Raw genomic sequence first — 108,987 nt, 5'->3', positions numbered from 1 at the left:
CATGCCGCCCAGCCAGCGCTGGTTGACGAAGGGCATGCCGACCCGGGTGGCCTGCTCGGCGATGGACTCCTGCGCCTGCTTCTTGGTGCCGACGAACAGGATCGTGCCGCCGTGGGCGACCGTGGCCTTGACGAACTCGAATGCGCGGTCGATGTAGGACAGCGACTGCTGGAGGTCGATGATGTAGATGCCGTTGCGCTCGGTGAGGATGAAGCGCTTCATCTTCGGGTTCCACCGGCGGGTCTGGTGGCCGAAGTGGACGCCGCTCTCAAGGAGCTGCCGCATGGTGACGACGGGTGCCATTGCCCGTGTTCTCCTTCTCTGGCCCTGCAGGGCCGCATTTGGTTATCTGCCTGCGCCCGGGTGCGGCCCCACCGTCGCCGAGGCGACGGACCGAGGGACTGCGCCCCACCAAGACCTGCGGTGGCATGCGGACGCGTGAAATCAGCCGCCGGGACACCTCCAGGCGGCTGCGACCCGTTGCCGGGTCCGGGTCCCATCCGCTCTGGGAGCGGCTTCCCGCCTCTCCGCCCTTGGACGGATCGGCGACGGCCTGGCCCTGGCCGGTGCCCTTTCAAGCACGACTACAGATTATCAGGGCGCGGACGTGGCCGGGCATCAACGGTCCGCGGCGGTTATCCACAGTTGGCGGACGTCGTCGACGGACCGGCCGGCGACCGGCAGGGTTCGGTTCATGACCCTGTTCACGGTGCTCCTCAGCTGCATGATCGCCCTCGGGACGCCCACTCTGGACGCGTGGCGCTGGCCGTTAGGCCCGCCCGCCCCGCGGGTCGTGCGGGGGTTCTCGCCGCCAGCCTCCCCGTGGGGTTCCGGCCATCGCGGCGTGGACCTCGCGGCGCGCCCCGGGCAGACCGTCTACGCCGCAGGTCCGGGGCGCGTCTCGTACGCCGGCGATCTGGCGGGGCGAGGGGTCGTCGCGATCGACCACGGCTTCCTGCGGACCACGTATCTGCCCGTCCGTCCCAGTGTGCGCGTGGGCCGTCAGGTCGCTTTCGGCACCCGGATCGGCGTCCTGGAGGGCGGGATGGTCCACTGCCCCGTCACGTGCCTGCACTGGGGCCTGCGCCGCGGTGCCCTCTATCTGGATCCGCTCAACCTCGTCCAGCGTCAGGTACGCCTGCTTCCACACTGGCCGCATCCCGTGCCTCCCCAGAAGCAGCACACCTCGGAGCCGACACCCCAGCCCAAGATGGGCTTGCGCGACGCCACGACGGCGACGGGCGGAGCACTGACGGGCATGGTCCTTGCCTTCGCGTTGGCCTTCGCCTGGCGCCGCACCCGCGTCCGCTACCGCCTGCACCGCCGGCGCCGTCCACCGCCAGGCGTGATCAACCTGTCCCAAGAGCGTCACCTGCGCCGCGCTCGGTAGCACCTGCCTGCCGCTCACGAGGCTTGAGCACCCCACCGATCCCCCGCGCACGATGCAGGCGGTCGGTGGGGTCCGCCCGGTCGATGGTGGTCAACTATCTCGGGCACCTCGCGGGTGGGCTTGACGGTGCACCTGTTTGAGGCGTTCGGCTGATACATGGGTGTAGATCTGGGTGGTCTGGAGGGAGGCGTGCCCGAGGATCTCCTGGACGCTTCGCAGGTCGGCGCCGCCTTCGAGGAGATGGGTGGCGGCGCTGTGGCGCAGCCCGTGCGGGCTCAGGTCAGGCATCTTTCCAACCTCGGAGATTCGTGCGTGGACCATACGGCGGGCGCTCGTGGGATGAAGACGGCCGCCGCGAGCTCCCAGGAAGAGCGCGGGGCCGCTGCTCTCGGTCGCGACAGCGGGGCGTCCGGCGCGCAGCCAGTCCTGGACGGCGCGGGAAGCAGGCTCCCCCACGGGAACCGTGCGCTCTCGCCCCCCTTTCCCTAGGACACGGACGGTTCCGCGTCCGATGTCCAGGTCGTCTATGTCAAGGCCGCACAGTTCGCTGACTCGGACGCCGGTTCCATAGAGCACTTCCAGGACGGCCAGATCACGGAGTCCCATGGGCCCTTGGGCGTCCATGGTGTCCAGGAGGCGTGCCGCATCGTCCTGGGTGAGGACCTCAGGGAGATCACGCTGCCGTTTGGGCGTGCCCAGCAGGAGCCCTGGGTCGTCCCCGAGAAGCCCGCGCCGATGTAGATCGCGAGTGAACGCACGGACGGCGGCCGTCCGGCGCGCCAGCGTTGCGCGGGACCGGCCGAGGGCGTGCTGACGGGCGAGCCAGGCTCGCAACAGCGAGACGTCCAGCGCCGCGGGTTCGGTCACGCCGATGGCGGCCGCGTAGCCGCACAGGTCGGCCAGGTCCCCGAGATAGGCCCGCAGTGTGTGCGGCGAGACGTCCCGTTCGGCGCGTAGCCGGCGCCCGAAGTCCGAGACGGCGTCCTCCAGCGCGTTCGTCACAGGCGCCACGCTGCGCCACCGTCCCGGCCGAAGCAAGCACCGAACACCGCTTTCCGGCGGATCGCCGCATTTGCTCTCGCGTTATCCACAGAACGTCGTTCTATCGATACGCACCGTGACGCCCCGGCACTGTCGGAGACCGGAGGTGAGGCCCCATGAACGCCCACATCAGTCTCGGCCGCCGCGGCGAGGACGCCGCCGCCGAGTACCTGTCCAAGCTCGGCTGGACGATCCTCGACCGCAACTGGCGGTGCCGCGAGGGCGAGCTCGACATCGTCGCCCATGACGGCCGGCGGCACGTGGTCTGCGAGGTGAAGACCCGCCGATCGGCCCGGTTCGGAGACCCCCTCGAAGCGATCACCGCCGACAAGGCGGCCCGGTTACGCCGGCTTGCCTGGAAGTGGGCCGCCGCACACGGTGTCGGCGGCGCACCCGTGCGGGTGGACGTCCTCGGCCTGATCGGCGACGGCGACGGCTTCTCGATCGATCACCTGCGGGAGGTGTGCTAGATGACGCTCGCCAAGGCGCGCTCGGTGTCACTGGTCGGGGTCGACGGCCTCGTCGTGGACGTGGAGGCGGCCATCACCAGCGGGGTCCCCGGCCTGCATCTGGTCGGCCTGCCCGACACCGCGCTCAGCGAGGCCCGCGACCGCGTCCGCGCCGCGATCTTCAACTCCGGCGAGGACTGGCCCAACCGCCATGTCACGGTCTCGCTGTTCCCGGCGAGCGTGCCCAAGAAGGGGTCGACCTTTGACGTCGCCATCGCGGTGGCCCTACTCGCGGCAGCCGAGGTCGTACCGCCGCGCAGTTGCGCGGGGCTGGTGCTGATCGGCGAGCTGGGCCTGGACGGGCGCATCCGTCCCATTCAGGGCGTGCTGCCCGCGGTGCTGGCCGCCGCCAACCGGGGCTGCCGCAGGGTGGTCGTCCCACAGGCGAACGCTGCGGAGGCCCAACTCGTCCCGGACATGGAAGTGGTGTCCGCGAGCACTCTGCGCGGCCTCCTGTGCTATCTGCGGGACGAACCACCGCCCATAGAAGAGGCAGACGAAGACGACACGGACACAGTGGCCAACAATTTCGCCCTTCGGCAGCAGGAGATCCCGCCCGACCTCGACCTGTCCGACGTCCGGGGCCAGGCAGAGGCCCGGCGCGCCCTGGAGATCAGCGCCGCGGGAGGCCATCATCTCTTCTTCGCGGGCCCTCCAGGCTGCGGCAAGACGATGCTCGCGGAGCGGCTCCCGACCCTCATGCCGCCCCTGGAGCCCGAGATCGCGCTGGAGGTCACGGCGATCCACTCCGTCGCCGGGACCCTCCGGCCGGGCCAGCCGCTGGTCACCCAGCCGCCGTTCTACGCGCCGCATCACACCGCCTCCCGCGCCTCGATGGTCGGCGGCGGCTCGGGCCGTGTGCTCCAGCCGGGCGCCGTGTCCCTCGCGCACCGCGGCATCCTCTTCCTGGACGAGGCCCCGGAGTTCATGCACGGGACGCTCGACGCCCTCCGCCAGCCTCTCGAAGAGGGCGTGGTACGGATCAACCGCATCGAGGGGATGGCGCATTTCCCCGCACGGTTCACGCTCGTCCTCGCGGCGAATCCGTGCCCGTGCGCCGCTGCGAAGCAGATCGACTGCTCCTGCGCCCCGGGCATCCGCCGCAAGTACACCAGCCGCGTCTCCGGCCCCCTTCTCGACCGCATCGACCTCAAACTGGAGCTCACCCCGGCCAGCCGCGCCGAACTCCGCTACGACCTGGAGTTCGCGGAGTCCAGCAAAGTGGTGGCCGAACGCGTCCTGCTCGCCCGCGAACGGACGCTCAGCCGCCTGACCGGCACCCCGTGGCGGTCCAACTCCGAGGTCCCCGGGCCGGAACTGCGCCGCCGCTTCACCCCGCCTCAGGAGGCGATGCGGGGAGCCGACGAAGCCCTGCAGAGAGGAACGCTCAGCGCGCGAGGGCTGGACCGCGTCCTGCGGGTCGCCTGGACGATCGCCGACCTGGCCGGCCATGACGAGCCCGGTCCGGACGACATCGGCGGGGCCCTCGCCCTGTGGTCGGCGGGGCGCCAATGAGCGACGAGCGAACCGCCCGCGCCACCCTGACCGCGGTCGCGGAACCCGGCGACGCCTTCCTCAACCGGATCATCGACCACTGCGGTCCCGAGGAGGCGCTCGAAACGATCCGCACTACCCGGCTCCCCCACGGCCTGCCCGCCACCCCCAAGGAGCTCCAGCGTCTCGACAACTGGCGGATCCGTCTCATCGCCGCGGAGCCCGACCAGGACATGGCCGTCTGCGCGCAGTTCCGCGGCCGCCTCATCTGCCCGGGAGACCCCGAATGGCCGACGACCCTCGACGATCTCGGCGCCGGCCGGCCGTACGCCCTGTGGCTGCGCGGTCCCGGCGACCTGCGCTACGGCTGCCTGCGTTCGGTCGCCATCGTCGGTTCCCGCGCCGCGTCCCCCTACGGCCTGCGCACCGCCGCCGACTTCGCGTCCGAGCTCGCCGACGACGGCTGGACGGTGATCTCCGGCGGCGCCCTCGGGATCGACGCGGCCGCCCATCGCGGCTCGCTGGCCGCCGACGGGCCCACCGTCGCGGTCCTCGCCAACGGCGTCGACGTCCCCTACCCGGCGTCCAACGAGGGCCTCTTCGCGGAGATGGCACGGCGGTCGCTCCTGGTGAGCGAGTCACCGCCGGGCACCCACCCGCACCGGCTCCGCTTCCTCGTCCGCAACCGCGTGATCGCGGCCCTCTCCAGGGGCACGGTCATCGTCGAGGCGGAGGCGCGCAGCGGTGCGCTCAACACCGCGAACTGGGCGGCGAAGCTCGGCCGCATCGTCATGGCGGTGCCGGGCCCGATCACGTCCCGCTCATCGGCCGGCTGCCATCGGCTCCTGCGGGAGGAGGGCACCACCCTGGTCACCCGCCCCGAGGAGATCATCGAGGCCGTCGGCCGCATCGGGGCCGACCTGGCCCCGCTCCCGGACACACCCGTCCTGCCGCGCGACCGCCTGGAACCGGTCACCCGATCCGTCCTGGAGGCGTTCCCGGCCCGAGGCGCGACCGGGCCCGCCCAGCTCGCCGTCAAGGCGGGCGTGGACCTGAACACCATCAACGCCAAACTCGGCCTCTTGGCCGCCGCCGGCTTCATAGAACGCGCCCCCGCCGGCTGGCGCCTGACAAAGTCCACCAAATCCCCCACCAGCCCCCCAGCGAAGCAACCGGACAACCTCAGGGAGGCACCGCGATGACCCGCACCCCAGAGCACACCAAGGGGACCACCACAGCCCGGACAGCAGCCGGGGCAGCGGCACGGACAGCAGCGCGGCCCGGTGAACACCGAGGGGGTGGGGAACACCGCGGCCTGAACAACGGTGCGGCGCGGAACCGCCGGGGAGGGGAAGGCGCCGGTCGGGGGCGCAGGCGTGGGGTGACGCAGGGGTGGGGTGACGCAGCGGCGGGTGAGGTAGCGCAGCGGCGGAGCGACGCGGGGGTGGGATGGCGCAGGGGTGGGATGGCGCGGAGGCGGGGCGACGCAGCGGCGGGGCGACGCAGGGGTGAGGTAGCGCCGGGGTGAGGTAGCGCCGGGTGAGGTAGCGCCGGGTGAGGTAGCGCAGCGGCGGGGCGACGCGGGGGTGGGGTGGCGCGGAGGCGGGGTGGCGCGGAGGCGGGGTGGCGCGGAGGCGAGGCGACGCAGCGGCAGGGCGACGCAGCGCCGGGTGAGGTAGCGCCGGGTGAGGTAGCGCAGCGGCGGGGCGGCGCAGGGGTGGGGTGGTTATTGGTCGGAGGGGAGTTCGAAGTCGCTCTTTGCCAGTTCTTCGACGTTGACGTCCTTGAAGGTGACGACGCGGACGTTCTTGACGAAGCGGGCGGGGCGGTACATGTCCCAGACCCAGGCGTCCTGCATCGTGACCTCGAAGAAGACCTCGCCGTTGTCGACGCTGCGCACCTGGAGGTCGACGGAGTTGGTGAGGTAGAACCTGCGCTCGGTCTCGACGACGTAGCTGAAAAGGCCGAGGACGTCCCGGTACTCGCGATAGAGCTGCAGCTCCATCTCGGTCTCGTACTTCTCGAGATCCTCGGCGCTCACGCTCGTGCCCCTTCCGTGCGGTCCTCTCCGGGGAGCTCCCCCTCGGTCTCCTCCTCCAGGACCACATCTCCATTGTTACGCAAGGCACGTCCGACGTTGACGTAGGAGAACCGATGCTCCGCACAAGGTCCGTGCAAGTCGAGCGCCTTGCCGTGCGCGCGGGTGACGTAGCCCTTGTGGACGTCGAAGCCGTACTCCGGGTAGCGCTCGTGGAGTTCGACCATGATCCGGTCCCGGGTGACCTTCGCGATGATGGACGCCGCGGCCACACAGGCGGCGGCCTGGTCTCCCTTGATCATGGCGAGGCCGGGGACGTCCAGGCCCGGGACAGGGAAGCCGTCGCTGAGCACGTAGGCGGGCCGCTCGTCCAGGGCGGCCAGGGCCCGCCGCATCCCGGTGATGTTGCACCGGTGGAGGCCGATGCGGTCGATGTCATGACAGGGGATGACGATCGCGCTCCACGCGTACGCACGCTTGGTGATCTCCGCGTACAGCTCCTCGCGGCGTGCGGGGGTGAGCAGCTTGGAGTCCGCAAGGCCGTCGATCCTGCCGCGTCCGCCCTGAAGGATCACCGCTCCGACGACCATGGGCCCCGCGCAGGCGCCCCGTCCCGCCTCATCGACTCCGGCGACGGGGCTGAACCCGGCGTGGCCCAGGGCACGCTCGTACGCGAAAAGCCCTGCGTCCCGGCGCGGCGTGAAGCGGAGTGGACGACCCTTCATGCTCCGCAGCGTACGTCCCCGGGGGCCCCGGCCGCTCCCCGAACACCCCTTGCCGTCATATGTCCCACTACGTCGAGGACCGCCGGCCGCCGGGGACCGGAGACACGGCCGCTCACCGCATGCCTACGGGTCCCGTTCAAGACCCGAAGCCCGTCAGGTGCCGGGTCGGACCCCGTCGGGTGGTGTCCACCTCTGTCAGGTGTTTCTCAGGCGGTGGCGGCGACGGAGGTAGGCGAAGGGAAGGGTGCCGAGGATGCCCAGTGCGTAGGGGGCGGCGGGCAGGGCGGCGGCGGCCGGCTTCTCCAGGGCGTGCTGCTTGAAGGTGCCGGGGATCGGGAGCGTGTCGATGCGGTTCAGCGGCCAGACGATGACGAAGGCGCGGCCGATGACCCGGTCGGTGGGGATGGTGCCGCCGCCGGGGTCGCCGCGGTGGGAGCGGGAGTCGTAGGACAGTTCCCGGTGGTCGCCCATCACCCAGAGCTGGCCCGGCTTCACGGTGACGTCGAAGGGGTCGTTCGACGGCTTGTTCTGCTCGTGCGTGATCGGGTCGGTGAAGATGTAGGACTTCTCGTCCAGCGGGACACCGTTGACGGTGACGCGGCCCTGTGCGTCACAGCATTTGACGTGGTCGCCAGGGATGCCGATGACGCGCTTGATGTAGTCCTTCTCGTTGGGCGCCACACCGAAGGCGGTGCCGACCGCGCGCAGCGCCTTGGAGATCGGGTTGCTCGGCTCCTCGACCTGGACCTCGGGGTCCCAGGAGTCCAGGCCGTTGAAGACGATGACGTCGCCGCGGGCGATGTCCCGGGTGTGGTAGACGATCTTGTTGACGAGGACGCGGTCGCCGACCTGGAGGGTGTTCTCCATGGAGCCGGACGGGATGTAGAACGCCTGGACCGCGAACGCCTTGATGACGAGGGCGAGCACGACGGCCACCACGATGAGGACGGGAAGCTCTTTCCAGAAGGAGCCCTGCTTCTTCTTGCGCTTGCCGTCCTCTTCGGAGCCGTCGGCCGTCTCCTCGGCCGAGTCCACGGGCTCCTTCTCTTCGGGCACCGCGCCCTCGGCTTCGGATCGCACGTCTCTCCGATCGTCCTCGTCAGTCATCAGAGCGAAAGCCTAGCGGCGCGGGGCCCATGGGACGCCGCGCCTGGGCGTGTCGCCGACGGCCAAGCCGATCTTCTCCGTCCAGAACGGGCAACGCCCCGGTCACCGTCGAGGGTTCCCGGGGCGTCGGCGTTCATCGGCTCAGTGCTCGCGCTTCTCCTTGATGCGCGCGGCCTTGCCGCGCAGGTTGCGCAGGTAGTAGAGCTTGGCGCGGCGGACGTCGCCGCGGGTGACGACCTCGATCTTGTCGATGGAGGGGCTGTTGATCGGGAACGTCCGCTCGACGCCGACGCTGTAGCTGACCTTCCGGACGGTGAAGGTCTCGCGGGCGCCGCCGCCCTGCCGCCGGATCACCACGCCCTGGAACACCTGGATACGGCTCCGGTTGCCCTCGGTGACGCGCACGTGCACCTTCAGCGTGTCGCCCGGGCGGAAGTCCGGGACGTCGGCGCGCATGGCGGCCTTTTCGATCTCCTGGATCAGGGTGTGCATCGCAGCGGTTCCTCGTGGTCGAACGCGGGCGTCGAGAGGCCCCGGTGGGTCTTTCGTGGGGGCGTCGCGCCGCGGAAAGTGGTCTTGGGGTGCCGTGCAGTCTGCACGCACGGACGCTCTAGTCTGCCATATCTTCGCCGTCAACCGGAAAACCGGCCTCGCGCAGCACGGCCCGGTCCCGCTTGTCGAGGACTTCCCGGTCGAGGCGATCGAGCAGTTCGGGACGGTGCCGCGCCGTCCGCCGGAGCGCCTCGTCGCGTCGCCAGCGGGCGATCGCGCCATGGTGGCCCGACAGGAGAATGTCCGGAACAGGCCGCCCGCGCCAGACGGGAGGCTTGGTGTAGACGGGCCCTTCCAAGAGCGACTCCATGGCACCGGGAGCGAAGGAGTCGTCCGCGATGGAGTCGGCGTTGCCGAGGACGCCGGGCAGGAGACGCCCGATCGCCTCCACCATGACCAGGACGGCGACCTCTCCGCCGGCGAGCACGAAGTCGCCGAGGCTGACCTCGTCCACGGGCATCCGTGTGCGGGCCTCCTCGGCGACACGGGAATCGATGCCCTCGTAGCGCCCGCAGGCGAACACCAGCCAGGGCTCGGCCGCGTACCGGACCGCGTCGGCCTGCGTGAACGGACGTCCACTCGGCGTCGGAATGATCAGCCGCGGCACCTCCCCCGCCCGCACACCCGCCGACCCCTGCGCCCCCGCGCCGACCACCGCCCCACCAGATGACGGGAGGTCAGAGGACACCCCACCAGGGAACGGACGCTCGGAGGACACCCCGCCAAGTGACGGGAGGTCGGAGGACACCCCGCCAGAGGGCGGGGGGAAGAGGGTGTCGAGGACTTCGCCCCAGGGGTCGGGTTTCATGACCATGCCGGGGCCGCCGCCGTACGGAGTGTCGTCGACGGTGCGGTGCCGGTCGTGGGTCCACTCGCGCAGGTCGTGGACGTGGACGTCCAGCAGCCCGGCGCGCCGGGCCTTGCCGAGGAGGGAGATCTCCAGCGGAGCGAAGTACTCGGGGAAGATCGTGACGATGTCGAGTCTCATGATGGGTCGAGCAGTCCGGGGGGCGGGTCGATCACGAGCCGCCCCCCGGAAACGTCCACCTCGGGGACGAGCGCGGTCACGAAGGGGACCAGCGTCTCCCCGGCGGTTCCGCGCACGACCAGGAGGTCCTGGCCGTGGTGCAGGACCTCCGCGACCCAGCCGACATCGGCCCCGTCCGCGGTGACCACGGCGAGCCCGATCAGTTCCTGGTCGTGGAAGTCGTCCGGGTCGGCGGACGGGGGGATGTCGCCGGGGTCGACGACGAGCCAGGCGCCGCGGAGGGCCTCCGCGGCGTCGCGGTCGCCGATCCCGGCGAAGCGCACGAGCAGGCGTCCCGAATGCCGGCGTGCCCGCTCGATGGTGAGCGGACCGGCGGTGCCGGGGTCGGTGGCGATCACCGTGCCGACGGCGAACCGGGACTCCGGATCGTCCGTGCGGACGTCGATGGTGACCTCACCGCGAACCCCGTGCGGCCGTCCGATCCGTCCCACCACGAGCGGTTCGCTCATCGGGACGCCACTCAGCGGACCTCGTTGACGTCGAGGAGGTCGACCCGCACGTACCGGCCCCCGGACAGGGCGCTGATCACCGTGCGGAGGGCCTTGGCGGTGCGCCCGCTTCGGCCGATGACCTTCCCGAGGTCCTCGGGGTGCACGCGCACCTCGAGGACCCGGCCGCCCCTGATCCGGCGGGCGCGGACCCGGACGTCGTCCGGGTTCTCCACGATCCCGCGGACCAGGTGCTCGAGCGCTTCTTCGAGCACGTCAGCCCTCGCTCTTGGCTTCGTCGGTCTCGGTGGCCTTCGCCTCGGACTTCTTCGGCTCGGCCTTCTTCTTGCCCCGGGTCGCGGTGCCGGCGGCCTCGTCGTCGCCCAGCGACTCCTTGACGGCGGCCTCGAACGTGGCCTTCTTGTCGGCCTTCGGCTCGGCGACCTTGAGGGTGCCCTCGGCGCCCGGCTCGCCCTTGAACTTCTGCCAGTCGCCGGTGATCTTCAGCAGGTTGAGGACGGGCTCGGTCGGCTGCGCGCCGACGCCGAGCCAGTACTGCGCCCGCTCGGAGTCGATCTGGATGAGCGACGGCTCCTGCTTGGGCTGGTAGAGCCCGATCTCCTCGATGGCGCGCCCGTCACGCTTGGTGCGGGCGTCGGCGACGACGATCCGGTACTGCGGGTTCCGGATCTTCCCCAGACGCTTGAGCTTGATCTTGACTGCCACGGGTGTGGTGTACTCCAACTTCATTACGGATGGACGAGCCCGCGCCAGGTGGGGAACACCGGCTCGCGGCCGTCCGATGGACTCCGGCCGCGCAGGACGAGAGAGGGCGCCTCGCGAGTCCGGGTTTCCAGCCTGTCATTCTGCCAGACGCCCGGCGCAAAAGCGCAATCGCATGCGCGGGTGTCGCCCCTGCCGCACCATCGATCAACCGGACATCAGAGCGATACCCGACCCCACCGGAACCCGGCGGCTCACAAGGCGGCCGCCGGGCGGTTCACTTCTTCTTGCGGCCCTGGAGCTTGTTCAGGTCGGGCATCTGGAAGCCGGGCGGGAGCTGACCGCCGAGACCCGGCGGGAGCCCGCCCGCCGGTCCGCCGCCGAGGCCGGGCGGGAGGCCCTGCGGCGTGCCGTCGGCCGCCGGCTGCTGGTCCGGCCGGCCCTTGCCCCCGGCGCGCTTGCGCGGGTCGCCGCTGCGCTGCTTGCCCTTCTTGCTCTTGGCCGCCTTCGCCGCCTTGGTCGCCTTGCGGCGTCCGCCGGGCATGCCGGGCAGGCCCATGCCGCCGGCCATCTGCCGCATCATCTTCTGCGCGTCGAAGAAGCGGGTGACCAGGCTGTTGACCTCGCCGACGCCGACGCCCGAGCCGCGCGCGATGCGGGCCCGCCGGGAGCCATTGATGATCTTGGGCTGGGCGCGTTCCTGCGGGGTCATCGAGCGGATGATCGCGGCGATCCGGTCCAGGTCCTTGTCGTCGATCTGGCTGATCTGGTCGCGGACCTGCCCCATGCCCGGCATCATCCCGAGCAGGTTGCCGATCGGGCCGAGCTTGCGGATCATCATCATCTGCTCGAGGAAGTCCTCCAGCGTGAAGTCCTCGCCCGAGGCGAACTTGCTGGACATCTTCTCGGCCTGCTCGGCGTCGAACGCCTGCTCGGCCTGCTCGATCAGGGTGAGGATGTCGCCCATGTCGAGGATCCGGCCCGCCATGCGGTCCGGGTGGAAGACGCTGAAGTCCTCCAGCTTCTCGCCCGTCGAGGCGAACATGATGGGACGCCCGGTGACGTGCCGGACCGACAGCGCCGCGCCACCGCGCGCGTCGCCGTCGAGCTTGGTGAGGACAACGCCGTCGAAGCCGACGCCGTCCATGAACGCCTGGGCGGTGTTGACCGCGTCCTGGCCGACCATGGCGTCGACGACGAACAGCACGTCGTCCGGCTTGACGGCGTCGCGGATGTCGATGGCCTGCTGCATCATCTCGGCGTCGATGCCGAGCCGGCCGGCGGTGTCGATGACGACGAAGTCGTGCTGGGCGTGCCTGGCCTGGTCGATCGAGCGGCGCGCCACGTCCACCGGGTCGCCGACGCCGCTGCCCGGCTCGGGCGCGAACACCGGCACCCCGGCCCGCTCGCCCACGACCTGGAGCTGCTGGACGGCGTTGGGCCGCTGCAGGTCGGCGGCCACCAGCATCGGCGTGTGGCCCTCCTGCTTCAGCCACCGGGCCAGCTTGCCGGCGAGGGTGGTCTTGCCGGCGCCCTGCAGGCCGGCGAGCATGATCACGGTCGGCGGAGTCTTGGCCAGCCGGATCCGCCGGGTCTCGCCGCCGAGGATGGTGATGAGCTCCTCGTTGACGATCTTGACGACCTGCTGCGCGGGGTTCAGCGCCTGCGAGACCTCCGAGCCCCGCGCCCGCTCCCTGACCCGCGCGATGAAGTCCTTGACCACGGGGAGCGCGACGTCGGCCTCGAGCAGCGCGATCCGGATCTCGCGGGCCGTCGCGTTGATGTCTGCCTCGGAGAGCCGGCCCTTGCTGCGCAGCGACGAGAAGACCGTCGTCAACCGGTCGGAGAGCGTCTCGAACACGTGTCTGGACCGTCCTTGGAAAGCTTCTGGGATCGCCTATCAGCGTATCGGGTCACCGGCCGGGCCCCGCCCTTCTCGCGGACGCCTTTCCAGCCGGGCGTTCCGGGCGCGGCGAAAGGCCTCGGCCACGTCCGGTCAACGCAGGGCCGCGAGCACCTCTTCCCGCACCGCGGCGAGCCCGGCGGCGTCCTCCGGCGGACGGCCCTGCTCGTCGACCACGTAGAAGACGTCCACGGCCTCGGCGCCCAGCGTGTCCACCTGGGCGGCCCGGATCTGGAGGCCGCACGACCCGAGTGCCTGCCCCACGCGCCACAGCAGGCCGGGGCCGTCGTGGGCGCGCACCTCGATCACGGTCGCGGTCCGTGACGCGTCTTCGAGGATCATGACGCGCGGCGGCGGCACGGTGATCCCGGGCCGGGTCCGCACCGACCGCGCGCGCCGTTCCAGGCGGGCGGCCACGTCGAGCCGTCCGGCGAGCATGCGCCGCAGATCAGCCTCCAGGCCGGCCGGATCCGGCGGCGTCCCGTACTCGGGGACGGCCGTGAAGTCCAGCACCGCCGTCCCGCCCTCACCGTCGAGGGAGGACATCGTGCGGGCGGTCTTCACGGCCAGGCGGTGGAGGGCGAGGACGCCGGCGGCGCGCCAGAGGAGGCCGGTGCGGTCGGGCGCGGCGATGGTGATCCGGGAGCCGGTGACGCGGACGGCGGCGCCGTCGTGGCGGGACAGGGCGAGGTGGTCGGGCGCCGGCGCGGGGACGGGCGGGAGCGTCCCGCCGGAGAGCGCGGCGGCGGCGCGGCGGGCGAGCTCGGCGACGAGGCCGGCCTTCCACGCGCCCCAGGCGGCGGGGCCGGTGGCGCCGCCGTCGGCGATCGCGAGGGCGGCGAGGAGGTCGAGGATCTCGCGTTCGCGTCCCGGCACCTCGGAGACGGCGGCCGTGACGGTCTGGACGGTCACGGGGTCGTCGATGTCGCGCCGGGTCGCGGTCTCCGGGAGCAGCAGGTGGTGGCGGACGAGCGTCTCCAGGACGCGGACGTCGTCCTCCGGGAAGCCGAGCCGGGCGCCGATGTCGCGGGCGACGACGGCGCCGCTCGTCGAATGGTCGCCGGGCCAGCCCTTGCCGATGTCGTGCAGGAGGGCGCCGACGAGGAGCAGGTCGGGACGGGCGACCTCGCGGGTCAGCGCGGCGGCGCCGGCGGCGGTCTCCACGAGGTGGCGGTCCACGGTGAAGCGGTGGACGGGGTTGCGCTGCGGACGGTTGCGGACGCGTTCCCAGTCGGGCAGCAGCCGGACGATCAGCCCGGCCTGGTCGAGCGCCTCCCAGACCGCGATCGCGGCGGGCCCGGCGCCGAGCAGGGCGACGAGGGCGTCGCGGGCCTCGGCGGGCCACGGGCTGCGCGGCAGCACGGCCCGCTCGGCGAGCCGGGCGACCGTGGCGGGCGCCGGCGGCAGGCCCGCCTGCGCGGCGGACGCGGCGAGCCGCAGGACGAGGGCCGGGTCGTTCAGGTCGGCGTTCCGGGCGAGCACCACCTCGCCGTCATGCTCCACGGCCCCGTCCCCGACGGGGCGCCGCTCGACACCGCGCCGTTCGGAGCCGTGCCCGTCCCCGTCGCGCCGGGCGGCGCCCCGGCGCCTGCCGACCCGGTCGACACGGCGCCACAGGTGGGAGCCCGCGTAGGTGATGGTGCGGGCGGCCTCCGCGATCGTGCGTAGCAGGACGTCGGCGTCCAGCAGGCCGAGGGCGTGGGCGACGGCCTCCTGCTCCTGTAGGACGAGCTTGTCGGAGGAGCGGCCGGTGACCTCGTGCAGCGCGTGCCGGATGTCGAGGAGGAGGTCGTGGGCGGCGCGTACCCGTCCGTCCGGGGCGGACGCCACCCAGGACGCGGCGACGGCGTGCATGATGTGGACGTCCCGCAGGCCGCCGTGGGCTTCTTTCAGATCCGGTTCGAGCAGGAACGCCAGCTCGCCCTGGGTTTCCCAGCGTTCGCGGCACATCGCCGACAGCTCGGGCAACCGGACGGGGGCGTCGGCACGCCAGTCGGTGAGGACGGCGGCGCGCAGCTCGTCCACGAGGGCGTGGTCTCCCGCGATCCGCCGCGCGGACAGCAGCCCGAGCGCGGCCTTCATGTCGCCCCGCGCCACGGTGCGGGCCTCGTGCACGGTGCGGACGGAGTGGTCGAGCCGCAGCCCGGAGTCCCAGACCGGGTACCAGACCTGGTCGGCGATGGCCGCGACGCCGGCGAGGCCGCGGTGCAGCAGGACCAGGTCGAGGTCGCCGCCGGGGGTCAGCTCACGGCGGGCATGACTGCCGACCGCGACGAGCGCGACGCCATCCGGAAGCGCACCGCCGCCACCCTGGGAGCGCGCGGGGCCGCCCGAGCCGGTGCCCGGACCATCCGCGCCGTTCGCCGGGACGGGGGCGTGGGCGTTGTGCGGGCGGGGGGTGGTGAGCAGGGAGGTCAGCCAGCGGTCCAGGTCGTCGGCGCGGGAGGCCCGCGCCGCCGCGAGGGCGGCGCGGGCCGATTCCGGCGTTCCGTGCCCATCGGCCGGAGCGGCCTCGGGGGCCTGGTCTCCGGCCGGTGGGCGGGCGAGGGTCACCGTGCTCCCTAGAGGGCGTCCGGGCCGGTCTCGCCGGTGCGGACCCGGACGACGGTGTCGACCGGGACGGCCCACACCTTCCCGTCGCCGATCTTGTCGGTGCGGGCCGCCTTGACGATCACGTCGATGATGTCGTCGGCGTCCTCTGCGTCGACGAGCACCTCGATCCGCAGCTTGGGCACCAGGTCGACCTGGTACTCGGCGCCCCGGTAGACCTCGGTGTGGCCCTTCTGCCGCCCGTAGCCGCTCGCCTCGCTGACGGTCATGCCCTTGACCCCGAAGGTCTCCAGGGCCTTCTTGACCTCGTCCAGCTTGAACGGCTTGATGACCGCCGTGATGAGCTTCATCCCTTCGCCTCCACCTTCTTGGCCGCGCTCTCGGAGACGGCGGCCGGTGCCGCGATGGTCGCACCGGAACCACTACCCGCGCGGATGGTGCCGAAGTCGTAGGCCGTCTCCGCGTGCGCCGTGCTGTCGATGCCGGCGGCCTCGTCGTCCTCGCTGATCCGGAAGCCCATGACCAGGTCGATGACCTTCGCGATCAGGTAGGTGACGACGAACGAGTAGACGAGGGTCGCGAGGACCGCGACCGCCTGCTTGCCGAGCAGCGCGAACCCGCCGCCGGCGAACAGCCCGTCCGCGCCGGCGTCGTTCACGGCGGTGGTGCCGAGGAAGCCGATCAGCAGCGCGCCGACGATGCCGCCGACCATGTGGACGCCGACCACGTCGAGCGAGTCGTCGTACCCGAGCTTGTACTTCAGGCCGACCGCGAACGCGCACACCGCGCCGGCGATCAGGCCGAGGGCGATCGCCCCGAGCGGGGTGATGTACGCGCAGGCCGGGGTGATGGCGACCAGCCCGGCCACGACGCCGGACGCGATGCCGAGCGTGGTGGACGAGCCGTCCCGCAGCTTCTCGACGACGATCCACGCGAACGCGGCGGCGCAGGTCGCGACGAGCGTGTTGATGAACGCGACGGCCGCGGTGGAGCCGGCCGACAGCGCCGACCCGGCGTTGAACCCGAACCAGCCGAACCACAGCAGCCCGGCGCCGAGCAGGACGAACGGCAGGTTGTGCGGGCGCATCGGCTCCTTCGGCCAGCCCCTGCGCTTGCCGAGGACGAGCACCAGCGCGAGCGCCGCCACACCGGCGTTGATGTGCACGACCGTCCCGCCGGCGAAGTCGAGCGCGCCGAGGTGGAACAGCCAGCCGGACTTGCCGCCGTCCTCGCCGTCGGACCACCACACCCAGTGCGCGATCGGGAAGTACACCAGCGTCGCCCAGACGAGGGTGAACACGACCCAGGCCCCGAACTTGGCACGGTCCGCGATGGCGCCGCTGATCAGCGCGACGGTGATGATGGCGAACGTCGCCTGGAACGCGACGAATACCAGTTGCGGGATTCCCGTCCCGTCGTCGGCCGTTGCCGCCTTCTCCAGGCCGACGAGTCCCCAGTCACCGAACCCGCCGATGAACGAACTGAGTGGGCCGCCGTCGCCGAACGTGAGGGAGTAGCCGTAGACGACCCACGCCATGCCCACCACGGCGATGCTGACGAAGCTCATCATCATCATGTTGAGCACGCTCTTGGCCCGGCTCATGCCTCCGTAGAAGAAGGCAAGCCCGGGTGTCATCAGCAGGACGAGCGCTGTGCTCGTCAGCATCCAGGCGGTACTACCGCTATCGATCTTCATCTCTGAGAGAGTCCCTCCTCGCCAGGAACTTCGAACTGCTCAGAGACTCTTGTGCGGCGGTTTCGCCCGGTGTGCCGCTACGTTTCCGGGGTGTGAAAACCGGCCCCGGCGTGTTTCACCGGTGTTTCCGAATCCTCACATGCCGTATTTCCCGGATGTGAGGCGATTCCGGTGTCGTTTCAGTCGCCGAGGATCGCGTCCACAAAGGCTTCGGGCTCGAACGGCGCGAGATCGTCCGGACCCTCGCCGAGCCCGACCAGCTTGACCGGGACGCCCAGCTCCCGCTGCACCTGGACGACGATGCCGCCCTTCGCGGTCCCGTCCAGCTTGGTCAGCACCACGCCGGTGACGTTGACGACCTCGGCGAAGACGCGGGCCTGCTGCATGCCGTTCTGGCCCGTGGTCGCGTCCAGGACGAGCAGCACCTCGTCCACTGTGGCCTGCTTCTCCACGACGCGCTTGACCTTGCCCAGCTCGTCCATGAGCCCGGTCTTGGTGTGCAGCCGGCCGGCGGTGTCGACGATCACCACGTTGACCTTGGAGTCGATGCCCTGCTTGACGGCGTCGAACGCGACGCTGGCGGGGTCGGCGCCCTCGTCCTTGCGGACGACCTGCGCGCCCACCCGCGTCCCCCACGTCTCCAGCTGGTCGGCGGCGGCGGCGCGGAACGTGTCGGCGGCGCCGAGCAGCACGGTGTTGCCGTCGCCGACGAGGACGCGGCCGAGCTTGCCGCACGTCGTCGTCTTGCCGGTGCCGTTCACGCCGACGACCATGAGCACGGCGGGACGGTCGCCGGGGGCCTCGGTGCGCAGGGACCGGTCCAGGTCCGTGCCGATCTGCTTGAGCAGCTCCTCCTTGAGCATCCCCCGGACCTCCTCCGGGCTGCGCGTGCCGAGGACCTGCACGCGGGTCCGCAGGTCCTCGGTGACCTGGCGGGCCACCGACGTGCCCATGTCGGCGGCGATCAGGGTGTCCTCGATCTCCTCCCAGGCGTCCTCGTCGAGCGTGTCGCGCGACAACAGGCCGAGGAGGGTCTTGCCGAAGGTGTTCTGGGAGCGGGCGAGCCGCGCCCGCAGCCGGACGAGCCGGCCGGCGCCGGGCGGCGGCTTCTCGATCTCGACCGTGGGCCGCGGCGGAGGCACCTCGGTCGGCGGCGCCTTCTCGATGGTCGGGGCGCCGGCCTCCGCCTCGCCGGCGGCGGTCGCGCCGCCCGCCCGTTCGGAGGGCCGCTCGACCGGCGGGCGCGGGCGGCCACGGCGGGGCCGCAGCAGCGTGACGCCGCCGACGATCAACGCGACGGCGGCCAGCGCGGCGATGACGATCACAATTTCCATAGCGCCCCCAGTTTTCCAGACAAGCGCTCCTGCGCCGAACGCACTGCGCCGGGCCCGCTGATCACGCGGCGGGCCCGGCTGCGCGTGCGACCCACGCGGAACCCCGCCGTCAGTGCCGGAGGGGTGGGTCAGGCACTCCCCCAGGCAGGGATGCCCGTTCGGAGGATTCCCATTCGTCGACGTTGCGGAGGAGCGCCTCCAGGTAGGAGCGCAGGTGGGTGCGGTAGACGTCGCTGTAGGTGCGCAGGTAGGCGATCTCCTGTTCCATGGCGCGGCGTTCGTCGTCCGGGAGGGCCTGCACGCGGACGGTCGGCGCCTGCTGCTCGGCGGCGCGGACGGCCGCGTCGGCGACGGCGGCCGCCTTGCGGTGCGCCTCCTCCAGCAGCTGCTCCGCGCGGCCCTTGGCGTCGGAGAGGATCGCCTCCCTGTGCAGGCGGGCCTCGTGGGCCAGTTCCCGGGTGTAGCGCTCGGCGTCCGCCACGTACAGGTCCGCGGTCTGCTGGGCCTGCGACAGGATGCGGACGGCCTGGAAGTGGGCGTCCTCGGGCGCCATCACGCCCCGCGTGCCCTTGGCCGCGATGGCGCGCAGCCGGTTCACCTCCTCGGCAAGGGCGGCCTTGTCGGTGAAGATCTGGACGAGTTCCCGCTCCACGTACTGCAGGAAGTTGCGGACCTGCTCCTCGTCGTATCCGCGGCGCCCCAGGGCGGCCCGGGCGAAGACCACCGAGTGGAGTTCGCCCGGGGTCAGCCGCGAGCCCTCGGAGACGACCGGAAGGTTGGGAGAGTTCAACGCGCTCACCTCTGTGCGTCTGCGAAGGTTTCCAGGCGGATCCGGTCACGTGGGACGCCGAGCCGCGTCAGCTGCTCGACGGTGTGCCCGACCATGGCGGACGGCCCGCACACGTAGGCGTCGTGACCGTCCCAGGGGCCGCGCCTGGCGACCACGTCGGACAGGTTGCCGTGCTCGACGCCGTCGTCCCCGGACTGGAGCATCGAGGAGAACCCGTGCCCGCCGGGCTCGTCCGACACGGCCGGGACGACGGTGAGCCATGTGAACTCGCCGGCCAGCTTGGTCAGGTCCTCCAGGTCGTAGAGGCCGTCCCTGGTGCGGGCACCGAAGAACAGGTGCACGCGCGGCGGTGCCGGGCGGCCGGCGATCTGCTCAAGGATCGCCTTGAGCGGCGCCAGGCCGGTGCTGCCCGCGACGAGCAGGACGTCGCGTCCGGAGCCCTCGTCCAGGGTGAGGGTTCCGATGGGGGCGCCCATGCGGACGCGGTCGCCGGCCTGCATTCCGCGCACCAGGACCGGGCTGACCGGACCGCCGTCGACCAGCCGGACGTGGAAGTCGACGGTCTGGTCGGGACGCGGGGCGTTCGCCATCGAGTAGTACCGCCAGTGCCGCAGCCGGGACGGCACCTCCAGCGCCACCGACTGGCCGGGCGTGTACGGCAGCGGCCGGTCGGGCTGGACGCGCAGGACGCTGATGTCGAACCGGCGCCGCTCGACCGCGACCACCTGCCCGTTCCACCAGGCGGGGGTGCTGAGGGCGTTCTCGTCGGCGGCCTCCAGCATCACCTTGGCGACCAGGGTGTAGGCGGCGGTCCAGTCACTCTCGATGTCGTCGGTCCAGGCCGTTCCGGAAAAGTGCCGGAGGGTGGCGAGGAGACTGGCCCCGACGTGCGGGTAGTGCTCGGCCACGATGCCGAACCTGCGGTGGTCGCGGCCGAGCTGCTGCAGGAACGGGACGAGGGCCGGCAGGTCGTCCACCCGGGACACGATGTGGCCGAGGGCGCGCAGCAGCTTGTCGCGCTGGCCCGTCATCCCGATCGGGAACATGTCGCGGAGGTGGGGGTTGCGTACGAAAAGGTCGGAGTAAAAGAACAGGGCCACCGCGTCGCCCTCTCCGGCGACCTGGTCGAAGCTGTCCTTCAGTCGCTGGGCGTCCACGCGGATCAGGCGACGGGTTCCGCCGCGGCCTCCGTCATGACCTTGGCGACGAGGCCGTAGGCGGCCGTCCAGTCGCGTTCGAGGTCCTCGTTCCAGGCCGGGCCGCTGAAGTAGGCGAGGGTCGCGAGCAGGCTCGCGCCAACCGGACCGTAGTGGTCGGCGACGACGCCGAAGCCGTAGTGCCGCCGGCCGAGTTCCTGCAGGAACGGGACCAGCGTCTCGGTGTCGTCGACCGACGAGACGATCTGCGACAGCGCGGCGAGGAGCACCTCGTGCTGCTTGGCCATCGCCGCCGGGAACATCGACCTGAGCTGCGGCTCCCGCGCGAAAAGGTCGGCGTAGAAATATTCGGCGACCTCCACGCCGTTAGCGCCGACCAGGGCGAAATTGTCTTTGAGTTTCCCGGTGTCCACGGGCATCCACCTCTCCAGGGGTTCTCCGTACCGGACGGGGGGAGCCCGGTGAGGGGAGCCGGAGAACCGCCGGTGCATATGGGTAGTGGATCACCACTCGGACGCACAAGCCCGCGAGCGTCGCCACGTCATCACGGTCGGTGGCGGCGGGTCCCTCCGATTACGCGTCACCACCGCAAATGCGGGGTAACCAAACAGTTATTGGACGGCAAAAATACCTGGGACCAGTTTTCCCGTCCGCCCGAAATGCAGAACATTGGGCGGTGTCACGTTCCACATGACGGGACGGATATTGCCGTCATCTGAAAATCGGGCCCGTCTCAGTCGTGGTCGCGGAGCCGCTGGCTGACCACCTGGGTGACGCCGTCGCCGCGCATGCTGACCCCGTAGAGCGCGTCGGCGCCCTCCATGGTGCGCTTCTGGTGCGTGATGACGATCAGCTGGGACGACTCGCGCAGCTCCTCGAACACGGTGATCAGCCGCTGCGTGTTGGTGTCGTCCAGCGCGGCCTCGACCTCGTCCAGCACGTAGAAGGGGGACGGGCGGGCCTTGAACACGGCGACGAGGAACGCGATGGCGACCAGGGAGCGCTCCCCGCCGGACAGCAGCGACAGCCGCTTCACCTTCTTGCCCGGCGGGCGGGCCGCGACCTCGACACCGGTGGCGAGCATGTCGCCGGGCTCGGTCAGCGAGAGGCTGCCCTCACCGCCGGGGAACAGCCGCGCGAAGATCCGCTCGAACTCGCGGGCGGTGTCGTCGTAGGCGGCGGCGAACACCTGCTGGACGCGGTCGTCGACCTCCTTGACGAGGCCGAGCAGCTCCCGCTGGGTCTTCTTCAGGTCCTCCAGCTGCGAGGTGAGGAACGCGTGCCGCTCCTCAAGCGCGGCGAACTCCTCCAGCGCGAGCGGGTTGACCTTGCCGAGCTGGTTGAGCTGCCGCTCGGCGGACTTGGCGCGCTTCTCCTGTACGGCCCGGTCGTAGGGGACGGGCCGCGCGTCCTCCCCCTTCTCCGGGTCGGGCGGGACGAGCTGGTCGGGCCCGTACTCCGAGACCAGCGACTCGACCTCCAGGCCGAACTCCTCCAGCGCCCGCTGCTCGTACTGCTCCAGCCGGAGCCGCTGCTCGGCGCGGGCGACCTCGTTGCCGTGCACGACGTTGACCAGGCGTTCGAGGGTCGCCGACAGCTCACGCACCTGGTTGCGGACGACCTTCAGCTCGGCCTCGCGGGCCGCCTTGGCCTGCTCGGCGGCCTCACGGCGGCGGACGGCGGCGGCCAGGGAGTGCTCGATGCGCTCCAGGGCCGTCCGAGCGCCCCGCAGGACGGCCTTGGCGACCCTGGCCTGCTCCTCACGGCGGGCACGGCGGTGCGCGGCCCGGGCACGCTCCTCGCGCTCCCGCCGCGCCCCGCGTTCGAGGGCGTCGGCGCGGCCGGCGATGGCCTGGACCCGCTCCTCGGCGGTGCGGACCGACAGCCGCGCCTCCATCTCGGCGGTGCGCAGCTCCTGGCAGCGGGCGTTCAGCTCGTCGCGCGTCTCGGTGTCGTGCCCGGCCTCGGCGGCGACCTCGGCGGCCTCCTCCGCCTCGGCGAGCCGCATGGCCAGTTCCTCGGCGGCCTCGGTGTCGCGCTCCAGAGACTCGTTGGCCGCGTCGAGCGCCTTGGTCAGCCGCTCGGCCTCGCCCTGGGCGGCACGGACGTCGGCCTCCAGGCGGGCGGCGCGCTTGGCCTCCTGCGCGGCCTGGGCATCGAACTCCCGCAAGCGCGCGCGGACGCGGTCAAGCTCGGCCTGGGCCTGGTTGACCCCTGCCTGGGCCTCGGCAGCGGCGCCCTCTGCGGCCTCCACCGCCGTCTGGGCGGCATGCTCGCGCTCGACCGACGAGGTCAGCTCGTCAGCAGCGGCGGCGGCCGCGGTCTCGGCCGCGGCAAGGTCCTCGGTGGCCTCATCGAGCGTCGCGCGCATCTGCAGCAGGCTCTGGCCGCCACCCGCCGCGCCACCCTGCGCCCAGTGGGCGCCGACGAGTTCGCCGTCCCGCGTGACGGCTCGCAGAGAGGACTCCCTGCGGACGAGCGCGACGGCGGCGGGCACGTCGTCCACCACGGCCACGTCGCGCAGGAGATGCTCAAGCGCGGGCCGCACGGCGTCCGGCACGCTCACCGCGTCGAGCGCGTAGTCGACCCCGGCGACCCGCTGGGACGTCGCGGCCGCTCCCCCGCCGATGAGCAGCCCGGCCCGCCCCGCATCGCGAGAGCGCAGCAGCGACAGGGCGGCCTCGGCGGTGTCCAGGGAGCCGACGGCGATGGCCTCGGCGGCGTTGCCGAGCGCGGCGGCGACCGCCGTCTCGTATCCGGCGCGGACGTTCAGCAGTGACGCGACCGTGCCCAGCACCCCGTCCAGCGAGCCGTCGGACCCCGCCGACAGCAGGGCATCCCCGCCGTCGGCCGCGCTGGCGAGCGTCAGGTTCAGGGCCTCGATCCGCGCCTGAAGCGCCGTGACCTTCTTCTGAGCGGCCTGGTCGGCGGAACGGGCCGAACCCACGGCCGCCCGGGCCTCCTTCAAGGCGCCTCTGGGGCCGTCGACGGCCGCGCGCGCGGATTCGGCCGCGTCCTTGGCGGTGGCGAGCGCCTCTTGCACGACCTCGTGCTCGGCGGCCAGTGCGGGGTCTTCGACGACCTCGGCCTCGAACGCCTCGAACTCGGCCTGCGCGGACTCGGCGCGCTGCCCGGCCTCCTCCCGCGCGTCCGTGAGCCGCCCGATCTCCGACCGCCCGGCCTGGGCCTTGCTGCGCAGCGCCTCGACCCGGCCGCGCAGCCGGGCCAGTTCCTCGCGGCGGTCGGCCGCCGCGCGGGCGGCGGACTGCAGGCGGCGCTCCTCGGCGGCGAGGGCGTCCTCGGCGGCCGACCGCTCGTCCACGGCATGGGACAGCCCGTCCTGCGCCTCGTCCAGGGCGGCGCGGAGCATCTCCTCCTGCTCGCGGATCTCGGCGGCCTCGCGCTCCATGTCCTCCGGATCACGCCCGCGCCGCTCTTCCTCGCGTGCCTCCGCCGCGTTGCGGTGCCGCTCGGCGGCGAGGTCGGCGACTCCCCGCAGCCGCTCCTTCAGCGCCGACAGCTGGAACCACGTGTCCTGAACCTGCGCGAGCCTCGGCGCCTGCTCCGCCTCCTCGGCCTCCAGGACGGCCTCGCGCTCCTGCGCCTCGGCGAGCGCCCGCTCGGTCTCGGTGCGCCGCTCCCGGATCGCGGCCTCGTCGGCGGCCTCCTGCTCCAGCCTCGTCCGCAGGGTCACGAGGTCGTCGGCCAGCAGCCGGAGCCGGGCGTCCCGGAGATCGGCCTGGATCACCGCGGCCCGCCGCGCGATCTCCGCCTGCTTCCCGAGCGGCTTGAGCTGCCGCCGCAGCTCACCGGTGAGGTCCTGGACGCGCGTGAGGTTCCCCTGCATCGCGTCCAGCTTGCGGAGCGCCTTCTCCTTGCGCTTGCGGTGCTTGAGGACGCCGGCCGCCTCCTCGATCACCGCGCGCCGCCCCTCCGGCCCCGAGTGCAGGACGCGGTCGAGCTGCCCCTGCCCGATGATCACGTGCATCTCGCGGCCGATGCCGGAGTCCGACAGCAGCTCCTGGATGTCCAGCAGGCGGCACGAGTCGCCGTTGATCGCGTACTCGCTCGATCCCGACCGGAACATGAGCCGGCTGATCGTGACCTCGGTGTAGTCGATCGGCAGCGCGCCGTCGGAGTTGTCGATCGTCAGCACGACCTCGGCGCGCCCGAGCGGAGCCCGGCTCGCCGTCCCGGCGAAGATGACGTCCTCCATCTTGCCGCCGCGCAGCGACTTGGCGCCCTGCTCCCCCATCACCCAGGCCAGCGCGTCCACGACGTTGGACTTGCCGGACCCGTTCGGCCCGACGACGGCGGTGATGCCCGGCTCGAACTTGAGGGTGGTGGAGGACGCGAAGGACTTGAAGCCGCGCAGCGTCAGATTCTTCAGATACACGCGCTAGCCGTCCCCCTCCTGCGGTTTCGGCGCCTGGAACATCCGTCGAACGATACCGGCCGCGGCCCCCCGGAGCACGGCACACGCACGCCCACGCCCCAAAAACCCGGACACGGACCCCACGATCGACTAAATATCCCCAACGCCAGAAATCAACGCACAAGACGAAAAATCGGACGCCCAAAACCCGCACCGAAGCTTGACCACCACATGGCCGCCAAGCACCCCCAAGGGCCGGCCGCGACACCAGCCGGGTCCCGCCCGGCCTCCGACAGGCTCGATCGAAGTGACGCTGAGTTGACCGCAGCACCACGCGAGCACAACGCACAGCCACTGATGCACCCACCCCAGCCACCACCGCAACCACGCGACGACCTGGGCCATCGCGATCGCGTCCGAAGGCAGGTTCGAGCCTGCGAGAACCTGATCGCGTAGCGAGCCGCTAGGCGAGTCGGATGCGATGCCAGCGATCGCACGCAGTGCCCGACGATGGAGGGCGCCCTGCGCCCGAAGGAGGAGTGCACTGCCATAAGCACAGCAAACAATAGGGACGCCTGGTAGCGGCGTCCCTGTCTGCTTGAGAGAGAAGAAGGCGCTGATCAGGTCAGCGCCGGTTCACGGTCCTTTACCGCGAGCGACATCACGTCGTCGTCCGTCGCCGTCGCAAGCGCGTCGTTCTCCGCCTGAAGCCGTACGAGCTCGGCCTCCAGATCACGTACGCGCTGCTGCAGGCGCCGCATCTCCGCGACCATCCGGGGGTCGGGACCGCCGACGTGGCCGAGTAGAGCCTTCGCCATGACTAAGGGTCCTCCACGCTGAGTAACCAGCAGGATCCGCGCACGAGAATCAGCTGAAGTCGGTGCGCGTACCGTCTAGAGTCGCACCGGCCGGTGTCCTGGTCAAGACGCATATCACAGGCCGGTAACAACCTTCCTCTACTAGTTTAGCAGGTACAAACCGGTACTCCCTACCCGGTCAGCGTTCGCGGAAACCGGCGGTCTCGCCGCGCGGCTCGCTCCAGCGCCCGGCGACGCCGGTGACCTTGCCGGGACGCCCGGGGAGCCCGGCGGGGGCGTCGCCGTCCAGCAGCTCCAAAAGGCGCCTGCACCTGCCGCGCGGCCCCTCCGCCACGACCTCGACGCGCCCGTCGCTCAGGTTCGTCGCGCTGCCGGCCAGGCCGAGTTCGAGCGCCCGTGCCCGCACCCACCAGCGGAATCCGACGCCCTGGACGCGTCCGCGCACCCATGCGGTGAGCCGCACGATCTCGTCGTCCTCGTCCATCACGTCCCCCCTCGGTCCCGGCACCCTAGTACCGTGCCCGCCGGGGGCGCGGCTGGCACACCGGGCAGGTGTAGGACGAGCGGTTCATGAACTCGTCGCGGCGGATCGGCGAGCCGCAGCGGCGGCAGGGCTCGTCCCGCCGCCCGTAGGCGTCCAGGGACCGCTCGAAGTAGCCGCTCTCGCCGTTCACGTTGACGTACAGGCTGTCGAAGGACGTGCCGCCGACCGCCAGGGCGGCCCCCATGACCTCCCGCGCGGCCTCCAGGACGCGCGCGGCCTCCGCCCGGGTCATCGTCTCGGTCGGCCGCGCCCAGTGCAGCCTGGCCCGCCACAGCGCCTCGTCGGCGTAGATGTTGCCGACCCCGCTGATCAGCGACTGGTCGAGGAGGGCCCGCTTGATCCCGGTCTTGCGGCGGCGCAGGGCGCGGAAGAACGCCTCCGCGTCGAAGGCGTCCTCCAGTGGGTCGGCGGCGATGTGCACGATCGGCTCGGGGACGAGCGCCCGCCCGTCGAACGCGTCTGGGACGAGGTCGGCGACCATGAGGTGCCCGAACGTCCGCTGGTCGACGAACCGCAGGTCGTGGCCGCCGTCGTCGAACTCGACCCGGACGCGCAGGTGCTTCTCGCGTTCCCGGCCGGGTTCGCCCACGAGCAGCTGCCCGCTCATCCCGAGATGCGCGAGCACCGCCTCCCCGGGAGGGTCGTCCGCTCCGCCCCGGAGGGGGATCCACATGTACTTGCCGCGGCGGCGGGGGGCCAGCATCGTGCGGCCGGCCAGCCGCCCGGCGAAGTCGGCGGAGCCCGCCTCGTGCCGGCGCACCGACCGCGGGTGCAGCACCTCGGCCGAGGCGACGGTGCGGCCGGTCGTCCAGCGCTCCAGGCCGCGGCGGACGACCTCGACCTCGGGGAGCTCAGGCACCGGCCTGGGCCGCCTGCCCCGCCTCGCGGGCCTTCCGCTTCGCCTGCCCGTCCTGCGCGGCCTGCTCGCCCTGCGCCTCGGCCTGGCGCTGGACGACGATCTCCCGGATGGCGTTCCAGGCCGCCTCGGCGGCGTGCTGCTCGGCCTCCTTCTTGCTGCGGCCCTCGCCCGACCCGTAGGTCTTCCCGCCGACCCGCACGGACGCGCGGAACGTCTTCTGGTGGTCGGGGCCGCTCTCGGCGACGTGGTACTCGGGGACGCCGAGTTCCTCCACGGCGGTGAGCTCCTGCAGCGAGGTCTTCCAGTCCAGGCCGGCGCCGAGGGCCGCCGACCGGGTGATCAGCCCGTCGAAGAGCCGGTGCACGAGGGCGGACGCCTCGTCCAGGCCGCGGTCCAGGTAGACGGCGCCGATCAGCGCCTCCAGCGTGTCGGCGAGGATCGAGGCCTTGTCCCGGCCGCCGGTGCCCTCTTCGCCGCGGCCGAGCCGGATGTGCGCGCCGACGCCGAGGCCGCGGGAGACGCCGGCGAGGGCGCGCATGTTGACCACGGCGGCGCGCAGTTTGGCCAGCTGCCCCTCGGGCAGGTCGGGATGGCTCCGGAACAGGGTGTCGGTGACGACGAGCCCGAGCACCGAGTCGCCGAGGAACTCCAGGCGCTCGTTGGTGGGCAGGCCGCCGTTCTCGTACGCGTACGAACGGTGTGTCAGGGCACGTTCGAGAAGCTCGTCGCCGACGTCCACGCCGAGCGCGGCGGTCAGTTCCGCGCGGTCCGGCGCGGGTTCGGATTTCTTGGCGCTCACAGGCCCTCCTCGCAGGCCGTGCGCCGCGCATGGCGCGGTCGCGTCTGTGGCGCGCGGCCGAGGAGGCCGGTACGGCGAGGACGCTCGGCGGGGAGGGTCCGCGAAGACGAGGTGCGCGCCGGTCGGATCGTCCCGGCGTGCACCACGGCTCCGGGCGCAGTCTCCGCGCCGGTCACCACGCCGACGGGACGCGCCGGGTGGTCGGGTGTGCTTGCCCTTCCGCACCATGAGGGGCGGCTCGCGCCGTTCGCGCGGATCCGCCCCCCAGGATGCGAGAAGTCTCAGGCCGACGGGGCGATGACCTGCCGCCGGTCGTAGGTTCCGCACGTCGCGCACGCGGTGTGCGGCAGCTTGTGGTCGCGGCACGTCGGGCACTCGACCAGGTTCGGCGCCGCGGTCTTCCACTGCGAACGCCGGTGCCGCGTGTTGCTGCGCGACTTCTTCCGCTTCGGGACGGCCACCTCAGCCCTCCTGCTTTCCTTCTCGTCGGTCGAATGAACCACGGGAGCCGGAGCTCCCGTTCCCCCGGTCGGGGTTCGCCGCCGCCATGTCGCCGGCGAGGTCCCGCAACGCCGCCCATCGGGGATCGGCTGCGTCGTGGTGGTGCCCCGGCTCGGCGTCCGCCAGCCGTGCACCGCAGTCCGGGCACAGGCCCGGGCAGTCGTCCCGGCACAGCGGGGACAGCGGCAGCGCGAGCACCACCGCGTCCCGCAGGACCGGTTCGAGGTCGATGAGGTCGCCCTCGAGGCGGAGCTCGTCGTCGTCGGCGTTCCCGCCCGAGCGGGTGTCGTCGTAGACGAACAGCTCCTGGAAGTCCGCCTCGAAGGTCGAGGCGATCGGATCGAGGCAGCGGGAGCACTCCCCCTCCAGAGGGACCGTCGCCGTGCCGGTGACGAGCACCCCCTCCAGGACCGCTTCGAGCCGGAGGTCCAGCTCGATCGCGGCGCCCTCGGGGACGCCCACCAGCCGGGCGCCGAAATCCTCCGGTGCCGGCACGGACAGGTGCTCCTCCCGCGACGACCCGGGTTGCCTGCCCAGAGCCCGTGTATCGAGCTTGAGAGGGGCGCTGGAGTCGTGGCGTGTCAGCGGATTCCTGCTTTCGTGCGGCATGGTGAACTGCGGCCGCCTGTGATGGCCGATGTCCCAGAGTACCGAACACGGGCCGATGACCCAACTCGCGCCCCGCCTGCCAGGGCCGGGCTCACGGCCGGTCCGTCAGCCGGACTTCTGGAGCCGGTCCACCAGCCGCTCGTGGACGCTGTCGGGGACGAGCCCGGAGATGTCCCCGCCGAACTTCACGACCTCTTTCATGAGGCTGGACGACAGGAACGCGTATTCGGGGTTCGTCGCCATGAACAGCGTCTCCACGCCGGCGATCCGGTGGTTCATCTGCGCCATCTGCAGCTCGTACTCGTAGTCGCTGACCGCCCGCAGCCCACGGACGATCACCGGGATGTCCTGTTCCCTGCAGTACTCGACGGTGAGTCCGTAGAAGGTGTCCACCGAGACGTTGCCGTACTCCCGGGTGACCTCGGTGATCATGTCGGCCCGCTCGTCCACGGTGAACAGGCTCTTCTTGTTCTTGTTGATCAGCACCGCGACGACCACCTCGTCGTACAGACGGGAGGCGCGGCTGATGATGTCGAGATGCCCGTTGGTGACGGGGTCGAACGATCCCGGACAGACGACACGGCGCACGACGCGAACCCCTTCGGTCCCGGTTTCTGACCTGCGGCGTGAACGTACCAAATCGCATTCGGGACGGTTTCCACCGGGCTCGCCGGGCCGTCCTCAGCCCGGCAGCGCGTCGACGATCCGCGCCGCGATGGGCCCGGACTCGATGCCGTACCCGGGCGCCTCGGTCAGCACCGCGACCGCGTACCGCGGGTCGCTGCGCGGGCCGAAGCCGATGAACCAGCGGTCGTTGTACGAGGCGCCCTCGATGTCGGCGGTCCCGGTCTTGCCACCGAGGATGGACGTCCCCTGCAGCGACTCGCCGGTGCCCCGCTCGACGACGGCCTCCATCATGTCCCGCATCTGCTGCGCCTGGCCGGAGGTGAGCGCGCTCGACATCCGCTGCGGCGAGATGGTGTCGACCGTCACGCCGTCCGGGGCGCGCAGCTTGTCGACGAGATGGGGCCGCATGACCTCGCCGTCGTTGAGGACCCCGGAGGCGACCATCGCCATCTGCAGCGGCGAGGCGACCGTGCTGCCCTGCCCGATGGAGCCGAGCGCGCTGAGCGACGCCTGGCCGGTCTCCGGGAAGGAGCTGGGGGCGCTGGTCAGGCCGTCCGCGAACTCGATCCCGTCGCCGAACCCGAACTTTCCCGCCTCCGCGTGGACGGCGTCGTTGCCGGGCGCCTCCGCGCCCATGTAGGCGAACGTGGTGTTGCAGGACTGCGCGAACGCCTCGATGAGCGGGATCTGGCTCAGGTCGCAGGAGCCGCCGATGTCGCCCGCGTCGTTGCTGATCGACTGCCCCGCGCCCGGCGGCGTGTAGGCGCGTCCGGCCCGGACCAGCGTGTCCTCGCTCGCGTCGGCTTTGAGCGCCGACGCCGCGACCACGGTCTTGAACGTGGAGCCGGGCGGGAACAGCTCGTAGGCGGCCTTGTTGAGCAGCGGTTTGAGCGGTTGGTCGCCGAGCCGGTCGAACGCGTTCGTGGCCTCCTCCCGGTCGAGCGACGACACCTCGTCCGGGTCGAAGGACGGGGTGGACGCCATCACGAGGATCGCGCCGGTCCTGGCGTTCAGCACCACGGCCGCCGCGCGCCGGGCACCACTGGACGTCAGCGCGTCGTGGGCGACACGCTGCGCATTGACGTCGACGGTGGCCTCGACCGTCCCGCCCGGGACGGGGTTGCCGATGAGCTTGTCCACGATGCTGGTGGCCTTGAGCCGGGGGTCGGTCCCGTCGAGGAAGTGGTTCTCGGCGTCTTCCAGGCCGGTCTGGGAGAACACGGAGAAGTACCCGGTGACGGGGGCGAAGGCGGGGCCGTCCTGGTAGTGGCGCTGGTAGCGGTCGTCGCCGGTCTTCTCCGACCAGGCGAGCCGTTCTCCGTCCGCGACGATGGGGCCCCGGTCGATCTTGAAGCGGTTCTCGAACTGGCGGGCGTTGAGGGAGTCGTCCCGGAGAGACTGCGCCTTGAAGCCCTGGACGTAGGTGATGTTCACGAGGAGGGCTATGGACATCACCAAGGTGATAACCCAGGCGCGTCCCACCGCGCGATCCATCCCGGGCTTCATGCGCATGCCTCTACCCGAACTCCGGTCCTGTCAACGGCCGGCGGCGCGGCCGTACCAGAACACCGCCTCTCCGTACCGCCGGTCCCGTTCGGCTTCGTAGCCTTCCGGCCAGGTCAACGTCTGGCCGCGGGCAGAGCGTTCCACGACGACCAGTGCGTCCGGGGCGGTCCAGCCGTGGTCGCGCAGGTCCTCCAGCAGGACGGTGACGGACGCGTCCGCCAGCGCGTACGGCGGATCGGCGAAGATCAGGTCGTACGGTTCGTCGGGCTTCCGCCGGACCAGCCGCTCGACCTTGTCCGCGCACGGGACGGCGCCGGGCAGCCCGAGCGCCCCGGCGTTCTGCCGGATCACCTTCATGGCGCGCGGATGCGACTCGACCAGCAGCGCGTGGCCGGCGCCGCGGGAGAGCGCTTCGAGGCCGACGGCGCCCGATCCCGCGTACAGGTCGGCGACCCGCAGCCCGTCCAGGGGCCCGAGCAATGCCAGCACCGTCGAGAAGAGGCCCTCTCTGGCGCGGTCACTGGTCGGTCTGGTGTCCCGTCCGGGCGGGACGGCCAGCCGCCGTCCTCCCGCGCTGCCCGCGATGACCCTGCTCACTCCCCCAGTATCGAGGGCCTCCTCCGGTGGTCGCGCATCGGGCGCGAATCATGCACAACCGGCGCCGCCGTCGTTTGTGAACCTCTACCTAAATGACCCGAACGCTGTTCACATCGACTACTTGACGTGTAAACGTGCTCGCAGGTTGTGCAACCCAGTAACCCAGGAGTACCCGTGCATCACGGAAGGAGACTGGCGGTTACGGCCGGAGCGACGGTTCTCGGCATTGCCGCCATGGGCGGCGTTTCCCACGCCGACGCCTCACGGCCCCCTGCCAGGCACGCTGCGCATCCGCTCGGAGACGCGGTGCGCACGCTGACGGCACAGAAGACGGCGACCCCCAGGAAATCGGTCACCCCGAAATCGACTAAAACTCTCAAAAAGGCGAAAACCCGAAAAGCAACAACAAAGAAGACGACGACTGTCAGAAAGGCAGCCGCCACGAGCTCCCGGCCGACGGTCGATCTTCATCTCGGCGCCACGCTGAAGTACGACGAGAAGACCAGGACCGCCGCCGCCGGGCTCGATCTCGGCGCCGGCCTGAACCCACCGCAGGGCGGTGCGGGAGTCCGGGTCAAGACCGGCGCCACGGTGTCGCCGGGCCGGCGGCTGCTCGGCGCGCGGACCGAGCTGGGCGCCTCGGTGACCCCGGCAGGCGGCGCACCGATCTCGGCGCACCTGACGGCGGGCGCCTGCGTCGGCGCGGGCTGCGAGGCGCCGACCCCGCCGACTCCCCCGACGCCGCCGACACCCCCGGTGCCTCCCGGCGGCCCGACGCCCCCCGGCGGGCCCACGCCTCCCGGCGGGTCCTCGCCGGCGCCGCCGTCGCTGCCGTCGTCACCGCTGCTGCCGGAGCTCCCCTCCGGAAAGTCGCTCGGCCCCGGCGCCACGGCCGGCGGAGAGTTCACCCCGCCGAAGGAGCTGCCCTTCACCGGCACCGACGCGCTGCCGCTGGTGGCGCTCGGGCTCACCGCCATCGCCGCGGGCAGCGCCGCGGTGGCCGCGACCCGCAGGCGGCACGCCCGCGAGTCCTGAGCAGCCCCCGCCGAAGGGGCGTCTCCCGGACGGGAGGCGCCCCTTCGGCGTTCAGAGCACCTCGGACCCGGCGACCTTCCATCCGCCGCCCGCGTGCCGAAGCTGGAGACGGCGGACCTCGATCTTGTCGTTGTCGGTGCAGCCACCCTCGCACTGGCCGACCAGGGCCAGTGCGGTGAGCCGGTCACCCGACCCGCGCAGGCCGACCTCCAGCGGCGTCCCGCGCGCGACCGCCGGGTCGCGGGACACGGCGTCGATCGCCTCGCGCCCCGGCGCGCCCGGCCAGGTGGCGCCCGATGTGTCGGCGCGCGGCGAACCGGCCTTCAGCGAGTACAGGCTGTCGAGCAGCCACCCGTTCCCCTGCTTGACCATGGTCGCGCGCATCGGGTCCTGAAGCCGGGTCGGGTCGGCGTTCTCGGCGCGGACCGTCCGCCTGACGTACGACAGCACGGTGACCTTGCCGGACGCGGCGGACACGACCGCGGAGTCGAGCACCTCCGTGGCGACCGAGCCCTTCTTGGACGTCAGCTCCTTGCGGTAGTCGCGGGTCGCGAGCTGGCGGTCGTAGTCGGCGCCGTAGCGCGGGGTGGACACCTTGTGCGCCGCGGCCACGTTCTTGTCGAGCGCCGCATGGTCGAAGCTGAGCACCGTCTTGATCGCCTCCGCGGCAGGCGCGACGGCCGCGGCCTCCGCGGCGGGCGGGGCGGCCGCGCCGACGTCGGCCTCCGCGCGCTCGTCCCCCGAGCCGCTCGACATCAGGGCCCACGCCGTTCCGCCGGCGGCGAGCGCGACGAGCGGGGCCACGATGGCGGCCGCGATCCCGAGCCCGCGCCGCCGGCGCCGCGCCGGCGGGACGGTGTGCGGCTGCGGCGCCTGGTACGTCCCGCCCGAGCCCGTTCCGGCCAGATGCCCGGAACGGCCCACGGTCGGCGGCGCGCTGGGCGCCCGCGGATCCCCGGCGAAATGGGCGCCGGTGCTGAGCGGCCCGTCGTCGTCGGGGACGTCCTGCCCGCCGAGCAGGTTGAGCAGCACCTGCTGCGCCTCGGGCCGCATCGCCGGGTCCTTCGCCAGGCAGGACGCGACGGCGCCGCGCAGCGAGTCGGGCAGCGGCGACAGGTCCGGCTCGTAGTGGAGGATCCGGTTGAACACCGCGGAGATCGTGTCGTTGCCGAACGGGTGCCGTCCCGTCGCCGCGAACAGCATCGTCGCGGCCCACGTGAACAGGTCCACGCCGGTGCCGAGCTCGGCGTTGGTGACCTGCTCGGGCGCCATGTACGACGGCGTCCCGACGACCCCGCTGCCCTTCGCCGACGCCGCGCCGATCACCCGCGCGATGCCGAAGTCGATGACGCGCGGGCCGTCCGGCCCCATCAGCACGTTGGACGGCTTGAAGTCGCGGTGCAGGATCCCCGCCCGGTGGATCGCCGCCAGCGCCGTCACGGTCCCGACCGCCAGCCGGTCGAGGTCGGTCCCGGTGCGCGGTCCCCGCTGGTTCACCAGCCCGCTGAGCGACGGCCCGGGGATGTACTCGCTCACCACGTACGGAAGATCGCCCGAGATGTCGGCCTCCACGACCTGCGCCGTGCAGAACCCGGCGACCCGCCCGATCATCCGCATCTCGCGCTCGAACCGCGCCCGCCACTGGGGGCTGCGGCTGAGCTGGTCGCGCAGCAGCTTCACCGCCGCCTGCCCGCCGTCCTCCCGCCGTCCCAGGTAGACGACGCTCTGCCCGCCCTCTCCAAGCCGTCCGACGAGTTCGTACCGTCCGAGCCGGGCCGGGTCGCCGGACACCAAAGGACCAACGGCCGCCATGGGAGCTCCTCTATTTCATTGCGTTGCCGTGGGCGTCGGGCGCTTGGGGCGCCCGCCGCCCACGACAACGCGTGCGATCGCTGCATCGCTCCGTCTCGCCTAACGGCTCGCTGCGCGATCAGGTTCTCGCAAGCTCGAACCTGCCTTCGGACGCGATCGCGACACTTCAGGTCGTTGATTGCTGGGGCTGGTGGTTGAGGTCTGCACGGAGAGGGTTCGGTCGAACACGCATGTCTACAGCATGGTAAGGCGGGCCACCAGCGCCGTGCCACGCTGGCGGCCCGCCTCGTTGTGTCGCTGGTCCTACCGCTATGCGAGGGACCAGCGGGCCTGGGTTCTTACGCCGGGGTCCGGGTCGGCGAGGGTCTCGGTGAGGGCCGCCACCACCTCTGGGTGGTCGGCGGCCCACTGTTCGAGGGCCTGGACGGCGGCCCGGCGGACGTCCACCGTGCGGTCGCCCAGGGCCTTGATCAGCGGCTGGATGGCGACCTCGGGACGGGACTTGGCCAGGGCCAGGACTGCCCGGCGGCGGACCTGCCAGTTCGTGTGGGCCGTCGCGGTGACGACCCGCCCCGCGAGGGGCTCGGGGAGACCGAGTTCGGCCGCGGCGTCCAGGGCGGCCAGGCGGACGATCAGGTCGTGGTCGGCGAGGAGATGCTCCAGGGCCGGCAGCCCGGCGGGGCGGGCCAGCCGGCCGAGGCCCTCGGCGACGGCGACGCGGACCTCGCGGGACGGGTCGTCGGCCGCCTCTGCGACGCGGGCCGCCTCGCGCAGGGCGACCAGGCCGAGGACGGCCTGGATCCTGACGTGCGGCTCGTCGTCCTGGAGGCCGTGTGCGTACAGTTCGGCGGTCCCCTTGGCGAGGACCTCGATGAGGTCGGCGGCGGCCCGGCGGACGGTGGCGTCACGGCCGCGGGTGGCGGCGAGGAGCAGCGCGTCCACGCCGTCGTCGCCGAAGTACAGCTCGGGAAGGGCGCGCAGCGCGTCGGCGGCGGCCCGGCGGACGTCCTCGTGGTCGTCGGCGAGCGCCCAGGCGAGGGTGTCGCCGGTGCCACTCGGCGCTTCCCCCGCCCGGGCGGCCCGTGTGAGCACCGCGAGCGCGGCGGCGCGCGTCGCGTGCTCGGGATCGCGGAGGAACTCCTCCACGTCGTCCAGCCGGATGGTGTCGATGTGAGTCATGCCTGCTCCCGATGTCCGTCGGATTCTTGTGCGCGTGGGTTCAGCGACGGGAACACAGGGCGCTGGCCTGCCGCCGGAGGTCGACGTGCAGGCGCGCGATCAGGGCCTGACTCGGGGTCACGTGTTCATCGTGACCCGCCCCGGAAGGTAATGTCAACTTAATAAGTAGAGAATGTCTGGAGCTTAGGCCTTCTCCAGGAAGCCGGCGCGGTCCTCGTCCAGGAGCGAGGACAGGACGGTGGCGAGGCCCGGGTGGTCCGCCAGGCCGGGGTCCGCGTCGACCAGCGACGTCGCCTCCTCGCGGGCGTCGCGGATCACGTCCTCGTCCCGCTGGAGGGTGAGCAGCCGCAGGCTGGACGCGCGGCCGGCCTGCGCGGCGCCGAGGACGTCGCCCTCGCGGCGCTGCTCCAGGTCCAGGCGCGACAGCTTGAACCCGTCGGTGGTGGAGGCGACCGCGTCGAGCCGCTCGCGTGACCTGCTGCCCGGCGCTGCGTCGGTGACGAGCAGGCAGAGGCCGTGCAGGGAGCCGCGCCCGACGCGCCCGCGCAGCTGGTGGAGCTGGGAGACGCCGAACCGGTCCGCGTCCATGATCACCATGACGGTGGCGTTGGGGACGTCCACGCCGACCTCGATGACCGTGGTGGCGAGCAGGACGTCCAGGTCCCGGTCGGTGAAGCGGCGCATCACCGAGTCCTTCTCGTCCGGGTGCAGCTTGCCGTGCAGGACGCCGATGCGCAGCCCGGCGAGGAGTTCCTCCAGCTTCGGCAGCACCTCCATGATCCCGAGCGGCGAGCGGCGCTCGCCCTCGTCCGCCACGACGGTGTCGCCCCCGTCGCCCTCGTCGCCCTCCTGCTCGCCGATGCGCGGGCAGACGATGTAGATCTGCCGCCCGTTCGCCGCCTCCTCCTTGATCCGTTCCCAGGTGCGCGCGAGGAACGCGGGCTTCTCGGGCGGGACGACATGGGTCCGGATCTCTGAGCGTCCGGCCGGAAGCTGCCCGAGCACCGAGGTCTCCAGGTCGCCGAACACCGTCATCGCCACGGTGCGCGGGATCGGCGTCGCCGTCATGACGAGAACGTGCGGACGGCCGCCGCCGGTCTTCTCACGCAAGGCGTCGCGCTGCTCCACGCCGAAACGGTGCTGCTCGTCCACGACGACGAGCCCGAGGTCGGCGAACTGGACGGTCTCCTGGAGCAGCGCATGGGTGCCGACGACGATCCCGGCGGCGCCGGACGCCGCGTCCAGCAACGCCTCCTTGCGCGCCTTCGCCCCCAGCGACCCGGTCAGCAGCGCGACACGCGTGGCGTTCTCGGCACCGCCGAGTTGCCCCGCCTGAGCCATGTCTCCGAGCATCCCGGTGATGGACCGGTAGTGCTGCTGCGCCAGAACCTCGGTGGGCGCCAGCAGCGCCGCCTGCCCACCCCCGTCCACCACCTGCAACATGGCCCGCAACGCGACCACGGTCTTGCCGGATCCCACGTCGCCCTGGAGGAGGCGGTGCATGGGGTGTTCCTTGGCGAGGTCGGCGGCGATCTCGTCGCCCACCTCGCGCTGGCCCTCGGTGAGCTCGAACGGCAGGCGGGCGTCGAACTCCGCCTGGAGGCCGCCGAAGGACGGGGGACGCGGTCTGGCCGGGAGCGCGGCGGCGGCGACGCGGCGCTGGGCCAGGGCGATCTGGACGACGAACGCCTCGTCCCATTTGAGGCGGGCCTTGGCACGGCCCAGTTCGTCCCATGTCCGGGGGCGGTGGATGCCTTCGTACGCCTCGCGCAGGCCGATCAGGTCGCGCCGCTGTAGCAGGGCCCCGGGCATCGGGTCGGCGGGCAGGTCCAGATGGTCGAGGACGGTGCCGACGGACATGCTGATCGCCTCGATGGGCAGCGCCTTGGTGGACGGGTAGATCGGGATGATCTCGTCCGCCCACTCCTGCGCGGCCGCCTCGGCGCCCTTCTCGTGGACGACCTTGTACTGCGGATGCGCGAGCTGCCGCACGGCCCTGCCGCTGCGGGGCCGGTAGGTGCTGATCTTCCCGGCGAACAGCCCGCGGGTGCCGGGCGACAGTTCCTTCTCGGCCCGGTAGGAGCCCTTGCGGCCGAAGAAGCTGAGCTTCAGCTCGCCGGTCCCGTCGGTGACGGTGATCTCCAGGACGTAGCCGGGGTTGCGGGTCAGGGTGCGGCCCTGCACCTTGACGACCTCCGCCATGACCGTGACGTGTTCGCCGTCCTGCAGGCCGCTGAGCTGGGTCAGCTCGCCGCGGTGGGCGTAGCGGCGCGGATAGTGGTGCAGCAGGTCGCCGACCGTGTGCAGGTCGAGGCCCTTCGTCAGGGCGTTGGCCGTCTTGTCGCCCAGGGCCTTGCGCAACGGTTCGTCGAGATTCGCCACGCAGTCCTTTCTAGCCCATGGGGGCGACGGGAATCACTCGACGCCGATGAGCAGCGGATGACGCTCCTGGCCGCCGTCGTACACGCCGACCTCCACGTCGGGGCGCACGCGCCGCAGATGCGCCTCGAGGTCGTCGGTGAGGCCGGGTGGCGCGTGCCGGCCCGCGATCAGCGTGACCAGCTCGCCGCCGCCGGAGAGCATCCGGCCCAGGACGTTCCGGGCCACGTCCGCGATGTCCGCGCCGATCGTCGCGACGTCGCCCTCGATCAGCCCGAGGACGTCCCCCGGCTGGCACAGGCCCACGCTCGTCACCGCCTCCTGCGCGGCGACCTCCAGGTGGCCGAAGCGGGTGGCGCCGGCGGCGCGGGTCATCTCGATGACGTCCTCGGCGAAGCGGCGCAGCGGATCGTGCACCGCGAGCGCCGCCATGCCCTGGACGGACGCCTTCGTCGGCACCACCGCGATCCGGGCCCCGCCGTCCCGCGCGCGCTCTGCGGCGGCCTCGGCGAGCGACAGGACCTCGGGTTCGTTCGGCAGGACGGCCACCTCGTCCCCCGCGGCGAGGATCGCCTCCGCCAGCACGGCGAGCGGCGGCACCGTGCCGGGCTCGCGCCGGACGACCCGCGCACCGCACTCCTCGAACAGCGCGGCCAGCCCGTCGGCGGCGGTGACGGCGATCACCGCGCGGCCGGTGTGCGCCGCGTGCGGCCCCCCGCCTGCCGCGTGCAGGTAGGTGACGCGGATCCGGTGCGGCCGCCCGGCCGCCATGCCCGCCTCGATCGCCGCCCCGGCGTCGTCCACATGGACGTGGACGTTCCACAGCCCGTCGCCGCCCACCACGACGAGCGAGTCACCGAGGCCGTCGAGCCTCTCCCGCAGGGCGTGGACGGCGTCGTCGGGCGCGTCCAGCAGGTACATGACCTCGTAGCCCGGGCCCTGCGGCTCGGGCCGCTCCTCCACGGGCGCGGGCATCCCCGCGACGCGGGCCGGGATCTCGTAGCGCTCGGGGAACTCCTCGGTGACCACGGCGACGAGGGCGTCGAGCACCACGCAGAGCCCGGCGGCGCCCGCGTCCACGACGCCGCTGCGGGCGAGGACGTCCAGCTGGCCGGTGGTGCGGCGGAGCGCCCGCCGTGCGCCTCCGGCGGCGGCCCGCGCCGCCGCGGCGAGGTCGGACGCCGGCCCGGCGGGCTCGGCCGCCGCCGCGCAGGCCGCGGCGGCCTCCGCGAGGACGCTCAGGATCGTCCCCTCGACGGGATGCTCGACGGCACCGCGCGCCAGCCCGGACGCGTGCCCCAGCGCCGCCGCGAAGGCCGCGCCGTCCGGCGGCGCCTCCAAGGGCCCGAGCGTGTCCGCGAGCCCGCGGAACACCTGGCTGAGGATCACGCCGGAATTGCCCCGCGCCCCGAGCAGCGCCCCCTGCGCGAGCGCCCGCCAGGTCGCCGCGCCGCCCGCGCCGTCCGGCGTCCCGTCGAGGGCGTCCGCCGCCGCGATCACGGTCAGATGCAGGTTGGTGCCGGTATCGCCGTCCGGGACGGGGAACACGTTGAGGGCGTCGATCTCGGCCCTGGTACGGCCGAGCGCGTCCGCCGCGAGCCGGCACCACCGCCGCACCGCACCGTCGTCGAGAACCTGGCCCACAGCGCTCCTCTCCCCGCCGCAAAGCTTCGCACGCCGTGCCCGGGACGCCGTCCGAACCCGGGACGCCGTCCGATTCGCCTAGCCGACGGGCTGTCGGCTACTCTGATCCATGCGCCTCGTCCGAGGCGTTCATCGGTGAGCGCCCATGATGCCCGGCCCGCCCGCGGCGGCACGGGGCGGCGCTCCGGTCAGAGCATCGACACCACTTGGAGTTTCCCGTGGCTTCCGTCTGCGACGTCTGCGGCAAGGGACCCGGTTTCGGCATGCGCGTCTCCCACTCGCACCGCCGCACCCCGCGCCGCTGGAACCCCAACATCCAGCGCGTGCGCGCCGTCGTGAACGGCAGCACCAAGCGGATCAACGCCTGCACGTCCTGCATCAAGGCCGGCAAGGTCGTCAAGCCGACCGTCTGAGCGGCGCCCGCGCAGGAGCGCGGCCCCGGCCTGAGAGGTAGTCCCTCCAGAGACGGCACGCCCGCTCCCAAGGCTTCGGCCGGTTCACCGGATTCACCCGGTGAACCGGCCTTTTGACTTACCCGGGTCGGGGGGTCAGGGGCGGTGGTGCCAGGCGTGGTCCACGGGGCCTATGCCGGCGCCGAGGGGGAAGCCCGCCGCGATCGCGCCCGTCACGTACTCCTTGGCCTTCGCCACGGCCGCCGGGACGTCCTCGCCGAGCGCGAGGTGGGACGCGATGGCGGACGCGAGCGTGCAGCCCGTCCCGTGGGTGTGCCGGTTGTCGTACCGCGGCGCGGTGAACCGGTGCTCGCGCTCCCCGTCGAACAGCAGGTCGGCGGGCTCCCCCGGCAGGTGCCCGCCCTTGATCAGCACCCATGCGGGGCCGAGCGCCTTGACGGCCTCGGCGGCCTCGCGCAGGCCCGCCTCGTCCACCACCTTCACGCCGGTGAGCTGCTCGACCTCGTACAGGTTGGGCGTGACGACCGTCGCGGCCGGCAGCAGCACGGACCGGACGGCGTCCACGGCCTCGGGGGCGAGCAGCGAGTCGCCGTGCTTGGACACGCCCACCGGGTCGACGACGGCGGGCGCGTCCGACGAGGCGAGGGCCTCGGCGACGGTCTCGACCAGCACGGTGGACGCGAGCATGCCCGTCTTGATCGCGTGCACGCCGATGTCGGACAGCACCGAGTCGAGCTGCGCGCGGACGGCCTCGGGCGGCAGCTCCCAGTAGCCCTGGACGCCGAGGGAGTTCTGCGCGGTGACGGCGGCGATGACGCTCATACCGTGGACGCCGAGGGCGAGCATCGTCTTCAGGTCCGCCTGGATTCCGGCGCCGCCGCCGGAGTCGGAGCCCGCGATGGTGAGCACGAGGGGCGGGGCCACGGGAGTGCGCGTCATACCGCCCACTTTATGGCGGTCCGGGAAGAGCGGCGATCTCAGACGAGGGCGCAGGGCAGCTTGTTCAGCACGCAGCTGGACGGCCGGGACGCGGTGCCGCGCGCCGCGAACACGATCCGCACGGTGCCGCCGGGCGCGATCGCGGAGCCGCCGCGGACGAACGCGAGCTCGCCGGTCCGGACGACGGTGGCGCCCTGGACGGCGGTGACCGAGGCGCTCGGGAGCTTGAAGGCGAGCGCCCACCTGGTGACGGGCTGCCGTCCCTTGTTGGCGATGGTGGCGGTGGCCTTGAAACCGCCGGACGTCCGGGAGGCGACCCGGAAGGCGATGATGAGGCCGTCGGGGCGCCCGGCGCCGCGGCTCGCCCGCTCGCCGGGGCCGCGCTGCGAGACCTGGCTGTCGCGCGGATCCGTCTGCGTGGTCTTCGGCGAGCCGCCCGCGAAGTTGAGGGAGATCTGCTGGGTGCTCAGCGCGTAGGAGACGATTCCCACCGCGATGACGAGCGCGACGATCGGCAGCAGCGGCAGGGGGAGCATCGAGACGAACTTCGACCAGCCCCCCGTGCCGGACACGTCGGAAGGCTTCGCGGGCTCCGGCGGGTCGGGTGGATCGGGCGGATCGGGCGCCCGTTCACGCGGCTGCTCGGGGAGGTCCTCGGACGGCGCGCCCGGATAGTCGCCCGGATAGTCCCCGGGAAGAGGTTCGAACGGGTACTGCCCGGCCGGCTCGTCGCGGCGGCGTTCCGCGACGGGGGCCGGGCCCGACCGGACCTGGTCGTGCGGAGACACGTACACCCGGTCGTCGGTCGGCCCGGAGAAGATCTCATAGGAGGGGTCGACCGGAGCCCCGTAGTACGGACCCTGGGACGCGTCTGCGCCCGTTTGGGGTCCGTCGTCCGGTTGCTCAAACCTGGAGTGTCGTCCCATCCCATTCCTCTTCGATCACAGGATGTATACCAAACCCGTCCCAAACCTGCCTACCGGATGCGTAAACGCACACGGCTGTACGCGCAGCGTGTACCAGGGCGTTCAGGCCGGGAAATGGTCCCACGCGCCGGCCGGGGGTTCCCCTCCGTCCACGCGGACGCCGGTCCCTTCCACGACGTCGCCGATCCGCGTCCAGGACGAGGGCAGGGCGGCGGACGCGGGGAAGGCCGCGGCGAACGCGTGGTCCTCGCCGCCGGTGAGCGCGTGCCGGAGCCCGTCGGGGCCGAGGATCCCGGGGACGGGCACGGCCGCGGAGTCGACGTCGATCCGGACGCCGCTCGCACGGGCCATGTGCCCGAGGTCCTGGACGAGCCCGTCGCTCACGTCGAGCAGCGCGGTGGCGCCGTGCGCCCGCGCCTCCTCGCCCGCCGCGTAGGGGGGCCGCGGGCGGCGGTGCGCCGCGACCAGCTCCGCCGGCTCGTCCCGTCCCGCGCCGAGGAGGGCGAGTCCCGCGGCGGCGAAGCCGAGCCTGCCCCGGACGGCCACCACGTCCCCCGGCCGCGCCCCGGACCGGGTGAGCGGCGCGGCACCGCCGAGATCGCCGAGGGCGGTGACCGCGAGGGTGACCTCCGGGGCGCCCACGACGTCGCCGCCCGCGACGGACGCCCCCGCCTCGCTGCACTCGTCGGCGAGCCCGTCATAGAGTCGCTCGGCCCAGTCCACGCCGGTGCCGGGTGGGGCCGCGAACCCGACGAGCAGGGCCGTGGGACGGGCGCCCATCGCGACGACGTCGGCGAGGTTCTGCGCGGCGGCCTTGCGCCCGATGTCGTAGGGGCCGGACCAGTCGCGGCGGAAGTGCCGTCCCTCCACGAGCAGGTCGGTCGTGGCGACGACGCGCCCGTCCGGCGCCGCGATCACCGCGGCGTCGTCGCCGGGTCCGAGCCGGACCGCGGGGCCCTGCGGCAGCCGCCGCGTCAGCCGCCCGATCAGCCCGAATTCGCCCAGCTCGCCGATCGTCCCCATCCGCGTAGTTCCCCCGTGTTCACGCGTTTCCCACCGGTCTCACCGGGCACGCCCCACCCCGGCCGCCCGCTGCGGCGCGTAACACGATACGGTGAACCGTCCGACGGTTGATTCTCCGCCCGGGGAGGACGTGATGGTGCAGGCCTACATCCTCATCCAGACCGAAGTCGGCAAGGCGGCCGAGGTGGCAAACCACATCTCCGGCATAACGGGTGTCACTATGGCGGAGGACGTCACCGGACCCTACGACGTGATCGTCCGAGCGGAGGCGCGCAATGTGGACGAGCTGGGCAAGCTCGTCGTCGCGCAGATCCAGGCGGTCGAAGGCATCACGCGGACCCTCACCTGCCCGATTGTTCACATCTAGGCCGCTCGCGGCCGTCCTCGCCGGCGGGGCACTGCTGGCGGCGGGGTGCGGCGACGGAGCGGTGCAGGTGCCCGTGCCGAGCCCGGACGCGGCCACGCAACGGCTGTGCCAGGGGCTGCGGCTGCCCGAGAAGGTGCACGGGAAGGAACGCCGCGACACCGACCCGAGTTCGCAGCTGACGGCCGCCTGGGGGTCGCCCGCGATCGCGCTGCGCTGCGGCGTCCCCCGGCCCCCCGCGCTGCGGCCGACGTCGGAACTGGTGACGATCAACGGGATCGACTGGTTCGGGCAGCCTGCCGCCCGCCCGGTCACCTTCACCGCGGTCGGGCGGCAGGCCTACGTCGAGGTGACGGTGCCGCCGAAGTACAACCCCGCCGGTGACGTGCTGATCGAACTGGGCCCGTCCATCAAGGCGACGATCCCGGCGAAGCCGGAGGGGCAGATCTGATCACCAGATCGGGACGGGGCTCTCCCCTCTCGGGTAGTAGCCGGGGATCGGCTCCCCGGACGCGGCCCGCTCCAGCCGCCGCCTCATCCCGTCCGACAGCACGTCCGCCTTCATCATCTCGACGAACACCGACGTGACGTTGCCGAGGTCGAACCAGTCGCGCTGCCACGACCACTGCCGGTTCCCCGCGTACCGGAACCAGGACCCGCCGATGCCGAGCACCTCGTAGGGCGTCCCGTCGGGACGGCGGGCGTCGGCGACCTGCTTCCAGAACCCGACGACCTCGCCTTTGCGCTCGTCGACGAGGATGCTCTGGTACGGGTACGTCCAGCCGTCCAGGCCGCCCATCTCCGAGCCGAGCGCGAGGTCGCGGATCTCGTCCCGGCCGACGGCCATGAAGTCCTGGTCGGGGCCGATGTTCCAGCCGTAGGTGGCGTCCTCGGTGTAGAGGCCGGCGAGGGGACGCCAGTCGCCCGCCTCCTCGCAGCGGCGGTTCTCGGCCAGCCAGTGCTCCACCATCGCGTCGAGTTCTTCTCGGGGGAAGGACGGCATCACGTCTCCAGCAGTCTCAGGGCCTGGGTGGGGCAGTAGCGGACGGCGGCGGTCACCTCGGCGCGCGTGTCCTCGGGCGGCTCGGCGTCGAGGACCCGCACCTTGCCTTTGCCCGGCACCTCGAAGACGTCCGGCGCCTCCAGCTCGCACATGGCGTGTCCCTGGCACAGGTCCAGGTCGGCCTCGATCCTCACCGGCGCCCTTCCTTGCGGTCATCGCGCCTCCTGCGGTAGCGGGCCGCGCACGGCTGGGCGAGCTGGACGACCATCTTCGAGTGGTCGTTGCGGTAGCTCTCCAGCGGCTGCGCGGGCTCGAACTCCCAGTCCCGCAGCAGCACCGAGAAGATGGCCTTGAGCTGAATCGTCGCGAAGTTGGCGCCGACACAGCGGTGCCGGCCGGCGCCGAACGGCACCCACGTCCACCGGTTGAGCAGGTCCTCCTCGCGGGGCGCGGCGTAGCGCTCGGGGTGGAAGGCGTCCGGGTCGGGGAAGTCGGACTCGATCCGGTTGGAGACGGCGAGGCTGCAGCCGACCATCGTGCCGGCCGGGATCCGGTGACCGAGCACCTCCTGGTCCGACTGCGCGACCCGGAGCAGCAGGATCAGCGGCGGGTGCAGCCGCAGCGCCTCCTTGACCGCCGACTCCAGCCTCGGGATGGCGCGCAGCGCCTGGAACGACACCTCGCGGCCGTCGGCGTACAGCTCGTCCAGCTCCTGGACGACGCCCTCCAGCACGCCGGGGTGGCGGAGCAGTTCGATCAGCGTCCAGGCGGCGGTGCCGGACGTGGTGTGGTGCCCGGCGAACATCATCGAGATGAACATGCCGGTGACCTGGTCGGCGTCGAACTTCAGCGTCCCGTCCGCGTCCCTGATCGACATCAGGACGTCGAGCAGGTCGCGGTCCTCCTTGGGCGGGTTCGGGGGCCGGCCGTCCATGATCTCCTGGACGAGGGCGACGAGCGCCGCCCGTGCCTTGTCGCGCCGCCGGAAGCTCTCGATGTCGGCGTACGGGTCGACGTAGGCGAGCGCGTCGGTGCCGCGTTCGAGGTCGTGGTAGAGGTCGGCGAACCGGCGGTCGAGCTGCTCGCGGAACTTGCGGCCGATCAGGCACGCGGACGAGGTGTAGATGGTCAGCTCGGCGAAGAAGTCGAGCAGGTCGATCTCGCCCTCGTCGCCCCAGCCGGCCACCATCCGGTCGACCTCGGCGGCGATCGTCGCGGCGTGCCCCTTCAGGAACGAGCCCTTGAGCGCCTGGTTGTGCAGGGCCTCGCGGCGCTGTTCGGGGGTGGCGTCGAACACCACGCCCTCCCCGAAGATCGGCGTCATGAACGGGTACGCCTCGGCCTGGTCCAGCTCCTCGTCGGGGGCGCGGAAGAAGAACTCGTTGGCCTCCGCGCCGGACAGCAGCACGACGCGCCGCCCGGCGAGCCGGAACTCGCCGACGTCGCCGCACTCCTCCCGGACCCGCCGCATCAGCCCGATCGGGTCGGAGCGCAGCTCCTCCAGATGGTCGGGCCCGCCCGACACGACGCGCGGCTCCACCAGTGCGGTCACGACTCCCTACCTTTCAGCTCATGGGTGGCCCGGACCGTCGTAGGGTTCTGGCGCCCAGGGGTGCCGGGTGTGGCTTTCACGGCTCTGCCGCCGATATGGCTCCGGAGGACTGGCCGCCCGGCACCCCCTGACGGCACGGCTGCTGATTGGGAGCTGCGAACTGATCGCCGTGTAGGGACATGCCAGCGTGGCCGTCTGCGGGATAGGTGACGTCGTCGTATGGGAGCGTGATGGGCCAGATCTGGGCTGGTGTCGATGCAGGGAAGATCCACCATCACTGCGTGGTCATCGACGGCGACGGCAAGCGGTTGCTGTCGAGGCCCGTCGCCAACGACGAACCCGAGCTGCTGAAGCTGATGAGCGACGTCCTGGATCTGGGTGAGGCGACCTGGGCGGTGGACCTGGCCGACGGCGGAGCGGGCCTGCTGATCGCGATCCTGGCCGCCCACGACCAGCCGCTGCTCTACATCTCCGGCCGCAAGGTCAACCGGGCTGCCGACGGCTACCGGGGCGAAGGCAAAACCGACGCGCGCGACGCCGCCGTCATCGCCGACCAGGCCCGCATCCGCCGGGACCTGCTTCCACTGCGCGGCGCCGACGAGATCAGCGTGGAGCTGAAGCTGCTCACCGCCCGCCGCACCGACCTGGTCCACGACCGAACCCGCGCCATCAACCGGCTGCGCGCCGCACTGACCAGCATCTTCCCAGCCCTGGAGCGGGCTTTGGACGTTACCAATGCGGGGCCGCTGATCCTGCTGACCGGCTACCAGACCCCCGCCGGGCTGCGCCGCCTCGGCCGCACCCGGCTGGAGGCGTGGTTGAAGGCCCGCCGGGTCCGCGGCGCGGCCCAGCTCGCTCAGGCCGCTGCCGACGCGGCCGGCCGCCAGCACACCACGCTGCCCGGCGAGACCCTGACCGCCCAGCTCATCGAGGCTCTCGCCAGGGAGGTGATGACCCTCAACGAGCACATCAAGGACGTCGAGCAGCTCATCGAGGACCGGTTTCGCCGACACGAGAAAGCCGAAGTGATCACCAGCCTGCCCGGCATCGGAGTCATCCTCGGTGCCGAGTTCCTGGCCGCCACCGGCGGCGACATGGACGTCTTCGGAAGCCCCGACCGCTTGGCCGGCTTTGCCGGCCTGGCTCCCGCCGCACGTGACTCCGGACGCATCCACGGCAACCTGCACCGCCCGCAGCGCTACCACCGCGGACTCCAGCGGGTCTTCTACACCTCCGCGCTGATCAGCATCCAGCGACATCCAGAATCGCGCGCCTTCTACGACCGGAAGAGGCGCGAGGGCAAACGGCACACCCAAGCCGTCCTCGCCCTGGCCAGACGCCGTGTCAACGTCCTGTGGGCCCTCCTGCGCGACAACCGCACCTTCCAGGCCACCCCACCCACGCTCAAGGCGGCATGAGCCCAGATCGTCAGTTGACAACGTCATTGGGAGTCCTCCAACGGTGCTTCGGGCTGTACTTCGACGAGCCGGAGATGAGCGCCGCGCGGGGCCGCGACGATCGCGGCGACGGCGGCGGCGACGTCGGACGGGCGCAGGAAGTACGGGTGCCGGGCGTGGCCCCACTTCACCCAGTCCTCAAGGACGGCGCCGGTCGTCTCCGCGTCCCAGGTCATGCCCATGCCGGTCGCGGTGGGTCCGGGCCGGACGATGGAAGCCCGGACTCCCGTCCCCTCCAGCTCCATCTGCATGGTGCGGGCCATGCCCTCCACGCCGTTCTTGGCCGCGACGTAGGCGCCCGTCCATGAGCGGGGCGCGGGGACGGTGTCGGAGGAGATGAACACGATGTCGCCGCGCCGCCGCGCCACCATCGGCGGGACGAAGTGCGAGACGAGCCGATGCGCGCCGACGAGGTGGATCTGCACCTGCGCGAGGAACTCGGCGGAGTCGAGCTCGTGGAGGCGTCCGGCGGACAGGTCCCCGGCGCCGGAGACGACGATCTCGATGGGGCCGAGCGCGTCGGCGATGGCCGCCGCGAACGCCTTGACGGAGTCGGAGTCGCCGACGTCCAGCGGGTGCGCGAACGCCTCGCCCCCGCCGGCCCGGATCGTCGCGGCCAGTTCCTCGCACTTTTCGAGGCGTCGCGCGCCGAGCGCGACCGGGTGCCCGGCCATGGCCAGCGCCGTCGCCGTCGCCGCGCCGATCCCGGACGACGCGCCCGTCACCACGGCCGGACGCCGTTCGGGATGCGGGTCGAACCGGGGCATCAGCTCTCCGTAAGTTGTGAGGCGGCCCGGGGGGGCCGGGTGTGGCTGATCGGTTCTTGCCTGTTGTGGCTCGGAAGGAGTGGCCGCCCGGCTTTCCGGGGCGCCCCGGCCTCTGATTGAGATGTGCGGATCGGTCGCTGTTTACGGAGATGACGGCGGGGTGTTCCTCGGGCCGGACGCTGTCGGTGTCGAGGTGAGGAACGGGCGTGCAACAGCCGGAACGGGCTCGGGTGTGGGTCGGTGTGGACGCCGGCAAGGTGCACCATTGGGCGGCAGCGGTCGATGAGACCGGCGCGCAGGTGTGGTCGAAGAAGATCGCCAACGACGAGTCGGCGATCCTGGACGCGATCGGTGAGGCGTTCGCCCTGGCCGAGACCGTCGGGTGGGCGGTGGACATCGCCGGGACGTCCTCGGCGCTGCTGCTGGCGCTGCTGGCCGCGCACGGCGCCGAGCCGGTGTACGTGCCCGGCCGGACCGTGCACCGGATGTCGGGCGCCTACACCGGCGAGGCCAAGACCGACGCCCGCGACGCCTACGTGATCGCCGAGACCTCCCGGCTGCGCCGCGACCTCACCGTGATCGACGTGCCCGCCCAGCTCGCCGCCGACCTGGCGCTTTTGACCACGCACCGGACCGACCTGGTCGCCGACCGGGTCCGCCTGATCAACCGGCTGCGGGACGTGCTGACCGGGGTGTTCCCGGCCCTGGAGCGCGCGTTCGACTACTCGGCCCACAAGGGTGCGCTGGTGCTGCTGACCGGATACCAGACCCCGGCCGCGCTGCGCCGCCGCGGCCCGGCCCGGCTGGAGGCATGGCTGCGCAAACGCGGCGTCCGAGGCGCCGCCCAGGTGGCCGCGACCGCGATGGCGGCCGCGAGCGCCCAGCACACCATCCTGCCCGGCGAGACCGTCGCGGCCCAGATCGTCGCCGACCTCGCCACGCAGCTGCTCGCCCTGGACGACCGCCTCAAACGCCTCGACGCCCAGATCACCGAGACCTTCCGCGGCCACCCGCAGGCTCAGATCATCGAGTCGATGCCCGGCATCGGCCCGATCCTGGGCGCCGAGTTCGTCGTCGCGGCCGGTGATCTGGCCGCCTACGCCGACGCCGGACGGCTCGCCTCGGCGGCCGGACTCGTGCCCGTCCCACGTGATTCGGGCCGCCGGACCGGCAGACTGCACCGGCCCACCCGCTACAGCCGACGGCTGCGGCGGGTGTTCTACATGTCCGCCCAGTCCAGCATCACCCGCCCCGGACCCAACCGCGACTTCTACCTCAAGAAACGAGGCCAGGGCCTCAAACACACCCAGGCCGTCATCGCGCTGGCCCGCCGCCGCGTCGACGTCCTGTGGGCCCTGCTGCGTGACGGACGCAGGTTCACCCCCATACCGCCCGTCACACAAGCCGCTTGACATCCTCATTGAGACTCCTTCCGCCCTCGGACGGCCACGCGCACGGGCAGCGACGCGAACCCGCGGACGTTGACCGAGTGCACCCGTTCGGCGGCGTCCTGATCGACCTCGAAGGAGGAGACGCACCGGACCAGCTCGGTCAGCGCGACGCGGGCCTCCAGCCGGGCGAGGTTGGCGCCGAGGCAGAAGTGCCGTCCGCCGCCGAAGCTGACGAGCTGCGACGTGTCGCGGTCGAGGTCGTAGGCGTCGGCGTCCTCGAAGACGCGCGGGTCGCGGTTGGCCGACCCGGCGAGCAGGAGCATCCGGTCGCCCGCGGGCACCCGCCGCCCGTGCATCTCGACGTCCCGCTCGACCTTGCGGGCGAGCATCTGGCTGGACGTGTCGTAGCGGAGCGTCTCCTCCACCCAGTCGTCCACGCGGGCCGGGTCGCGGAGCGGCTTGGCGGCCTGGTCCGGATTCCGCGCCCCCCAGTACAGGGCGTTGGCGAGCAGCTTGGTGGTGGTCTCGTTCCCGGCGACCACCATCAGGAACAGGAACGCGATGATCTCGGTGTCGTCCAGCCGGTCGCCGTCGACCTCGGCCTCCAGCAGCGCGGACGTCAGATCGTCCGACGGCCGGCGGCGCCGCTCGGCCACCATGTCCTGGTAGTAGCCGACGAGGGTGAGCGCCGCGTCCATCCCGGCGGGCGGGACGTCGTTGAGCCCCTCCTCCCGGTGCACGACCGTGTCGGCGAGCCTGCGCACCTCCACCCGGTCGGCCTCGGGGACGCCCATCATCTCGGAGATGACGTCCATGGGCAGCAGCCCGGCGAAGTCGGACACGAAGTCGAACTCGCCCTTCTCCAGGGCGGGCTCCAGGTGGCGCCTGGTCAGCGCCAGGATGCCGTCACCCAGTTCCTTCACGCGCCGTGGCGTGAAGCCCTTGGACACCAGCGCCCGCATCCGCGTGTGACGCGGCGGGTCGAGCGCCAGGAACGACATCGTCCGGTGGGCCTGCGGGCCCCAGGCGCTCGGTTCCACCGAGACGCCGTGGGAGTTGGAGAACGTCGCGTGGTCGCGAAAGGCCGCCGAGACGTCGGCGTGCCGGGACAGCGCCCAGAAACCGATCTCGTCGTTGCGGTACAGGGGCGCCTCCTCGCGGAGCCGCGCGTAGAGGGGATAGGGGTCTTCGTGGACGGCGTAGTCGAACGGGCTGTAGGAGACCTGCGCAGCAGGGTCCACGGCCGTCACCTCACTCGGGGGGTTCGGGCAGGATCAGTTCCGCCATCTCGGCGAGCCGGTCGGCCATGCGGGCGTAGGAGGTGTAGCCCATGCCCGCGTGCACCAGCGCGCCGGTGTAGGCCAGCTCCAGCGCACCGAGGATCTTCGGGTCGTCGTGATCGCGCAGCGCCGCGCGGAGCCGCTCGCGGATCGCGTAGCCGATCCGCATCCGCAGCTCGCGGACGTCGGGATCGGTGCCGAGCAGCGCGGTGGTGCACGCCGCCGCCAGCTCCGGCTCGTCCGACACCAGCAGCGCGATCTCCCGGAGCGTCCCCTCCACCCGCGCGCGCAGCGCGCCGTCCGCCCGCACCGGCGGCAGGGCGCTGAGCCGCCGCCAGAACACCTCGGTGATCAGGTGGTTCTTCGAGGCGAAGTAGGTGTAGGCGGTCGCGGGCGCGACCCCGGCGCGGCGCGCCACGTTGCGGACGGTCAGTCCCTCGTAGCCGGACTCGCCGACCTCCGCCACGGCGGCGTCGGTCAGCCGCCGCACCGTGTCGGCCTGCCGCTCGGTGAGGCGGCGGCGGGTGGGCTCGGTCGCCTGCTGCTGGTTTCCGGACACGTGTCCAGACATTAGTTCAGAAACCCCCGCCGCGCAACGCCCGGCCCCGCTCAGGGAGCCAGATCGACCCGGACGTTCTTCGCGGAGTCGGGCAGCAGGATCACCGTCGCCCCATTGCCGTGCGTCCAGCCGGCCGGCAGTAGGAACCAGCGGCCGCCCGCGTGCGCGAGCGCGCGCAGGCCGTTGTAGCGGTAGCCGAACGCGGCGTCCGCGCCGTTCAACCGCACCACGCCGACACCGGGCCCGCTGATGAACTGCCGGTCCTGCGCGTACACGACGGCCTGCGGCCTGGTCAGCAGCGACAGCTCGATCGCGCGGGCGGCGTCGAGGCCGTGCCGCTGCGCCGTGTTGGCCGTGGACCAGAACGCCGCGATCAGGGCGAGCGCGATGAGCAGCAGGCGCCGGACGGCCCGGGTGGATCCGAGCAGTTCCGACCATCTGCCCCGCGCCACCCCGTACCGCGTCGCGGCCTCCGCGACGTACTCCAGCAGCAGAGCTCCGGCACCGAGTGCGGCGGGCGACAGGAACGGCCCGCTCAGGGCGTCGTCGCCATGCCGGTGCAGGCTGACGGCGCCGATGGCGAGCAGGACCAGCGCCAAGGCCGCGAGGCACCCGCACACGGCCACCCGCAGGCGGTGGGAGGCGTCGCGCATCAGGTGCAGGAGCAGGTGGTGGAGGACGAGTGCTCCCACGCCGATGACCATCACCGACGCCAGCGGAGAGAACACGGGTCCCGCGCTCAGCAGGATGTAGTCGGTGGTGGTGAAGCCGACGGTGCCGAGGTCGACGCCGAAATAGGCGAACAGCGCCTGCTCGCGCACGTAGCCGAAGTAGTACAGGATCGCCGTGAGCACACCGGTGGACGCCAGCACCCGCCCGGCGATCTCGACGATCCGGTCGACCGACCGTCCTTCCCCGGACGCCCCGGCCGGCTCCCCCGCCATCGGGTCAGGGACTCGTGCTCGTGCCGGGTCCGTCGTTCCCGTGCCCGGCCCCGCCGCCGCCGGGGCTCGCGGGCGAGGACTCCTCCGGTTCACCCGAATGGTCACCGGGCTCCGGCGATTCCGTCCTCTCCTCAGGCGAGCCTGCCGTCTTCCCAGGTGAACCCGCAGTCTCCTCAGGCGAGACGCCTTCGGCGACCTTGACCACGTCGTCCCTGTGCCGCAGGCCGATCCGCATGCACACGCCACCGCACTGGGAGTCGTCGCTGGTCTCGACGAGGCCCTGCACCTTGCCGCCGGCCTTTCGCAGCCTCATGCACGGCGCGCCCGCGACGCAGGGCCGGCGGTGCCTGAACCTTTCCCGGACGGCGCGCGCGCAGGGGTCCGAGTCCGCGTCGGTGATCTCCACGGCCTTGCGGCAGGCGGCCGCGATCCCGCGCAACTGCGCCCGGGTGAGGCGGGTCCGGGCCACGTCCGTCGCCTGGGGCTGGGCGTCCCCTCCCACCGCCAGACCGCTCGCCTGCATCGGCAGCGGCGTGCTCGCCGGCGCCGCCTGCTTCTCCCCGCCGCAGGAGACACAGAGGATCAGGGCCACCCCGCCGAGGACGCACGTTCGCCGGAAAACCATGCCCACCCCGCAATCACATAACGTCACCAGACGCACACGCTGAGGAGCTTCCCCCGGGGCCGCGCGGCAAAACCGAGCGCATGGCGTGCGCCTCCCCCGAGTACCGAAGTCCCCTGATCGGCGGTGAAGCCGGCGCGAAGCAGATCTGAAGCGGTGGACGGATAGAAAGAAGCAGCCAGGTCACGGCGAACGCCTCTGACCGGTCACCCGCGACCGAAAGGAAGTAGTGGGCGATGAAGACCGTCAAAACGGCAACCGCACTAATGGCGCTCGGCAGCAGCCTCCTGGGCGGCGTCGTCGCGGCCTCCCCGAGTGAGGCGGCGCCGATCCAGAAGACCGCGGGCGCCAGGGCCCTGCCCTTCGTCACCGTCACCCCCGACCCGGAGTACATCGCGGACCCGATCCGGATCGATCCGTTCGACTGGGTGAATAACTGCCCGCCGGGCAGGTTCTGCGCTTATCAGGCCGACAGCGCGAGCCAGGATCGCTATCTCGGATTCCAGTTCTACAAGTGCAGGGAGTATGCCCTGAGTAATTGGGGTGTCTACGGCAGCAACTTCCGGGCGGTGTTCAACAACCAGAACGTCACCGTGAAGTACCTGAACGAGCGGCACGCCGAGATCGACTCGACTCCCCCGTACAAGCGCGATGTGGTGGGGTGGAAGGCCGTCTGGTACATCAGCCTCTGCAACTGACGGAGCGACCGCCGATCACACACCGACCTCAAGGCTCGGTGCCCGGCTGGCCAGCAGATCCGCATGGATTCGCGTCAATGTCGGATGGGGGTCCGTGCCGAGCTCGGCGGCGATGCGCGCTCGGATCTCCTCGTACCGGGCCAGTGCGTCGGCCTGGCGGCCCGAGCGGCAGAGGACGATGAGCAGCCGCGCCCACAACGACTCGCGCAACGGATACCGCGCGGTCAGCTCACTCAGTTTCGCGACCAGCTCCCTGTGCAGGCCGGCGGAGACGTCAAGGTCGATGCGCCGCTCCAACGCGGCGAGGTACCGTTCGACCAACCACGGCGTCTCCGCCTCCTGCAGCCAGTGGGACGGCACACCGTCGAGCGGCCTGCCGCGCCACAATTCGAGCGCCTCCGCGAGCCGCGCCCGTTCGTCCGCGGGGTTCGACGCGCGGGAGGCCGCGTTCAGCAACCTGACGAACCGCAGGACGTCGACGTGTTCGGGATCGGCATGCAGGACGTAGCCGAGTGGCCCTGAACCGATCGACCCCGCACCGAGCACGCCCCGCAGCCGAGCGATATAGGTCTGCACGCTGCGCCGGACGTTGCCCGGTGGTCTCTCATCCGCCCACACCGCCGTGGCCAGGCGTTCGACCGAGACGACCTGGCCGGACGACAGCGCCAGCGTCGCCAGCAGCGCCCGCAGCCTGCCCGCCGACAACGAGACCGCATGCCCGTCCACGGAGACGGCCAGCGGGCCCAGCAACCCGACGGAGAGCACTCCCCGCGGCCCGCCGTTCAGATCGCCTCCGAATGTGACGCTCGATTCCCCGCTACGCGTACGCACATTGGCCCCCGCGGTCCATCCGATGCCTTCGGCGTTTCGTTCACCAAGGTAGCCATTCATCCGCTCTCGCTCCGGTGTCCAAATGTGCGGGACAGAACGAGACAAAGCGGGACGCCCCGAAAACCTGTGCGGGCGTTGGTATTGGACCGGGATGTGGGGCGGGTGGGATTCGAACCCACTCAGCGCATGGCAACCGGGTTACAGCCGGACCCGACTCTCCTACGTCGGCGCCGCCCCTTGCGCGGATCGTCGCGCGAGTACCTCCGGAGGGATTCGAACCCCCAGCACACGGCACCTCATGCCGCTGTCTCTACCGTTGGACTACGGAGGCTTGCGTGCGGCTCCCGGGATTCGAACCCGGAACGTCCACTTCCTGAGAGTGGTCTCTCTGCCGGTTGGAGTAGAGCCGCAAGAAGATCGCGAGGGTGGCGTCACTCGCAGCGGCTCGTCCGGGGAGGTCTCTAGGAGACGCGATACCGGCCGGGGCGGGCGTGCGACGCCGAGGGCAGTCGAAGTCGATACTGCTCCAGTGCCATGGCCGGTCCTCCTCTCGGGTGCTCCGTCTTGGACGGGCTGACGTCGTCTACGGTGCCACCGGCCGTGCGGCGGGTGCAACGCATTTATTGATCAGGGGTGTCCGGCAGGGACGCGCCGAACGCGATCAGGGCCCAGAACGCGACCATGATCCAGCCGAGTGCGATCCCGGTGACCGCGAGGCCCAGCCCGCGCTCGCCGGAGCGCCGCAGCCGCACCCACGCCATGTGCCCGGCGACGATCGCGGGGATGGACGGCAGCCCGCACGTGATCAGGCCGACCGCGCCCATGGAGACCGCGTAGATCGCGAGGCTGTTGACGGGCGGCTTGGTGTGCGGGTGGTGCGCGGCCGGGTACTGGTGCGGCGGCTGCGTGGGGTGGCCGTGGTAGCCCGTCGGCTGCTGGTACACGGCCGCACGGGCGTCGATCGCGTCCGCGTAGCGGTGCCAGGACTCCGCCTCGGCCGTCCGGCCCTGCCCGCTGAGCAGCACGGCGAGGTTGCGCATCGCGCCCGGGTCGCCGGCCTGCGCCGCCTGCCGGTACTGCCCCTCGACGAGCGCCGCCGCCTCCCCCGCGGCGAGCGCCGGAGCCGGCGGCGGGACGATCGCGGACGTGTGCGGCCCCGGGGCCTGCGTCGGCGGCCGCGCGGGCGCCTGGGTGCGGGGCCCGGCGGGCGCCTGGGTGCGGTGCCGGGGCGGCGCGGCCTCCTGCCGGACGCCGCTGGAGATGAGTCCGTCCAGCAGCGACTGGGCGGACGGCCGCCGCGCCGGGTCCTTCTCCAGCGCCGCCCGGACGGCGCTGAGCAGCGTGCCGTCGAGGCCGCTCAGGTCCGGTTCGCCGCTGATGATCTGGTGGATGACCGCCGGCAGCGAGTTGCCGCCGAAGCAGGGCCCGCCGCGCGCCGCGAACGCCACCGTCGCGCCCCAGGCGAACACGTCGGACGCCGGGGTCGCGCCGCGTCCGTCCAGTTGCTCGGGGGCCATGAACGCGGGCGTGCCGACGATGCCGCCGGTCGCGGTGAGGCGCGTCCCGTCCAGGGAGCGGGCGATGCCGAAGTCGATGACGCGCGGCCCGAACGTGGACAGCAGCACGTTGGCGGGTTTCAGGTCCCGGTGCACGACGTCCGCGTCGTGGATCGCGGTCAGCGCGGTGGCGATGCCGACCGCGACCGCCTCCAGGTCGGCGCCGCGCAGCGGGCCCTCCTTCGCGACGGCGGCGTCGAGGCTCGGGCCGTTGACGAACTCCGTCACGAGGTAGGGCGGGTCCGCTGCGGGGTCGGCGTCCAGGACCGGCGCGGTGCAGAACGGCCGGACGCGCTGCGCCGCCGACACCTCCGCCTCGAACCGCGCGCGGTACTGCCGGTCGGCGGCGAACTCGCGCCTGATCACCTTGATGGCGACCTTGCGCCCGGACGCGTCCAGCCCCGCGTACACCGTGCCCATTCCGCCCTCGCCGAGGCGGTCCACGACCCGGTACGGGCCGATGCGCTCCGGCAGGTCGACGTGCGGCACGGGACGTTCTCCTCAGGACGGGAATCGGCCCGACAAGCCTGGCACATCCGGACGCTTCGCGTGCCACCGTCCGCGATCATTCTGTGGTGGGCTCGCCAGGCCGCCTCAGGCGAGCTCGGCGCGCAGCGTCCCCGCCACGACCTCGGCGGTCACCTCCAGCGGCCGCAGTTCGTGCGCCGCCCGGCCGAGCACGAGCGCCCCCTCGAAGGCGCTCAGGACGAACGTGGCCAGATCCCGGGCACGCGCCTCCGGAATCCCGGCCCCGGCCAGCCGCCGCGCGACGGAGACCTCCCACGACGCGAACACCTCGGCGCACGCGTGCCGCAGCGGCTCGCTCGTGCTGGCGGCCTCCAGCGCCACCGTCGCGATCGGACACCCGTCGCTCCAGTCGGACTTCCGCAACGCGTCCGCGCTCAGCGCGAAGAAGTCGCGCACCGACTGGACGACGTCCTGCTCGGCCCGCTCGAAGACAAGGTCGAACAGACGCAGATAGCGATCGCCGGAATGCCGGACGGCCTCGGTGCCCAGCTGTTCCTTCCCGCCCGGGAAGAAGTGGTACAGCGACCCCCACGGCGCCTCGCCGGCAGCGGTGATCTGCTTGAGCCCCGTCCCCGCATACCCCTGCTCGCGGAACAGCTGGGCACTGGCCTCCAGCAGCCGGGTCCGTGTATCGCGCGTCATGCCGACACCCTAGCCATTGCCCTCACTAGATCGATCTATCTACTATGACGATCGATCTAGATATGGAGGACGCATGACCGTGCGCAGCGAACGCCAGGGCCCCGTCGAGGTCATCACCCTCGACCGACCGTCCCGCCGCAACGCCGTGGACGCCACGACGGCCCGCCGGCTGGCCGGAGCCGTAAACGACTTCGAGACGGGAGACGCCAGGGTCGCCGTCCTGACCGGTGCCGGCGGCACGTTCTGCGCGGGCAACGACCTCAAGGCGATGGCCGCAGGCGAATTCCCCGCCCCCACCGCCGAGGGCCCGCCCCCGATGGCGGTCACGCGCTCCCGCCCGTCCAAGCCGGTGATCGCGGCGATCGAGGGCTACTGCTTCGGCGGCGGCTTCGAGCTGGCCCTCTGGTGCGACCTCCGCGTCGCCTCGGAGACCGCCGAGTTCGGCCTGCTCAACTTCGAGCACGGCCTTCCGTCCCTGGACGGCGCCACCGTGCGCCTTCCCCGCCTGATCGGCGCGTCCCGCGCCCTGGACGTCCTCCTGACGGCCCGCCGCGTCCCCGCCCAGGAAGCCGCGGACTGGGGCCTGGTCACCACCCTCACCCCACCCGGCGAAGCCCTGAGAACAGCCCTGACCCTGGCCGAACGAGTGGCGGCTCTCCCGGAACCCGCTCTCCAGGCCGCCCGAACCTCACTCCTGGCACAGCCGTCCTTGCCCGAACCGGAAGCGTTGAAGAACGAAACGCTTCTCGCTCTGGCCGCCCTCGCCCCGTCAGATCGGTGAGTCAGGCGGGGACGTGGGGGGTGCCGTCACGGAAGGGCGGGAACCGGAACTTGGCGGCGGTGGTGCCGGCGGTCATGCGGGTGATGTCGGCTTCGGCGAGGACCTCGGTGTCCTCGTCGATGACGACCTCCCAGCGGCAGTGCGGGACGCGGCCGGCGGGGACGCGGGGCGGGCGGTGGACGGGGCGGATGCGGGCCTTGGGATTGACGGCCTGGGCGGTGATGTCGAACGTGCCGTCCTCGATGGTGTGGCACATGCCGCGGACGGAGCGCTCGCCGAAGGGCTCGACGTCGAGAAGGGCGCCGCAGGAGCGGAGCTGGAAGTAGCCGTGGGTCTCCGAGACCAGCTCGTACTCGACGTCCATGTAGTGCTGGGCGAAGCCGGGGTCGAGCTGGAGGCACTTGAAGATGGCGGAGACGCCGTTCCCCTCGATCTTCATGATCTCGCGGATGCGCCGGGTGTAGACGGGGCTCGCCCCCTTCCACTCCTCGATCGCGATCTCCTCCACGACCTGCTGGCCGTAGCGCAGGCCGACGGCGGCCAGACCGGAACGGTCGAGGATCTGCGCGATGAGCGCGTACTCGCGGACGAGCCGGACGAGCGCCTCCTTGGAGAGGTCCTCGAAACGGAAGTCGGGATCGAATTCGCCGGAATAGTCCTTGCGTTCGGTCATGGCCTGAACTGTAGTCTGGACAGGTGTCCAGAACAACCGATCGCTTGCTTCTGCTGGACGGGCGGCTCGTCCCCGGCACGGGCGGCGCCTTCGAGACGATCGATCCCGCGACCGAGGAGGTGCTCGGCACGGCCGCAGACGCCACGGCCGCCGACATGGACCGCGCGATCGGCGCGGCCCGCCGGGCGTTCGACGAGACCGGGTGGGCGGCCGGCCACGCGTTCCGTGCGCGGTGCCTGCGGCAGCTCCGCGAGGGGCTGCGGCGGCGCGCCGACGAGCTTCGTGAACTCACGATCAGGGAGGTGGGCGCGCCCAGGTTCCTGACCTTCGGGGCCCAGTTGGACGCGCCCGTGGACGATCTCGGGTGGTTCGCCGACCTCGCCGAGGGCTACGAGTGGGAACGGGACCTCGGGCGGGCCGAGCCGATGGGGATGCCCAGCCTGCGGCGGGTCCGCCGGGAGGCCGTGGGCGTCGTCGGCGCCATCACACCGTGGAACTTCCCGCACCAGATCAACCTGGCCAAGCTGGGACCGGCGCTGGCGGCGGGGAACACGGTGGTGCTGAAGCCGGCGCCCGACACCCCCTGGTGCGCGGCCGTCCTCGGCGAGGTCATCGCGGCGGAGACCGACATCCCGCCCGGCGTCGTCAACGTGGTGACGTCGTCCGATCACGGGCTCGGTGCGCAGCTCGCCGAGGACCCGCGCGTCGATCTGGTGTCGTTCACCGGGTCGACCGCGACCGGGCGGAAGGTGATGACCGCCGCCGCCGCGACGCTCAAGCGGGTGTTCCTGGAGCTCGGCGGCAAGTCCGCGTTCGTGGTGCTGGACGATGCCGACCTGCGGGCCGCCTGCTCCTACGCGGCGTTCGCAGGGGTGGCCCACGCCGGTCAGGGCTGCGCGATCACGACCCGGATCCTCGTCCCGCGCGCGGACTACGAGGAGGCCGCGGAGATCACGGCGAAGGCGCTCGCGAAGCTCGGCGCCGGCGACCCGCGGGACGACCGGACGATCTGCGGCCCGGTCATCTCGGCGAAGCAGCGCGAACGGGTCGAGGGCTACCTGGAGCTGGCCGCCGCGGAGGGCGGCGCGTTCGCGTGCGGCGGCGGCCGCCCGCAGGACCGCGACCTGGGCTTCTGGATCGAGCCGACGCTGATCACCGGGCTGACCAACGACGCCCGCGCGGCGCGCGAGGAGATCTTCGGGCCGGTGCTGGTGCTGCTGCCGCACGACGGCGACGACGACGCGGTCCGGATCGCGAACGACTCGCCGTACGGGCTGTCGGGCGCGGTGCACGCCGGCGACGCCGAGCGGGCGCGGGCGGTCGCCCGGCGGCTGCGCACCGGGACGGTCAGCGTGAACGGCGGCGTCTGGTACGGCGCGGACGTCCCGTTCGGCGGCTACAAGCAGTCGGGCATCGGCCGCGAGATGGGCGTGGCCGGGTTCGAGGAGTACCTGGAGACCAAGGCGATCGCGGAGGGCGTGTGAGGTTCGAGGGAAAGGTCGCGGTCGTCACCGGGGCCGCGCAGGGAATCGGCGAGGCGTACGCGCGGGCACTGGCGTCCGAGGGCGCGAGCGTGGTCGTGGCGGACGTGCACGAGCGCGGCCAGGGCGTCGCCGACGACATCAAGGGCCTGTTCGTGCGGACGGACGTGTCCGACCCCGCGTCCGCGGAGGCGATGGCGGCGGCGGCCAGGGAGCGGTTCGGCGGGATCGACCATCTCGTCAACAACGCCGCCATCTTCGGGACGATGAAGCTGGACTTCCTCTTCACCGTCGACTGGGACTACTACAGGAAGTTCATGTCCGTGAACATGGACGGCGCGTTGCTCTGCGCACGCGCCTGCTACCCCCATATGCAGGCGCGCGGGGGCGGCTCCATCGTCAACCAGTCGTCCACTGCCGCGTGGCAGTACTCGGGCTTCTACGGGCTGGCCAAGGTCGGCGTCAACGGGCTCACCCAGCAGCTCGCGCACGAGCTGGGCGGCATGAACATCCGCGTGAACGCGATCGCGCCGGGCCCGATCGACACCGAGGCGAACCGCACCGTGGTCCCCGGCAACATGTCGCAGAAGATCGTCCAGGACAAGATGGCGCTCAAGCGGATGGGCTCGCCCGAGGACCTCGTCGGCGCCTGCCTGTTCCTGCTGTCCGACGAGGCCGCCTGGATAACCGGCCAGATCATCAATGTCGACGGTGGTGAGGTGTTCCGCTCATGAAGGTCGGGTTCATCGGGCTCGGGCAGATGGGCGCGCCCATGGCGGCCCATCTCGCCGGCGAGGGCCTGGCCGTGTACGACGCGCGCGCCGAGGCGATGGCGCCGCTGGTGAAGGCGGGCGCGCGGGCGGCGAGGAGCGTCGCCGACGCGGCCGCGCACGCCGACCTCGTGTCGGTGATGGTCCGGGACGATGAGCAGGTGAACGAGGTCGGCGCGGAGGTGCTCGCGAGCGCCCGCCCGGGCACGGTCCTGGCGATCCATTCGACGATCCGCGCGAAGACCGCCGAGGACCTCGCGACCCGGGCGCGCCGTTACGAGATCGAGGTGGTGGACGCCCCGGTCAGCGGGGGGTTCATGGGGGCGAGCGCGGGCAGCCTGGCGGTGATGGTAGGCGGGACGGACGAGGCGTTCGAGCGCTGCCGTGAGCCGTTCGGCGCCTGGGCCGGCCTCGTCCTGCACATGGGGCCGGTCGGCGCGGGCACCCGCACGAAGCTGGCCCGCAACCTGCTGCACTTCGTCGCGTTCACGGCCGCCGCCGAGGCGCAGCGGCTGGCGGAGGCGTCCGGGGTGTCGCTGCGCAAGCTGGGCCGGGTGGTCCGGCACACCGACGCCGTCACCGGCGGCGCCGGCTCGATCATGCTGCGGCCGACCACCGCGCCCATGACGCCGGACGACGACCTGTACGCCATCCTGAGTCACACCCGGGACCTCGGCGAGAAGGACCTGGCGCTCGCGCTGGAACTGGCGGACGAACTCGGCGTCGACGCCCCGCTAGCCCGCATCGCCCTCGGCCGCTTCGGCGCCGGGCTCGGCCTGACGGAAGGGAACGGCGATGGATGAGCGGCGCGAGCGCGGGCTGGAGATGATGCGGCAGGTCTACGGCTGGGAGATCGGGGACGCGCCCGGCGACTTCTTCGGCATCACCGTCGACCACCTCTTCGGCGAGATCTGGACGCGTCCCGGGCTGAGCATGCGCGACCGGCGCCTGCTCCTGATCGGTGTCCTCGCCGGTCAGGGGCTCAACGACGTCCTCGACATCCAGATCCCGGCGGCGCTGGCCAACGGGGAGCTGTCACCGGACGAACTCCGCGAGATCGGCATCTTCCTGACGCACTACATCGGCTGGCCGCTCGGCTCGAAGCTGAGCGTGCAGATCGACACCCTGATCGCCCGGCAGGAGAAACGCGCGAAGAAGGACGGTTAGGCGATGCGCGGGGACGGGTCGGGCATCAGCATCGGCCCGGTCACGCGGAACCGCTCGACGCCCCGCCGGGTGAGGTTGACCCGCAGGTCGATCCAGCCCGGGAGCCCGGAGTCGCCGCAGCCGTACGCTCCCCGCACCGGGAAATGCAGGTCGCCCACGGACAGCTTCGCTCCGCGGACGTTCACCGGCAGCAGGAGGCGCGACCCGGCGGCGAGCGGCGCGATGAGGCAGCCGCCCACGTCGCGGCCCCGCGCGTCGCCGGGCACGGCCACGGCGTCGGACGGCGCGCAGCCGATGATCCCGGGGTGGCCGCCGGCGTCGTGCACGCCGCCGGACCGCCCGACGCCGAGCACGTCCACCACGATCACATCGCCGGGCTCGGCGCCGACGACCACGAGCGGCCCGCACAGCAGCACCCCGGCCCCGGGCTCGCGGCCGGGACACTCCATCCGGACGGACCCGCCCGTGATGACCTCCGCGACGCCGGGAACGTCGGGGTGCCAGTGGGAATGACCGAGGACGTCCCGCGTCCCGGGGTCACCGAGGTCGAACACGGCTGGTGAGGGCATCGGGCGACGCTCCTTCCGGCAGAGGATCAGGCGGTGATCCGATCGTGACGGGCCGCTGTTTCCGCCCGGTTTCCACGCCCTGACGCCCAGGTAAGACGCCCATCACCGGGAAATCGCGGAATCAGGGGAACCTCGCCCCCGCTTCCAGCATCCAAGGTCTATGCGTGGTCACGTCCGCGTACCGGCCGCGGCGATACTGCTCCTGACCGGGATCGCCGGGTGTTCCGGTTCCTCCGGCGACGGCACCCGCGACCGGCCGAGCCAGGCACCGCCCGTACGGCTCGTCGCCTATGACACCTGTGACAGGCTCCACGAGGAGTTGCAGCGCGCCACGGCCGACAAGGTCGGCCCCTACGGGCTGGACAACACACCCGCCCTCCCCGCCGACGGAACCTGGGCTCTGCGCAAGGGCCCGAGTGCCGCCGAGGCCCCAGGGGCGGTGCCGGACCATTCGACGACCAACTCCCACGAGCCGGGCGCGGACGAGCCCGATCAGGTGAAGACCGACGGAAGCAGAATCGTCACGGTCGCGGACGGACGGCTCAGGGTCATCGACCCGGCGACGCACAAGGTGGCACACACGCTGCAGCTGCCGAGCGGCACCCGATATGACGATGCGCAGCTGCTGCTCAGCGGCGACCGGGTGCTCGTGCTGACCCGGCAGGCACAGGTGATCCCCTTCGACCGGCCGGCGCCGGGGCGGCAGCCCCTTCCGCCTCCGGATCAGACGACGCGGCTGACGCTGGTCGATCTCTCCGGCGCCCCGAAGGTCGTCGGATCGATGACGTCCGGCACCGACTACCTGGACGCGCGGCAGACGGGCTCCACGGTGCGCGTCGTGGTCCGGTCCCAGCCGCGCATCCGCTTCCCCAGCGGAAACGGCCCGAAGAAGGCCACCGCGGCGAACCGGAACGCCGTCTGGAAGGCGCCGCTCGACGCCTGGCTGCCCGCCTTCCAGCTGGATGGCGGCCAGACCTACCGGACACCCTGCGACCAGGTCAGCCGCCCGTCCTCGTACGCGGGTGCGTCGATGCTGACCGTGCTGACCCTCGACCTGTCGAAGGGCCTCGGCGACCCGCAGCCGATCGCGGTGACCGCCGACGGCTCCACCGTCTACGGCAACGGGAAGAGCCTGTACGTCACCGGCACTCCCCCGCAGCTGTTCACCTGGCCGCGCGGCAAGAATGTCGAGCCCCACACGGACGTGTACAAGTTCGACGTCAGCGGCAGCGGACGTCCGCGCTACGTGGCATCGGGTTCGGTGAAGGGCTTCCTGCTGAACCAGTACTCGATGTCGGAACAGGACGGGAACCTGCGCATCGCCACGACGACCAGCCAGAACGGGCAGGACGGCAGGTCGTCCCAGAGTTCGGTCTACGTCCTGGCCCAGCGGGGCACGGGCTTCACCCAGGTCGGGCGGATCGACGGGCTCGGCAAGGGCGAGCGGATCCACTCCGTCCGCTTCATCGGCACCACCGCCTACGTCGTGACGTTCAAGCAGACCGACCCCCTCTACGTGGTCGATCTGAAGGACCCGCGCCATCCCCGCGTCACCGGTGAGCTCAAGATCAACGGCTACTCCGCCTATCTGCATCCGATGGCGGACGGGAAGCTCCTCGGCGTGGGCCAGGACGCCGACGCCGGCGGCTCGACGACCGGCCTCCAGGTCTCGCTCTTCGACGTCTCCGGCACACCCCGCAGGATCAGCGTCCACAAGCTCCCCAGGACCACGTCCCAGGCCGAGTTCGACCCGCACGCGTTCCTGTACTGGCCCAAGACCGGTCTCACCGTCGTGCCCGTGATGCCGCGGGACGCCCGGGCGGCCGAGGCGCTCGCCCTCAAGGTCACGGACGGCCGCATCACCGAGACGGGCACCGTCCGGCACCCCGGCAAGGACTACCGCACCGGCGTCACACGCTCACTGGTCGTCGGCGACACCCTCTGGACGTTCTCCCCCGACGGCGCCCGCGCCGTCGACGCGTCCACCCTCAAGGGCGCCCGCTGGCTCCCGTTCGGCTAACGGCTCAGCGCAGGCCGGTGGACCGCCGGAGCGCCGTCTGGATGAGCCGGTCGACCAGCGCCGGATAATCCAGCCCCGTCGCCGCCCACATCTGCGGGAACGCCGACGCCGGGGTGAACCCAGGCATGGTGTTGATCTCGTTGAGGATCCACCGGCCGTCGGTCGTGTGGAAGAAGTCGACCCGCGCGAGGCCCTCGCAGTCGAGCGCGTCGAACGCCTGCACCGCGATGCGGCGGACCTCCTCGATCGCCGCGGGCGGCAGGTCCGGCGGGATCGCCATGGCGGTGGAGCCGTCGAGGTACTTCGTCTCGAAGTCGTAGAAGTCGTGGTCGCCCGCCATCAGCACCTCGGCGGGCAGGCTCGCCTCGGCGGGGCCGTCGTCCAGGCCCTGCAGGACCCCGCACTCGATCTCGCGGCCCTCGACAGCGGCCTCGACGATGACCTTCGGGTCGTGCTCGCGGGCCGCCTCGACCGCCGCCTCCAGGCCGGACTCGTCGGTGACGCGGGTGATGCCCATGCTCGACCCGGCGCGGGCCGGCTTGACGAACACCGGGGTCCCGGCCGCGAGGCCCAGCTCCTTGATCTCGTCGATCTTGCGCTTGCGCTCGCGCCGCCACTCCCGGTCGCCGACCAGCACGTACGGGCCGACGGGCAGCCCGCGCGCCTGCCAGACGAGCTTCATGAAGCCCTTGTCCATGCCGACGGCACTGGCGAGCACCCCGGCACCGACGTAGCGGATGCCCGCGAGGTCGAGAAGTCCCTGGATCGTGCCGTCCTCGCCGTAGGGGCCGTGCAGGAGGGGCAGCACCACGTCGACGTCGCCGAGGGTCGCGGGGACCTTGCCCGGCTCGACCACCATCAGGCCGCGGCTGTCCGGATCGAACGGCAGCGCGAGGACGCCCCCTTCGCCGGTCACCTCGGGCAGCCGGCCGTCCTCGATGGCGAGCCGCAGGTCCCGGGGCGGGAGCACCCAGCGTCCGTCGCGCGCGATGCCGATCGGCACCACCTCGTACCGGTCCCGGTCGATGGCGGCCATGACGGCGCCCGCGGTGACGCAGGAGATCGCGTGCTCGGAGCTGCGCCCGCCGAAGACCACGGCCACGCGGATCTTAGAAACCTGGGACATGAGGCCCGACCCTACCGGTGATCAGCCACCCCGGCCACGAGCGCGGCGATCATGCTCACACTCCGTACCGCTCGGGCTTCGGAGAACGCGAGATCAGCGAGATCGCCGCCTCCTTGATGGGCATGCCGCGGTGCAGGACGGCGGTGACCGCCTCGGTGATCGGCATCTCCACGTTGTGCTTGCGGGCCAGCTCCAGCACCGCCTCCGCCGACTTGACGCCCTCCGCGGTCTGCTTGGTGGCGGCGATGACCTGGTCGAGGGTCATCCCGCGGCCGAGGTTCTCGCCGAACGTCCGGTTGCGCGCCAGCGGCGAGACGCAGGACGCGACGAGGTCGCCCATCCCGGCGAGGCCCGCGAAGGTGTGCTCGTCGGCGCCGAGGGCGGCCCCCAGCCGGGTGATCTCGGCCAGCCCGCGGGTCATCAGCAGCGCCTGGGTGTTGGCGCCGAACCCGAGCCCGACCGACATGCCCACGCACACGGCGACGACGTTCTTCACCGCGCCGCCGAGCTCGCAGCCGATCACGTCCGTGGAGGTGTACACGCGGAAGTACGACGTCATGGTCGCGGCCTGCAGGCCCCGCGCGGCGTCCTCGTCAACGCACGCGGCGACGGCGGCGCTGGGCTCGCCGGTGGCGATCTCGCGCGCCACGTTCGGCCCGCTGAACACCGCCACCCGCTCCTCGGGGACGTCGGCGACCTCGCGGATCACCTCCGACATCCGCCGGGTGGTGCCGAGCTCGACGCCCTTCATCAGGCTGACGAGGACCGCCTCGCGGGGCAGCAGCGGAACCCAGCCGCCGAGGTTCTGCCGGAGCGTCTGCGCCGGGACGGCCAGCGCCACGAAGTCGGCGTCCCGCAGGGCCTCGGCCGGATCCAGCGTCGCGCGGACGCGTTCGGGGAGCGGGACGCCGGGCAGGTACTCGGCGTTCTCGTGCCGCTCGTTGATCCCCTCGACCACCTCCCGGCGGCGTCCCCACACCGTGACCTCGCCGCCGGCGTCGTGCAGCATCTTCGCGAACGTGGTGCCCCAGGACCCGGAGCCCATCACCGCGGTACGGAAGGTCACGAGTCGGCCGCCTTCGGCTCGGCGTTCTCCGGGGCGGCGGGCGTCGCCGGCTCGGGGACCGCGGCCCCGCGCGGCGAGCCGGCGGCCTTGGCCGCGCCGGCGGCGCGGCGGCGCTCCTCCAGCACCTTGTGGTGGTCGTAGCGCTCCGCGGGCGGCTCCTGGCCGCGCAGCTCCCCGAGCAGGCCGGTGATCGCGGCCATGATGTCGTCGGTGGCCGCCCGCAGCGTGTCCCTGTCGAGCGGCAGCCCCTCGTACCCGGACAGGTCGACGGGCGGTCCGGCGATCACCCGCATCGTCTTGCGGGGCAGCGGGTGGAGGCCCTTCTTCAGGCTGCCTGCGAGGCCCGTCTGCTCGCCCTTCTTGTACGGCATCAGCTCGTGCGCGCCCCAGGTCGCCACCGGGACGACCTTGGCGCCGGTCTGCAGCGCCATCCGCGCGACGCCGGTCTGCCCGGTCATGGGCCACAGCTCGGGGTCACGGGTGCAGCTGCCCTCCGGGTAGAAGATCAGGCATTCGCCGTCCAGCAGCGCCTTCTCGGCGTCCTCGAGGGCGAGGGCGGCGTCGGCGCGGTCGCGGTGCACGGGGATCTGGCCGGTGCCGCGCAGCGCGTTCCCGACGACCTTCACGTCGAACAGCGTGGACTTGGCCAGGTAGACCGGGTACCGGCCCGACTCGTAGACGAAGTGGGCGAGCGCGAGCGGGTCGGACTCGGAGATGTGGTTGGCGGCGATGATGACGCCGCCCTTCCCGGGGACGTTGCCGCGTCCGCGCCAGTCCCGTTTCAGCAGCCCGGACAGCAGCGGGCGCAGGACGACGATCGTGAGCTTCCGCCAGGCCGGCGAATACCCGTGGCCCGTGCGTGCTCCCGGCGAGGGGGCGGCCCCTCGCGCCCCCCGCTTCGCTTCGCTCATTACGCCCCTCCTCTTCCGTCCCCCGGGGTGAACGTGGGGTGTCCTCAAGTGTCGCGGTTGCGTGCGCATAGTGTCGAGTTGCCATGTCTACACCAGCACCGTCCACAGCAGCGCGCGGCGGGCCTCCGCTCCGCTGGTCGCTCGTCGTCCCCGTCAAGGTCCTCGCCAGGGCCAAGACCCGTATGTCGGCGGCGGCCGGGCCGCACCGGGAGGCGCTCGCGCTCGCGGTCGCGGCCGACACGGTCGCCGCCGCGCTGCGCTGTGACCGGGTCCGGACCGTGATCGTTGTCACCGACGATCCCCTTCCGGCGGCCGAGCTGGCCGCCCTCGGCGCCCGGGTCGTGCCCGACGTGCCGGACGCCGGCCTGAACCCGGCGCTGGTCTACGGTGCCGGCCGGGGCCGCGAGCTGGCCGCCGGCGCGGGCGTGGGGGCGCTCTCAGCCGATCTGCCCGCTTTGCGGCCGGTTGAACTCGCCCGCGTCCTCGACGCCGCCGGGACGGCGCCCGAGGCGTTCGTCCCGGACGCGGCGGGCGTCGGCACGACGCTCTACACGGCCCGCCCGGGCGTCCCGTTCGCCCCGGCGTTCGGCGGCGACTCGCGGTCCGCCCACCGCGCCCGCGGCGCGAGGGAGATCCTGCTCCCCGGCACCGACAGCGTCCGGCGCGACGTGGACACCCCGGACGACCTCCGCGCCGCCCTGGCCCTCGGCACCGGCCCCCGCACCGCGGCCGTCGCGTCGCGGCTGCCCTCGTTGGCCTAGAGTCTCGGTCATGCAGGGGACGGTGTCATGCAGGGGACGGTGAAGGCGTTCGACGCGGAGTCGCGTTCGGGCAGCGTGCTGCTCGACGACGGGACCGAGCTGCCCTTCGACGCGGAGGCGTTCGCGGCGGGCGGGCTGCGGCTGCTGCGCTTCGGCCAGCGGGTCAACCTCGCGCTGGAGGACGACCGCGTCACGGTGGTCACCCTGTCGACCTTCCCGCTGCCTTCCTGAGCGGGCTCGTACACGCGTCAGCGCCCGGGGCCGTGCCGGCGGCACGGCCCCGGGCGCTGACGCGGTGCGGCTACTTCTTGCCGGCCACCAGGTTCTTGAAGTCGGCGCCCGCCTTGAACTTCGGCACGGACGTCGCGGGAACCTCGATGGTCTTGCCCGTTGCGGGGTTGCGGGCCGTACGGGCAGGCCGGTCGGCCTTCTCGAACGAACCGAACCCGGTGATCGCGACCTTGTCGCCCTTGGCGACGGCGTTCTGGATCGCGTCCAGGATGGCGTCGACGGCCTCGGCTGCGGCCTTCTTGCTGCCCAGCCGGTCAGAGATGGCGTCGACCAGCTCACGCTTGTTCATGGGTTACTCCTCTAGTTCCCCCCTTGCCCGAACGAAACTAAGGGACCCTCAGCATGGACACAATCACCTGCACGCAAACGATGGCGTGTCGCTGGCGTTTTTGTCGGCCTCGCCCCCGTCTCGCCGGGTGACCGGACCGGATCCGGCCACTGCGCACGCTAACCGACGTCGGGGCCGTCTTGGAAATCGGCGAGGAACGCGTCCAGCCTGCGGGCGGCGAGCTCGGCGTCCCGTTTCGCCAGATCGGTGATCGCCAGCAGGTGCCGGATGAGCCGCCGGCGGTCCTGCGGAGGAAGCGGCGCCACGGCCCGGTGAGCGTCGCGCAACTGCCGCGCGAGCTGCGTCAACGCAGGATCGTCCCACTCAGGCCCGGTCCACGGGACCGTGTCCAATTCCCCGCCCCCAAACGGTCGAACGGCTCTTCGCACTGAGCCAATTCTCCCCGCTCCCCACCGGGCCCCGTCCATCCGGGGGTGGCGAAGGCCCGGCCCGCCCGTCGAGGACGGACGAGCCGGGCCGGACGCGCCGCCTCAGGCGGTGGTCGGGAGGAGTGGGTTGCGGGTGGATTCGAAGTCGTTGACGGCTTCGGCGTGGCGGAGCGTCAGGCCGATGTCGTCCAGGCCCTCCATGAGCCGCCAGCGGGTGTAGTCGTCGATGTCGAAGGACGCGACGTCGGCGCCCCAGCGGACCTCGCGCTTCTCCAGGTCGACGGTGATCTCCAGGGCGGGGTCCTTCTCGACCGCGCTCTGCAGCGCCTCGACCTGCTCGCCCGTGAGGACGACCGGCAGCAGCCCCATCTTCGTGGAGTTGTTGCGGAAGATGTCGCCGAAGCGCGGCGCGATCACGACGCGGAAGCCGTACTGCTGCAGGGCCCAGACGGCGTGCTCGCGCGACGATCCGGTGCCGAAGTCGGGCCCGGCGACGAGGATGCCCGCGCCCTCGTACCGCGGCTGGTTCAGGACGAACTCCGGGTCCTCGCGCCAGGCGGAGAACAGGCCCTTGTCGAACCCGGTGCGGCTGACCTGCTTCAGCCAGACGGCCGGGATGATCTGGTCGGTGTCGACGTTGCTGCGGCGCAGCGGGACCGCGCGCCCGGTGTGGGTGGTGAACGCTTCCATTGGTGTTCCCCTAGAGGTCGGCGGGAGCGGCCAGGCGGCCGGTGACGGCGGTCGCGGCGGCGACGGCGGGCGACACCAGGTGGGTGCGGCCGCCGGGTCCCTGCCGGCCCTCGAAGTTGCGGTTGGACGTGGAGGCGCTGCGCTCGCCGGGCGTGAGCTTGTCGGGGTTCATCGCCAGGCACATCGAGCAGCCGGCCTCGCGCCACTCGGCGCCCGACGCGGAGATGACCGCGTCCAGGCCCTCGTCCTCGGCCTGCTTCTTGACCCTCATGGAGCCGGGCACGACCAGCATCCGCACGCCGTCGGCGACCTTGCGGCCGTCGAGGACGTCCGCGACGGCGCGCAGGTCCTCGATGCGGCCGTTGGTGCAGGAGCCGACGAAGACCGTGTCGACCTCGATGTCGCGCAGCGGCGTCCCGGCGGTGAGGCCCATGTACTCCAGGGCGCGCTCGGCGGACTGCCGCGCCACCGGGTCGTCGTAGGACGCGGGGTCCGGCACGGACCCAGCGAGCGGCAGCCCCTGGCCCGGGTTCGTCCCCCAGGTGACGAACGGGGTCAGCTCGGCCGCGTCGATCACGACCTCCTTGTCGAAGACCGCGTCGTCGTCGGTGCGCAGCGACGTCCAGTACCCGACGGCCTTGTCCCAGTCCTCGCCGGAGGGCGCGTGCGGCCGCCCCTTGAGGTACTCGAACGTCGTCTCGTCCGGGGCGATCATCCCGGCGCGGGCGCCGGCCTCGATGGACATGTTGCAGACCGTCATGCGGCCCTCCATCGACAGCGACCGGACGGCCTCGCCGCGGTACTCGATGATGTGGCCCTGGCCGCCGCCGGTGCCGATCCGGGCGATGATCGCCAGGATCAGGTCCTTGGCGGTGACGCCGTCCGGCAGCGCCCCGTTGACCGTGACGGCCATCGTCTTCGGCTGGATCTGCGGCAGCGTCTGCGTGGCGAGGACGTGCTCGACCTCGCTGGTGCCGATGCCGAAGGCGAGGGCGCCGAACGCGCCGTGCGTGGAGGTGTGCGAGTCGCCGCACACGACGGTCATGCCGGGCTGGGTCAGGCCGAGCTGCGGGCCGATGACGTGCACGATCCCCTGGCCCTCGTCGCCCATCGGGTGCAGCCGGATCCCGAAGTCGGAGCAGTTCTTGCGCAGCGTCTCGACCTGGGTGCGCGACACCGGGTCGGCGATCGGCTTGAGCAGGTCGGTGGTCGGGACGTTGTGGTCCTCGGTCGCGATCGTCAGGTCGGGGCGGCGCACCTGGCGGCCCGCCATCCGCAGCCCGTCGAACGCCTGCGGGCTCGTCACCTCGTGGACCAGGTGCAGGTCGATGTAGAGGAGGTCCGGCTCACCCTCGGCTCGCCGTACGACGTGCGCGTCGTACACCTTCTCGGCCAGTGTTCGGCCCATCACCTTCACCTCACCTGTAATGATCGTCGGCGCAGAGTCGCCGTGGTCCCTGTCACCTCGACTTGCATCTCAAATTACGAGACGGCAATATCAAGACATGGACAACTCTAGCGGAGTCGGCGTACTTGACAAAGCGGTTCGCGTACTGAACGCGCTGGAGGCGGGCCCGGCCTCGCTCGCGCAGCTCGTCCAGACGACGGGGCTGGCCCGCCCCACCGCCCACCGGCTGGCCGTCGCGCTGGAGCACCACCGCCTCGTGCACCGCGACACGCAGGGACGGTTCATCCTCGGGCCGCGGCTCGCCGAACTCGCGGTCGCGGCGGGCGAGGACCGCCTCCTCGCGATCGCGCAGCCCATCCTGGCCCAGCTGCGCGATCTGACCGGCGAGAGCGCCTCGCTCTTCCGTCGCCAGGGGGACGTCCGGGTCTGCGTGGCCGCTGCGGAACGCACCAGCGGGCTGCGCGACACCATCCCGGTCGGCGCCGCGCTCCCGATGACCGCGGGCTCGGCCGCGCAGATCCTGCTCGCGTGGGAGGAGCCCGACCGGCTGCACCGCGGGCTGCGCAACGCCAAGTTCGAGGCCACGACGCTCGCGTCCGTCCGGCGCCGGGGCTGGGCGCAGAGCGTCGGCGAGCGTGAGCAGGGCGTCGGCTCGGTCTCCGCGCCCATCCGCGGCGCCGGCGGACGGGTGATCGCGGCCGTGTCCGTGTCAGGCCCGCTCGAACGGCTGACCCGCTCCCCCGGCCGGCTGCACGCCGGTCCCGTCGCCGCGGCCGCCGAGAAGATCTCCGAGGGGATGCGCCGCACGGCGTCCTGACCCCGGGGACCGCCTCGAACCGTCATAAGCCGGTCAGACATCGGAAGTGCCGGTATCCCGTCGTCCGACCTCGATACCGTTGGGCTCCGGTCAAGGGGGTACGACGGTGCAGATCTCCGAGCTCAGCGATCGCAGCGGGCTCACGGTCCAGACGATCAAGTTCTACATCCGGGAGGGCCTGCTGCCGAAGGGCTCGGCCGTGAGCGCCACGCGCTCGGAGTACGACGGCCGCCACCTGGAGCGGCTGCGGCTGATCAGCGCGCTCCGCGAGGTCGGCGACCTGCCCGTCTCGGCGATCCAGCAGATCATCGAGGCCGTCGACGACGACCGCGTCGGCCTGCACGAGCTGTTCGCCACCGCCCGGCACGCGATCGGCCCGCACGTCGCCGCCCCGCACGACCCGCACTGGCGCGCCGCCCGCGAGGACGTGGACGCCCTCGTCCGCGAGCTCGGCTGGACGGTCGGCGACCGCGCCCCCGCCCGCGACCTGCTCGCGCACACGTTCGTGGCGCTGCGCCGCCTCGGCTTCCCGATCACCCTCCGGGACCTGCGCCCGTACGTGGCGGCAGCGACGGACGTCGCCGAGCACGAGGTCGGCCGGGTCACGAGCGGCGCGCCGCGGGCCCGGACGGTCCACACGCTGATCGTCTCCACCATCCTCTACGAGCAGGTGCTCACCGCCCTGCACCGGCTCGCCCAGGAGGACGCCTCGGCCCGCCGCTTCGGCCCCGGCTGACCGCCCCCACCAGGCATTTCCGAGATGTTCGATCGGAATTGCCATTCATGTTCCGGGAATTGGACATTCGCTTTCGTCGCCTAATATGAATGGCGATGACCACGACCCGGCCCCCCGAGGACCCCGGCGGCAGGTGGACGGACCGCCTGCTCGCCGAGGGCAGCGACCCCGACCCGCGCTTCTCCCTGGCCAACGAGCGCACGTTCCTGGCCTGGATCCGGACGGCACTGGCGCTGATCGCGGGCGGCATCGGCCTCGCGCTCGCCGGCGACCTGGTCCAGCCGGCGCTCCGCAACGGCCTCGCGGTCGGCTTCGCCGCGACCGGCGCCCTCGTCGCCGCCTTCGCGTTCCGCCGCTGGCTGCGCACCGAGCGCGCCCTGCGCCGCGCCGAGACGCTCCCCCCGCCCGCGCTGGCGCCGATCATGGCTTACGGTCTGGCGACCGCCGCGATCGTCCTGCTGGTGGCCCTCCTGGCCACCCGATGACGGTGCGCGGCGGGCCGTCCCGCCGGAGGCCCCGGTGAGGCTCTGGGATCCCGGGGCGCAACTGGAGCGGACCGCGCTGGCCTGGTCGCGCACCACCCTGTCGCTGATCGCCGCCGGACTGCTGTGCGTGCGGCTCGCGCCCTCGGCGCCGGGCGCGGCCGCCGCGGCGGCGGTCGTCTGCGGCGGCGCCGCCCTGCTGCTCCGCCGCACCCGGGCGAGCCTGGGGAAGCGGCGGACCCGGCTGCCCGCGGGCGGCGGCGCGGCCGACCCGATCTCCATCCTGGTCATGACGGGTCTGACGGTGCTGCTGGCGGCGACCGCCGTCCTCTTCGCGCTTTGAGCCATGCACGTTTCGCATGGTTGGCTTGCGAAGTCTTCGCTGGTGACATGGCCGTCCGGGGCCTAGCGTCGATCACCTGATCGCCATCGACCACGCCAGGAGGACCACGCAGATGCGCGTCACGCTCGGCAACCCCGCGACCGTCCCCGCGCCGCCGAACCCCGCCTACTCCCACACCGCCGTCGTGACCCAGGGACCGATGCTGTTCGTCTCGGGCCAGATCGCCCTGGACGAGGGCGGCAAAATGGACGCGCCCGGCGACATGACCCGCCAGTCCGAAGTGATCTTCTCGCTGCTGGACCGGATCCTCGCCGCCCACGGGGCCGGTTTCGAGGACGTCGTCAACGTCCGGACGTTCGTCACCGACCTGGACCGGCTGCCCGAGTACGGGGCCGTCCGCAGGCAGCACTTCACCGGTCCGCCGCCGACCAGCACGACCGTCGAGGTCTCCCGCCTGTTCCACCCGGACGCGCTGCTGGAGGTCGAGATCGTCGCCGCGCTGCCCTGAGCGGCGGCCGCCGGGACGCTCAGCCGGAGGACGGCCGCAGTTCCCCGGCTACGTCCCGCAGGTCCGACAGGAACGCGGTGACGGCCGGGGACCGCCGCGCGTGCCGTCCCACCGCCGCGTAGACGGCGCGGCGCGGCCGGCCGGACGTCACGGCGCGCAGCACGACGCCCTCCCGCGTCATCGCGACCGCCGCCAGCGCCGGGACGAGCGTGACGCCGAACCCCTCGGCGACCAGGCCCAGCTTGGAGATCCACTCGGCGACCCGCAGCGGCGTCTCCGGGACGAACCCGGCCGCCTCGCACCGGGCGCGCAACGCCGCGACGGCCTCGGGGTCGTCGGCGACGATCCACGGCTCGTCCGCCAGCTCCGCCAGCGGGACGCGGTCCCGCGCGGCGAGCCGGTGGCCGCTCGGCAGCGCGACGAGGAGCGCGTCGTCCAGCAGCGGCACGAGTTCGTCCGCCGCGATCGACGGGATCTTGTGCGTGCTGACCAGCGCGATGTCGAGGTCGCCGGCGTCCAGCATCGGCAGCAGCCGCTCGGTCGTCCCCTCGCGCAGCATCGGCCGCACTCCGGGATGCCGGGCCCGGAACCGGGCGAGGGCGCGCGGGACGAGCGCGGCGTTCGCGGTGGGGAAGGCGCCGAGCCGCAGTGTCCCGGCGTCCAGCCTGCGCAGGCCGTCCAGCGCGCGGGCGGTGTCGGCGAGCCGGTCCAGGAGGCCGCGCGCATGCGGCAGCAGGTATTCCGCGGCCGGGGTCGGGCGGACGCCCCGGGCCCCGCGCGCGAACAGCTCCACCCCGCAGACGTCCTCCAGCGCGGCGATCTGCCTTGATACGGCGGACTGCGTGTAGCCCTCGGCGGCAGCGGCGGCGGTGAACGAGCCGAGGTCGGCGACGGACACGAACGTCCGCAGCAGGACGGGGTCGAGGGCTTCGGCGCGCACGTCCCGGAGCATACGGGCTCGCTGGATAGCATCGCCGCATGTCCGAGAGCCGCCCGTTCGTCAGCCTGGCGACCGACTTCGGCGCCGCCTACACGGCGATCTGCGCGGGGGTGGTGTACTCCATCGCGCCGGCGGCGAACGTGCTCGTGCTCAGCGACGAGATCACCCCGTTCGACGTCCGCGAGGGCGCGATGCTGCTGCGGCAGGCGCTGCCCTATCTGCCGGTCGGGGTGCACACGGGCATCGTCGACCCGGGCGTCGGCACGCCGCGGCTGCCCGTCGCGATCGAGACCGGGCGCGGTGACGTGCTCGTCGGCCCCGACAACGGCCTCCTCGTCCCGGCGGCGGAGAGGCTCGGCGGCGCCGTCCGGGCGCACGCGCTGGAGAACCCGGCATACCGGCTGCCCGAGGTGTCGGCCTCGTTCCACGGCCGCGACGTCTTCTCCCCCGCCGCCGCGCACGTCGTGAACGGCGTCGACGTCGCCGATCTCGGCGCGCGGGTCGATCCGGTGCCACTGGACGTCCCGCCGCCGGCGGTGCGCGACGGCGAGCTGACCGTTCCCGTCCTCTACACCGACCGTTTCGGCAGCCTCATCCTCGGCGCCGAGCGCGAGGACCTGACGGCGGCGTTCGGCGAACTCCCCCCGGGCACCCCGCTGGACGTCGCGTGGACCGTTCCCGTGCCGGGCGCCGAGCGCGTCACCTTCGAGGAGACCTTCGGCGCCGTCAGCCCCGGCGTGCCGCTTCTCTGGATCGACTCGTCCGGCTGGCTGGGCCTGGCCGTGAACCAGGGCTCGGCCGCCGAGATCCTCGGTCTCGCGGGCGTGCGGACCGTCACCCTGCGCGTCCCCCGCCTGTAGGAGACTGATCACGTGGAAGATCTCGATGTCGTCGCGTGGATCCAGGTGTCGGACGGCCGGATGCTCGCCGTCCGCTCACGGGGCCGCGACCTCCTCTACCTGCCCGGCGGCAAGCGCGAGCCGGGCGAGGACGACTGGTCGGCGCTGTCCCGCGAGGTCCGCGAGGAACTGGACCTGGAGCTCGACCAGGCGTCCTTCCGGGAACTGGGCGTCATCAGGGCGCCGGCCCACGACCAGCCCGACTTCGCCCACGTCCGGATGGCGTGCTTCACCGCCGCCTACCGCGGCGCGATGGCGGCGGCCGGCGAGGTCGACGAGTACGTCTACGTCGGGCGCGGCGAACGCCACATGCTCGCCCCCGCGGCGCAGGCCGCGCTCGACCTCGCCGAGGAGCACGGCCTGCTCGCCTGATCGACCTTCGGCATCGCGCCCGGCGACTTTGGTCGCCGCACGCATCGCCCGGTGGCCGCTGCCCGCCCGGTCCGCTCTGGAAAAGACTCGGGGCCAGGACGACCGAGCATCGAGGAGCAGGCCATGGCATCGATCAGCCGCAGGACAGTGCTGGCCGGGACGGCGGCGGCCGTCGTGGGCGGGGCCGCGGTCCGGCCCGCGCGGGCCGCCGCCCCGAAGAGCGGACGGCTGCCGCAGCACGGCGTCAACTACGACACCGAACGCGAGGTGTGGAAGCCGGAGTACGTGCGGCGCGAGATCCGCGCGATCCGCCGGGATCTGCACTGCAACGCGCTCATCCTCCTCGGCTCCGATCTGCGCCGCCTCATGCTCGCGGCCCGCTACGCGGCCGAGGAGGGCATGTTCGTCTGGTTCGAGCCGCGCCAGTTCGAGCGGGACGCCCGCACGACGCTGCGGTTCGTGTCGTCCGTCGCCCGGGAGGCGGAACGGCTCCGCCGCACCCACCCCGGGGTCGGCATCTCGCTGGGCTGCGAGCTGACGATCTTCATGGCCGGCCTGGTGCCCGGCAAGGACTGGATGGAACGGGCGGCCAACCTCGGCACTCCGGCGGGGCGGGGGTACGACAAGCGTCTCAACGCCTTCCTCGGACGGGCGCTGAAGACCGTCCGCCCCCTGTTCGGCGGCCGCCTCACCTACACGTCCGGTGTGTGGGAGAACGTCGCCTGGCGCGGCTTCGACGTGGTCGGCGTCGACCTGTACCGGGACGCGTCGAACAAGGCGACCTATGTCCAGGACGTCCGGGCGCTGCACCGGTTCGGCAAGCCGGTCGTCATCACCGAGTTCGGGTGCTGCACGTACCGGGGCGCGGACGAGCGAGGCGGCGACGGGTTCGACATCATCGACTGGACGCAGGACCCGCCCGTCGTCCCGGCGGGGTACGTCCGGGACGAGCGGACGCAGGCCCGCTACATCTCCGAGCTCCTGGACGTCTACGAGGCCGAGGGCGTGCACGGCGCGTTCGTCTACAACTTCATCGACCCCGACTCGCCCTACTCGCCCGACCGGGACCACGACCTCGACATGGCGGGGTTCTCGCTGGTCAAGGTACTTCCGGCGGATTCCCGCCTCGGCTACGAGAAGACCGGCCACTGGGAGCCGAAGCCGGCGTTCCGCACCCTGGCCCGCCGCTACGCCCCCTAGGCGCTCTCATCGCCCGCGTCCCGTACCAGGGGTCCCCTCGCTTCCAGGACGCGCCCGCCGCCGACCCCGGCCTGCCGGTCATGTGAGCGCGATCCCGCTGCCGATGCCCAGCGCCAGCGAGAACACTGCGGCGGTCACCGCGACCGCCGCAGCCGCGCGCGCCGGACGCGACGGGACGGTCTGCCGCCGGAACAGCGGGACGATCCAGCGCAGGTAGTAGAAGACGCTCGCGACCGTGTTCACCGCCGCGACCACGGCGAGCCAGACGTATCCGCCGTCGATGGCGGCACCGAACATCAGGACCTTCCCGACGAACACGGCGGTCGGCGGCGTGCCGACGAACCCGAGCAGGCAGACGACCAGCGAGAGGCCCAGGAGCGGGGACCCGCGCAGCAGTCCGGCGTAGCCGCTCAGGTCGTCCCGCCCCACGGCGAGGACGACGGCGAACGCCCCGAGGTTCGTCACCGCGTAGGCCGCGACGTAGTACAGCAGCGCGGGTTGCGCCAGGTCCGTCCGTCCCGCCATCGCGACCGGGACGAGGAGGAACCCCGCCTGGCCGATGGTCGAGTACGCCAGCAGGCGCCGGACGTTGTCCTGCCCGAACGCGGCGAGGTTGCCGAGCGTCATCGTCGCCGCGGCGACCACGGCGAGGAGCGCGGGCCAGCCGTCCGGGCGCGTCTCGGCCGCGAACCGGTAGAGGGCGGCGAACGCACCGATCTTCGGGACGGTGGTGACGTAGGCGGCGACGGCCGGCGGGGCGCCCTCGGCCACGTCCGGCACCCAGAAGTGCCCGGGGACGGCGCCCGCCTTGAACAGCGGTCCGGCGAGCAGCGCGACGACGCCCGCCGCGACCGCCGCCGGCGGCGCGTCCGCCAGCCCGGCCCGCAGCACCGGGTAGGCCGTCCCGCGCCCGACCCCGAACAGCAGCGTCACACCGGCGAGCATCAGCACGCCGAGCAGCGCGCCCATCAGGTAGTACTTCAGTGCGGCCTCGGTTCCGGCGGCGTCTTTGCCGAACCCGGCGAGCGCGTACGCGGGGATGCTCGCCAGTAGGTAGGCGGCGACGAGCACCAGCAGGTCGGCCGAGACGCCGAGCAGGATCGCGCCCAGCGCCGAAAGGAGGATCAGCACATAGTGCTCGCTCTCCCGCGGATGGCCGCGCACCCGGCCTGCCGCCAGCACCACGACCGCCGCCGTCGAGCCGAGCACGGCGATCCGGGTGACGTGCGTGACCGGGTCGACGCGGAGAGCGTCGAACACCACCAGATCGGGACGGGCGGCGGCGACGCCCGAGGCGGCCAGCCCCGCCACGAGTCCTGCCAGGCAGATCACGCCGACCCTCCACTGCCCGCGGCGCGGCAGGAACAGCCCGGCGACGAGCCCGAGGACGGCGGCGACGAGCACGCACAGCTCGGGGGCGAGGTCGGCCGGGTTCTCGTTCATCACCGGCCCACCAGCGCCACGACGGCCGCCGACAGCGGCTCGATCGTGTCGAGCAGGACGCGCGGCGCGACGCCGATGAGCAGCGACAGCGCCAGCAGCGGGACGAGCGCCGCCAGTTCGGGCCGCCGCACCTCGGTGACCCGCGGGGTCAGCTCACCGGGCGGTCCGAGCACGGCCGTGTGCAGGACGCGCAGGAACAGCGCCGCCGTGATCAGGATGCCGAGGATCGCCGACGCGCCGGTCACGGCCGTCGCCGCCGTCCCGGTCCCGATCGTCCCGGCGAAGATCTGGAACTCGGCGATGAACCCGGACAGCCCGGGCAGCCCCAGCGAGGCGAACGCGGCGATCCCGATCAGCCAGGCGAGGACCGGTGCGTCACCGGCGATGCCGCCGAACCGCCCGAGATCGTAGCTTCCGGCCCGCTCGTACAGGACCCCGCACAGCAGGAACAGCGCGCCGGTCACCAGCCCGTGGCTGACCATCTGCGTGACCGCGCCGGTCACCGCGAGCCGCCGCGCGTCCGCGCCGCCGGAGGTGTACCCGGCCGCCCCCAGCGCCAGGACGATGTAGCCCATGTGGTTGACGGACGTGTACGCCACGAGCCGCTTGACATTGTCCTGCGCGAGCGCGACCAACGCCCCGTACAGGACGCTCACAAGGCCGACGATCAGTATGACCAGGGCGTAGCGGCGCCAGGCGTCCGGCAGCATCGGCATCGCGATCCGGACGAGGCCGTACGTGCCCATCTTCAGCATGACCCCGGCGAGGATCGCCGACCCGGCGGCGGGCGCGTCGGTGTGCGCGGGCGACAGCCACGTGTGGAACGGGACGACGGGCGTCTTGATCCCGAGACCGACCGCGACGGCGAGGAGCGTCAGCGCGGCCAGGCCCGGCGATCCGGCGAGCGGCGGCGTCCGGGTCAGCTCCACCATGTCGAACGTGTGCGGGGCGGCCCCGAGATAGAGCCCGATGAACCCCAGCAGCAGGACGAGCGACCCCAGGAACGTGTACAGGAAGAACTTCAGTGCCGAGCGCGACCGGTCGCCGTGCCCCCACAGCAGGATCACGAAGTACATGCCGACGATGGACAGGTCGAAGAAGACGAAGAACAGCAGAGGTCGAGGGCCGCGAACAGCCCGAGGCACACCGTCTCCAGGGAGAGGAACACGCTCGCGAACGCCCGCACCTGGTTCGTCCGGCGCAGCGAGTACACCGCGCATGCGGCGAACAGAACGGCGGTCATCGCCAGCAGGGGCAGCGACAGCCCGTCCACGCCCACGTGGTAGCCGGCCCGGACGGACGGAATCCACCGCACGTCCGCCTCGAACGAGACCCCGCCGCCGGTCCCGTGCGCGACCCACATCCCTGCGACGAGGGCGCACTCCAGCAGGCTGACACCGATCCACGCCCAGGGCACGGCGCGTCGCGGGACGCCCGGCAGCGCGAGCGCGACCGCCGCCGGAAGGAAGATCACCAGCGTCAGCATCGGCTCACCCGGCCAGGAGGGCGACGGCGACGAGCACCGCGAGCACGACCGCGGCCTGGGCGTAGTACATGTGGACCTGCCCGGTCTGCGGACGCCTCGCCAGCGCGGCCAGACCCCGCGCGGCCTGTCCGACCGCGCCGACCAGCCCGTCCACCCGGAACTCGACGCGACGCCCGGCGAGCCCGGCGAGCGACCGTCCGCCGCGCGCGACGCCGCGCACCGCACCGTCGACAACGCGATCGTCGAAGCGGGCAAGGACCCGCGCGGCCGCCAACGCGGGACGGACCACCGTGACCGAGACGGCCCGCTCCAGATACAGCCAGTCCACGGCCCACGCGGGCTCCGGAAACCGCCGGACGGCCACGACCGCACCCGTCGTGATCACCGCGAGCGCGCCGGAAAGCACGGCCACCCGCACGTCGGGGCCGCCCTCGCCCGGGACGTCCAGAATCCGCCGCCAGCCGTCCGCCACCGCCGGAATCCCGAGTGCCCCGAGCGAGCCCGCCGGGAGCGCGAGCACCAGCAAGGGAGCCCGCTCCAAGAACCGCAGTTCGGAGCCCTCGGCGGGGCGGAACAAACCCACCAAGGCCTTGGCGGCGTACACGGCCGACAGCACGGACGCCGCGAGCCCCACCGCGAGCAGTCCGGCCGACCGCTCGGAGGCGCCGCCCAGTACCTCGTCCTTGGTGACCCACAGCGAGAGGGGCGGGACGCCGGCCAGCGCAAGCGCCCCCACGCCGAACACGACGCCGACCAGCCGATCGCGCCGGGCCCACACGCCGGCGCACAGAAAGAGCAGGCTCTTCACCGCCGCATGCGCGACGAGCTGGGCCGCCCCGCCTGCCACGGAACCGACGCCCGCCGCCAGCACCATGAAACCGATCTGCGCGCACGTGGACGCGGCGAGAAGCTGTTTGAGGTCGCGCTGGGCCACCGCGACGGCGCCCAGGACCAGCGCGGTGAGCGCACCCGTCCAGCTCACGAGCGTGTCGGCCCATCCGGTCGCGGCCAGCAGCGGATGCAGACGCATCAGCAGGTACGCGCCGGCGGCGACCATGGTGGCCGAATGCAGGAGCGCGGACACCGGGCTGGGTCCCGCCATGGCCCGTGACAGCCAGAACGAGAAGGGCAGCTGTGCCGACTTCCCGAGCGCGGCGACCACCACTCCCGCCGCGACGAGGTCCCGCCAGGGAGCGACGGCGCCGGCGAGGTCGTCGAGCCGCAGCGAATGCGCTCCGGCGACCGCGAATCCGGCCGCCGCGTAGAGGCCCATGTCGGCGGCCCGAGTGGTCAGGAAGGCGACGTTCGCCGACCGCACCCGGTCCGCGTCCGGCCACAGGTAGCCGATGAGCGCGTACGACGTCGCGCCCATGACCTCCCAGCCCATCAGCAACAGCAGCAGATCGGTCGCGGTCACCGTGACCGCCATGGCCGCCGCGAACAGCAGCATCAGCAGGTGGAACCGGGCACCGAACCCCTCCCCCGCCGCGTACGCGAGGACGGCCACCAGGACGACGCCCAGGGTCACGAGGAGCACGGCGGACAGCCCGTCCACCGCCGGCCCGCCCGCCCACCCTGGAAGTACTGTCATCCGCGCAGGTCCCCGGCGTCATCGGTCATGTCCACGTCGCGCGCCCGGAACAGCGCGGTGACGACGGCGAACCCCATCGCCATCTCCAGCGCCATCACCGTGATCGCGACGAGCACGAGGACCTGCCCGTCCGCCGTGCCGGGCGACACCCAGTACCAGAACCCGGCTCCGGCGACCAGCACGCCGTTGACCATGAGTTCGAGACCCATGATCAGCATCACGATCGACTGCTGCGACAGCGCCCCGAACAGCCCGACGCAGAACAGCGCGGCGGCCAGGAGCAGGAACGTCTCAAGCGTCACGGTCGTACCGCCCCCGATGCGTGGCCAGCACCACGGTCGCGATCATGGTGGCCAGGATGGCGACGCCGATCACCATCATGACCGGCATCTTCGGCCCCATGATCGACTCGCCGAGCGCGACGGTCGGATCGCGCGGCGGACGCCCCGCCCGCTCCGGCCACGGAACCGCGAAGATCCCGGCCGCCAGTGCCGCGAACGCGGCCCCCGATATGGCGAGCGCGCCTCGCGCGTTGTGCGTCATCGTCATCGGCATGAGCCCGCCCGGGTTCATCATGTACATGATCATGAAGACGGCCATCACCAGCATCTCCATGATCATCATGAGCACGACCAGCACGCCGAGGTAGTGCAGGTCGATCAGCAGCAGCTCGGCCCCGGTGCACAGGAACGACGCCAGCAGCGCGAACGTCGCCCGCGCCATCGAGTCCACGACGAACACGGCGATGCCGGACCCGACCGCGGCGACGGCGAGCACCCAGAACGCGACGGCCTCCACGACTCTCCTCCTCACACCACGACGATCGCGACGACGAGCATCTGCAGCACCGAGGCCGGGATGAGGACCGTCCACGCCACGGTCATGGCGCGGTCCATGCGCAGCACCGGGACGCGCCGCCGCGTCCACACCAGCAGGGCGAGGACGGCGCACGTCTTCACCAGAGACCACGCCCACCCCGGCAGCAGCGGCCCCGCTCCGCCCCCGAGGAACAGCGGGACGGCGACCGCGGAGGCCACCGTCAGCAGCCCGTACCGTCCCGCGAGGAAGACGAGCCGGTCGGGCCCGGACAGCTCGGCCAGGATGCCCCCGGCCACATCACCGCCCACCGGGTGGTCGAACGGCCCCCAGAACGCCATCGCCGCCGCCGAGAGCAGGTACACGGCGAACGCGACCGGCATCCACACAGCGAACCAGAGTCCGTCCTGCGCACCGCCGATCACCCTCAGGTCCAGCGAGTGCGCGGCCAGCGCGGCGGTGATGAGCGCGAACATGTGCGGCAGCTCGTAGGCCAGCCCCTGCGCGATGAACCGATATCCGCCGACCAGCCCGAACGCCGAGTTGACGCCCCAGCCGGCCAGCCACACCGACCCCCAGGCCACGACCTCCATGGCGTTGAACCAGACGACGCCGACCCTCGTCGCGACCGCCGCACGCTCACCGAACGGCACCACCAGGGCCGCGAGGGCGGCCGCCACCGGCAGCGAGACGACCCCGATCCGGGTCAGCAGCACATCGGACCTGGCCGTGACCCGCCGCTGCATCGTCAGCAGCCGCGCGACCTCCTGGAACGGCTCGGCCGGGCGGCCCGCGAGCGCGCCGCTCAGCGCGGCCGCCGCCACCGCCAGCACTCCCAGCACCAGGACCTCAGCCATCGGCGCCCGCCCCGAGATCCGGGTCGAGACTCGCCACGATCAACCGGGCCTGTGCCAACCCGGCTCCTTCGAGCCGCGACGGCAGCCGCTCCAGCACCTCGCCCCAGGGAGCACGCGGACGATGGACCCGCCCCTCCAGCGACTCGGCTATCTCCCGCAGCCACTCGTCCAGCCGCTCCTGCACACCACCGACGCCCCGCGTCATCCATCGCAAGGCCCGCGACCGCCCGACCGTCCGTGCGAACGCCGCGAACCGCCGCGCCGGCACATCGCCGGGCGCACCGCTCAACGCATCGTCCCGCAGGACGGCCGCGCGCTCTGCCGCGGCCTCCCATCCTGCGACGCTCAGCAGCCTCGACACGCTGTCGAGGCGAGCAGCTGCCTGCCGCTCGTCCGTCCAGAACGTCCCGTCGCCCGTGTCGACGGCTGTGGCCTCGGCGGCCTGGACGACGTCCCCCTGCAACGTCAGATCGACGCGCAGCCCGGCGGGCCAGTACGGCAGGACGGGCCCGAGCGGTACATGCAGGACATCGAGCCGCAGCCCGTCCCGGTCGTCCGCCCGTCCGGCCATCCCGGCGTCCATTTCCAGGGGGCCCCGCGAACCGCCGGCGACCCCCTCCAGGTCGGACGCCGACGCGCGCATGCGGGGCTCCGGCATGTCCCGCCACACCACCTCGATGGCCTCGGCCAGCGCGGGGGCCGGGCTCCCGCACACCACGAGCAGCCCCGTCTCGGCGGGCGACAAGGCGGGACGCCATCCCCGGGTCCGCAGCGTCCGTTCGACCGCGAGCCGGTCCCGCGTCCCGTCCGCCGCCGTGACGACGAACGGGCGCGGGGACGCGAACCGGCTCAGGCCCACCGCAGCGCCCCCTCCCGCCACGCGTAGAGGACGCCGACCAGCAGCAGCGCGAGGAAGGCGAACATCTCCACGACCGCCTTGACGCCGATCGACGCGACGACGAGCGCCCACGGATACATGAAGACCATCTCCATGTCGAAGGCCAGGAAGACCATCGACACCGCGTACCAGCGGGCGTGGTACCGCGACAGCGCGTGCTCGGCCGGCCGCGCGCCCGAAAGGAACGGCCCGCTCACGAACCCCCGTGGCGCGGCCGCGTAGGACACGGCGTAGACCCCCGCCACCACGGCCGCCACCAGCCCTAGAACCGAGAGGACGACGACGTGCGGCGGCATTGCCCCTCCGGGGTACGGGTGACCTGCTAGTCGCCCCCTACCTGATCGGCCCGCCCGCGAAACATCGGCCGCTAGGCGTGGCGTTCCCGGTCGGCCTCGGCGGCGGCGAGGATCATCTCGTCCACGACCCAGCGGGCCTCGGGCGAAAGGTCGACGAGGGCGCGCAGGACCTCGGGCCGGATGATGCCGTGCTCGACGTCCCGGCGCAGCGCCTTCAGCGTCAGGTCGTCGCCGATCGGGTCGGACTCGCTGGAGAAGCCGAAGTAGCCGATCGGCACGCCGAAGAACGTGGCGAGCGCCGTCAGCGTCTTGAGCTGCGGGTTCTCCTGCCGTCCGGTGCGCAGCTTCCATACGGTGGTGGACGAGATGTCCTCCCCGGTGGCGCGGGCGATGGCGGCGGCCGTGTCCACGTTGTTGCGCGGCGGCCCAGCCTCCGCCGGCCACAGGTTCCGGATCAGCCACTCGACCTTCTCGGCGAGCGACGCCCCGGGCGGCACTTCCTCCACCTGATGCTGCATTCGGCTCCCTCTCACCCTCACCAGCGATTTAAGTTGACCACACCCGCGTTCGTCAGCCAAGGACGCGCACCCCGGCGCGGCGCTCGTGGCGCCGGGACCAGCGGGGGACCCACCGCTTACCTCTCAGGTCGCGGCCCCTCATTCTCTCCGGTGAACTTTGCCAAGAAGCGTTGCAAAGGCCCTTTGCAACTTCTAGCGTCCCGTCCATGAAGGAACAACCGGACCCGGAGGTGATCACCGACCCGCAGCAGGTGCGGCTGCTGGCGCACCCCCTGCGGCAGCGGATCGCCGAGATCATGCGGCGCGGGCCCGTCTCGTCCACCACCCTGGCCCGCGAGCTTGGCGAGAGCACCGGCTCGACGAGCTACCACCTGCGGCAGCTCGCCAGGCACGGGTTCGTGGAGGAGGTCCCGGAGCTCGCGCGCGGGCGGGAGCGCTGGTGGCGGGCCGTGCCCGGCGACCGGCGGCTTCCCCCGTACCGCGAGCAGTCGCCGAAGATGCGCGAGGCGGTGGAGGAGGTGACCCGGCTGGAGTTCGCGAACGAACTGGAGATGCTCGCGCGCTACCAGCGGGAACGCGACGGGATGGGCCCCTGGGCGGACGCCCTGCTCTTCTCGTTCGGCACGGTCACGCTGACGCCGGACCAGCTGCGTCCCTTCTTCGAGGAGTACATCGCACTCCTCTACCGCTACAAACGCGACGACGACGACCCGCCGCCGGACGCGCGGACCCTGCACGCCAGATTCCTGGCGTTCCCGGAGGTCTGAAGCCCGGGCCGCCGAGTTGCCCCTCGCCGGCCCGGGCGGGCGGAAGCCCGCATCACCACGCCGAACGGCGTGTTTCCACGCAACGCGAACCCCCACGGAAAGGAGAGCACCTCATGCTGCTCTCACGCAAACGACGCCTGCTCAAATGGGCGGTCCTGCTGTTCTGGGTCGCGGTCACCGCCGTGGCCGTCCCGCTCGCGAGCCGGCTGCCGGACGTCGTGCAGGCCAACTCCTCGGCGGAGCTTCCGCGCGGCGCCCAGTCGACCGAGGTCGACGAGCTGACGTCCCGTTTCCCAGGCGGCGAACTGGCACCGGGCATCATCGCCTACGTCCGTGACACCGGCATCACGGCCGCCGACCGCGCGAAGGCCGAGGCCGACCGCCGCGCCCTCGCCCCGGTCGCGGCCGGGACGATCGCGCCGCCCGCCCCGTCCCCCGACGGCAATGCCCTCATGCTGAACGTCCCGCTCCGGGACGACGACACGCTCGGCGACAACGCCGAAAGGCTGCGCGAGCAGTCCGCGGCGAACACGCCACCGGGCCTGGACGTCCGGCTGACGGGCTCGGCCGGTTCCGCGCTGGACGTGGGCGACGCGTTCAAGAAGGTCGGCAAGCCCGTCCTGATCGCCACGGTCCTCCTGGTCGCGGCCGTCCTCCTGTTCACGTACCGCAGCCCGGTCCTGTGGCTGCTGCCGATCGTGAACGCGGCGATCGCGCTCCAGGTGACGGGCGCCGTCGTCTACCTCCTCGGCGAGCACGCCGGCCTCTACGTGGCGGACGGCACCTCCACCATCCTGGACGCGCTCGTCTTCGGCATCTCGACCGACTACGCGCTGCTCCTCCTCGCCCGCTACCGGGGAGGAACTCCGCCGCCACCGCGACCGGCACGACGCGATGAGGGCCGCGCCGCGCCGCGCCGCCGCCCCCATCGCCGCGTCCGCCGCGACGGTCTCGCTCGGCCTGCTCTGCCTGCTCGCCGCCCACATGGGCTTCAACTACGCGCTCGGCCCGATCGGCGCGATCGGCGTCCTCGGCGGCCTGGTGGTGGTCATGTCGCTGCTGCCCGCCCTCCTGGTGATCTTCGGCCGCCGGGTGTTCTGGCCGCGCATCCCCCACTACGGCGGCACCCCGTCCGCGCGCGGCGCCTGGGACCGCATCGGCCACCGCATCGCCGCGCGCCCCCGCCTCGTGTGGGTGGGCGGCCTGGTCGTACTGGCCGCGCTAGCCTCCGCCTGCCTCGGCATCGACACGGGCTTGGACCGCGCCCACTTCCTCACCAGCACGCCCAGTTCGACGATCGGCGAACGGCTGCTGGCCGAGCACTACCCTGGCGGCCAGGGTCGTCCGCTCCAGGTGATCACTGACAAGCCGGCCGCCGTGACCGCCGCGCTCCGGAAGTCCCCCGGCGTGGCCCGCGTGGGAACGCCCCAGCCTTCATCGGACGGCCGCCTGACCAGGTTCGACGTCGTCCTCACCTCGCCGCCCGACAGCGCGGCGGCGAAGGAGACCGTCCGCGAACTACGCGAGACCGTCCCGGACGCGTTGTTCGGAGCGAGCACCGCCGGCGAGATCGATCTCGCCGACGCCCAGTCCCACGACCGGCGCGTGGTGATCCCGCTGGTCCTGGGAGTCGTGCTGCTCATCCTGGTCGCCCTGCTCCGCGCACTGATCGCCCCGCTCCTGGTGATCGCCACGGTCGTCGCGTCGTACTTCGCCGCCCTGGGCGGAGCCTGGCTGCTGTTCCGGTACGCGTTCGGCTTCCCCGCCCTGGACATCCAGGTCGCCCTCATGGGCTTCCTGTTCATGGTCGCGCTGGGCGTGGACTACAACCTGTTCCTCGTCTCCCGCATCCGCGAAGAGGCAGAACGCTCCGACCACCGCACCGGCGTCCTGCGGGGCCTGGGCGTCACCGGCGGCGTCATCTCCAGCGCCGGGCTCGTCCTGGCCGCCACGTTCGGCGTTCTGGGCGTCATGCCGATCACGATGATGGTGCAGATCGGCGTCCTCGTCTCCCTCGGAGTTCTCTTGGACACCTTCTTCGTCCGCTCCGTGATCGTCCCCGCCCTGGCCCTGGACGCGGGCCCCCGCTTCTGGTGGCCCGCCCGCCGCCGCACCACACCGCCCCCGGCAACGCAGCACACGTCCATGGACGCCATCACGAGGTGAGCGAGCCAGCGGAGGGACGGTCACCGGGCCGCCCCTCCGCTCGTTCCCTTCACCTTTTGCCTTCAGCGTGGAGGCCCCGTCCTTCCGCGCGGGGAGGAAACGCGGCACGGTGCCGCACGATGTTCTCCCGGGTTTGTCGGTCCGGGTTTTGTCGGCGGCGGCCGGTAGCTTTCCGGGCATGACCCGCTACCGTCTGCAGCCGACCCCCGTGCAAGAACAGGCGCTGCTGCAGCATTGCGGGCACGCCCGGTTCGTCTGGAACCCGGCGGTGGAGCAGCACGCCTGCTGGCGGCCAGACCGCGGGCCGGCGCCCAGGTTCGCCGAGCAGTGCCGCCAGCTCACCCAGGCGCGGGCTGAGCATGCTTGGTTGCGGGCGGGGTCGGTGACGGTGCAGCAACAGGCGCTCAAGGACTTCCACCAAGCCATGGGCAATTTCTTCGCCGGTACCCACCGGCGCCCGACCTGGCGCAAGGCCGGACGGCATGAGGGGTTCCGGATCGTGGCGGTCAAACCCGGCGACGTGCGGCGCGTGTCCCGTCGGGTGGGTCAGGTGAAGGTGCCGAAGGTGGGGTGGGTGAGGTTCCGCTGGTCCCGGCCCGTCCCCGACGGCGCCAAGTCCTACCGTGTCACCCTGGATCGGGCCGGGCGCTGGCATGTGGCGTTCGCCGCGATCCCCGACCCCATCCCCGCACCCGGTACGGGCAAGGCCGTGGGGGTGGATCGGGGCGTGGCGGTCAGTGCCGCGTTGTCGACCGGCGACCTGCTTAATGCGCCCGGCCTGCAGGAGAGCGAACGGGTTCGGCCGGCGCGGCTGCTGCGCAGACTTGCCCGTGCCCAGCGCGGCTCGAAGCGGCGGGCCAGGGTCAAGGCCGCGATCGCCCGGCTGAAGGCCCGTGAGACCGACCGGCGCAAGGACTGGATCGAGAAGACCTCCACCGATCTGGCTCGCCGGTTCGACGTGATCGGCGTCGAGGACCTCAACATCGCGGGAATGACCCGGTCTGCGCGCGGTTCGGTGGAGGTGCCGGGCCGTAACGTTCGGCAGAAGGCCGGGCTGAACCGGGGCATCCTGGCCAACGGGTGGGGCGGCCTGGTCCGGCGGCTGGAGCACAAGGCGCCCGGACGGGTGGTGAAGGTTGATCCGCGGTACACGTCGCGGACCTGTAGCGCCTGCGGGCATGTCGCCGGGGAGAGCCGTGAGAGTCAAGCGGTCTTCTCGTGCGTGGTCTGCGGGTTCGAGGTCAACGCCGATGTGAACCGCGGCTTGCAATGTTCGTGATACGGCCGCAGGGCATGCGGTCGCTGCACGGGGAGGCCCCGCCGCTGGGCGGGCCTGCGAACCGTGAACCCCAACACGACCTGCCCCTCACGGGGTAGACGGTCGCTGTTGGAATCCTCCTCGTTCACCGAGGGGGGATGTCAAGAGTCGAGGACCGCGAAGACGACCTTGCCGACGTCGCCGGCCAGCGGCCGGGCGCCCCAGCAGCGGGTGAACCGCTCGACCACGAACAGGCCACGGCCCGACTCATCATTGACGTCGGCGCTCTGGATGCGCGGCATGTCGCACACGGAGTCCTGCACCTCCACCCAGACCGCGCCGTCGCCCGTCCGTCCGATGCGGAAGATCACCTCGTCGTCCGCCGTGGTCGCGTACCGGATGGCATTGGTGACCAGTTCACTGGCGATCAGGCACGGGACGAAGTCGTCCACGTCCCAGCCGCCCATCACGAGCCGCACGAACCGCCGCACCTCCGCCACGGCCTTGAGGTCCCGCTTGACCACCATCTCCCCGTGCACCGCCTCGCCCACAACCGTCTCCCTCACTGTGCGTTTCGTTCACCACACATTGAGCCACTTTTCGCCGTAGTATTTGGTTGCCGCTTTGAGGTGGCAGACAGCGGAAGATCACTGTCTAGGTTGGCAGATTCCAAGAGAGGATCCAGCGCCATGCCCCCGCGTCGTTCTCGTCGCCCCAGCGAGTCCCCCGCCCTCATTGCCTTCGGCCGACAGATGCGTCGGATGCGAGAGGCCAAGGGCATCAAGCAGGAGACGATCGCCCACATCACGCAGGTCAGCGGGCCGCAGGTAAGCAAGATCGAGAACGGAAAGAAGCGGGCTACGCGATCGTTCGTGGAGATCGTCGACGACTACCTGGAGGGGGACGGCGCACTTATCAGCCTTTGGGGGGACCTGAACAAAGATGGCCATCCTGTTCCGATCTGGTTCGACTGGCCCCAGATCGAAGCGGACGCGATGATCATGGTCTGCTGGGAACATTCAGTGATTCCTGGCCTCGCTCAGACTCCGGCCTACGCGTTGGCGATCCTTCGCGGCAACCAGGAGGCTGCCGACGCCCGAATCAGCCGCCAGGCCATCCTCACCAGGACTAGTGGAGCTGCCGCACCGACCGTCACGTTCTTGATCGATGAGCAGGTACTCAACCGCCTGGTGGGCACGGCCGAGACGATGAGGGAGCAGCTTGAGCACCTCATAGAGATGAGTATGTTGCCCAACGTCACGGTTCAAGTAGTGTTGGGAAGTGGCGAGCACGACGGCAACATGGGTGCGTTCGTAGTCGCGACGATGGATGACCGCAGCGAGATCGCTTATGTCGAGACGGGCGTACGCGGCATCACGACAGATGACCCCACTGACCTGGCAACTCTGGATCGAACCTTGGCGGATCTCCGTTCGCGGGCACTCACGCAACAAATGTCGTGTGAATTGATTAGAAAGGTGGTCCAGGAGAAATGGACCTGACGGAAGCCAAGTGGCGTAAGAGCAGCTACAGCGGCTCCAACGGCGGCAACTGCGTTGAGCTGGCAAGACTCCCCATGATGGTGGCGGTGCGGGACAGCAAGGACCCGGACGGGCCGGTCCTGCTCTTGACCCGCGAAGCCCTGCGCACGGCCGTCCAGGCAGCCGCCTCCACGAACGCCTGAGCCCCACCGACCGACCCCCTGAGCCCTCCAACCCTCACCACCGAGGGTCGGGGGGCCTTCCATTTCGGCAGCCAAATGTCCTCACCGCTGTCCGGCTCATACCGCCACGCGCCACATGGATTCCGCGCGCCATGGGCATCCAATGGACATGGACCCGAGCAACACCCAGTGGCGCAAGAGCAGCTACACGACGCCCAACGGCGGCAATTGCGTTGAGCTGGCAAGTCTGCCGAACAACGTGACCTGGCGTAAGTCGAGCCAGAGCGGCGAGAACGGCGGCAACTGCGTTGAGTTGGCTGGGCTCGCTGATGTGGTGGCGGTGCGGGACAGCAAGGACCCGGACGGGGAAGTCCTGATGCTGCGGCGCGAGGCCCTGCGCACGGCCCTCCAGGCTGCCGCCATTGAGAACGCCTGAGCCGACGCCCATCGTTGAAGTGGTGCGGGCGGGACTCTGACGGTCAGGGATTAGTACCAGCATGCCGCGCACGCCACCGGCGGCGAGCCGTCGGTGGGCCTGTGCCGCGTCTTCTAGTGGCAGCCGCTCCGCGACCCGGGTGGTGAGCTCGCCCGCGGCCGCCGGCTTTGACAGCTCGGCGAGTTGACCACCATTGGGCTCCACGAGCACGGTGATCGGCTCGATCCCGCGCGCTGGACCAACTCGGCGATCTCCGCACTGACCGGACGGCTCGGAGACCCGCCGCCCCAGCGCCAGGACTGGTCCCGCCGCGTCGCCACGTCCTCACTGGCCGAACACGTCACCCGTTGCCGCACCTCACTCGTCGACCACGCCGCGCTCATCAGGGCCACCCAAGAGTGCTTCGAGTTCCCGATGTGCGACCGCGACCCACTGCCCTACTGGACGCGGGGGCGCGTGACCCTCCTGGGCGACGCCGCCCACCCGATGTACCCCTTGGGGTCGAACGGCGCCGGGCAGGCCATTCTGGACGCCAGTGACCTCAGCACCCACCTGGAGCGCCACGCCGATCCCGCCGAGGCGCTCCGGGCCTACCAGCGCGATCGCCTGCCGGTTACCGGCGAGGTGGTCCTCCGCAACCGCCAGGGCGGACCGGAGAACGTGATCGACGAGGTCGAACGCCGCGCCCCCGAGGGCTTGTCCCGCCTGGAGGACGTGATCGACCCCGCGGAACTGGAAGCCGTCGTCAACGCCTACGTCCACACGTCCGGCTCCTCTAAGGACCAGGTCAACCGCCCCTGATCCTGCAGTTCTTGCACGAGGACCCACAAACAGCTGAGGGCCCGGCGGTCACCGGGCCCTCGATTCAATCACGGTCACTCGGACCTGATGTGACCGTCACTGGTGTTGAGGTCGATCTCGGTGTCGTGCGGCACCGAGATGACGACCTGCAGTCCAGAGGTGTCACCGGGCGCGCTCATGGTGGTCCCTTCCGGGCTCACGGTAGCGTCACCTTCGGCGCCCATGCGCTGGACGATGGCGCCCTTGGTGCGCACGTTCTTCATGACCTGGCTCGCCGGGCGGGACCGCCCATCGGCATCGCGGCCCATGCTCTGGACAACGTTGCCCCCGGCGGTCACCCCCCTCAGGACCTGGCTGTTCCCCTGGCCCTGGTGGGGCTCACCGCCAAGGAGGCGGCGAAGCCTGGCCCGCAGACCATGCGGTCGCGCCGGAGGCGCCGGAGGCGCCGGTCGCGCCGAAGGCACCGTCAGGACCACATGGTCGCCGTCGGGGATGAGTTCGGCGGTCTCCACCGTCGCCGCCTGCTCGGCGGTTCCGGTGATGACTACCGTGATGTTGTGGTACTCCCAGCCTCGCTGGACGGTGACGGAGGCGTCGCCTACGTCACCCTCAAGCCGAGCCAGGGCCGGAGCAGTCAGAGTACGCTGCCGCATTTTCGACTCCCTTTTCGTTGCGCCTGCACTGCGTACTTGACCGTCCGGACCGGCGGGGTACCGGCAAGCTGGGCGGCTCGGCTCCCGAGCCAGCAGGGGAAGCGGAAGCGTGCCTATCTAGCCTGCTTTCCCAGATTGGCCTTCATCTCGGCGAGGACGAGAACACGGCGCCGTACCACGCCAACCGGATCCGGCCAGCGGTGAAGCCGATCTGAAGCCGATCTGAAGCCGCCGAGGTATTCCCTGGTGCTGCTTGCTCCCTGACCGCTGCACAAGGGAAAAAATGAAGACCGTGAAATGGGCCTGTGTGACTGCCCTGACCGCCGCGCTCCTGACCAGCCTGACACCCTCCGCATCAGCGCAAGCGGCGTATCACAATTACGTTCACAACACAGGAACGGTCGGCATCGGTGCCATCCAGTTCTGGGACGGCTATTACAAACACGCCCCCGGTTACGATGACATCATCCCGGGCGGGAGCTGGTCGGGGTACAGGCCGGGGACTGCCGGCTTCTACGTCGGGCCAGGGTACTGCGTGAGAATCCGCGGCTGGAATAACGGGAGTCCGAGTTCTCCGCCGCCTCCGTCGGCATACACGGACCCCCAGGTCGTCGGGACCGGGTGGTGGGAGTTCATGGATCTTCACGAGGGCTACGACGTGAAGGCTTTGCGTACCGGCGATCCAGGCTGCGCCCCGTCGTACTTCGACATCCTGGTCAAACCTGGGAACCCCTGGCCGGACCGGGTTCAGACGGGCCGGTAGCATCCCCTCTTCAATCGCGGGGAGGCGTCTCGTTCGTCCAGCCCTCGCTGAGCGTGCAGGTGTAGTCGAAGCGGAGGCCTGCCCGCATCCCGGTCTTGCCCGCCTTCTTGAGGACCATCTGGTCGCCGAGCACGTCGTTGGTGTTCGGATCCAGGACGAGCTGGTACTCCACGACCGACCCGTCGGCCCGTTCGACCCACGGCCCGGCCAGGCCCACGCCCGTACGGCCGCACGCGTTCTGGACCGTCCCGACGGACCGGATCCCGGACAGCCCGGCCAGCATCCGCAGCACCGCTGCGCGCGACTTCGGCGCTGCCAGCTTGTCGCCGATGTAGCGGGCCCCGGTCATCAGCTCGTTGGCGCTGCCGTCCACAAAACCGGCGTCCCGGCGCACCAGCGCGACGAACGCGGCCGGGTCCGCACCGGAGGCGATCCGAGATTCCACGCTCGGCGGATCGGTGCTCGGATCCAGGACGTAGCCGGGTCGGTGCGGCTCCAGCGGCTTGCCGTCCCTGGTCAGGTCGAGGCGGTCACCGTCGGCTTCGGCCCGCCAGCGCGTCGGGGACCCGGCCTTGCGCCACGCCGCCATGTCCTCGGGCGTCCGCGGCCCCGCCGGATTGGCCTTCTCGGCGAAGTGGCCGCGGCCGGGTCCGGTGCCCGGCTGCCAGGCGTCGCTCTCCACTTCCGTGTAGATCACGTAGCCCCCGTCCTCGGAGACGACGTGCCACGCCTGCCCCCGGAGCGTGCGCTGCCGCCAGAAGCGGCCCGCCTTCGGTGACGTCCCGGCCTCCAGCTTCGTCGCGGCGGCCAGCAGGAACGTCCGCGCCTGAAGGTGCTGCTCCGCCGCCTGCTCCTTGGGCAGCACCGGGTTCGCGCCCCCGTCTCCGAGGGATGCGGTCGCGACCACGGCGGCGGTGGCGGCTGCGGCCAAACCCAGCCCGAGCCCGAACCGCAGCCGCCACGGCCGCTTGCGCGGCTCTGGAACGGCCGGCCGCATCAGCTCCTCCAGCCGGCGCCGCCCCTCACCGGTCTCCAGGGCCGACGGGCCTCCCTCGTCGAACGTCTCCGCGACCATCGTCAGCTCATCCATGGGACTCCTCCTCATCCGTGTGATCGATCCGGCCCAGTGCCTCCCGCAGCTTCCTTCGAGCCCGGCTCATCCGCGATCCGACCGTTCCCCCGGGAATCTCCAGCGCCGCCGCGGCCTCCTCGTAGCCGAGGCCGCCGACCGCGACGAGCAGCAGCACGTCCCGATCGCCCTCTGTCAGCGCTGCTACGGCCGCCGCCAGCCGAGGGCGCATGTCCTCGGCGGTGAGGCGTTCCACGACCCGTTCCTCGTGCCCGGCGGCCGCGGCCCCCGTGCCGAGACGCGCGATCGCCGCCATGCGGCGGTTCTCGGTGCGCCGGTGCTGGCCGACCAGGTTGGTGGCGATGCCGTACAGCCAGGGCCGCAGGGCGCCACGCGCCGGGTCGAACCGGTCCCGGTAGCGGTACGCGGCCAGGAACGTCTCAGCGGCGATATCGGCGGCGTCGTCGCGGCCGAGCCGAGCCGCCACGTACCGGTAGATCTGGGGAAAGTACTCGTCGTAGATCTCGGCGAATCGGTCGGGCTCATGCCAAGACCCTTTCGGCGCGCGCACGGCGCGCGTCGAGGGTGTCATGGGTGGTTCCCTGTCATATCTGGCCTTCCAGACACGTATCGGCGGTCACCCTCTTGTAAGCCGGAACGCGGAATCTTCTTCACGGGCGCGCCCCGGACGGCCGCCGAGCCGACACCATGGAGCGCGTGGAGAGTGCGGGACGACCTCGCTCCCTGATGGCAAGCTCCCTGAAAAGGGGCGTCCTTCGTGGCATTTCTGGTCGGCCGTCGACCTGGCAAAAACAAACAGGAGCCCGGGCGGGGGCTCCTGCAGATGGATCCGTCGGATGGATCCGTCGGATGGGTCAGTCCTTGGCGAGGCCCTTGGCGGCGCCGATGATGCCGCCCAGGGAGACGCCGAAGACTAAGGCGCAGCCGTGGAGGATGACGATCACCCGCGGGACGTCGCCGAGCAAGGGCGAGATCGCGATGATGATCGCGAGACCGAAGGTGCTCTTCGTGGCCCTTCCGGTGAGGGAACGGCGGTCGCCACCGCTGCTGAAGAAGGCAGTGAGGCCGCAGAGGATGCCCCCCAGAACACCGTTGGTGATCGCGAGGGGAGCGCTCGCGTGTACGAGGCCGTACATGGCGAACCCGATGAGCACGCCGACGACGGCTCCGAGGATGGTGCCGACGGCGGTGCGAGCGAGATTTCGCATGGTGGTACTCCTGTTCTTTGAGTGGGTGCCCGAGCTGCGCCCGGACACCGTTCGTGTGGTTTGGTCGGCCGCCTGCGCTGAAAGCAGGTGCCACCTTCGACCGTTCAGAAGACGGCAAGCAGCGCAAGCCGATCCCAGAACGGGCTGTCCCGCTAGGCGGGCGGTGTGGGTTGGAACGGGTGTACCTCGTGCATCCCGTTCTCGATCACGATGTACGTCGATTCGGGCACCTCGTTCCAGACGCCGGGCAGGTCTCGCAGCGGCTCGGAAACGACGAGCCGCGCGTTGTCCGACAGCCGCTCCCGGGCGAAGCTCTCCGGATGCAGCTGCCGGAGGCTGCGTGCCTCGGTGCTGTAGAACAGGGACCGCGACCTTTTCTCGCTGGAGTACCGGAAGGACCACAACCGCTCACCGTCAGACGTCGCGATGGTCATCTGGACCGGGTGCTCGACGCCGTGCTCCCGCCCGGTCGCCTCGACCAGACCGACCATCCGCTCCACCGCCGCCGGCGGGTCCTCGCGAAGCCCGAAGGTGAGCGCGAGGAAGAACATGACCTCCGAATCCGTCGAGCCCTGGATCGCCGGGTAGAGCTCCGGGTCGACGGCGAATACAAGATCGCGTTTGAGGCGGTCGAAGTCGGCGATCGCCCCGTTGTGCATCCACAGCCACCGGCCGTGGCGGAAGGGGTGGCAGTTGGTCTGCTGCACCGCTGATCCGGTGGAGGCGCGAATGTGCGCGAAGAACAGTCGCGATCGGAAGTGGCCGGCGAGCTCGCGCAGGTTCAGGTCGCTCCACGCCGGTACGACGCTCCGGATCACCGTGGGAGGGACGTCGCTGCCGTCTCCATACAGGCCCAGACCGTGCCCGTCGCCGTTGGTGGTCTCGGCTCCCAGCCGGGCAAAGCGGCTCTGCTCGATCAGCGAATGCTCCGGTTGGAAGAGGAGTTCGTCGAGAAGGATCGGCGAACCGCTGTAGGCAAGCCATCGGCACATGCGTGCCCCCTACCCGCGATCGCCCCTACCCACCAGCAGGCGTGCTGTCGATGCCTGCTCAGGGCCCCTCCCGCCGCCGCCCGTGAGCGCCATGTCCGCTGGCCATCCCGGCCCGAGCACGCCCTTTCAGAAAGGCCGGGCGGCCCTCTGCCCATCAACCGCCGGCCGCCGGATCGGCCGTCCCGTCGCATACTCTGAAGACAAGATCGAGTACGCCCGCCTCTTGAGGGCTCAGGTCGACTCCCTTGGCGTCGTCGCCGCCAAGACCAGGATCCCCAAGACCTCCCTGCATCGCTACCTGACCCCCACTGCCCAGGAGGCCTGAACGATGGCGGCATACGCAGCGGCCCTGCCCGTCCTGGCCGGTGTACTTCTGACCCTGGCCGGCATGGAACTGGCCTGGAAACGCTTCACCGGCCGCGGACTGCTGCCCTGGCTACGCCGCCGCTCGGGCACCCCGCTGTCGGCGACCGGTTTCGAGGAGTTCACTGCGATCTTTCAAGGCAGTAAACGCACCGAACTCGCCCACCGCCAGATCCAGCTGGTGCTCCGCCACGACGAGAGCGACGGCGCGCCGCCGACCACCCGGATCGACCTCGACCAGGGCATCGCCGTCATCACCCGACCGCGTCCTGGCGACGAGGCACGCTGACCCCGTCCTGGCCTACTGACCCGCCTTGGGCACCCGCGTGTGCACCGCGGTGTACTGGCTGATGAAACCACCGGGGTAGGCGACCAGCGGAGCCGTAGACCGCGACTGGCCTCGGCCGACCAAGCCATCGGCACATGCGTGCTCCCTACCTGGGGTCACCGCTGCCCACCGGCTCCCCCGCCCGCGCCGCCGCACGCCGGTCAAGCGATGGCGGCGGAGGTCACGGTGCCTGGGAGAGGATGAACTCTTCGTATCCGTCGGGCAGTCGCATGTCGCGCGACAGCATCCAGTGCACTCGGCCGGCGCCGGTCAGCGCGAGGGTCGCTCGGTAGCCGGTCTCGACGTCCATCCCGTGGAACCGGTCTCCCAGTCCCGTCAGATAGTCCTTCAGCAGTTCTGCAAATGTGCTCAGCGCCAGACTGGCGAGGTCGGCGCCGACGGGACCGGTGCCGAGCGTGGCCCAGTCGAGCACGACGGTCGTGGTGTCCGCTGACCGGATCAGGTTTCCGGCGGAGAAGTCGCCGTGCGTCAGAACATGCGGCGTCCGGGCCAGTTCGTCGAGCAGTTCGCCGCGTCGTTGCCATAGCCGGGCAATGCGCGGATCGGCGTCGACGGCCGACCAGTCGAGGTCGCTGACCGCTATCCGCTGGGCGAGCTGGTGTCCGGCGAGCCAGGGCACGTCCGGAACGGCGGCGGCCGCCTGCCAGGCGCCGAGCCGATGCGCCGCACGGTGAGGCGACTCGGCCGCACCGTCGACATCGGCCAGATAGGCCACGTCGTCGACGACCCCGTAGCAGTGCGGCGCGGCCAGGCCGGGTCCGGCGGGCAGCAGGCCGCTGGCATAGGCGAGCGGCTCGCGCCGCCAGTACGCCCAGTGGCGGGGATCATCGGCGTGCGCGGCGTGCCGCCCCGGTGCTCACCGGATGGAACTCCTTGCGAACCAGGCGGAACGGCAGTTCCTCGGTACCGCACCTGGCGGTGCCGGACAGCCGGGTGACGGCGCCGGTCGCCGCGCCGCTGCTCCCGATGATCGGCTCGCTCCGGCAACCGAGGAGTGAGGCGTCCGGCCGAGCCAGAACCGCGGCCAGCACCTGATCGGGCACTCGATGGTCCATGCGCCGGACGCTACGCCCGCCAAACGTCCAAGGCCCGCGAATAAACCTCAGATCCACCGCACCCGTTGGTGGGTTCCGTTACCGGCGTCCGCCGAACTCCCAGGGGTGGACCTCGACGGCGGCGTACCGGTCAGAGGTCAGGACGGCGCGTGCCGTGTCCGCGTCCGGGGCGCGGACCAGTGCCGCCGTCCCCACCCAGGTGGCGCCGTCGTCCGACAGCAGCGGCCCGTACGCGACCAGCTCGTCCGTGCCAGGCGGCACGGCAAGGTCCTCGGCCTCCCCCGAACCGAGGCCGAGCACCAGAAAGCGGCTGCCGCCGGTCCGGCCACCGGGGAAGTCCCACATGGTGCGGCCCAGCGCGTTGCGCCACCGGCGCACCAGCACGTCCCGGTACACGCCGACCTGGTAGCCGGGCTCTTCGAAGGCGAACGCGCGGGCGGCGGCCGCGTCCGGCAGGTCGACGATGTGCACGCTGCCGGTGGCCGTCTCACCGTCGGCGGTGAGGGTCGGGCCGCGCGCGATCATCTCCTTCGCGTACCCGTCCATGTAGGACCAGTGCTCTTCCAGCAGCTCGTAGCGCAATGCCATCGAATCGGGCCGGTCGCGGTGGTAGACGAAGAACTCCATGCCCGCAGTCTCTCAGCATCCCCCGGACGAGATCCGGATCGTCCGGCCGTCTCAGTGGACGTGCAGGTGGGGTGTGAGCATGCCGACGAGTTCTTGCCACAGGGCGGCTTCGGCGGGCCGGGGCCTGGACACAGAGAACTCGCGATCCCGGTGGGAGGTCGGTGGGTCAGACGGTGGGGGTCACTCCGGCGGCGGCGAGGACCTTGCGGTGCTCGCGGTACAGGGCGTCGAACGCGGCGATCTCCGCGTCGTCGTCCTCACGCGTGAACGCGAGCGGCCCGTCCCCGGCCAGGTCGCCCGGGTCGAACTCGGCGCGGTAGACGATCGTGGCGTTGCCCTCCAGGACCGGCTGCCACCGGCCGTCCCGCTCCTGCAGCCACGACCGCGCGACGCCGCCCGGGTTGCGCACCCGCACCGGCACGTCCGGCGCGACCCGGCCGAGCCGCGACAGCACCGCGCGGGACGCCGCGACGCCGGAGCCGCAGCTCTGCGTCAGCCCGGCGCCGCGCTCGTACGTCTGCGCATAGACCTCGGACGAGTCCGCGTTCAGCGGCAGGACGAAGCTGACGTTCGCGCCGAGCGGGAAGACCTCCGGGGTGTCCGCCACCCGCAGGCCGGTCTTCACCAGGTCCCCTTCGTCATAGGCGTCGATGACGCTGACCAGGTGCGAGTTCGGCACGGCCACCGCGGTCGCCGGCAGCGCCGCGTGGTAGGACTCCAGGGCCTGCTCGATCACCGGGGACGGGACGCCGGCGACGATCGGGTCGGCCGGAGAGAAGTCGACCGGCGGCAACTCCACCGCGGTCTGCCGCACGCCGTGCGGCGTCAGGCCCGCGTCGCGCACCGTGAACGCGTAGGGGCCGGTGTGCAGGACGATCTGCTCGGCGTCGTAGCGGTCCAGCAGCAGCCTGCCCGCGCCGCGCATCCCGTTGCCGCAGAGCAGCGCCGCGGACCCGTCCGGGTTGAAGAACCAGGCCCGTCCCGTCCCGTCGCCGTCGTCGGCCACGAAGTACACGCCGTCCGATCCGAGCCCCAGCCTCCGGTCGCACAGCCGCTCCACCGCACTGGTGAGCCGCCCGCCCGGAAAGCGGTCCTCGGGCGCGCCCTCGATGACCAGGATGTCGTTACGACTCCCGTGGATCTTGGTGACCGGCAACTGTGACATGACGCCTTCCGACGCGATTCCCCCTGATGAAGCCCCCGACCGGCCCATGCTACCCGCCGGTCCACAACCCCCATCGAGCTGATCGCGCCGACGCCGCCTCAGTGTGCCTCAAGGGACACAGCGGCTCCCGTGTCTCCGCACAGTGGCCGGGTCAGTGCCGAGGGTGAGACGCGAGGTGCTCGCCGACCCGCCCGACAAGGAGGGTCATCTCGTAGCTGATCTGCGCCGGGTCGACGTCGGCGTCGCTGAGCACGGTCAGCGAGGCGCCCTCGCCCGCAGCGGTCACGAACAGGAACGCGTTGCGCATCTCGATGATCGTTTGATGCACCTCCCCCGCGTCGAACTGGCTTCGGGCGCCCTGCGCGAGGCTCTGCAGCCCGGCGGCCAGCGCGGACAGGTACTCCGCGTCCTCCCGGCTCAGGCCGGCGGACGCCCCCATGAGGAGCCCGTCCGCCGACTGCACCACCGCCCTGGTCACCTGGGGCACACGTTCGACGAGCCCGTCGATCAGCCAGTCCAGCCGGTCGGTCGATTCGCCCTGCAGCGGCGTCACGTGAGTTCTCCTCTTCCGAGACAGCGGTGAGGGTCCGGGTTTGCCGAACGCCGCCACATGATTCCATCGGCACCCGGCAAGATCCACAGAATTCCAGACAAATGATCAAATCTGTGGCTACGGTGTCACGAGACTCAGCCGCCCGGTGCAACACCAAGCCTGGGAGACGACACCATGAACAACGTCATCAGCCGTATCCCCGCCGACCTCGTCCGTTTCGTCAGGTGAGGGGCCCCCGCCGGCGCTCGATTCGGTTCTCGCTTTTCGGCCTGATCATCATCCCGATGATCTCACTGGTCACGTTGTGGGGCTTCGCGGCGCAGAGCACCGCGTCCAAGGCCGTCAACCAGCGCAACCTCGACACCACCAACGAGATCTACGGCAATGCCGCGCAGCCGATGCTGGTCACTCTGGCGCAGGAACGGCAGGAGTCGGTGGTCTGGCTGAGCCGCGACGGCCTCCTGCCGCGCACGTCGATGGACGCCGTCCGCAAGAAGATGGACGGCACGATCGTCCAGATGAACAAGGCCGTGCGCTCCGGCAAGTTCCAGGCCACCCTGAACGACCCGATGAAGCGGCGGCTGTCGACGCTGATGGAGAAACTCAACCGGATCAACGATCTCCGGGGCCAGGTCGACTCCCGCGCCATGACGAGGCTGGCGGCGTTCAACGCCTACAACGACGTCCTCGAAGCCCACTTCCGGTACGTCAACGTGCTCGTGGCCGGCGACGGCCTCCAGCAGGCGTTCCACCTGGCCAACATGTCGCGCGCCACCGAGTTGCTCGGACGCGAGGCGGCGCTGGTGGGCGGCGTGCTCTCCGCCGGGGGCCGGATGACGGCCGCCGAGTACACCGCGGTCACCAAGCTGGTGTTCGAACGGCGGTACCTGGAGACCTCGAGCCTCTCCGAGCTCAAGCGGGCCACCGGCGCTCCCTACCAGCAGGCACTGTCGTCCTCCGCCGTGAAGTCCTTCACCGCGGTGGAGGACGGCATCCTGGCGACCCGTCCCGGAGCCAGGTTGCAGACCAACCCGGCCGCGTGGAAGGCCGCTGCGGCGGCCTCCATCGGAGAGATGGACGGTGCGCTCGGAAAGTCCCGGGTGATACTGGCCGACGACGCCAAGCAGGTCTCCGACGAGACCCTGCTGCGCCTCGCTCTCATCGGCGCCACCGGCCTGTTCGCGATCGTCCTGACGGCGTTCCTCATGCTCCGGTTCGGCCGCCGCATCAGCCGCGACCTGCGCGGCCTGCAGGGCACCGCGCACGCCCTGGCCGAGGAGCGGCTGCCCGACGTGGTGCGGCGGCTGAGCCGCGGAGACAAGGTCGATGTGGCGACGGAGGCCCCGCCGCTGGAGGTCGGTAGGACGGCCGAGGTGTTCAACGTCGCGGCCGCGTTCTCGTCCGTCCAGCGCACCGCCGTCGAGGCCGCCGTCGGCCAGGCCGAGCTGCGCACGGCGGTGAACCAGGTGTTCCAGAACCTGGCCCGGCGCAACCAGTCGCTGCTGCACCGCCAGCTGGCGATGCTGGACACGCTGGAACGCAAGGCCTCCGACCCGGACGCCCTGGCCGACCTGTTCGCCATCGACCACCTCACCACCCGCATGCGGCGGCACGCCGAGGGTCTGATCATCCTGTCCGGCGCCGCGCCCGGTCGCGGCTGGCGCCATCCGGTCGGCGTCCTGGACGTGCTGCGCGGCGCCATCGGCGAGATCGAGGACTACGCCCGTGTCGATGTGGTCAGCACGGCGGAGGAGGGCATCGTCGGCCCGGCCGTCGCCGACGTGATCCATCTGCTGGCCGAGCTGATCGAGAACGCGACCGTCCTGTCGCCGCCGAACACGCCGGTCGAGATCGACGCCGGGCTGGTGGGCCAGGGGTTCGTGGTGGAGATCCAGGACCGCGGCCTGGGCATGGGCCCGGACAAGCTGGCGGCCTTCAATGAGCAGCTCAGCCGCAAGCCGGAGTTCGACCTGACCAACGGCGAGCAACTCGGGCTGTTCGTCGTCGGGACCCTCGCGCACCGGCACGGGATCAAGGTGGCACTGGAACCGAACTCCTACGGCGGAATCAAGACCATCGTGCTCCTGCCGCACTCGATAGTCGTGTCAGCGGACCGGACCCGCGGTGTGGCCGACGCCGACACCGGTTCGGCGGGCGTCCCGGCGAACGCCCCGACCGGTACCGCTCCGGACGGGACCGCGCCGCCGGCCGGCTCCGACCCCCGGAACATCACCGGCCGGGACGAGCAGGAGTATGCGATGGACTCCGTGGGACGGCACCGCGTCGGCATCACCGAGCCCCGCGCCGGCCACGACCCGCTCGGCATGCCACCGCCGCCCGAGCCGCCGCCGGCGAAGACGTCGTCCACGACCGCGGGTACCCACGCGGGGATGCCGCGCCGCGTACGCCGCGCGAACCTGGCCCCGCAGCTGCGCGAAGCCGCACCGCCCGCCCCGGAGGAGACGCAGTCGTCCGGACGGGCGGAACGCTCGCCGGAGCGGGCCCGTTCGGTCATGGCCTCGATGCAGAGCGGGTGGCGGCGCGGGCGTTCCGAGCCGCCGCCGGTCCCGCCCGCCGAACGGAACGACGAGGGTGAGCGATGACGGAACCACCGATCACGGCCGAGGACGTGCGCCGGCTCCTCGACGGCTTGGTCGGCAGCGCGGGGAGGTTGGGCGGTGCGGTCCTCCTTTCCAAAGACGGGCTGGTCGTGGCTTGCTCCTCCGGTCTCGGCCGGGAGGACTCCGAGCATCTGTCCGCGCTGGTGGCAGGCGTGCAGGGACTCGCCCGCGGCGCGTGCCGGCGGTTCGGCGGCGGCGAGCTGATGCAGAGCGTCATCGAGATGGACTCGATGCTGGTGTTCATGGTGCCGTCCGGGGAGCACGCATGCCTCGCCGTGCTGAGCCCCCCGGACGAGGACGCGGGCGCGGTCGTGTACGAGATGACCGAACTCGCCGAGCGGCTCGCCGAGCGACCGCCGGTCATGCCCCGGCTGTCGGGGTCGAGCCTCAGGTGAGGCCGGGTGAGCAATGACCGAATGGCTTGACGGGGACGCGGGACCGGTCGTCCGTCCCTACACGGTCACGCGGGGCAGGACGCGGCTACGCGATGACAGCCTCGACCTGATCTCCGTACTGGAGGCGACCGGTGTGCCGGTTCCGCGGCGGGTGCGGCTTGACCCTGAGCACCGCAGGCTGGTGGCGATCTGCCGGCGGCCGATCACCTTCGCCGACTTGGCGTCCGAGATCAACCTGCCCGTCGGCGTCGTGCGCGTCCTCGTCGACGACCTGCGCGACGAAAACCTGCTCAGGGTGCTGAAACCGACCCCCACCGGCGACACCCCGGACGAGCTCGTACTAAGGAAGCTGCTGAATGGACTACGTGCACTCTGACACCGCCGTCCACGAACCGGGCGCGGCCGCCACCGGAGGCGAGGGTAAGCTGACCGCCGCGAAGATCCTCATCGCCGGCGGGTTCGGGGTCGGCAAGACGACGATGGTGGGCTCGATCAGCGAGATTCGCCCGCTGCGCACCGAGGAGCTCCTCACCGACCGGAGTGTGGGCGTCGACGACACCACAGGTGTCGACAACAAGATCAGCACGACCGTGGCCATGGACTTCGGCCGGATCACGCTCCCGGACGACCTGGTGCTGTACCTGTTCGGGACGCCGGGCCAGCAGCGTTTCTGGTTCATGTGGGACGAACTGGCGCTGGGCGCCATCGGCGCGGTGGTGCTCGCCGACGTGGGCCGCCTCGCCGACTGCTTCGCCGCCGTCGACTACTTCGAGGACCGCCGCACCCCGTTCATGGTCGCGGTCAACTGCTTCGACGGCATCGAGCGCAAGGATCCCGAGGACGTGCGGATCGCGCTGGACCTGGACGAGGACGTGCCGCTGGTGCTGTGCGACGTGCGCAGCCGGGACTCGGCCAAGCGGGTGCTGATCACCATGATCGAGTATGTCCTCACCAAGACCGCGTCCCGGCGCTGAGCGGGTCCGCCGGCACGACCGCGAAGACGTGCCGGGGGTCGCTCAGCGCGGTGTCGGCCGATCGTAGAACTCCCCGTCCCTGACGACCGGATGCCACCACGGATACTTGGCCGGGGACAGGTCCGCCACCCGCTGCAGCCGGTCGGCGTCCCGAACCAGGTGCGCCGTGCCTTCGAGCACCAGGTCGACGTCGTCACCGGGCAGGTAGGTCTCAGCCCCCTCGTGGTCGTATCACGCCGGGCGTCTTCCGTGGAGTCTCAGAGGATCCATGGCGCTCAAGGAGCGGAGCAGAACCAGGCCGAGCGCGACACTGAAGACGCAGTCGGTGAGCCAGTGCTTGTCGGTCAGGGTGAGGGCCACCGCCACCACCATTCCTGCCGTCACCGCGATGTGGTGGCGACGGCGCGGCGGTAAGCGGACCCGGGGGAACGCGACGACGAGCAGTTCCAGCAGGACCCAGACGAGCACGAACGCGTTGAGGGTGTGCCCGGACGGAAAGGCGTCCCCGCGCCTGAACAGCACATCGGTCTCACTGATCGGATAAGTCCTGGGAATCGCCGCCTTCAGCACCACCTGCAGCAGTGACACACCGCCCACGATGACGGCGCTCATGAGGGGAAGGCGCCAGGAACGAGTACGCGCCGCGGCGATGAGCGCCAGCGGAACCATGACCGCCACCAGGACGCCGCGCTGGCCGAGCTTGGTGAACACGTCGACCGCCGTCAGCGACGCGCCCTGGATGTGCCCGTCGCAGAACTCGTGGACGATGTGGTCGAGCCGCCGCAGCGGGCCGTCCGCGAGCACGTCCACCGTGACGAGCACCATGACCGCGACGAGCAGGCCGTTCCAGCGCTTCGCCCCAGACTTCACGTACTGGAGCATTCCCGGCGGCGAGGCCGTTCACGTCACGGCGTGAGGATGGCGCGGCCCCGGACCCGCCCGGCGTCCAGGTCGTCGATCGCGGACTGGAAGTCCTCCAGCGCGTACTTGGCGGTGTGCAGGATGACCGCCCCTCGCGCCGCGAGCGCCATCAGGTCGGACAGGTCGTTGTAGGACCCGACGAGGTCGCCGATGAAGCTGATCTCCGCGGAGATGATGTCGATCGTGGGGACGTCGATGTTCTCGCCGTAGCCGACCACGTGGTAGTCACCGGCCCGCCGCAGCATCCGGACGCCCTCCGCGGTCGCACCGCCCTCGCCGACGAAGTCGACGACGACCTCGGCGCCCTGCCCGCCGGTCAGGTCGAGGACCTTGCCGACGTGCGGGCCGTCCGCGACGATCGCCTGGTCGGCGCCGATCTCCGCAGCGAGCTTCACCGCGTCCGGGTCGCGGTCGACCACGATGAGCTCGGCGGGACTGATCGCCTTCAGCACCTGGACGCCGATGTGCCCGAGCCCGCCGGCGCCGATGACCACGCACCGGTCCCGCGGCGTGAGCCGCCGCGCCGCCTTGGCCGCGGCGTGGTACGCGGTGAGCCCGGCGTCGGCGAAGGCCGCCACGTCCGCCGGCTCCAGCGACTCGTCCAGCTTCACCACGCTCCGCGCGGACGTCTTCAGGTAGTCGGCGTACCCGCCGTCGGTGTCGATGCCGGGGAACGCGCTGTTCTCGCAGTGCACGTCGTCCCCGGACCGGCAGGCCCGGCACAGACCGCACGTGATCAGCGGGTGGACGATCACCTTGTCGCCCTCCGCCACGTTGGTGACCGCGGACCCCACGGCGTGCACCCACCCGGCGTTCTCGTGCCCGATCGTGTACGGGAGTTCGACCTGCGACTTCTCCGCCCACTGCCCTTCAAGGACGTGCAGGTCGGTACGGCACACGCCCGCGCCGCCGATCTTCACCACGACGTCGAACGGCCCTTCGGGCTCCGGGACGGGGGCCTCGGCCATCCGCAGGTTCTCGTGATACCCGACGACCTGCACGGCTCGCATCGCGCTCATGGCGCACCCCATACCCGCGAACGCCACGCCCGACCGTGCCCCGAGACGAAGGGGCTCCATGAAACAAGAAACCGCAGATCACCGGGATGGTGGTCTGCGGTTGCTGGTACCCCCGAGCGGATTCGAACCGCCGTTACCGCCTTGAGAGGGCGGCGTCCTAGGCCACTAGACGACGGGGGCCGGACCATGAACCCTCACGGTCTCCCGCTCGGGCCTCGCCCAGCCTACCGGACCCCCGCCCCCACCTCGACCCGATTTCGACCGACTCCGCCCCCCGCAGCCCATGTCACCCCTCTCGGCCGTGAACGGCCGAGCTTGGTAGCGGCGCGGCTGGCAGCCGTTCCGGGGGGACGCCTCACCCCGCCCTTTGCGCCCGGCCCGGTCGGACCCGTCCTGGCGCTAAGCCGGCGAGCCCGCACACGACGCAGCGACCCCGTCCCGGGCGGGCTGGTTGCGACGGGAGACATGCCCGCACCACGGCACGGGACATCGGAAGGTGTGGTTCGGATCCACTTTCAGGAACGACACCCCGGCCCGACGTGCCTTGTATTCCAGGAAGGTACCGAGTTGATGGAACGACCAAGCACAGGAATTGCCCCCAAAAAAGTGCGGGCGCACCCCAAACCGGCCGAGGCCGAACAGCGAGAGTTCCAGAGGGTCTCCCCCTGAAGCGACATTTGCGGACCCACCAAACCGAACGAAGCGCGATGAGCACGGCATCCCGCCACAGCCGGATTTCCAGCGGGTCGCCGCTCTCATGAGCGACGCTGCGGCCTTGCCGAAAACAAGTGATCCCCGATGAGCTTGGCGCCCGCCACAGCGAGGAATTCCAGGAGCGAGGCCCCCAGCGAAACACTACGAGCCTCGGCGAGGATGTCCGAAGGGCATCGAGCAGACAGCCCCGCCACGTGAGGGCGAAGCCCGAACAGCCGGGGGTTCCAGGGGGTCGCCCCCTGGGAGACACTGCGGGCACCGGCGAAATCGAGCGAAGCTCGATGAGCAGGTGGGCCCGCCACGTACCCCCGAGCGGATTCGAACCGCCGTTACCGCCTTGAGAGGGCGGCGTCCTAGGCCACTAGACGACGGGGGCGTGTGTCCGCCTGGGCGGACGCAGCTGGGGTACCAGGACTCGAACCTAGACTAAGTGAACCAGAATCACTCGTGCTGCCGATTACACCATACCCCAGTGAGGTACGGGCTCCCGAACCGTTTCCGGCCGGTCGCTCGCGCCTCGATGAGAATACAGGACCT

At 71.6% G+C, this 108,987-nt stretch carries 121 protein-coding genes, 6 tRNA genes and 3 pseudogenes (1 of these 130 running past the window's edge); 42 read left to right on the top strand and 88 right to left on the bottom strand.

All coding sequences use genetic code 11. The annotated features are described in order from the left end of the window. Positions 1-303, bottom strand: the beginning of a protein-coding gene (gene rpsB / locus ACQPXG_RS13645) for a 30S ribosomal protein S2 (protein WP_433468029.1). 705 nt of this gene lie to the left of the window's left edge; only the first 303 of its 1,008 coding nucleotides appear in the window; it begins with the start codon at positions 301-303; its stop codon lies off the left edge, out of view. Between the two features lie 391 nt (positions 304-694). Here rpsB and ACQPXG_RS13640 point away from each other — a divergent pair, with 391 nt between their 5' ends. After that, entirely contained in the window at positions 695-1,390 is a 696-nt protein-coding gene (locus ACQPXG_RS13640; protein WP_433468028.1) for a murein hydrolase activator EnvC family protein, read from the top strand. A 90-nt stretch (positions 1,391-1,480) separates the two neighbouring features. Here the strand turns inward: ACQPXG_RS13640 and ACQPXG_RS13635 are convergent, their stop codons facing one another. Then, positions 1,481-2,392, bottom strand: a complete 912-nt coding sequence (locus tag ACQPXG_RS13635; RefSeq protein WP_433468027.1) for a tyrosine recombinase XerC — start codon at positions 2,390-2,392, stop codon at positions 1,481-1,483. A gap of 155 nt (positions 2,393-2,547) precedes the next feature. Between ACQPXG_RS13635 and ACQPXG_RS13630 the strand changes: the two genes are divergently transcribed. From ACQPXG_RS13630 to dprA, 3 genes are read left to right on the top strand one after another with little or no spacing between them, the layout of a single operon-like run. Beyond that, a complete protein-coding gene (locus ACQPXG_RS13630; RefSeq protein WP_433468026.1) occupies positions 2,548-2,901 on the top strand; it encodes a YraN family protein in 354 nt (117 codons plus the stop codon). Beyond that, positions 2,902-4,455 (top strand): YifB family Mg chelatase-like AAA ATPase, encoded by a 1,554-nt coding sequence (locus ACQPXG_RS13625; RefSeq protein WP_433468025.1) that lies wholly within the window; start codon positions 2,902-2,904, stop codon positions 4,453-4,455. It begins immediately after the preceding gene. After that, a complete protein-coding gene (gene dprA / locus ACQPXG_RS13620; RefSeq protein ID WP_433468024.1) occupies positions 4,452-5,636 on the top strand; it encodes a DNA-processing protein DprA in 1,185 nt (394 codons plus the stop codon). The genes ACQPXG_RS13625 and dprA overlap by 4 nt, the downstream gene beginning before the upstream one ends. 524 nt (positions 5,637-6,160) lie before the next feature. On the opposite strand, the gene ACQPXG_RS13615 is transcribed toward dprA, so the two are convergent. The 26 genes from ACQPXG_RS13615 to rsmD all read right to left on the bottom strand — a co-directional run bounded on the left by ACQPXG_RS13615 (position 6,161) and on the right by rsmD (position 31,720). After that, positions 6,161-6,475, bottom strand: coding sequence for a DUF2469 domain-containing protein (locus tag ACQPXG_RS13615; protein ID WP_433468023.1), 315 nt, complete (start codon positions 6,473-6,475; stop codon positions 6,161-6,163). Then, a complete protein-coding gene (locus ACQPXG_RS13610) occupies positions 6,472-7,197 on the bottom strand; it encodes a ribonuclease HII (protein WP_433468022.1) in 726 nt (241 codons plus the stop codon). Before ACQPXG_RS13610 ends, ACQPXG_RS13615 begins: the two co-directional genes overlap by 4 nt. A 195-nt stretch (positions 7,198-7,392) precedes the next feature. Further along, entirely contained in the window at positions 7,393-8,277 is an 885-nt protein-coding gene (lepB, locus tag ACQPXG_RS13605) for a signal peptidase I (protein ID WP_433468021.1), read from the bottom strand. A 168-nt stretch (positions 8,278-8,445) separates the two neighbouring features. Continuing rightward, positions 8,446-8,796, bottom strand: a complete 351-nt coding sequence (rplS, locus tag ACQPXG_RS13600) for a 50S ribosomal protein L19 (protein WP_433468020.1) — start codon at positions 8,794-8,796, stop codon at positions 8,446-8,448. A 118-nt stretch (positions 8,797-8,914) separates the two neighbouring features. Next, entirely contained in the window at positions 8,915-9,844 is a 930-nt protein-coding gene (gene trmD, locus ACQPXG_RS13595) for a tRNA (guanosine(37)-N1)-methyltransferase TrmD (RefSeq protein ID WP_433468019.1), read from the bottom strand. After that, positions 9,841-10,353, bottom strand: coding sequence for a ribosome maturation factor RimM (rimM, locus tag ACQPXG_RS13590; RefSeq protein WP_433468018.1), 513 nt, complete (start codon positions 10,351-10,353; stop codon positions 9,841-9,843). Before rimM ends, trmD begins: the two co-directional genes overlap by 4 nt. An 11-nt stretch (positions 10,354-10,364) precedes the next feature. Continuing rightward, entirely contained in the window at positions 10,365-10,607 is a 243-nt protein-coding gene (locus tag ACQPXG_RS13585; RefSeq protein ID WP_021598307.1) for an RNA-binding protein, read from the bottom strand. A gap of 1 nt (position 10,608) precedes the next feature. Beyond that, a complete protein-coding gene (gene rpsP / locus ACQPXG_RS13580; RefSeq protein WP_433468017.1) occupies positions 10,609-11,058 on the bottom strand; it encodes a 30S ribosomal protein S16 in 450 nt (149 codons plus the stop codon). Positions 11,059-11,332: 274 nt separating this feature from the next. Further along, the gene (gene ffh / locus ACQPXG_RS13575; protein ID WP_433468016.1) at positions 11,333-12,916 is read right to left on the bottom strand and encodes a signal recognition particle protein; all 1,584 of its coding nucleotides are present in this window, start codon (positions 12,914-12,916) and stop codon (positions 11,333-11,335) included. A 135-nt stretch (positions 12,917-13,051) separates the two neighbouring features. Next, a complete protein-coding gene (locus ACQPXG_RS13570; protein ID WP_433468015.1) occupies positions 13,052-15,511 on the bottom strand; it encodes a [protein-PII] uridylyltransferase in 2,460 nt (819 codons plus the stop codon). 8 nt (positions 15,512-15,519) lie between these two features. Next, positions 15,520-15,858, bottom strand: coding sequence for a P-II family nitrogen regulator (locus ACQPXG_RS13565; RefSeq protein ID WP_347636836.1), 339 nt, complete (start codon positions 15,856-15,858; stop codon positions 15,520-15,522). Continuing rightward, positions 15,855-17,204, bottom strand: a complete 1,350-nt coding sequence (locus ACQPXG_RS13560; RefSeq protein ID WP_433468014.1) for an ammonium transporter — start codon at positions 17,202-17,204, stop codon at positions 15,855-15,857. Before ACQPXG_RS13560 ends, ACQPXG_RS13565 begins: the two co-directional genes overlap by 4 nt. Before the next feature lie 179 nt (positions 17,205-17,383). Further along, positions 17,384-18,538, bottom strand: a complete 1,155-nt coding sequence (gene ftsY / locus ACQPXG_RS13555; protein ID WP_433468013.1) for a signal recognition particle-docking protein FtsY — start codon at positions 18,536-18,538, stop codon at positions 17,384-17,386. A 109-nt stretch (positions 18,539-18,647) separates the two neighbouring features. Further along, on the bottom strand, positions 18,648-19,328 hold the full coding sequence (locus tag ACQPXG_RS13550; protein WP_433468012.1) for a DivIVA domain-containing protein: 681 nt from the start codon (positions 19,326-19,328) through the stop codon (positions 18,648-18,650). Between the two features lie 5 nt (positions 19,329-19,333). Beyond that, positions 19,334-20,485 (bottom strand): globin domain-containing protein, encoded by a 1,152-nt coding sequence (locus ACQPXG_RS13545; RefSeq protein ID WP_433468011.1) that lies wholly within the window; start codon positions 20,483-20,485, stop codon positions 19,334-19,336. A 5-nt stretch (positions 20,486-20,490) separates the two neighbouring features. Continuing rightward, positions 20,491-20,904 (bottom strand): globin domain-containing protein, encoded by a 414-nt coding sequence (locus ACQPXG_RS13540; RefSeq protein WP_433468010.1) that lies wholly within the window; start codon positions 20,902-20,904, stop codon positions 20,491-20,493. Between the two features lie 314 nt (positions 20,905-21,218). Beyond that, positions 21,219-24,881 carry a chromosome segregation protein SMC gene (gene smc / locus ACQPXG_RS13535; protein ID WP_433468009.1) on the bottom strand — a complete coding sequence of 1,221 codons (3,663 nt, stop codon included), beginning with the start codon at positions 24,879-24,881 and terminating at the stop codon, positions 21,219-21,221. A 599-nt stretch (positions 24,882-25,480) separates the two neighbouring features. Further along, a complete protein-coding gene (locus ACQPXG_RS13530) occupies positions 25,481-25,678 on the bottom strand; it encodes a hypothetical protein (RefSeq protein ID WP_021598747.1) in 198 nt (65 codons plus the stop codon). Between the two features lie 178 nt (positions 25,679-25,856). Next, complete coding sequence (locus ACQPXG_RS13525; protein ID WP_433468008.1) at positions 25,857-26,162, bottom strand: acylphosphatase; 306 nt, start codon at positions 26,160-26,162, stop codon at positions 25,857-25,859. Between the two features lie 25 nt (positions 26,163-26,187). Beyond that, positions 26,188-27,081: a bifunctional DNA-formamidopyrimidine glycosylase/DNA-(apurinic or apyrimidinic site) lyase gene (gene mutM / locus ACQPXG_RS13520; RefSeq protein WP_433468007.1), complete on the bottom strand. Its 894-nt coding sequence runs from the start codon at positions 27,079-27,081 to the stop codon at positions 26,188-26,190. Next, positions 27,074-27,880 carry a ribonuclease III gene (rnc, locus tag ACQPXG_RS13515; RefSeq protein ID WP_433468006.1) on the bottom strand — a complete coding sequence of 269 codons (807 nt, stop codon included), beginning with the start codon at positions 27,878-27,880 and terminating at the stop codon, positions 27,074-27,076. Before rnc ends, mutM begins: the two co-directional genes overlap by 8 nt. Positions 27,881-28,161: 281 nt before the next feature. Then, positions 28,162-28,341, bottom strand: coding sequence for a 50S ribosomal protein L32 (gene rpmF / locus ACQPXG_RS13510; RefSeq protein ID WP_067632153.1), 180 nt, complete (start codon positions 28,339-28,341; stop codon positions 28,162-28,164). A 1-nt stretch (position 28,342) separates the two neighbouring features. Continuing rightward, positions 28,343-28,990, bottom strand: a complete 648-nt coding sequence (locus tag ACQPXG_RS13505) for a YceD family protein (RefSeq protein ID WP_433468005.1) — start codon at positions 28,988-28,990, stop codon at positions 28,343-28,345. Positions 28,991-29,095: 105 nt separating this feature from the next. After that, entirely contained in the window at positions 29,096-29,578 is a 483-nt protein-coding gene (coaD, locus tag ACQPXG_RS13500) for a pantetheine-phosphate adenylyltransferase (RefSeq protein ID WP_433468004.1), read from the bottom strand. Between the two features lie 93 nt (positions 29,579-29,671). Beyond that, entirely contained in the window at positions 29,672-31,069 is a 1,398-nt protein-coding gene (locus ACQPXG_RS13495) for a penicillin-binding transpeptidase domain-containing protein (RefSeq protein WP_433468003.1), read from the bottom strand. 84 nt (positions 31,070-31,153) lie between these two features. After that, entirely contained in the window at positions 31,154-31,720 is a 567-nt protein-coding gene (gene rsmD, locus ACQPXG_RS13490; RefSeq protein ID WP_433468002.1) for a 16S rRNA (guanine(966)-N(2))-methyltransferase RsmD, read from the bottom strand. Between the two features lie 306 nt (positions 31,721-32,026). Between rsmD and ACQPXG_RS13485 the strand changes: the two genes are divergently transcribed. Further along, positions 32,027-32,755 carry a hypothetical protein gene (locus ACQPXG_RS13485; protein WP_433468001.1) on the top strand — a complete coding sequence of 243 codons (729 nt, stop codon included), beginning with the start codon at positions 32,027-32,029 and terminating at the stop codon, positions 32,753-32,755. 51 nt (positions 32,756-32,806) lie between these two features. On the opposite strand, the gene ACQPXG_RS13480 is transcribed toward ACQPXG_RS13485, so the two are convergent. The 4 genes from ACQPXG_RS13480 to ACQPXG_RS13465 form a co-directional block, all read right to left on the bottom strand. Next, complete coding sequence (locus tag ACQPXG_RS13480; RefSeq protein WP_433468000.1) at positions 32,807-34,567, bottom strand: serine/threonine protein kinase; 1,761 nt, start codon at positions 34,565-34,567, stop codon at positions 32,807-32,809. Between the two features lie 309 nt (positions 34,568-34,876). After that, entirely contained in the window at positions 34,877-35,746 is an 870-nt protein-coding gene (locus ACQPXG_RS13475) for a HEAT repeat domain-containing protein (RefSeq protein ID WP_433467999.1), read from the bottom strand. A 183-nt stretch (positions 35,747-35,929) separates the two neighbouring features. Further along, on the bottom strand, positions 35,930-38,128 hold the full coding sequence (recG, locus tag ACQPXG_RS13470; RefSeq protein ID WP_433467998.1) for an ATP-dependent DNA helicase RecG: 2,199 nt from the start codon (positions 38,126-38,128) through the stop codon (positions 35,930-35,932). A 33-nt stretch (positions 38,129-38,161) separates the two neighbouring features. After that, positions 38,162-39,769, bottom strand: a complete 1,608-nt coding sequence (locus ACQPXG_RS13465) for a DAK2 domain-containing protein (RefSeq protein WP_433467997.1) — start codon at positions 39,767-39,769, stop codon at positions 38,162-38,164. Positions 39,770-39,987: 218 nt separating this feature from the next. Between ACQPXG_RS13465 and rpmB the strand changes: the two genes are divergently transcribed. After that, positions 39,988-40,182 (top strand): 50S ribosomal protein L28, encoded by a 195-nt coding sequence (gene rpmB, locus ACQPXG_RS13460; protein ID WP_030164391.1) that lies wholly within the window; start codon positions 39,988-39,990, stop codon positions 40,180-40,182. A 135-nt stretch (positions 40,183-40,317) separates the two neighbouring features. Here the strand turns inward: rpmB and thiD are convergent, their stop codons facing one another. From thiD to ACQPXG_RS13445, 3 genes are all read right to left on the bottom strand, one after another. Further along, positions 40,318-41,121: a bifunctional hydroxymethylpyrimidine kinase/phosphomethylpyrimidine kinase gene (gene thiD / locus ACQPXG_RS13455; RefSeq protein ID WP_433467996.1), complete on the bottom strand. Its 804-nt coding sequence runs from the start codon at positions 41,119-41,121 to the stop codon at positions 40,318-40,320. A 38-nt stretch (positions 41,122-41,159) separates the two neighbouring features. Continuing rightward, positions 41,160-42,047 carry a cellulose binding domain-containing protein gene (locus ACQPXG_RS13450; RefSeq protein WP_433467995.1) on the bottom strand — a complete coding sequence of 296 codons (888 nt, stop codon included), beginning with the start codon at positions 42,045-42,047 and terminating at the stop codon, positions 41,160-41,162. A 102-nt stretch (positions 42,048-42,149) separates the two neighbouring features. Continuing rightward, complete coding sequence (locus ACQPXG_RS13445) at positions 42,150-43,070, bottom strand: thiamine-phosphate kinase (protein WP_433467994.1); 921 nt, start codon at positions 43,068-43,070, stop codon at positions 42,150-42,152. A 133-nt stretch (positions 43,071-43,203) separates the two neighbouring features. Between ACQPXG_RS13445 and ACQPXG_RS13440 the strand changes: the two genes are divergently transcribed. Continuing rightward, the gene (locus tag ACQPXG_RS13440; RefSeq protein WP_433467993.1) at positions 43,204-43,437 is read left to right on the top strand and encodes an Lrp/AsnC family transcriptional regulator; all 234 of its coding nucleotides are present in this window, start codon (positions 43,204-43,206) and stop codon (positions 43,435-43,437) included. Then, entirely contained in the window at positions 43,424-43,885 is a 462-nt protein-coding gene (locus ACQPXG_RS13435; protein ID WP_433467992.1) for a DUF3515 domain-containing protein, read from the top strand. The genes ACQPXG_RS13440 and ACQPXG_RS13435 overlap by 14 nt, the downstream gene beginning before the upstream one ends. Here the strand turns inward: ACQPXG_RS13435 and ACQPXG_RS13430 are convergent, their stop codons facing one another. Genes ACQPXG_RS13430 through ACQPXG_RS13420 form a run of 3 tightly spaced genes read right to left on the bottom strand, consistent with a single transcriptional unit; the run spans position 43,886 to position 45,989 of the window. Next, on the bottom strand, positions 43,886-44,437 hold the full coding sequence (locus tag ACQPXG_RS13430) for a nuclear transport factor 2 family protein (RefSeq protein WP_433467991.1): 552 nt from the start codon (positions 44,435-44,437) through the stop codon (positions 43,886-43,888). Then, positions 44,437-44,631, bottom strand: coding sequence for a ferredoxin (locus ACQPXG_RS13425; protein ID WP_433467990.1), 195 nt, complete (start codon positions 44,629-44,631; stop codon positions 44,437-44,439). Before ACQPXG_RS13425 ends, ACQPXG_RS13430 begins: the two co-directional genes overlap by 1 nt. Further along, a complete protein-coding gene (locus ACQPXG_RS13420; RefSeq protein ID WP_433467989.1) occupies positions 44,628-45,989 on the bottom strand; it encodes a cytochrome P450 in 1,362 nt (453 codons plus the stop codon). The genes ACQPXG_RS13425 and ACQPXG_RS13420 overlap by 4 nt, the downstream gene beginning before the upstream one ends. Positions 45,990-46,219: 230 nt before the next feature. Between ACQPXG_RS13420 and ACQPXG_RS13415 the strand changes: the two genes are divergently transcribed. Then, complete coding sequence (locus ACQPXG_RS13415) at positions 46,220-47,407, top strand: IS110 family transposase (RefSeq protein WP_433461706.1); 1,188 nt, start codon at positions 46,220-46,222, stop codon at positions 47,405-47,407. A gap of 23 nt (positions 47,408-47,430) precedes the next feature. Here ACQPXG_RS13415 and ACQPXG_RS13410 read toward each other — a convergent pair whose 3' ends face one another. Beyond that, a complete protein-coding gene (locus ACQPXG_RS13410; protein ID WP_433467988.1) occupies positions 47,431-48,213 on the bottom strand; it encodes an SDR family oxidoreductase in 783 nt (260 codons plus the stop codon). Between the two features lie 206 nt (positions 48,214-48,419). Between ACQPXG_RS13410 and ACQPXG_RS13405 the strand changes: the two genes are divergently transcribed. Beyond that, complete coding sequence (locus ACQPXG_RS13405; protein ID WP_433465607.1) at positions 48,420-49,625, top strand: IS110 family transposase; 1,206 nt, start codon at positions 48,420-48,422, stop codon at positions 49,623-49,625. A gap of 5 nt (positions 49,626-49,630) precedes the next feature. On the opposite strand, the gene ACQPXG_RS13400 is transcribed toward ACQPXG_RS13405, so the two are convergent. Genes ACQPXG_RS13400 through ACQPXG_RS13385 form a run of 4 tightly spaced genes read right to left on the bottom strand, consistent with a single transcriptional unit; the run spans position 49,631 to position 53,018 of the window. After that, positions 49,631-50,845 (bottom strand): cytochrome P450, encoded by a 1,215-nt coding sequence (locus ACQPXG_RS13400; RefSeq protein WP_433467987.1) that lies wholly within the window; start codon positions 50,843-50,845, stop codon positions 49,631-49,633. Positions 50,846-50,855: 10 nt separating this feature from the next. Continuing rightward, positions 50,856-51,443: a TetR/AcrR family transcriptional regulator gene (locus tag ACQPXG_RS13395; RefSeq protein ID WP_433467986.1), complete on the bottom strand. Its 588-nt coding sequence runs from the start codon at positions 51,441-51,443 to the stop codon at positions 50,856-50,858. Between the two features lie 50 nt (positions 51,444-51,493). After that, entirely contained in the window at positions 51,494-52,387 is an 894-nt protein-coding gene (locus ACQPXG_RS13390; protein WP_433467985.1) for a hypothetical protein, read from the bottom strand. A gap of 4 nt (positions 52,388-52,391) precedes the next feature. Then, complete coding sequence (locus tag ACQPXG_RS13385) at positions 52,392-53,018, bottom strand: hypothetical protein (protein ID WP_433467984.1); 627 nt, start codon at positions 53,016-53,018, stop codon at positions 52,392-52,394. Between the two features lie 227 nt (positions 53,019-53,245). On the opposite strand from ACQPXG_RS13385, the gene ACQPXG_RS13380 reads away from it, so the two are divergent. Next, complete coding sequence (locus ACQPXG_RS13380; RefSeq protein ID WP_433467983.1) at positions 53,246-53,707, top strand: hypothetical protein; 462 nt, start codon at positions 53,246-53,248, stop codon at positions 53,705-53,707. 15 nt (positions 53,708-53,722) lie between these two features. Here the strand turns inward: ACQPXG_RS13380 and ACQPXG_RS13375 are convergent, their stop codons facing one another. From ACQPXG_RS13375 to ACQPXG_RS13350, 6 genes are all read right to left on the bottom strand, one after another. Further along, positions 53,723-54,538, bottom strand: coding sequence for an AfsR/SARP family transcriptional regulator (locus tag ACQPXG_RS13375; protein WP_433467982.1), 816 nt, complete (start codon positions 54,536-54,538; stop codon positions 53,723-53,725). Positions 54,539-54,692: 154 nt separating this feature from the next. After that, a tRNA-Tyr gene (locus tag ACQPXG_RS13370) sits at positions 54,693-54,775 on the bottom strand. A 21-nt stretch (positions 54,776-54,796) separates the two neighbouring features. Next, a tRNA-Leu gene (locus tag ACQPXG_RS13365) sits at positions 54,797-54,869 on the bottom strand. A gap of 5 nt (positions 54,870-54,874) precedes the next feature. After that, positions 54,875-54,948 (bottom strand) — tRNA-Leu (locus ACQPXG_RS13360). Between the two features lie 210 nt (positions 54,949-55,158). Then, a complete protein-coding gene (locus ACQPXG_RS13355) occupies positions 55,159-56,583 on the bottom strand; it encodes a protein kinase domain-containing protein (protein ID WP_433467981.1) in 1,425 nt (474 codons plus the stop codon). 105 nt (positions 56,584-56,688) lie between these two features. Then, complete coding sequence (locus ACQPXG_RS13350) at positions 56,689-57,264, bottom strand: TetR/AcrR family transcriptional regulator (protein WP_433467980.1); 576 nt, start codon at positions 57,262-57,264, stop codon at positions 56,689-56,691. A gap of 73 nt (positions 57,265-57,337) precedes the next feature. Between ACQPXG_RS13350 and ACQPXG_RS13345 the strand changes: the two genes are divergently transcribed. After that, on the top strand, positions 57,338-58,045 hold the full coding sequence (locus ACQPXG_RS13345) for an enoyl-CoA hydratase-related protein (RefSeq protein ID WP_433467979.1): 708 nt from the start codon (positions 57,338-57,340) through the stop codon (positions 58,043-58,045). A 1-nt stretch (position 58,046) separates the two neighbouring features. Here ACQPXG_RS13345 and ACQPXG_RS13340 read toward each other — a convergent pair whose 3' ends face one another. Then, entirely contained in the window at positions 58,047-58,718 is a 672-nt protein-coding gene (locus ACQPXG_RS13340) for a hypothetical protein (protein ID WP_433467978.1), read from the bottom strand. 23 nt (positions 58,719-58,741) lie between these two features. Here ACQPXG_RS13340 and ACQPXG_RS13335 point away from each other — a divergent pair, with 23 nt between their 5' ends. From ACQPXG_RS13335 to ACQPXG_RS13320, 4 genes are read left to right on the top strand one after another with little or no spacing between them, the layout of a single operon-like run. Next, positions 58,742-60,202 carry an aldehyde dehydrogenase gene (locus ACQPXG_RS13335; protein WP_433467977.1) on the top strand — a complete coding sequence of 487 codons (1,461 nt, stop codon included), beginning with the start codon at positions 58,742-58,744 and terminating at the stop codon, positions 60,200-60,202. Then, positions 60,199-60,933, top strand: coding sequence for an SDR family oxidoreductase (locus tag ACQPXG_RS13330; protein WP_433467976.1), 735 nt, complete (start codon positions 60,199-60,201; stop codon positions 60,931-60,933). The genes ACQPXG_RS13335 and ACQPXG_RS13330 overlap by 4 nt, the downstream gene beginning before the upstream one ends. Continuing rightward, positions 60,930-61,772 (top strand): NAD(P)-dependent oxidoreductase, encoded by an 843-nt coding sequence (locus tag ACQPXG_RS13325; protein WP_433467975.1) that lies wholly within the window; start codon positions 60,930-60,932, stop codon positions 61,770-61,772. The genes ACQPXG_RS13330 and ACQPXG_RS13325 overlap by 4 nt, the downstream gene beginning before the upstream one ends. Next, positions 61,765-62,136 (top strand): carboxymuconolactone decarboxylase family protein, encoded by a 372-nt coding sequence (locus ACQPXG_RS13320; protein ID WP_433467974.1) that lies wholly within the window; start codon positions 61,765-61,767, stop codon positions 62,134-62,136. Before ACQPXG_RS13325 ends, ACQPXG_RS13320 begins: the two co-directional genes overlap by 8 nt. Here the strand turns inward: ACQPXG_RS13320 and ACQPXG_RS13315 are convergent. Further along, positions 62,133-62,705 (bottom strand): acetamidase/formamidase family protein, encoded by a 573-nt coding sequence (locus ACQPXG_RS13315; RefSeq protein WP_433467973.1) that lies wholly within the window; start codon positions 62,703-62,705, stop codon positions 62,133-62,135. The genes ACQPXG_RS13320 and ACQPXG_RS13315 overlap by 4 nt on opposite strands. Before the next feature lie 160 nt (positions 62,706-62,865). Here ACQPXG_RS13315 and ACQPXG_RS13310 point away from each other — a divergent pair, with 160 nt between their 5' ends. Continuing rightward, the gene (locus ACQPXG_RS13310; RefSeq protein WP_433467972.1) at positions 62,866-64,725 is read left to right on the top strand and encodes a beta-propeller domain-containing protein; all 1,860 of its coding nucleotides are present in this window, start codon (positions 62,866-62,868) and stop codon (positions 64,723-64,725) included. Between the two features lie 4 nt (positions 64,726-64,729). Here the strand turns inward: ACQPXG_RS13310 and ACQPXG_RS13305 are convergent, their stop codons facing one another. The 3 genes from ACQPXG_RS13305 to ACQPXG_RS13295 are packed head-to-tail and all read right to left on the bottom strand — an operon-like array spanning position 64,730 to position 67,828. Then, the gene (locus ACQPXG_RS13305; protein ID WP_433467971.1) at positions 64,730-65,851 is read right to left on the bottom strand and encodes a D-alanine--D-alanine ligase family protein; all 1,122 of its coding nucleotides are present in this window, start codon (positions 65,849-65,851) and stop codon (positions 64,730-64,732) included. Between the two features lie 55 nt (positions 65,852-65,906). Next, positions 65,907-66,896, bottom strand: coding sequence for an NAD(P)H-dependent glycerol-3-phosphate dehydrogenase (locus ACQPXG_RS13300; RefSeq protein ID WP_433469957.1), 990 nt, complete (start codon positions 66,894-66,896; stop codon positions 65,907-65,909). Positions 66,897-66,913: 17 nt separating this feature from the next. Then, complete coding sequence (locus ACQPXG_RS13295) at positions 66,914-67,828, bottom strand: lysophospholipid acyltransferase family protein (protein ID WP_433467970.1); 915 nt, start codon at positions 67,826-67,828, stop codon at positions 66,914-66,916. A gap of 83 nt (positions 67,829-67,911) precedes the next feature. Between ACQPXG_RS13295 and cofC the strand changes: the two genes are divergently transcribed. Beyond that, the gene (gene cofC, locus ACQPXG_RS13290; RefSeq protein ID WP_433467969.1) at positions 67,912-68,589 is read left to right on the top strand and encodes a 2-phospho-L-lactate guanylyltransferase; all 678 of its coding nucleotides are present in this window, start codon (positions 67,912-67,914) and stop codon (positions 68,587-68,589) included. 27 nt (positions 68,590-68,616) lie between these two features. Then, positions 68,617-68,820: a cold-shock protein gene (locus tag ACQPXG_RS13285; protein ID WP_433467968.1), complete on the top strand. Its 204-nt coding sequence runs from the start codon at positions 68,617-68,619 to the stop codon at positions 68,818-68,820. A gap of 70 nt (positions 68,821-68,890) precedes the next feature. Here ACQPXG_RS13285 and ACQPXG_RS13280 read toward each other — a convergent pair whose 3' ends face one another. The 4 genes from ACQPXG_RS13280 to leuC all read right to left on the bottom strand — a co-directional run bounded on the left by ACQPXG_RS13280 (position 68,891) and on the right by leuC (position 71,695). Next, on the bottom strand, positions 68,891-69,169 hold the full coding sequence (locus ACQPXG_RS13280; RefSeq protein ID WP_117399631.1) for an HU family DNA-binding protein: 279 nt from the start codon (positions 69,167-69,169) through the stop codon (positions 68,891-68,893). Between the two features lie 158 nt (positions 69,170-69,327). After that, a complete protein-coding gene (locus ACQPXG_RS13275) occupies positions 69,328-69,516 on the bottom strand; it encodes a hypothetical protein (protein WP_433467967.1) in 189 nt (62 codons plus the stop codon). Between the two features lie 183 nt (positions 69,517-69,699). After that, positions 69,700-70,287: a 3-isopropylmalate dehydratase small subunit gene (leuD, locus tag ACQPXG_RS13270; RefSeq protein ID WP_433467966.1), complete on the bottom strand. Its 588-nt coding sequence runs from the start codon at positions 70,285-70,287 to the stop codon at positions 69,700-69,702. Positions 70,288-70,297: 10 nt separating this feature from the next. Beyond that, positions 70,298-71,695 (bottom strand): 3-isopropylmalate dehydratase large subunit, encoded by a 1,398-nt coding sequence (gene leuC, locus ACQPXG_RS13265; RefSeq protein WP_433467965.1) that lies wholly within the window; start codon positions 71,693-71,695, stop codon positions 70,298-70,300. 97 nt (positions 71,696-71,792) lie between these two features. Between leuC and ACQPXG_RS13260 the strand changes: the two genes are divergently transcribed. From ACQPXG_RS13260 to ACQPXG_RS13240, 5 genes are all read left to right on the top strand, one after another. Beyond that, the gene (locus ACQPXG_RS13260; protein ID WP_433467964.1) at positions 71,793-72,512 is read left to right on the top strand and encodes an IclR family transcriptional regulator; all 720 of its coding nucleotides are present in this window, start codon (positions 71,793-71,795) and stop codon (positions 72,510-72,512) included. A gap of 106 nt (positions 72,513-72,618) precedes the next feature. Further along, complete coding sequence (locus tag ACQPXG_RS13255) at positions 72,619-73,248, top strand: MerR family transcriptional regulator (RefSeq protein ID WP_433467963.1); 630 nt, start codon at positions 72,619-72,621, stop codon at positions 73,246-73,248. Positions 73,249-73,343: 95 nt separating this feature from the next. Further along, positions 73,344-73,733, top strand: coding sequence for a YidH family protein (locus ACQPXG_RS13250; RefSeq protein ID WP_433467962.1), 390 nt, complete (start codon positions 73,344-73,346; stop codon positions 73,731-73,733). Positions 73,734-73,767: 34 nt separating this feature from the next. Continuing rightward, positions 73,768-74,073 (top strand): DUF202 domain-containing protein, encoded by a 306-nt coding sequence (locus ACQPXG_RS13245; RefSeq protein ID WP_433467961.1) that lies wholly within the window; start codon positions 73,768-73,770, stop codon positions 74,071-74,073. 112 nt (positions 74,074-74,185) lie between these two features. Continuing rightward, positions 74,186-74,581, top strand: coding sequence for a RidA family protein (locus ACQPXG_RS13240; protein WP_433467960.1), 396 nt, complete (start codon positions 74,186-74,188; stop codon positions 74,579-74,581). 19 nt (positions 74,582-74,600) lie between these two features. Here the strand turns inward: ACQPXG_RS13240 and ACQPXG_RS13235 are convergent, their stop codons facing one another. After that, the gene (locus tag ACQPXG_RS13235; protein WP_433467959.1) at positions 74,601-75,521 is read right to left on the bottom strand and encodes a LysR family transcriptional regulator; all 921 of its coding nucleotides are present in this window, start codon (positions 75,519-75,521) and stop codon (positions 74,601-74,603) included. A 38-nt stretch (positions 75,522-75,559) separates the two neighbouring features. Here ACQPXG_RS13235 and ACQPXG_RS13230 point away from each other — a divergent pair, with 38 nt between their 5' ends. The 3 genes from ACQPXG_RS13230 to ACQPXG_RS13220 all read left to right on the top strand — a co-directional run bounded on the left by ACQPXG_RS13230 (position 75,560) and on the right by ACQPXG_RS13220 (position 77,992). After that, positions 75,560-76,381 carry an SAM hydrolase/SAM-dependent halogenase family protein gene (locus ACQPXG_RS13230; RefSeq protein ID WP_433467958.1) on the top strand — a complete coding sequence of 274 codons (822 nt, stop codon included), beginning with the start codon at positions 75,560-75,562 and terminating at the stop codon, positions 76,379-76,381. 12 nt (positions 76,382-76,393) lie between these two features. Beyond that, positions 76,394-76,792, top strand: coding sequence for an NUDIX hydrolase (locus ACQPXG_RS13225; protein WP_433467957.1), 399 nt, complete (start codon positions 76,394-76,396; stop codon positions 76,790-76,792). A gap of 123 nt (positions 76,793-76,915) precedes the next feature. Further along, entirely contained in the window at positions 76,916-77,992 is a 1,077-nt protein-coding gene (locus ACQPXG_RS13220; protein ID WP_433467956.1) for a hypothetical protein, read from the top strand. A 78-nt stretch (positions 77,993-78,070) separates the two neighbouring features. On the opposite strand, the gene ACQPXG_RS13215 is transcribed toward ACQPXG_RS13220, so the two are convergent. The 10 genes from ACQPXG_RS13215 to ACQPXG_RS13170 form a co-directional block, all read right to left on the bottom strand. Beyond that, positions 78,071-79,435 (bottom strand): NADH-quinone oxidoreductase subunit N, encoded by a 1,365-nt coding sequence (locus tag ACQPXG_RS13215; protein WP_433467955.1) that lies wholly within the window; start codon positions 79,433-79,435, stop codon positions 78,071-78,073. Continuing rightward, entirely contained in the window at positions 79,435-80,580 is a 1,146-nt protein-coding gene (locus ACQPXG_RS13210; RefSeq protein WP_433467954.1) for a complex I subunit 4 family protein, read from the bottom strand. The genes ACQPXG_RS13215 and ACQPXG_RS13210 overlap by 1 nt, the downstream gene beginning before the upstream one ends. Then, positions 80,499-80,921, bottom strand: a complete 423-nt coding sequence (locus ACQPXG_RS13205; RefSeq protein WP_433467953.1) for a hypothetical protein — start codon at positions 80,919-80,921, stop codon at positions 80,499-80,501. The genes ACQPXG_RS13210 and ACQPXG_RS13205 overlap by 82 nt, the downstream gene beginning before the upstream one ends. Positions 80,922-80,925: 4 nt before the next feature. Continuing rightward, positions 80,926-82,512, bottom strand: coding sequence for an NADH-quinone oxidoreductase subunit 5 family protein (locus ACQPXG_RS13200; protein WP_433467952.1), 1,587 nt, complete (start codon positions 82,510-82,512; stop codon positions 80,926-80,928). Further along, positions 82,509-82,814: an NADH-quinone oxidoreductase subunit NuoK gene (gene nuoK / locus ACQPXG_RS13195; RefSeq protein WP_433467951.1), complete on the bottom strand. Its 306-nt coding sequence runs from the start codon at positions 82,812-82,814 to the stop codon at positions 82,509-82,511. Before nuoK ends, ACQPXG_RS13200 begins: the two co-directional genes overlap by 4 nt. Beyond that, complete coding sequence (locus ACQPXG_RS13190; RefSeq protein WP_433467950.1) at positions 82,804-83,310, bottom strand: NADH-quinone oxidoreductase subunit J family protein; 507 nt, start codon at positions 83,308-83,310, stop codon at positions 82,804-82,806. The genes nuoK and ACQPXG_RS13190 overlap by 11 nt, the downstream gene beginning before the upstream one ends. Positions 83,311-83,321: 11 nt before the next feature. Continuing rightward, positions 83,322-84,185, bottom strand: coding sequence for an NADH-quinone oxidoreductase subunit H (locus tag ACQPXG_RS13185; RefSeq protein ID WP_433467949.1), 864 nt, complete (start codon positions 84,183-84,185; stop codon positions 83,322-83,324). Then, positions 84,178-85,044: a hypothetical protein gene (locus tag ACQPXG_RS13180; protein WP_433467948.1), complete on the bottom strand. Its 867-nt coding sequence runs from the start codon at positions 85,042-85,044 to the stop codon at positions 84,178-84,180. Before ACQPXG_RS13180 ends, ACQPXG_RS13185 begins: the two co-directional genes overlap by 8 nt. After that, positions 85,035-85,379, bottom strand: coding sequence for an NADH-quinone oxidoreductase subunit A (locus tag ACQPXG_RS13175; RefSeq protein WP_433467947.1), 345 nt, complete (start codon positions 85,377-85,379; stop codon positions 85,035-85,037). The genes ACQPXG_RS13180 and ACQPXG_RS13175 overlap by 10 nt, the downstream gene beginning before the upstream one ends. 71 nt (positions 85,380-85,450) lie before the next feature. Further along, positions 85,451-85,897, bottom strand: a complete 447-nt coding sequence (locus tag ACQPXG_RS13170) for a helix-turn-helix domain-containing protein (protein ID WP_433467946.1) — start codon at positions 85,895-85,897, stop codon at positions 85,451-85,453. Between the two features lie 206 nt (positions 85,898-86,103). On the opposite strand from ACQPXG_RS13170, the gene ACQPXG_RS13165 reads away from it, so the two are divergent. From ACQPXG_RS13165 to ACQPXG_RS13145, 5 genes and pseudogenes are all read left to right on the top strand, one after another. Further along, positions 86,104-86,664, top strand: coding sequence for an ArsR/SmtB family transcription factor (locus tag ACQPXG_RS13165; RefSeq protein WP_433467945.1), 561 nt, complete (start codon positions 86,104-86,106; stop codon positions 86,662-86,664). Positions 86,665-86,777: 113 nt separating this feature from the next. Then, positions 86,778-87,461, top strand: a pseudogene (locus ACQPXG_RS13160) (MMPL family transporter); the annotation flags it as partial. 73 nt (positions 87,462-87,534) lie between these two features. After that, positions 87,535-87,840, top strand: a pseudogene (locus tag ACQPXG_RS13155) (MMPL family transporter); the annotation flags it as partial. Between the two features lie 12 nt (positions 87,841-87,852). Then, positions 87,853-88,830 carry an MMPL family transporter gene (locus ACQPXG_RS13150; protein WP_433467944.1) on the top strand — a complete coding sequence of 326 codons (978 nt, stop codon included), beginning with the start codon at positions 87,853-87,855 and terminating at the stop codon, positions 88,828-88,830. 178 nt (positions 88,831-89,008) lie between these two features. Then, entirely contained in the window at positions 89,009-90,109 is a 1,101-nt protein-coding gene (locus tag ACQPXG_RS13145; protein ID WP_433467943.1) for an RNA-guided endonuclease InsQ/TnpB family protein, read from the top strand. 140 nt (positions 90,110-90,249) lie between these two features. Here the strand turns inward: ACQPXG_RS13145 and ACQPXG_RS13140 are convergent, their stop codons facing one another. Continuing rightward, positions 90,250-90,654: an ATP-binding protein gene (locus ACQPXG_RS13140; RefSeq protein ID WP_433467942.1), complete on the bottom strand. Its 405-nt coding sequence runs from the start codon at positions 90,652-90,654 to the stop codon at positions 90,250-90,252. A 123-nt stretch (positions 90,655-90,777) separates the two neighbouring features. Here ACQPXG_RS13140 and ACQPXG_RS13135 point away from each other — a divergent pair, with 123 nt between their 5' ends. The 3 genes from ACQPXG_RS13135 to ACQPXG_RS13125 all read left to right on the top strand — a co-directional run bounded on the left by ACQPXG_RS13135 (position 90,778) and on the right by ACQPXG_RS13125 (position 92,187). Beyond that, the gene (locus tag ACQPXG_RS13135; RefSeq protein WP_433467941.1) at positions 90,778-91,590 is read left to right on the top strand and encodes a helix-turn-helix domain-containing protein; all 813 of its coding nucleotides are present in this window, start codon (positions 90,778-90,780) and stop codon (positions 91,588-91,590) included. After that, entirely contained in the window at positions 91,581-91,772 is a 192-nt protein-coding gene (locus ACQPXG_RS13130; protein WP_433467940.1) for a DUF397 domain-containing protein, read from the top strand. Before ACQPXG_RS13135 ends, ACQPXG_RS13130 begins: the two co-directional genes overlap by 10 nt. Positions 91,773-91,920: 148 nt before the next feature. Further along, complete coding sequence (locus ACQPXG_RS13125; RefSeq protein ID WP_433467939.1) at positions 91,921-92,187, top strand: DUF397 domain-containing protein; 267 nt, start codon at positions 91,921-91,923, stop codon at positions 92,185-92,187. 111 nt (positions 92,188-92,298) lie between these two features. Here the strand turns inward: ACQPXG_RS13125 and ACQPXG_RS13120 are convergent. Beyond that, positions 92,299-92,391, bottom strand: a pseudogene (locus ACQPXG_RS13120) (hypothetical protein); the annotation flags it as partial. On the opposite strand from ACQPXG_RS13120, the gene ACQPXG_RS13115 reads away from it, so the two are divergent. Beyond that, on the top strand, positions 92,371-92,988 hold the full coding sequence (locus ACQPXG_RS13115) for an FAD-dependent monooxygenase (protein ID WP_433467938.1): 618 nt from the start codon (positions 92,371-92,373) through the stop codon (positions 92,986-92,988). The pseudogene ACQPXG_RS13120 and the gene ACQPXG_RS13115 sit on opposite strands and share 21 nt — an antisense overlap. Positions 92,989-93,062: 74 nt before the next feature. Here the strand turns inward: ACQPXG_RS13115 and ACQPXG_RS13110 are convergent, their stop codons facing one another. After that, on the bottom strand, positions 93,063-93,641 hold the full coding sequence (locus ACQPXG_RS13110) for a hypothetical protein (RefSeq protein ID WP_433467937.1): 579 nt from the start codon (positions 93,639-93,641) through the stop codon (positions 93,063-93,065). A gap of 283 nt (positions 93,642-93,924) precedes the next feature. On the opposite strand from ACQPXG_RS13110, the gene ACQPXG_RS13105 reads away from it, so the two are divergent. Continuing rightward, positions 93,925-94,404: a hypothetical protein gene (locus tag ACQPXG_RS13105; protein ID WP_433467936.1), complete on the top strand. Its 480-nt coding sequence runs from the start codon at positions 93,925-93,927 to the stop codon at positions 94,402-94,404. A gap of 10 nt (positions 94,405-94,414) precedes the next feature. Here the strand turns inward: ACQPXG_RS13105 and ACQPXG_RS13100 are convergent, their stop codons facing one another. The 4 genes from ACQPXG_RS13100 to ACQPXG_RS13085 form a co-directional block, all read right to left on the bottom strand. After that, positions 94,415-95,494, bottom strand: a complete 1,080-nt coding sequence (locus ACQPXG_RS13100) for a hypothetical protein (protein WP_433467935.1) — start codon at positions 95,492-95,494, stop codon at positions 94,415-94,417. After that, a complete protein-coding gene (locus ACQPXG_RS13095; protein WP_433467934.1) occupies positions 95,487-96,065 on the bottom strand; it encodes an RNA polymerase sigma factor in 579 nt (192 codons plus the stop codon). Before ACQPXG_RS13095 ends, ACQPXG_RS13100 begins: the two co-directional genes overlap by 8 nt. A 283-nt stretch (positions 96,066-96,348) precedes the next feature. Further along, positions 96,349-96,702, bottom strand: coding sequence for a hypothetical protein (locus ACQPXG_RS13090; protein WP_433467933.1), 354 nt, complete (start codon positions 96,700-96,702; stop codon positions 96,349-96,351). Between the two features lie 152 nt (positions 96,703-96,854). Next, positions 96,855-97,694, bottom strand: a complete 840-nt coding sequence (locus ACQPXG_RS13085; protein ID WP_433467932.1) for a class II glutamine amidotransferase — start codon at positions 97,692-97,694, stop codon at positions 96,855-96,857. A gap of 328 nt (positions 97,695-98,022) precedes the next feature. On the opposite strand from ACQPXG_RS13085, the gene ACQPXG_RS13080 reads away from it, so the two are divergent. Next, a complete protein-coding gene (locus tag ACQPXG_RS13080; RefSeq protein ID WP_433467931.1) occupies positions 98,023-98,346 on the top strand; it encodes a DUF6191 domain-containing protein in 324 nt (107 codons plus the stop codon). Positions 98,347-98,566: 220 nt separating this feature from the next. On the opposite strand, the gene ACQPXG_RS13075 is transcribed toward ACQPXG_RS13080, so the two are convergent. From ACQPXG_RS13075 to ACQPXG_RS13055, 5 genes are all read right to left on the bottom strand, one after another. Continuing rightward, entirely contained in the window at positions 98,567-99,121 is a 555-nt protein-coding gene (locus tag ACQPXG_RS13075; RefSeq protein WP_433467930.1) for a phosphotransferase, read from the bottom strand. 109 nt (positions 99,122-99,230) lie between these two features. After that, positions 99,231-99,461 carry a hypothetical protein gene (locus tag ACQPXG_RS13070; protein WP_433467929.1) on the bottom strand — a complete coding sequence of 77 codons (231 nt, stop codon included), beginning with the start codon at positions 99,459-99,461 and terminating at the stop codon, positions 99,231-99,233. Positions 99,462-99,539: 78 nt separating this feature from the next. After that, positions 99,540-100,088, bottom strand: coding sequence for a YciI family protein (locus ACQPXG_RS13065; RefSeq protein WP_433467928.1), 549 nt, complete (start codon positions 100,086-100,088; stop codon positions 99,540-99,542). A 166-nt stretch (positions 100,089-100,254) separates the two neighbouring features. Next, the gene (gene dapF, locus ACQPXG_RS13060; RefSeq protein WP_433467927.1) at positions 100,255-101,253 is read right to left on the bottom strand and encodes a diaminopimelate epimerase; all 999 of its coding nucleotides are present in this window, start codon (positions 101,251-101,253) and stop codon (positions 100,255-100,257) included. Between the two features lie 151 nt (positions 101,254-101,404). Beyond that, on the bottom strand, positions 101,405-101,806 hold the full coding sequence (locus tag ACQPXG_RS13055) for a roadblock/LC7 domain-containing protein (protein WP_433467926.1): 402 nt from the start codon (positions 101,804-101,806) through the stop codon (positions 101,405-101,407). A gap of 284 nt (positions 101,807-102,090) precedes the next feature. Here ACQPXG_RS13055 and ACQPXG_RS13050 point away from each other — a divergent pair, with 284 nt between their 5' ends. The 4 genes from ACQPXG_RS13050 to ACQPXG_RS13035 are packed head-to-tail and all read left to right on the top strand — an operon-like array spanning position 102,091 to position 105,796. Further along, positions 102,091-104,409, top strand: a complete 2,319-nt coding sequence (locus ACQPXG_RS13050) for a sensor histidine kinase (RefSeq protein ID WP_433467925.1) — start codon at positions 102,091-102,093, stop codon at positions 104,407-104,409. Next, positions 104,406-104,822 (top strand): roadblock/LC7 domain-containing protein, encoded by a 417-nt coding sequence (locus tag ACQPXG_RS13045; protein ID WP_433467924.1) that lies wholly within the window; start codon positions 104,406-104,408, stop codon positions 104,820-104,822. Before ACQPXG_RS13050 ends, ACQPXG_RS13045 begins: the two co-directional genes overlap by 4 nt. 13 nt (positions 104,823-104,835) lie before the next feature. Continuing rightward, complete coding sequence (locus ACQPXG_RS13040; RefSeq protein ID WP_433467923.1) at positions 104,836-105,198, top strand: DUF742 domain-containing protein; 363 nt, start codon at positions 104,836-104,838, stop codon at positions 105,196-105,198. Beyond that, positions 105,179-105,796: a GTP-binding protein gene (locus tag ACQPXG_RS13035; protein ID WP_433467922.1), complete on the top strand. Its 618-nt coding sequence runs from the start codon at positions 105,179-105,181 to the stop codon at positions 105,794-105,796. Before ACQPXG_RS13040 ends, ACQPXG_RS13035 begins: the two co-directional genes overlap by 20 nt. Positions 105,797-105,838: 42 nt before the next feature. On the opposite strand, the gene ACQPXG_RS13030 is transcribed toward ACQPXG_RS13035, so the two are convergent. The 7 genes from ACQPXG_RS13030 to ACQPXG_RS13000 all read right to left on the bottom strand — a co-directional run bounded on the left by ACQPXG_RS13030 (position 105,839) and on the right by ACQPXG_RS13000 (position 108,922). Continuing rightward, on the bottom strand, positions 105,839-105,976 hold the full coding sequence (locus ACQPXG_RS13030) for a hypothetical protein (RefSeq protein WP_433467921.1): 138 nt from the start codon (positions 105,974-105,976) through the stop codon (positions 105,839-105,841). 51 nt (positions 105,977-106,027) lie between these two features. Continuing rightward, a complete protein-coding gene (locus tag ACQPXG_RS13025) occupies positions 106,028-106,666 on the bottom strand; it encodes a phosphatase PAP2 family protein (RefSeq protein WP_433467920.1) in 639 nt (212 codons plus the stop codon). Positions 106,667-106,701: 35 nt separating this feature from the next. Further along, entirely contained in the window at positions 106,702-107,736 is a 1,035-nt protein-coding gene (locus ACQPXG_RS13020) for an NAD(P)-dependent alcohol dehydrogenase (protein WP_433467919.1), read from the bottom strand. A 104-nt stretch (positions 107,737-107,840) separates the two neighbouring features. Continuing rightward, positions 107,841-107,916 (bottom strand) — tRNA-Glu (locus ACQPXG_RS13015). 219 nt (positions 107,917-108,135) lie between these two features. Next, a complete protein-coding gene (locus ACQPXG_RS13010) occupies positions 108,136-108,456 on the bottom strand; it encodes a zinc ribbon domain-containing protein (RefSeq protein WP_433469956.1) in 321 nt (106 codons plus the stop codon). A 297-nt stretch (positions 108,457-108,753) separates the two neighbouring features. Beyond that, positions 108,754-108,826: transfer RNA gene (locus ACQPXG_RS13005), tRNA-Glu, on the bottom strand. Positions 108,827-108,850: 24 nt separating this feature from the next. Further along, positions 108,851-108,922: transfer RNA gene (locus ACQPXG_RS13000), tRNA-Gln, on the bottom strand. Positions 108,923-108,987: the final 65 nt, after the last annotated feature.

Source organism: Spirillospora sp. CA-128828 (assembly GCF_050945415.1).
In the GTDB taxonomy this organism is placed as follows: Bacteria; Actinomycetota; Actinomycetes; order Streptosporangiales; family Streptosporangiaceae; genus Spirillospora.
Note: the sequence above shows the minus strand (reverse complement) of the source record. Positions and strands in the feature narration are given on the sequence as shown.

Coding starts and splice junctions, on each gene's coding strand:
- ACQPXG_RS13300 (WP_433469957.1), bottom strand. CDS start 66,896: ATGGGCTCCGGGTCCTGGGGCACCACGTTCGCGAAGATGCTGCACGAC.
- ACQPXG_RS13085 (WP_433467932.1), bottom strand. CDS start 97,694: ATGTGCCGATGGCTTGCCTACAGCGGTTCGCCGATCCTTCTCGACGAA.
- leuD (WP_433467966.1), bottom strand. CDS start 70,287: ATGGAAGCGTTCACCACCCACACCGGGCGCGCGGTCCCGCTGCGCCGC.
- ACQPXG_RS13445 (WP_433467994.1), bottom strand. CDS start 43,070: ATGGGGACGATCGGCGAGCTGGGCGAATTCGGGCTGATCGGGCGGCTG.
- ACQPXG_RS13020 (WP_433467919.1), bottom strand. CDS start 107,736: ATGAGCGCGATGCGAGCCGTGCAGGTCGTCGGGTATCACGAGAACCTG.
- ACQPXG_RS13185 (WP_433467949.1), bottom strand. CDS start 84,185: ATGGCTGAGGTCCTGGTGCTGGGAGTGCTGGCGGTGGCGGCGGCCGCG.
- ACQPXG_RS13045 (WP_433467924.1), top strand. CDS start 104,406: ATGACGGAACCACCGATCACGGCCGAGGACGTGCGCCGGCTCCTCGAC.
- ACQPXG_RS13230 (WP_433467958.1), top strand. CDS start 75,560: ATGTCCGAGAGCCGCCCGTTCGTCAGCCTGGCGACCGACTTCGGCGCC.
- ACQPXG_RS13430 (WP_433467991.1), bottom strand. CDS start 44,437: ATGCCGTCCTTCCCCCGAGAAGAACTCGACGCGATGGTGGAGCACTGG.
- ACQPXG_RS13105 (WP_433467936.1), top strand. CDS start 93,925: ATGAAGACCGTGAAATGGGCCTGTGTGACTGCCCTGACCGCCGCGCTC.
- ACQPXG_RS13340 (WP_433467978.1), bottom strand. CDS start 58,718: ATGACCGAACGCAAGGACTATTCCGGCGAATTCGATCCCGACTTCCGT.
- ACQPXG_RS13050 (WP_433467925.1), top strand. CDS start 102,091: ATGATCTCACTGGTCACGTTGTGGGGCTTCGCGGCGCAGAGCACCGCG.
- ACQPXG_RS13215 (WP_433467955.1), bottom strand. CDS start 79,435: ATGAACGAGAACCCGGCCGACCTCGCCCCCGAGCTGTGCGTGCTCGTC.
- ACQPXG_RS13565 (WP_347636836.1), bottom strand. CDS start 15,858: ATGAAGCTCATCACGGCGGTCATCAAGCCGTTCAAGCTGGACGAGGTC.
- ACQPXG_RS13475 (WP_433467999.1), bottom strand. CDS start 35,746: ATGACTCACATCGACACCATCCGGCTGGACGACGTGGAGGAGTTCCTC.
- ACQPXG_RS13350 (WP_433467980.1), bottom strand. CDS start 57,264: ATGACGCGCGATACACGGACCCGGCTGCTGGAGGCCAGTGCCCAGCTG.
- ACQPXG_RS13065 (WP_433467928.1), bottom strand. CDS start 100,088: ATGGAGTTCTTCGTCTACCACCGCGACCGGCCCGATTCGATGGCATTG.
- ACQPXG_RS13530 (WP_021598747.1), bottom strand. CDS start 25,678: ATGGCGAAGGCTCTACTCGGCCACGTCGGCGGTCCCGACCCCCGGATG.
- ACQPXG_RS13040 (WP_433467923.1), top strand. CDS start 104,836: ATGACCGAATGGCTTGACGGGGACGCGGGACCGGTCGTCCGTCCCTAC.
- ACQPXG_RS13145 (WP_433467943.1), top strand. CDS start 89,009: ATGACCCGCTACCGTCTGCAGCCGACCCCCGTGCAAGAACAGGCGCTG.
- ACQPXG_RS13415 (WP_433461706.1), top strand. CDS start 46,220: ATGGGCCAGATCTGGGCTGGTGTCGATGCAGGGAAGATCCACCATCAC.
- ACQPXG_RS13325 (WP_433467975.1), top strand. CDS start 60,930: ATGAAGGTCGGGTTCATCGGGCTCGGGCAGATGGGCGCGCCCATGGCG.
- ACQPXG_RS13175 (WP_433467947.1), bottom strand. CDS start 85,379: ATGCCGCCGCACGTCGTCGTCCTCTCGGTTCTAGGGCTGGTGGCGGCC.
- ACQPXG_RS13090 (WP_433467933.1), bottom strand. CDS start 96,702: ATGCGAAATCTCGCTCGCACCGCCGTCGGCACCATCCTCGGAGCCGTC.
- ACQPXG_RS13250 (WP_433467962.1), top strand. CDS start 73,344: ATGACCACGACCCGGCCCCCCGAGGACCCCGGCGGCAGGTGGACGGAC.
- ACQPXG_RS13540 (WP_433468010.1), bottom strand. CDS start 20,904: ATGCCCGTGGACACCGGGAAACTCAAAGACAATTTCGCCCTGGTCGGC.
- ACQPXG_RS13220 (WP_433467956.1), top strand. CDS start 76,916: ATGGCATCGATCAGCCGCAGGACAGTGCTGGCCGGGACGGCGGCGGCC.
- ACQPXG_RS13295 (WP_433467970.1), bottom strand. CDS start 67,828: ATGAGCGAAGCGAAGCGGGGGGCGCGAGGGGCCGCCCCCTCGCCGGGA.
- dprA (WP_433468024.1), top strand. CDS start 4,452: ATGAGCGACGAGCGAACCGCCCGCGCCACCCTGACCGCGGTCGCGGAA.
- ACQPXG_RS13240 (WP_433467960.1), top strand. CDS start 74,186: ATGCGCGTCACGCTCGGCAACCCCGCGACCGTCCCCGCGCCGCCGAAC.
- ACQPXG_RS13450 (WP_433467995.1), bottom strand. CDS start 42,047: ATGGGACGACACTCCAGGTTTGAGCAACCGGACGACGGACCCCAAACG.
- ACQPXG_RS13560 (WP_433468014.1), bottom strand. CDS start 17,204: ATGAAGATCGATAGCGGTAGTACCGCCTGGATGCTGACGAGCACAGCG.
- ACQPXG_RS13100 (WP_433467935.1), bottom strand. CDS start 95,494: ATGGATGAGCTGACGATGGTCGCGGAGACGTTCGACGAGGGAGGCCCG.
- cofC (WP_433467969.1), top strand. CDS start 67,912: ATGTCTACACCAGCACCGTCCACAGCAGCGCGCGGCGGGCCTCCGCTC.
- ACQPXG_RS13070 (WP_433467929.1), bottom strand. CDS start 99,461: ATGGACCATCGAGTGCCCGATCAGGTGCTGGCCGCGGTTCTGGCTCGG.
- ACQPXG_RS13625 (WP_433468025.1), top strand. CDS start 2,902: ATGACGCTCGCCAAGGCGCGCTCGGTGTCACTGGTCGGGGTCGACGGC.
- ACQPXG_RS13080 (WP_433467931.1), top strand. CDS start 98,023: ATGGCGGCATACGCAGCGGCCCTGCCCGTCCTGGCCGGTGTACTTCTG.
- ACQPXG_RS13380 (WP_433467983.1), top strand. CDS start 53,246: ATGAAGACCGTCAAAACGGCAACCGCACTAATGGCGCTCGGCAGCAGC.
- ACQPXG_RS13440 (WP_433467993.1), top strand. CDS start 43,204: ATGGTGCAGGCCTACATCCTCATCCAGACCGAAGTCGGCAAGGCGGCC.
- rplS (WP_433468020.1), bottom strand. CDS start 8,796: ATGCACACCCTGATCCAGGAGATCGAAAAGGCCGCCATGCGCGCCGAC.
- dapF (WP_433467927.1), bottom strand. CDS start 101,253: ATGTCACAGTTGCCGGTCACCAAGATCCACGGGAGTCGTAACGACATC.
- ACQPXG_RS13110 (WP_433467937.1), bottom strand. CDS start 93,641: ATGCGGCAGCGTACTCTGACTGCTCCGGCCCTGGCTCGGCTTGAGGGT.
- ACQPXG_RS13260 (WP_433467964.1), top strand. CDS start 71,793: ATGGACAACTCTAGCGGAGTCGGCGTACTTGACAAAGCGGTTCGCGTA.
- ACQPXG_RS13505 (WP_433468005.1), bottom strand. CDS start 28,990: ATGCCGCACGAAAGCAGGAATCCGCTGACACGCCACGACTCCAGCGCC.
- ACQPXG_RS13345 (WP_433467979.1), top strand. CDS start 57,338: ATGACCGTGCGCAGCGAACGCCAGGGCCCCGTCGAGGTCATCACCCTC.
- ACQPXG_RS13095 (WP_433467934.1), bottom strand. CDS start 96,065: ATGACACCCTCGACGCGCGCCGTGCGCGCGCCGAAAGGGTCTTGGCAT.
- ACQPXG_RS13205 (WP_433467953.1), bottom strand. CDS start 80,921: ATGCTGACGCTGGTGATCTTCCTTCCGGCGGCGGTCGCGCTCGCGCTG.
- trmD (WP_433468019.1), bottom strand. CDS start 9,844: ATGAGACTCGACATCGTCACGATCTTCCCCGAGTACTTCGCTCCGCTG.
- ACQPXG_RS13310 (WP_433467972.1), top strand. CDS start 62,866: ATGCGTGGTCACGTCCGCGTACCGGCCGCGGCGATACTGCTCCTGACC.
- ACQPXG_RS13320 (WP_433467974.1), top strand. CDS start 61,765: ATGGATGAGCGGCGCGAGCGCGGGCTGGAGATGATGCGGCAGGTCTAC.
- ACQPXG_RS13480 (WP_433468000.1), bottom strand. CDS start 34,567: ATGGCGGCCGTTGGTCCTTTGGTGTCCGGCGACCCGGCCCGGCTCGGA.
- ACQPXG_RS13410 (WP_433467988.1), bottom strand. CDS start 48,213: ATGCCCCGGTTCGACCCGCATCCCGAACGGCGTCCGGCCGTGGTGACG.
- ftsY (WP_433468013.1), bottom strand. CDS start 18,538: ATGGAAATTGTGATCGTCATCGCCGCGCTGGCCGCCGTCGCGTTGATC.
- ACQPXG_RS13130 (WP_433467940.1), top strand. CDS start 91,581: ATGGACCTGACGGAAGCCAAGTGGCGTAAGAGCAGCTACAGCGGCTCC.
- ACQPXG_RS13640 (WP_433468028.1), top strand. CDS start 695: ATGACCCTGTTCACGGTGCTCCTCAGCTGCATGATCGCCCTCGGGACG.
- ACQPXG_RS13135 (WP_433467941.1), top strand. CDS start 90,778: ATGCCCCCGCGTCGTTCTCGTCGCCCCAGCGAGTCCCCCGCCCTCATT.
- ACQPXG_RS13165 (WP_433467945.1), top strand. CDS start 86,104: ATGAAGGAACAACCGGACCCGGAGGTGATCACCGACCCGCAGCAGGTG.
- ACQPXG_RS13125 (WP_433467939.1), top strand. CDS start 91,921: ATGGACCCGAGCAACACCCAGTGGCGCAAGAGCAGCTACACGACGCCC.
- ACQPXG_RS13035 (WP_433467922.1), top strand. CDS start 105,179: ATGGACTACGTGCACTCTGACACCGCCGTCCACGAACCGGGCGCGGCC.
- rimM (WP_433468018.1), bottom strand. CDS start 10,353: ATGAGCGAACCGCTCGTGGTGGGACGGATCGGACGGCCGCACGGGGTT.
- leuC (WP_433467965.1), bottom strand. CDS start 71,695: ATGGGCCGAACACTGGCCGAGAAGGTGTACGACGCGCACGTCGTACGG.
- ACQPXG_RS13010 (WP_433469956.1), bottom strand. CDS start 108,456: ATGCCGTGCTCATCGCGCTTCGTTCGGTTTGGTGGGTCCGCAAATGTC.
- ACQPXG_RS13305 (WP_433467971.1), bottom strand. CDS start 65,851: ATGTCCCAGGTTTCTAAGATCCGCGTGGCCGTGGTCTTCGGCGGGCGC.
- ACQPXG_RS13200 (WP_433467952.1), bottom strand. CDS start 82,512: ATGACAGTACTTCCAGGGTGGGCGGGCGGGCCGGCGGTGGACGGGCTG.
- ACQPXG_RS13285 (WP_433467968.1), top strand. CDS start 68,617: ATGCAGGGGACGGTGAAGGCGTTCGACGCGGAGTCGCGTTCGGGCAGC.
- ACQPXG_RS13525 (WP_433468008.1), bottom strand. CDS start 26,162: ATGGACGAGGACGACGAGATCGTGCGGCTCACCGCATGGGTGCGCGGA.
- ACQPXG_RS13610 (WP_433468022.1), bottom strand. CDS start 7,197: ATGAAGGGTCGTCCACTCCGCTTCACGCCGCGCCGGGACGCAGGGCTT.
- ACQPXG_RS13495 (WP_433468003.1), bottom strand. CDS start 31,069: ATGTCCATAGCCCTCCTCGTGAACATCACCTACGTCCAGGGCTTCAAG.
- ACQPXG_RS13630 (WP_433468026.1), top strand. CDS start 2,548: ATGAACGCCCACATCAGTCTCGGCCGCCGCGGCGAGGACGCCGCCGCC.
- thiD (WP_433467996.1), bottom strand. CDS start 41,121: ATGACGCGCACTCCCGTGGCCCCGCCCCTCGTGCTCACCATCGCGGGC.
- ACQPXG_RS13170 (WP_433467946.1), bottom strand. CDS start 85,897: ATGCAGCATCAGGTGGAGGAAGTGCCGCCCGGGGCGTCGCTCGCCGAG.
- ACQPXG_RS13390 (WP_433467985.1), bottom strand. CDS start 52,387: ATGGCGGGGGAGCCGGCCGGGGCGTCCGGGGAAGGACGGTCGGTCGAC.
- ACQPXG_RS13315 (WP_433467973.1), bottom strand. CDS start 62,705: ATGCCCTCACCAGCCGTGTTCGACCTCGGTGACCCCGGGACGCGGGAC.
- ACQPXG_RS13280 (WP_117399631.1), bottom strand. CDS start 69,169: ATGAACAAGCGTGAGCTGGTCGACGCCATCTCTGACCGGCTGGGCAGC.